The organism is Allobrachymonas denitrificans DSM 15123 (assembly GCF_900110225.1).
Classification (GTDB): Bacteria; Pseudomonadota; Gammaproteobacteria; order Burkholderiales; family Burkholderiaceae_C; genus Brachymonas; species Brachymonas denitrificans.
Map to the genome: position 1 here is coordinate 1,298,049 of NZ_FOCW01000001.1, position 107,888 is coordinate 1,405,936.

Sequence of the window (107,888 nt, forward strand, 5' to 3'; positions counted from 1 at the left end):
AATCGGTACGCCGATCAGCGTGATGCACAGCAGATAGGTGATGACGAAGGCCGAGCCGCCGCTCACGCCAGTCATGTAGGGGAATTTCCAGATATTGCCCAGACCAACTGCAGAGCCGGTAGCAGCCAGGATGAAGCCGAGCCTCGATCCCCATTGGGCGTGAGTGGATGTCATGATGCTGGAACCTTTCTTTGATCTCGTGGATGCAAAGCCCAATAGAAAGCCGTCGCACGCCAGCAGGGTTGGCCTGTGGCGCACCGTCGGAGTTCCCGGGATAAAAAATTGGCAACCGTCGGCATGGCGTGCAGCACGCCCCAGGCGGTTGCCGTGCCCCGGCCGAGGATGGTGGCCAGAGCGTCGTGTGGCGGACATTTTAGCCCACGCAGGCGAACTGCCGACTCAGCGCTATCCCCATGCAAACGATAGACGCACCCTGTGGGTCATTTGAGGTAACTGCGCAGCACTTCGAGCAGTTGCTGAGTATCTTCTTCGCGCTGTTGGGGGCTGGCATGGGGGTCATTCATGTGGCCGCTCACGTGCCCTTCCAGCACCTGCAGCATCAGGCCGTTGATCGCGCCACGGATGGACGCGATCTGCTGCAGCACGCTCATGCACTCGGCCTCGGATTCCAGCGCCTTGCCGAGGGCCTGCACCTGCCCTTCGATGCGGCGCACACGCGCCTGCAGGCGTTTCTTGTCGGTAACAGTATGGCTCATGGGGCGCATCTTAGCAGCCCTGCCGAAATCAGGATGATGGTATAGGGGGGTATACTATTTTTCATTCTGCTCATTCCTGCTTCGTATGTCTTCCACGCACTCCACGCCCCTTCGCTCCCCGTGCAAGCACGGCCATTGTTTCGACACCGGCAACCCGCTGGCCGAACGCGGCACGCGTCTGGCGATGTGGCTGACGCTGGTGATGATGGTGGCAGAGATTGTCGGAGGCTGGTGGTATGGGTCAATGGCATTGCTGGCGGACGGCTGGCACATGGGGTCGCACGCAATCGCGCTGGGCCTGGCTGCTTTCGCCTACGCCTATGCGCGCAAGCATGCGGCCGACCCGCGCTATGCCTTCGGCACCTGGAAGGTGGAGGTGCTGGCCAGCTACACCAGCGCCCTGCTGCTGCTGCTGGGCATTGCCGGGCTGATGCTTTACGAATCGGTTCATCGCATGCTCAATCCCGTGGCCATTCACTACAACGAGGCGCTTGTGGTGGCGATCATCGGGCTGGGTGTGAACCTGGTCTGCGCCTGGCTGCTGCATCGAGGTTCCGGGCACGACCATGGGCATGCTCATGCGCACGACCACGATCATGACCATCACGGGCATGGGCAGCCGCACGACCACCATGCCCATGACGACCATCAGCACGACCTCAATCTGCATGCCGCCTACATCCATGTGCTGACCGATGCGGCCACCTCGGTGCTGGCCATCGTGGCGCTGTTCGCGGGCAAATGGTGGGGGGCTGGCTGGATGGATCCGGTGATGGGCATCGTCGGCAGCGTGCTGGTTGCCAGTTGGGCCATCAGCCTGCTGCGCAAATCCGGGCGGGTGCTGCTGGATGCGCACATGACCGACCCGGTTGCCGAGGAAATTCGCGAGGCGGTGGAGCAGTCTCCAGTGCCGGCATCGCTGGCCGATATGCACCTGTGGCGCGTGGGCAAGGGCAAGTACGCGGTGCTGCTGTCGGTGCTGAGTGCCGATCCGGCCGCAGCCGAAGCAGTACGCAAGGCACTGGCGGTGCATGAGGAGCTGGTTCACGTCAATGTGGAATGGCTGGCGCAGCCCGCCTGAAAATGGCGCACACTACGGGCATGACCACGCCCGACACCGAGCATGCCCGGCTCGAACGTCCTGCAAGCGCTCCGCGCTTGTGCGAGACTGCAGAATTGTTCTGAGGGCTGCTCCTGCACCATGGATTCCGAGTTTTCCTCCCCAAGACGCAAGCTGCTGCGCGGTGGCATGGCGGCTGCAGCAAGCTGGCTGGCCTCCCCTGCCCTGGCGCAGCTGTCTTCTTCCCCTGGCTCCGCACCGGTTCGTCTGCGTTTTTTTGCTCCCTCCGGCTATCTGTCGGATCCTGCACGGATTGAAACAGGCATCAACCGCCTGCGCACGGCCGGCTTCACGCTGGACAACACCCAGGCCTTGTACCGGCGTCACCAGCGTTTTGCCGGCACCGATGCCGAGCGTATTGCCGATCTGCAGTATGTTGCGTCAGGGCGCGCCCCGACTCCCAAGGTCCTGCTGGGCGCACGCGGGGGTTATGGCGCCATGCGCCTGCTGCCGCATGTGGACTGGCCGTCTCTGGGCAGCCGCATGCGGGAAGCCGGCACGCTGCTGCTGGGTTACAGCGACATTTGTGCCGTGCAACTGGCGCTGCTGGCGCAGGGCCGGACGGGCAGCTACGCCGGCCCCCTGCTCTACAGCGAATTCGGCAGTCCCAATCCGAGCCTGTTCACGCTGCAGGAGTTCATCCGGACAGTCAGCAGCAACCAATTGCGCATCGAAGTTGCCGCCCCGACAGAGCGACACATCAGGCTGCAAGGCACCTGGTGGGGCGGCAATCTCTCGGTGCTGTCCTCGCTGGCCGGCAGCCCCTGGTTGCCGAACGTGCCCGGCGGCATCCTGTTCCTGGAAGACGTCGGGGAACAGCCCTACCGCATCGAACGCATGCTGCAGACGCTGTATCTGGCAGGCGTTTTCAGGCAGCAGCAGGCCATCGTGTTCGGCACCTTCAGGCTGAGCAACGAGCGTGACCTGTATGACGAGAGCTATGACCTCGATACCGTGATCCACACCCTGCGGCGGTTGACCGGTCTGCCGGTGCTGACAGGGTTCCCCTCCGGCCACATTCGTGACAAGGTGACCATGCCGCTGGGATATCCGGCCGAACTGCAATCAGGTGCTCAGGGCTACAGCGTGCGCTTTTCCGGCTATCCCGGCCTGGAAGCGTCGACGCTGAACCTTGCTTCGCTGCTTGAGGCGGCCAGAGACATGCGCACTGCCCCTGTTTCCGACGCACCTACGTTCGACGAGGCGAGCAACTGAGCCTGCGCAACTGCCGCGCCGCACCCGCGTACGGAGCCCCCCGGTAAAAAGCGTGTCCCTACCACGACGCTTGCGGGCACTGTCGGTAGTCGCGCATCCTTCTGCCGGGAATTACCAGATATCCACGCGATCAGCATCACCGATGACCATCCTGTCCCCCGGCTTGCAGTTGAACGCGGCTGCAAACGCCGGCATGTTGGACGGTGCGCCGATGACCCGGAACTGGGCGGGCGCATGCGTATCCGTGGAGAGGCGCAACCTGGCTTCGTCGTCCTTCATGTTCCGCCGCCACACCGTGGCCCAGCTCAGGAAGAAGCGCTGGTCATTGGTCAACCCGCCCGTCATCGGATCGGGTTTGCCTGCCGTCGCGGCCTTCATGGCGTCATAGGCTGTCGCAAGGCCTCCCAGATCAGCGATATTCTCGTCCAGCGTCAGCTTGCCATTCACGTTTTCGCCAAGCGTCTTGTAACCGCTAAACTGCTTGACGAGTTGGCCCGTGCGTTGCGCAAATGCCTGGGCATCGGCTGGCGTCCACCAGTTTTCGAACTTGCCGGTAGCGTCAAAGCGCGCCCCCTGATCATCGTAGCCGTGCGTCATCTCGTGACCGATCACGGCGCCGATGCCTCCGTAATTGGTCGCGTCATCGGCATTGGGATCGAAAAACGGCGGCTGAAGGATGGCTGCCGGAAACACAATGTCGTTGCGGGCTGCACGGTAGTAGGCATTGACAACCTGAGGCCACGTGTCCCATTCATTCCGTTCGACCGGCTTGCCGATCTTGCCCAGTGTCCACTTGTGGTTGAATTTCTGCAGCGCCTGCAGATTGTCGTAGTAGCTGTCGCGACCGGTGCGCAACCCGTCCCATGAACGCCACTTGTCCGGATAGCCGATCTTGGGCTCGAAGGAGGTCCATTTTTCCAGTGCCTTTTTCTTCGTTTCCGGGCTCATCCAGTCAAGATCCTCGATACGGGTCTTGAGTGCCTTGCCGATGTTCGCAACCAGCGCTTCCATGCGCATCTTGGCCTCAGGCGAAAATGCGACCTTCACGTACAGTTGGCCCAGTGCCTCGGCAGCACCGCTGTTGATCGTGGTCAGCACGTGCATCGCGCGCGTCTCCTTCTCTTCCTGGCCGCGGAGTGCCTTGCTGTAAAAACGGAAATGCTCCTGCACGAAGGCGTCGCTCAAATGCGGTGCTGCGGCACTTGCCGCGTGGTACTTGAGATAGGACTGCCAGACGGAGATGGGCACTTCAGCCAGCATCCTGCTGACCTCCTGATGGAATCCAGGCATGGGCAACGAAAATTTGTCTGGTGCAGCCACTCCCTGCGACTGGAAGAATTTCGTCCAGCTGAAATTGGGAGTAAGCCTGTCTGCTTCAGCCAGCGTCACGGGGTTGTATTCCAGTTCCCAATCGCGCGCCACCTCCTCCGTGGAGAGTGAGACATGGGCAAGACGTTTTTCAAGGGCCACAATGTCCGCAGCCTGTCTGGCAGCATCCGCTCCGGATACACCAATCAGCTTGAGGATGTTGGCTACATACACTTCATGGGCAGCAAGTACGTTCTTGCGGTTGGCTGCCGTGTAGTAAGTCTTGTCATGCAGACCCAGCCCCGCTTGTGCAACGTAGGCCATGTTCGTGCCCGGCGCCCTGAAATCGGGAGCGACCCAGAAGTCAAACAAGGTGCCGCGACCCTTGGCTGCTTCCACGCGAATGTATTCCGCAACCTGCTCCTTGTTCGAGAGTCTGGAAATCGCGTCCAGTTCCGCCTTGATCGGAGTATGGCCTGCTGCATTGATCCGGGCTACGTCCATGCCAGTTGCATACAGGTCGCCGATCAGCTTGTCCACTCCCTTCGCAGACTTGTTTACAGCAGCCTGCTCGGCAAGCTGCTGCTGGGTCTGCCTCGAGCGCTCCTCCAGCATGTCGAAGGAGCCCCAGCTCGTGCGATCTGACGGGACGGGGTGGGCGGCAAGAAACCTGGCGTTGGCATAGCCGGCAAAGTCATGGCAGGCATCGATGCTCTTGTCCAGATCGCCCACCTTGAAGGCGTTGAACGGCAGCAGCCTGGTCTGATCAATGGTGTATGTGCCCGCATTGGACGAGATGCCCGCACTGGGAAACTGGCTGCTGTTGGCAGCCTGTGCCGACACTGCCGCTGACACAGCAAGAGCCAGCACCAGACGCTTCGGCACGAAACCCAAGCAGTATTCGCGTGGCAAATGATGTTTCATCCTCATGACAGTTCTCCCCGTGTGTTCTTGTGTGCTTTGGTCTCAATGACGGACAACGACTGCGCAGCGTCCGAGGCTTGATGACACAGGTACTTCGCAACGGCGTCCATCCCTGGAACTGGGTGTTATCGGGATCTGTCTGAAGCGCTTCCCTGGGCTTGAACGCAAAAGAGCCGGCTTTCGCCGGCTCCCGTATCATGCGTTGCGCAAGTTGCAGATCAAGCGACCCACTTGCGCGCATTCACCCACATCTGCATCCACGGGCTGAAACCGCTGCGGTCGCCCGCCTGCTTCGGATCCGTCCAGCTCATCTGGATCTGGCGGAACACACGCTCGGGGTGCGGCATCATGGCCGTGAAGCGGCCGTCTGCGGTGGTGACAGCCGTCAAGCCGCCGGCGCTGCCGTTGGGGTTGAAGGGATAGACCTCGGTCGGCTGGCCATGGTTGTCCACGTAGCGCATGGCCTTGAGCACCTGACCCTCATTGCCCTGCATGGCAAAGTTGGCATAGCCCTCACCGTGGGCCACGGCGATCGGCAGGCGGCTGCCGGCCATGCCCTGCAGGAAGATGCTGGGCGATTCCAGCACCTCGACCATGCTCAGGCGCGCCTCGAAACGGGCACTCTGGTTGTGCGTGAAGCGCGGCCAGTGCTCGGCGCCGGGAATCATGCTGGCCAGTTCGGCAAACATCTGGCAACCGTTGCACACGCCCAGGGCAAAGGTGTCGTTGCGGCCGAAGAACTGCGCGAAGGAGTCACGCAGCATCGGGTTGAAGGTGATGGAGCGCGCCCAGCCCACGCCGGCACCCAGGGTGTCGCCATAGCTGAAGCCACCGCAGGCCACGACGCCCTGCACGTCGGCCAGCTTCACGCGGCCGGATTGCAGGTCGGTCATGTGCACGTCCAGCGCCTCGAACCCAGCGCGATCAAAAGCGTAGGCCATTTCCACGTGCGAATTCACGCCTTGCTCGCGGATCACGGCCACGCGCGGGCGGCTGGTGTGCACGGCAGGCGCTTCGGGCTTGAACGTGAGGTGCACGTGCATGCCGGGGTCTTCCTTGACGCCGGCTGCCGCATGCTCGCTGTCGGCGCATTCGGGGTTGTCGCGCAGCTGGCAGATTTTCCAGCTGACGCTGTCCCACACCTGATGCAGGTCGAACAGGTCGGCGGCAAAGATCTGCTGCGCATCGCGCCAGATGGAGAGCTGGCCCTTGCCCAGTTCCATGGCGGACGCTTCGGAGCGCACGGTGCCAATGAAGTGGCTGCTGGCGCCCAGGCCGTGCTCACGCAGCACCTGCATGACGGCGCTGCGATCGCTGGAACGCACCTGCAGCACCACGCCCAGCTCTTCGTTGAACAGGGCATTGAGCGTCTGCTCATGACGCAGGCCGCTGACCTGCTGCGCCCAGTTCTTGCTCTCGCCACTGTCCATGCGGCTGTCGCTCACGCCGTCGCCGGCGCTCATCAGCATGTCGATGTTCAGCGCCACGCCTACATGGCCGGCAAAGGCCATTTCGGCCACGGCAGCCAGCAGGCCGCCATCGCTGCGGTCATGGTAGGCCAGGATCTTGCCCTCGCGGCGCAGCTGGTTCACCGCCTTGACCAGTTCCACCAGATCCTGCGGTGAATCCAGATCCGGCACCACATCGCCGCCCTGCCCCAGTACCTGGCTCAGGATGCTGCCGGCCATGCGGTTCTGGCCGTGGCCCAGATCCACCAGCAGCAGATGGGTTTCGGCTTCCTCGTTGTTCAGTTGCGGCGTGAGCGTGCCGCGCACATCGTCCACCGTGGCAAAGGCCGACACGATCAGGCTGACCGGCGACACCACCTTGCGCGCCTGCGCAGCGCCTTCGGCGGTCGGATCCTGCCATTGGGTACGCATGGAAAGCGAATCCTTGCCCACCGGGATGGACACGCCCAGCTGCGGGCACAGTTCCATGCCCACGGCCTCCACCGTGCGGTACAGGGCCGCATCTTCACCCGCCTCGCCGCAGGCCGCCATCCAGTTGGCGCTCAGCTTGACGCGCGACAGCTCGATCGGCGCTGCCAGCAGGTTGGTGATGGCCTCTGCCACAGCCATGCGGCCGGAAGCGGGAGCGTCCAGCACGGCCAGCGGGGTACGCTCGCCCATGCTCATGGCCTCGCCCGCCACGCCGGAGTAATCGGCCAGCGTCACGGCCACATCGGCCACCGGCACCTGCCAGGGACCGACCATCTGGTCACGGTGCGTCAGGCCGCCCACGGCGCGGTCACCAATGGTGATCAGGAAGCGCTTGCTGGCTACGGTGGGATGGCTCAGCACCTGAATCACGGCATCCTGCAGGCTCAGGTCGCTCACATCCAGTGGCATGCCCTTATGCTGGATGGACTGCACATTGCGCTGCATCTTGGGCGGCTTGCCCAGCAGCACGTTCATCGGCATATCGACAGGCTGCTGACCTTCGCTGGCATCAGCACCAGTGTCCAGATCGACGTCGCCCACCTTCAGGTCGCGCTCTTCGGTGGTGACGCCCACCACGGCAAACGGGCAGCGCTCGCGCTCGCACAGGGCGCGGAACTGGGCCAGACTCTCGGGAGCAATGGCCATGACATAGCGTTCCTGGCTCTCGTTGCACCAGATTTCCTTGGGCGCCATGCCGGTTTCTTCCAGCGGCACCTGACGCAGGTCGAAGCGCGCGCCACGACCGGCGTCATTTACCAGTTCGGGAAAGGCGTTGGACAGGCCGCCGGCCCCCACATCATGGATGGCCAGGATCGGGTTGTTGTCGCCCATGGCCCAGCAGTGGTTGATCACTTCCTGGGCACGACGCTCGATTTCGGGGTTGCCGCGCTGCACCGAATCAAAATCCAGATGGGCCGCGTTGGCGCCGCTGCTCATGGAGCTGGCCGCACCACCACCCATGCCGATGCGCATGCCGGGGCCGCCCAGCTGCACCAGCAGCGTGCCGGCCGGGAACAGGATCTTGTGCGTCTGTTTGGCGTCGATGGAGCCGAGGCCGCCCGCAATCATGATGGGCTTGTGGTAGCCCATCTGGCGAACCTGTACGCCATCAGCGGTGCTGCTGACGATGGTCTGCTCGTATTCGCGGAAGTAGCCGGCCAGGTTGGGACGGCCGAATTCGTCGTTGAAAGCCGCGCCACCCAGCGGGCCTTCGATCATGATCTGCAGCGGGCTGGCGATATGCGCCGGCTTGCCGCCGGGCTGGTCGCTCATGCCGTCCCACAGCTTGGACACGGTAAAGCCTGTCAGGCCGGCCTTGGGGCGCGAGCCGCGGCCGGTGGCGCCCTCGTCACGGATCTCGCCGCCGGCGCCGGTGGCAGCGCCAGCGTAGGGAGAAATCGCCGTCGGATGGTTGTGCGTCTCGACCTTCATCAGCACGTGCTGCAGAACGTCCTCGCCCTGATAGGCCATGCCATGGCAGGTATCCCGATTGGCCACAAAGCGTTCGCTCGTGCGACCTTCCATGATGGCTGCGTTGTCGCTGTAGGCCACAATGGTGTGCTGCGGAGACACCTGCTCGGTGTTGCGGATCATGCCGAACAGGGACTTGTCCTGCTTCTCGCCATCTATGGTGAACTCGGCATTGAAAATCTTGTGACGGCAGTGCTCGCTGTTGGCCTGCGCGAACATCATCAGCTCGACGTCGGTCGGGTTGCGCTTGAGCGTGTTGAAGGCGTCGACCAGGTAGTCGATCTCGTCGTCTGCCAGGGCCAGGCCCCAGTTCTTGTTGGCCGCTTCCAGCGCGGCGCGGCCACCCTGCAGCACGTCGACCTGCTCCATCGGGGCAGCAGGCAGGTGGGTGAACAGGTCCTTGGCAGCGTCCAGCGAGGGCAGCACGCTTTCGGTCATGCGGTCGTGCAGCAGCGCGGCCACGGCTTCGCGCTCGGCATCGCTCAGGCTGGTGCCATGCACAAAGTATTCGGTACCGCGCTCGACACGGCGTACGCCAGCAGCTTCCGTCAGGCCGCAGTTGCGGGCAATGTCGGTGGCCTTGGAGGCCCAGGGCGACACGGTGCCGATGCGCGGCGTGACGACGATGGTGGCGTCGGCAGCACCCTGCTGCTCATACGCTTCGCCGTAGGTCAGCAGCTGTTCCAGCGAGGTGCGACTGGCGGCATCCAGTTCGGCATCGCTTTCCACCCAGTGGGCAAAGCGCGCGCTGATGCCCTTCACGCCGGGCGCCACCGCCTGGATCTGGTTCAGCAACTGGCGTGCGCGAAACGCGGTCAGGGCGTTGCCGCCCTCAAAGGATGTGATGAATGTTTGCATGGGGGTGGACGCAGAGGACATGAGGCCGCTGGAGAGTCGGAAATCGGGTGATGCAGGCTGGACAGCGCAAGCCGCCAGTGCAGTGGTTCTGCCAATGGAAAAACCTGCCGGTAGTGCTACCGGCATGAATAGCCTCCATTGTAAACGTCGTGTGTCATGCGGGCACCTCCGCGCCGGCCAAAACAGCCGCCTTCAAGGGCGATTACAACGGTTCAGGCAAACACTTCCCAGGGCACCACGCAGGAAGCGCCGGACTGGTCCATGCGCAGTACCTGCAGGTTGAAGACCTGCTGCAGCAAATCGTCGTCCAGCACCGCGTGCGGCGCCCCTTGCGCCACCATGCGGCCCTGTTGCAGCACACAGACCTGGGTACAGAAACGGGAGGCAAGGGTCAAGTCATGCAGCACGACCGCGACAGCCATGCCCTTGAGCGCCAGCTGCTGCAGCAAGGCCATGATGTGCAGCTGGTGGGCCGGATCAAGCGCGGCGAGGGGCTCGTCGGCCAGCAGCACCGGGGCCTGCGTGGCAAGCGCGCGTGCCAGCAGCACGCGTGCCCGTTCACCGCCCGAGAGGGTCTGCACGTTGCGGGATGCCAGCGTATGGCAGTCGGCCAGTTCCATGGCGTGCTCCACGGCCTGCCGCCCGGTCGGGGTATGGCCATCGCCATGCGGTAGTCTGCCCAGCGCGACCACATCACGCACCGGCAACGGCCAGTGCACCTGCTGACCTTGCGCCAGATAGGCCATGCGGCGGGCACGTTCGCGTGCGGACCAGCGCTGCAGCGGTTGCTCCTGCAGCGTGACGGTGCCCTGCTCCGGCTGCAACACACCCAGCAGTGCGCGCAGCAGAGTGGTCTTGCCGGCGCCGTTCGGGCCCAGCACGCCGAGCAGCTGGCCGGGCTGCAACTGCAGATCGACACCGTCCAGCAACAGGCGCTCGTCGGCCTTGACCTGCAAGCCTCTGGCCTGCAGAAACCGGGCTGTGCTCACCGGATTCATGCTTCCCTCCGGTGCAGACGCAGGATGAGCGACAGGAAGAACGGCGCACCGATCAGCGCCGTCAGCACGCCGAGCTTGAGCTCCTGCCCTTCGTTGTACATCAGGCGCACACCCATGTCGGCCAGCAACAGCAAGACGGCGCCTGCCCAGGCAGATGCAGGCAGCAGCCGCGCAGGATCGGCCTTGACCCAGGGGCGCATCAGGTGCGGCGCCACCAGACCGATGAAGCCGATGGAACCCGCCACCGATACGGCCGCACCGACGCTGCAGGCCGTTCCCACCAGCACCAGCAGGCGCAGTCTACGCAGGTCGATGCCCAGCGAATGCGCGGTTTCCTCCCCCAGCGCCAGTGCCTGCAGTCCGCGCCGCGCCTGCCACAACAGCAGCATGCCGATCACGATGGCCGGCACGGCCAGCCCCACCTCACGCATACTGCGATCAGCCAGGGAGCCCATCATCCAGAACACGATTTCCTGCAGCGCAAAGGCATTGCGTGACCAATTCATCACCAGTGCGATCAGGGCGCTGCTGAGGGCAGAAATGGCAACGCCGGCCAGAATCAGTGTGGTGGTGTCATCGTTGCGGCGAGCCAGCGCAAACACCAGTGTCACAGCCAGCGCAGTACCGGCCATGCCAGCCAGCGGCAAGGCCAGCACCATGGCTTGTGCCATGCCCGTATAAAGCGCCACTACCGCTCCCAGTGCCGCGCCACCCGTCACTCCGAGCAACCCCGGCTCGGCCAGCGGATTGCGCAGCAAACCCTGCAGCGCCGCGCCAGACATGCCCAGCGCTGCCCCCACAGCCACACACAGCACGGTGCGCGGCACACGCAGATCCCACAGGATGCGCGACGGCACCCATTCGCCCGCCAGCGCACCCCGCAGCAGGCGCAGCGGTTTCATGTCGACATAGCCGACAGCCAGCGACGCCAGCGTCAGGGCCACCAGCAGCAACCCGGCAGGCAACCACCAGAGACTGTTCCGAGATCCGGTTTCTTGCATGGCCCGCATTATGAAGCGCTCTTGCGCTGCGCCAGCGTGCGCGCTACCTGCAGGCTCCAGTAACCGCCGCAAATCGTCATGCGCGTGGGCAGGATGGTCTCGTTCAGGCTGGTATTGGCAAGTGCCGGATGCAGCTTTTCGCGCGGCTCTACGCTGGGCACCTTGCGTGCGTAATCCGGCGTCATCATCAGGTCGGGCTGGGTTTCGACCAGCCGTTCCAGCGGCAGATAGCCGTAGCCATTGAGTCCTGCCAGCACGCCGGCGTTGCGGTATCCGGCTAGTTGCAGCAGTTCATCCATCATGGTGCCCTTGCCGGTGCTGTAGCCCTGCCAGCTGCGCTCGGCAGCGATGGGCCAGGGTTTGAGGTCGTCCTGCGTGGCAGTGCGCAGGGCCTGTTCCTGCTCGCGAATCGTCTGGATCAGGGCCTGCCCCCGCTCCGGCTCCCCCACCGCTTCGGCCACCAGCTCCGTCTGTGCGATGACTTCTTCCAGCTTGTGTGCCAGTGGAATCTCCACCACGCGAAAACCCAGGTCGCGCAGCATCTGGCTGGTGTAGCGTGCGGTGTAGGCACCTACCAGCACCAGGTCGGGTTTGAGCAGCAGCACCTCCTCGGTGTCGCCGCGCACGGCAGTCAGCGCGCGGGCCTGAGGCTCCAACGCCGATAGCTCCGGATCGTGAGCCAGCTTGCTGATGGCAGCGATGCGCTGCGGCTCGACTAGTTGCAGCAGCAGCTGGTCGGTGCAGAGGTTGAGGGAGACGATGCGTTGGGGTTTGGTGACGGAAGCCGCCTTGCCAGCACCCATCTGAACCGGCTTGGAAGCCGGCTGGCAGCCCGCCAGACCTACCGCCAGGCACGCGCCTCCAAGCCACTTCATAAAGCGGCGCGCCGGCATGACTCTGGATGGGCTGTCAAGCATCGTCACAAGGTGTTAGCGGAAATTCCAGCGATACCCCACCCGGATTTCACGACCGGGCATGTTGTAGCCGTGTACTTCCTCGTAATAGCGGTCGAACAGATTGTCCACGCTGAGGCTCAGGGTGTGATGCTTGTTGATCGCGTACCCCAGGCTCATGTCCCACAGCGTATAGCCGCCGCGCTCGGCACGCGACTTCCAGCTCTTGCCGTTATAGCGGGCACCCAAGCGGGCATGCAGCTTGTCCCAGTTGCCGACCAGAGCGGCACGCACGGTGTTCTTGGGCACATATTCCAGCGGCGACCAGACACTGCCATTGCGTTGTTCGCTGCGGAAGCTGTGGGTATAACCCAGATCCAGGCGCAGGTTCGGATTGAACTGCCAGTTGCCTGCCAGTTCCAGGCCGCGCATGCGCGCCTCATCGGCATTGCGCCAGCTCTTGAGGCCGGGGCTGACATCGTAGGCGACGATCTTGTCCTTGACACGTGTGTGATAGAGCGTCAGGTCCATGTTCCAGTTGTCGCGCTCGAAACCGATACCGGCATCGACGCTGACACTGCTTTCCGGATCCAGGTTGGCGTTGCCGACATAGGTGATCGGCACCGGATACCAGTTGCCGTTGGCATCCTGCTTCCAGTCACTGCCGGAGTACTCGCCTGACAGCTTCCAGGCGCTGGGTGCGCTGAACCCCTTGCCGGCCGAAGCATGCAGCGAGATGCCCGGAGCCAGCTCATGCTTGATGCCGGCGCTTGGGCTGAACTGGCTGAAATCACGGCTTTGCGTCACGTTGCCCAATCCATCAGTCGGCAGCGTGGACATGGTGATGCGGTCATAGCGCCCCCCCACGTACAAGTTGGTGCTGCCCTCGTTCAGGCTGATGTTCTGCTGCGCATAGAGGCCATGCGTCTTCAGCTTGCTGTCCGGGTTATAGGAGAAGGTCCACGGCGGCGTACCACTGCGGGCGCTGGCTTTGGTCTGGTTGTAATCGTAGCCAAACACCAGCTTGTAGCCTTCAGCCCAGTCCCATTCGTCCTTGAGTTGCAGGCCATGCCACTTGATGCGCGAATCATAGGACTGGACCAGGCGTCCGTCCTTCTTGAGATCGTAGTTGAGATAGTTTTCCTTGCCGGTATAGGCGGCGGCGGACAGCGTGTGCTGATCTACCTTGCCTTGCAATGTCAGGCTGTAAAGGTCACGATCGGCATCCTTGCTGGTCTCGAACTGCCTGATTTCCGGATCGGGGCCGGGGTTCTGCACGTCATTGGCACGAAACAGGTCGGCACGCGCATCCAGCGTCCAGCCCGGTGCCAGTTCGGCTCCCAGTCGCAGGCCATGACTGTGTTGCTTGTAGCCACTGAATTCCATGGTCTGGCCGTGGCCATCCTTGTAATCGCCGCGCTTTTCCCAGTTGCCAAAATAGTCGAAATTGAGCGTTTCGTTGATGGCACCACCGATATCGGCCTCGACCTGGCGCAGGTTGTGGTTGCCGGCTGATACGCCCACACCCCCTTGAATATCGCCTGTACGGCGCACCGGAATCACGTTGATCACGCCCGACATGGCCTGGGAGCCATAGAGCGACGATGCCGGACCCTTCATGACCTCGACGCGAGCCACGCCATTGACTGGCATGAAGCTGATGTTGTTGTTGACCGCCGGAATGCCGTTCTGCAGCACCAGTGTCTGCATGCTTTCTCCGGTCATCGGCGAACTCGGCGTAAAACCGCGCATGCCGACGGAGCCGTTCATGCCCGGATAGCGCTTGATGTCCACATTGGTCGTTTTGCCCAGCAGATCGGCCAGTTCACGGTGCGGCGTTTCACGGATCTCCTGGCGCGTCACCACCTCGATACGCTGCGGCGTATCCTTCAGCGCAACAGGTGCACGCGCCCCCGTCACCACAACGCGATAAGCCTCGTCATTGACGACTGCCTCCGGCGCAGCGGCCACAGTCAGAGAGTCAACAGGCGCCGCAGTCTGCGCCACGGCCGCAGCAACCGGCGTCAGGCAGAACAGCAGGCCTGCCAGGCGGATGGATTCCAGATTCTTTTTCAAAGCCACACTCGATATTTTCTTGATGGCCATGCTGCACGCGGACAGTTCTCGCTGGCATCCCGCACAAACGCAGCAACAGGCAAGCCTGACGTATGCGCCCTGAACGAATGCCGATGGAAAAAGCGATGTTCTGTCTGCTCCCCGCAGACGGCCAGGTTCACGCTGCCACAACCCTTATCCGGCAGCATCCACAACAACAGGCCGGTATCCGGACTCGCAAGTTCTGGTGCATCGCCTTCCCACAGGCGGCACGCGCGTTGCCTTGCACAACGCCGCACCGCACCTGCAGTGGCTGCCACGCCTCTGGCGCAGCCTGATACACCCACACTCGCTTACCGTTGCGGGGGCAGTCCGGGCATTGACGTTGCCGTGCAACGCGCACCCGGTTCCCGTTTAACTTGCGCATTCCGGCCGGGGCCGGCGCCTGCAGGCACCTGTGGTCTAGCGCACCGGCAAGCCGCCGATGCGTGACCGATTGTAATTACAAACGCCCGCCCTGCCTATGGAACAAGCAAAACTTCGGCTGGCAGATGCCTGCACGCAACGCCCCTGCCGCCACGCGGGATGCCGCATTGCAGGATAATTGCGCCCCATGACCATCAAGATTCATACACCCGAAGAAATCGAACACATGCGGGTGGCCTGCCGTTTCGCGGCCGAGCTGCTCGACTACATCGGCCCGCACATTGTTCCCGGCATCACGACCAACGAGATCGACCGCCTGTGCGAGGAGTACACCTCCAGCCGCGGCTCGGTGTCGGCACCGCTCAACTACGCGCCTCCGGGCCACACGCCCTACCCCAAGTCCATCTGCACCTCGGTCAACCAGCAGGTGTGCCACGGCATTCCCAACGACAAGCCGCTCAAGAAGGGCGACATCGTCAACATCGACGTCACGCCCATCACCAACGGCTGGCACGGCGACAGCAGCCGCATGTTCATCGTCGGCGGCGAAGAAGCCGCACCACCCTTCGTGAGCCGACTGTGCCGCGTCACCTATGAATCCATGTGGAAAGGCATTGTCGAGGTCAAGCCCGGCGCGCGCCTGGGCGATATCGGCAGCGCGATCCAGAAATACGTGGAAGGCCACGGCTACAGCGTGGTGCGCGAGTTCTGCGGCCACGGCATCGGTCAGGAGTTTCACACCGAGCCCCAGGTGCTGCACTACGGCAAGCCCGGCACGCTGGAAGAGCTCAAGCCCGGCATGATCTTCACCATCGAGCCCATGGTGAACGCCGGCCGCCGCGAGATCAAGGAATCGAACGATGGCTGGTCCATCGTGACCAAGGACCGTTCACTCTCGGCGCAGTACGAGCACACCATCGTGGTGACGGAAACCGGCTACGAAGTGCTGACCGTGTCCGAGGGCATGCCTGCGCTGCCGGACTTCGTGTCGTCCGTCCGCACCTGAGTCCGGCCATGCTGGTGCAGGGCTCCGAAGCTGTTACCCCGGAAGCGCTCCAGGCGCTGCGCGAGGGCTACGCACGCGACAAGGATGCCCTGCTCGCGCATTTTCGGGATCCGGATATCGGCTACCGCCGCATGCGCGGGGTGCTCGGCACCCTGAAAAAGCTGACCCAGCTCACCGATGCAGTGCTGCTGGCGCTCTGGCGTCTGCACGGGCTGGACCGCGACAGGGCGGCTCTGGTTGCCGTCGGCGGCTATGGGCGCAGCGAGATGTTTCCGCATTCCGATGTGGATGTGCTGGTGCTGTTGCCTGACCCGGTGGCCACCCAACGGAATCCGGCGGAAGATGCCGGGGTTTCGGCAAAGGCCGGCGCACCAGCAACCGCCGTAGCGGCACCCCCCTCCGAACCTGAATCCCGGCCACTCGACCCGGTGCAGTCCCGTATCAGCGCCTTCATCGGCAGCTGCTGGGATCTGGGGCTGCAGATCGGATCCAGCGTGCGCACCGTGTCCGACTGCCTGAATGAATCGGCGGGCGACATCACGGTCCAGACCTCGCTGCTGGAGCGCCGCCTCATCAGTGGGCCGCCCGCCCTCTACCAGCAACTGAGCGCTGCCTACGACAGCGCCATGCAGCCCTACGCCTTCTATCTGGCCAAGACACTGGAAATGCGCCAGCGGCATGCCAAGTTCGACAACACGCCCTATTCGCTGGAGCCCAACTGCAAGGAATCTCCCGGCGGCCTGCGCGACCTGCACATCGTGCTCTGGGTGGCCAAGGCAGCCGGCTATGGCACCACCTGGGACGCCCTCACACGCAACGGCCTGATGACGCGCTACGAGGCCAAGCAGATCAAGCGCAACTACACCCTGCTCAGCCTGATCCGCGCCCGCCTGCACCTGGTCGCCAACCGGCGTGAAGACCGGCTGGTGTTCGACCTGCAGACGCTGGTGGCCGAGCAGTTCGGCTACACCGCCATTCCCCGCCAGACACGCCAGGGGCACGACCGCAGCCCCATCCGTCCAAGCGAGGCGCTGATGCGCCACTATTACTGGACGGCCAAGGCCGTGACGCAGCTCAGCCAGATCCTGCTGCTCAACATTGCCGAGCGCCTGCGCGACAGTGGGCACACACGCAACTACGATCCCGCCCCCGTCACGCGCGCCATGCGCGCCCTGCAGGCCCGCACCGAAAAACAGGCGCAACCCTCGCAGGAAGCCGGCGCCCAGCTGGCTGCCCAGGAGGTGGTCAACCCTGTGGCCAGCACCGCCACGCCGCAGACCGATTACCTGGCCATGGGCGGGCAGCGACGCGCCATGCAGCCGATCAACGAACGCTTTCTGGACAACAACGGCCTGCTCGAGGTGGTGAGCGATACGCTGTACCGCGAACAGCCACATGCCATTCTGGAAACCTTTCTGGTGCTGCAGCGGACGGTCGGCATCAAGGGCCTCTCGGCCCGCACCCTGCGCGCCCTGTTCAACGCCCGCGTGCTGATGGACAGCAAATTCCGGCGCGATCCCGTCAACCGGGAGCAGTTTCTGCAGATCCTGCAGGCCCCATCGGGGGTCACTTCTGCCTTGCGGCTGATGAACCAGACCTCCGTGCTGGGCCGCTACCTGTGGGTGTTCCGCAAGATCGTGGGGCAGATGCAGCACGACCTGTTCCATGTCTACACGGTGGACCAGCACATCCTGATGGTGGTGCGCAATGTGCGGCGCTTCTTCAAGGTGGAGCACGCGCACGAATACCCGCTGTGCTCGCAGCTGGCCGCCGGCTGGGATTCGCCCTGGATTCTTTCTACTGCAGCCCTGTTCCACGACATTGCCAAGGGCCGCGGTGGTGACCACTCACAGCTGGGCGAGCGCGAAACCCGCCGCTTTGCCAAGAATCACGGCATTGGCAAGGCAGACACCGCCCTGCTGGCCTTTCTGGTGCGCGAGCACCTCACCATGAGCACCATCGCGCAGAAGCAGGACCTGAGCGATCCCGAAGTGATCCTGGCCTTTGCCCGCACCGTGCGCAACGAGCGCTACCTGACGGCGCTTTACCTGCTGACCGTGGCCGATATCCGCGGCACCAGCCCCAAGGTATGGAACGGCTGGAAAGGCAAACTGCTGGAGGATCTGTATCAGGCCACCTTGCGCGTACTGGGTGGACATCATCCCGATCAGGATTCCCTGGTCGAATCGCACAAGCGCGGTGCGCTTGTGGAAATGGCACGCTTTTCCATGCCATTCGAAGGCCACGTCAAGCTGTGGAATGCGCTGGACGTGGGCTACTTCGTGCGGCACGACAGCGGGGATATCGCCTGGCACACGCGTCACATTGCCCGTTATGCCGGCCAGGGCAAGACCGTGGTGCGCGCCCGCCTTGCACCGCACGGTGAAGGCCTGCAGGTGCTGGTGTATTGCCCGGACCAGCCTGAGCTGTTCGCACGCATCTGCGGCTATTTCGAACAGGCAGCCTTCAGCATTCTGGATGCCAAGATCCACACCACCAGCGACGGCTATGCGCTGGATACCTTCCAGGTCGTCACCTCGCTGATGCCCGAGCACTACCGCGAGTTCATCACCATGGTGGAAACCTCGCTGGCGCGTGCCCTCGAGCAGCATGGCCCGCTGCCAGAGCCGGCACGCGGTCGCGTGTCACGCCGGGTGCGGATCTTCCCGATCACGCCTGCGGTGCAACTCTCTGCCGATGAAAAGGCACAGCACTGGGTGCTGACCATCACCACCAGCGACCGCCTCGGCCTGCTCTACCGCATCGCGCGCGTGCTCAGCCTGCACCAGATCAGTGTGGAACTGGCCAAGATCTCGACCATGGGCGAGCGGGTGGAAGACACCTTCCTGATCGAATCGCCTTCGCTGGCCTCCCCCCGTTTTCAGGCGGAGCTGGAGCGCGACTTGCTGGACGCCATTGCCATCCACTGAGGCGTTTTTCACGCATCGGCCAGAAAACATGCGCCGGATTAGCAATTGCTCACATTTTCGGTTTTCCGGCAAAACCTGTATGCGATCAGTCCCGCTACATTCATGACTGGCGCTTCTAATGCGGCGCACCTACGGAGAGAACACCATGAAAAAACAGATCGCCATCCTGATTGCCACCACTGCCGCTGCCTTTGGCGTGTCGGCTGCCACCGTTCACATCAGCCCGCCGTCCGTCAGTGTTGGCGTGCCGGGTGTCGTGGTCGCCGCTCCGGGCGTCGTCGTCAATCAGCCTGGTGTGCGTGGTGACAACGGCCTGCATCTGGGCCAGCGCAAGGCGCATGTGAATCAGGGCAATCACTACGGTCAGTACAAGAATGCCGGCAAGGGCAAGCGTAAGGGAGTTGGCAACAAGGGGCGTGGCAAGAACTGGTAATCAGTCAGATCGCGCGAGCGCCATCCGTTCGCTGAAACAGCAAGACCCTGTCCGCTTGGCGCACAGGGTCTTGTTTTTTGGGCCGGTGCCGAAGGCCGGAATCGAACCGGCAGCGCCATCCTTGGGTACAATCACCCCCTTCGTGCCTGGGTGGTGAAATTGGTAAACACTCGGGATTTAAAATCCCGCGCCTTTGCGGGCTTACGGGTTCAAGTCCCGTCCCAGGCACCAGCCATAGCGACCCGCCACGCCCCCACAGCACAGGGCGCGTGGCGGCAGACGCTCCTCACCTCAAGAGCGGGCGCGGCGCGTGCGCACAGCGTCGGCCAGTTGCCGCAGCACCGGCTCAGTCTGGTCCATGCTGATGCACGCATCGGTAATGGACACCCCGCGCTTGAGTTCTCCATTGCCCAGATCCTGACGCCCTTCTTCCAGATGGCTCTCGATCATCACGCCGGTGATGCGGCGTTCGCCGCCTGCAATCTGCGAAGCCACGTCGGCAGCCACTTCGATCTGCTTCTGGTGCTGTTTGCTGCTGTTGGCGTGGGACAGGTCCACCATGACCTGTTCGGTCAGTCCGGCCTTGCCCAGCGCCTCGCAAGCTGCCTGCACATGCGCCGCATCGTAGTTGGGCGCCTTGCCGCCGCGCAGGATGACGTGGCAGTCGGCATTGCCACGCGTTTCGAAAATCGCGGCCTGGCCCATCTTGGTCATGCCGATGAAGGCATGGGGCGACTGCGCAGCCACCATGGCATCGACGGCGACCTTGATGCCGCCATCGGTACCGTTCTTGAAACCCACCGGGCAGCTCAGACCGGAGGCCAGCTGGCGATGGCTCTGGCTCTCGGTGGTGCGTGCGCCGATGGCACCCCAGGCAATCAGGTCGCTGATGAACTGCGGGCTGAGCAGATCCAGGAATTCGGTGCCGGCCGGCAGGCCCAGTTCCACCACGTCCAGCAGCAGGCGGCGCGCCTTTTCCAGACCCAGGTTGATGGCAAAGGTGCCGTCCAGGTGCGGGTCGTTGATGTAGCCCTTCCAGCCCACGGTGGTGCGCGGCTTCTCGAAATACACCCGCATCACGACCAGCAATTCGCCTTCCAGCTCCTTTGCCAGCGGCAGCAGGCGCTGCGCGTATTCGATGGCCTGGTCATGGTCATGGATGGAGCACGGGCCGACCACCACAATCAGCCGGTCGTCACGGCCGTGCAGCACGTCGCCAATGGCGCGGCGTTGCTGCTCGACACGCTCCAGCGCGACATCGCTGATAGGCAGGCTTTCCTGCAGCAGGGCCGGGGTCAGCAGCGGCCGGACGGCGCTGATGCGGGTATCGTCGATGCGGGTGGTGTCGTGCGTGGAAGTCGTCATGCTGGTCTCGGATCCAAAATGCTGCAATGCAGCAGATCATTGTAGCCACAGTAGCTTGCACGCGCTTACGGCAAGCCATATACGCAATGGTCAGCCCGATTTCTTCTGGGCAACGAAGAAAGCTGGAGGCACGGCCCGCCCGCTATCAACCCATTTAGCGCGCCCAGCGCCGGTGCAGATGCGGCCACAGCACGTTGATCGCCAGTCCCAGCAGCACCAGGCCTGCCGCCAGCAGCTTCCAGCCCGGCATGCCCTCGCCCAGCAGCAGCGCCGATGCTGCCATGCCGAACACCGGCACCAGCAAGGCCATCGGGCTGACGGAGGCAGCCGCATAACGGCTCAGCAGCCATGCCCAGGCGCCGTAGCCAAAAATGGTATTGCCGTACGACTGCCACAGCACGGCCAGCCAGGTATCCCAGCCCGCCTGCGAAACACCCTGCACAATGCGCGGCCAGCCCTCGAACCAGAGCGACAGCAGGAACAGCGGCGGCACCGCAAATGCACTGCTCCACACCACATAGGCCAGCATGTTCAGAGGCTCGCCGCCCTTGGCCTGCTGCGCCAGTGCCGCAGAGCGGTTCACGATATTGCCCGCAGCCCAACTGATGGCCGCCAGCGTCACCAGCAACAAGCCTAGCAGCGTAGTGCTGCCGTCAGTGCGCAGGGCAATCACCACCATACCGATGGCGGCAACCAGACTGGCTACCAGCTGGAACAGGCGCGGCCGGTCACCCGACAGCGCCATCGCCAGACCCATGGTGAAAAACACCTGCGACTGCACCACCAGCGATGCAAGCCCTGGCGAAATATCGCGCTGCATGGCGATGAACAGCAAGCCGAACTGCCCCACCCCGATCAGCACACCATAGACAGCCAGATTGCGCCAGGACACCTGCGGCCGCCTGACCAGCAGCATGAAGGGCAAGGCTGCCAGCGTGTAGCGCAAGGTTGCGAACAGCAGCGGCGGCAAGGCATTCAGCCCCAGCTTGATGACAACGAAATTGGTGCCCCAGACGAACACGACTGCCAGCGCCAGCAACAGGTGGCGCGCGGGAATGACGGATTGCATGAAATGAAAAGGGCTGGCAGCAGTGAATCAGGAAGAACGGCGCAGCGAAGAAATCACCAGAACGGCCGCGCCTCTTTCAGTGCTTCCAGCGCCTGTTCGGTGCGCTGGCTGGACTCCAGATCAATCCGCTCGTACCAGCCGGCAACCGCACCACCGGCAAACGCCGTTTCGGGGTACTGGCTGGCCAGCGTTTCGAGCATGTGGCGGCAGACGGCGGCATCATTCATGGTGCCCAGCACCTTCTGCATCGCCTGCTGCGAGGACAGGTATTTCTTCACCTTGTCCGCATCGTACAGCGTCGCAAAAAACTCCGCCGTGTAACGCAATTTTTTCACCTGCTTGCGCAGGGTATGGCGCTGCTCTTCGTTGAGCTTGTACCAGCGGCGCGCCAGCTTGTCCACCGAACTGGCCCTGCGGTTGAGGGCATCGCGGGTGAACGGGCGCAGCTTGCCTTCGGCAGCCTCGGCCGGCGGATCCTGATGCAGCCAGTGCAGTACCTGCAACAGCAGCATGCCGATGCGGGGAGATTCCAGATCCTCGCGCAGCGCCTGCATCAGCGCTTCGCGCTGCACCATCAGGCGCTTCTTGATCGGCTCGAGCCGGAGCTTGTCGGACAGGGTCGGCTCGACCGCCGCAATGGTTTCACGCACGAGCACGTCGCGGTCGCGGATTTCGCCCAGCTGCTGGCCGAGCGTCTGCAGCTTCGCTTCCAGCTGGTTCCAGACAGAATCCGTGGGCAAGGCGGCAAAAGCCTTGTCGGCCGAGCGCATGCGGCGGATGGCGACGCGCGCCTGGTGCACGAACTCCATGTCATCCTCGTGCTGTCCCAGTTCAACCATGTTGAACTGCAGCTGGCGCAGGCATTCCAGCATGACCTGGCGGCGTGCCTCGTACGGGGTGATTTCGGGGTCGAGCTTGACGTCCTGGGCACCTACGGGAGTGGTGGGCACCTGCTCGAACAGGCGATAGCCGCGCTCGGCCTTGCTGCGCTGCTGGGGCAGCAAGGCAAAATTGCGGGCCAGCATCAGCGCCAGGGTAAAGACGGCCTCCACATCGCCGCGCTTGAGCTCGATTTCCACCTCGTTGACAGGATGTTCGCGGCCATCGCATTCGATGTGGCCGACGTCCAGCGCCAGTTCGACGATATTGCCCTTCTTGTCCTCGACCTCCCACAGGGTGCGCGTGATGTGCGTGGCAAAGGTGGGCTGCAGGCGGGTGGCGATCTTGTCGTCACACAGGAAATCGCGCGCCTCGACATGGCCGATGTTGGCCAGCTCCAGCATCTGGCCGTGCGTGATGTGTTCGACCTCGGTGCGTGCATTGAGGCCGCCACCGCCCTTCTGGCCGAACTTGACGGTCTGGATCCACTGGTTGCCCTGCTTGCGCAGACGCAGGCCCATGCGGCGCTTGGCCAGGTCGAGCGCCGGGGTATCGTAATAAATGCTGACGAGCAGTTGCTCCACCGGCTTGGATGCCTGCGGCAGCAGCTTGGCCACCTTGCGCTTGAACTCCGCATTGTGCGAAGGCGACAAAGACAGGCTCAACTCGATTTCAGTATTCATTTTCTGGGCTCCTGAATGCAGCAGCCGGCTGCGGACAACAGCGGGTAGGCTAACATGAATCCGTGACAAGCCAGGTAGGTCAACAGCCAATCCGCACAGGGGGCATGCGTTTCTTGCACGAGCGTGCGTCCACCGGTTTCAAGCCGTGACCGAGCAACTGCCCCTATCTGCCGGCAACACCCATACTCCCATGCAACCGCGTGGCAAGAGGTTCACTCCATGGCCTTGAGCAATTCGAGCATCCCCGCCTCGTCCAGCACGGCCACACCCAGTGCCTGCGCCTTTTCCAGCTTGCTGCCCGCCTCGGCACCCGCCACCACGTAATCGGTCTTCTTGCTGACGCTGCCGGCCACCTTGGCCCCAGCGGCCTCGAGCAGCTCCTTGGCCTCGTCGCGCCCCATGTTCGGCAAGGTGCCGGTGAGCACAAAGGTCTTGCCCGCCAGCGGTTGCGGCGCCATGCTGTCCACCGCGCCGTCCGATTCAGGCCAGGTGACGCCATGGGCGCGCAGGCGTTCGATCACTTCGCGGTTGTGCGGCTCCTCCAGGAAATGGCGGATGCTACTGGCCACCACCGGCCCCACATCGGGCACCTGCAGCAGGGCCTGCTCATCGGCAGCGAGCAAGGCGTCGAGCCGACCGAAATGGCGGGCCAGATCCTTGGCCGTGGTTTCACCCACATGGCGGATGCCCAGGCCATAGATGAAGCGGGCCAGCGTGGTGTGGCGGCTTTTCTCCAGGCCATCGAGCAGGTTTTGGGCAGATTTTTCTGCCATGCGGTCCAGACGGGCCAGGGTTTCCAGCTTGAGCTCGTACAGGTCAGGCAGGCTGTGGATGAGGCCGCCTTCGACCAGCTGGTCCACCAGCTTTTCGCCGAGGTTTTCGATGTCCATGGCACGACGCTGCGCGAAATGGAGCACGGCCTGCTTGCGCTGGGCGCTGCAGAACAGGCCGGCGGTGCAGCGGGTGTCCACCTCGCCCTCCTCGCGTCCCACGGCACTGCCGCAGACCGGACAGGCATCGGGCATGGAAAACGGCACCGTCCCTTCAGGGCGGCGATCCAGCACGACCGACACCACTTCCGGAATCACGTCGCCGGCGCGGCGAACGACGACGGTGTCGCCCACGCGCACATCCTTGCGGCGGGCTTCCTCCTCGTTGTGCAGGGTGGCATTGGTCACGGTCACACCGCCCACGAACACGGGCGCCAGCTTGGCCACCGGCGTCAGCTTACCGGTGCGGCCTACCTGCACATCGATGGCCTGCACGGTGGTGAGCTGTTCCTGCGCCCGATACTTGTGTGCCACGGCCCAGCGCGGTTCGCGGCTGACAAAGCCCAGACGTTGCTGCAGCGCCAGATCGTTGACCTTGTAGACCACGCCGTCGATGTCGAACGGCAGGCTGTCGCGCAGGGCTGCAATCTGCTTGTGGAATTCCACCAGCTCCGGGGCGCCGGCAGCCACCGTGCGGTGGCTGGACACCGGCAGGCCGAACTGCATCAGTGCATCGAGGATGCCGCTGTGGGTCTCCGGCATGGTCTCCCAGCCTTGCACTTCGCCATAGCCATAGGCGTAGAAGCTCAGCGGACGGCTGGCGGCAATGGCCGGATCCAGCTGGCGCAGCGCGCCGGCTGCAGCGTTGCGCGGATTGACAAAGGTTTTCTCGTTGCGGGCACCAGCGGCGATCTTCTCGCGCTGGCGCTCGTTCAGCGCCTCGAAATCGTCGCGGCGCATGAAGACTTCGCCGCGCACTTCGAGCACGGCGGGTACCGCGTCACCCTGCAGGCGCAGCGGAATCTGGCGCAGCGTGCGGATGTTCTGCGTCACGTCCTCGCCGGTTTCGCCGTCGCCGCGCGTGGCGCCCTGCACCAGCACGCCCTGCTCGTAGCGCAGGGAGACGGCCAGGCCGTCGAACTTGAGTTCGGCTTCGTACTGCACCGCCGGATCGGCAGGCGACAGTCCCAGTTCCTTGCGCACCCGCACGTCAAACGCCACGGCGCCGCTGGCTTCCGTATCCGTTTCGGTACGGATGGAGAGCATGGGAACCGCGTGGCGCACCGTGGCAAAGCCGGGCAGGATCTGGCCCAGGATGCGCTGCGTCGGCGAATCGGGGGTGCGCAGTTCGGGAAAGGCTTCCTCCAGTGCCTGCAGTTCCTGGAACAGCCGGTCGTACTCGGCATCCGGCAGTTCCGGCGCGTCCAGCGTGTAGTACAGGTGGGCGTGGTGCTGCAGCTGCGCGCGCAGCGCTGCGGCGCGTTCCAGCTGGGCAGGTGTGGGGCCGGGGTGATCGGCAAAAAGATCCGGAGTAGTCATGGGCAATCAGGGCGAAGCAATACCGCCCGGCAACGCGAAATGGCCGGCCTTGCGGCCAGCCAGGCGGGCGATCCGGGGAGCCGGTCAGGAGAACAGGCGACGGGCCAGCGCCGAGCCGGCCGCAAAGTCATGCTGCTCCAGCGTGTTGTACAGGCCTTCCAGGTCGTTGGCAATGGTGTCCATGGTGTCGGCCGTGATGCGCTGGCCGGTGCCATCGGTGATGTTGCCGTCCATGTCCTTGGCCAGATGCAGCGCCACCTCGCACATGCGGGCGAAGGGCTGCTCCTCGCGGTGCACATGGGTCACCTCCAGGCACAGCAGGGCTTCGTAGAGGGCAGCCTGCTCCAGATCTTCGGCCAGTGCGGCCTGCGTGTCGTATTCCAGGCTGAGCAGCGGCGGCGCGCCTTCGATGGAAGCCGGCAGCACCAGACGGCCCGGCAGCACGCCCGGCACGAAGCCATGGCGTGCGGCGCACTGCTGCAGGTAGCCGGGGCTCCAGGCTGCCTGACGCGCACGCAGCACAAAGCTCAGGCGGGCATCGTTGCTGCTGGCAAACTGGTCCAGCTCGCGGGCACGGGCCACTTCTTCCAGCATTTCCGGAAAATGCGGCGTGCCGTTGATGGCGTCGGCCACGGCCTGGGTCTTGAGCGTGAACTCGGAAAAGGCGATCTCGTTGAGCGGCCCGCTGCGGTTGGCCAGCTGCACGCCGGCCTGGAACTGATCGTAGAACTGGCCCGCAACCGGCGGCTCCCACAGGCCGCTGTCGCGGTTGCGGCCTTCAACGGCGAAGGGCTTGGTATCGACACGGCGTGTGGCGGGCATTGCCGCTGATGCTGCTTCACCGGAAACCACGGCGCCTTCGTCCAGCACGATGGTGGCCATGGCGTCCAGTAGGGGATCGAGCAACAGCTTGCGATCGGGGCCGGTCGGAACGCTGATTTTCTGGGTGGCGTCAGCCAGCGGATCGTGCGCACCTTCTCCCGTTGGCTCGGCGATGGCAGCCTGTGGAGCGTCACTCTTGGGGAGCACGTCGGAGCCGGCACCGGGTGGCAGGGTGTCGGTAGCCTGCAGTGCGGCATCCACGCTGGTTGCCTCGGACACGGTCGCGGTGCTCTGCGGCTCGGGATCGGGGCGGCGTGGCTGGTTCTTGCGTGCCTGCCAGGCGTTGTGGGCCACCAGTCCGGCCAGCACCAGTCCGCCCGCGGCGGCCAATCCGATTTGTAGGGTATTGCTCATGGAGGGTCCAATCTGGAATCGCGCATATCTTAGAGCGAAAAGCCTCTGCTTCCGGCGTCAGGCCGCATCGGCCATGGAAACGGCAGACTCCATGTCCACCGCCACAATGCGCGAAACGCCCTGCTCCTGCATGGTCACGCCGATCAATTGTTCAGCCATTTCCATGGCGATCTTGTTGTGGCTGATGAACAGGAATTGCGTCCCCTGGCGGCTCATGGCCGTCACCAGCTTGGCATAGCGCTCGGTGTTGGCGTCATCGAGCGGGGCGTCCACTTCGTCCAGCAGGCAGAACGGGGCCGGGTTGAGCTGGAAGATGGCGAACACCAGTGCGATGGCAGTCAGGGCTTTTTCGCCACCGGACAGCAGATGGATGGTCTGGTTCTTCTTGCCCGGAGGTTGCGCCATCACCTGCACGCCAGAGTCGAGAATCTCGTCGCCGGTCATGATCAGTTTCGCCTGCCCACCGCCAAACAGTTCGGGGAACATGCGGCCGAAGTGCTCGTTCACGGTCTCGAAGGTGGAGCCGAGCAGTTCGCGCGTTTCGCCGTCGATCTTGCGGATGGCATCCTCGAGCGTTTCGATCGCGTCGTTCAGGTCGGCCGACTGGGCATCCAGGAAAGTCTTGCGCTCGCGGGAGGTGGTCAGCTCTTCCATGGCCGCCAGGTTGACCGCGCCCAAGGCGGCAATCTCGCGCTGGATGCGGTCGATCTCGGCCTGCAGCCCGTGCAGGCGCACGCCCTCTTCCTCGATGCTGCGGGCAATCTCGGCATCGTCCACCTGGGCTTCGGCCAGCGACTGGGCGTACTGCTCCACGCCGATGCGCGCGGCCTGCTCCTTGAGTTGCAGCTCGGTGATGCGCTGGCGCAGCGGCTCCAGTTCGCGCTCCAGCGCCAGACGGCGCTCATCGCTGGCGCGCAGCTTGGTGGTCAGGTCTTCATAGGTGCTGCGCTGGGCGGCGAGTTGCTGTTCGCGCTCGAGCTTGGCTTCCAGCGCCTGCTGCAGGCCGTTTTCGGCGGTGGCAGCGGTGAGGGATTCCAGATCCTGCTGGGCGCGCTGCTGCTCGGCCTGCAAGGCCTGCAGTTGCTCGGCGGCGGTGCCCAGGGTGCGCTGCAGCTCGGCGGCGCGGGCCTGCACGCTGCGCTGGGCAAACGTGGCCTCTTGCGCGGCGCGTTCCAGGCTGCGTTGCTGCTCGCGGCAGGTCGCCAGCTTGCGCTCGCCTTCGATCACCTTTTCGTCGAACTGGGCATGGCGTTCCTGGGCGTCGGCCAGCTGCATGTCCAGCTCCTCGAAACGGCCTTCGGCCGTCATGCGGCGTTCCTGCAGGTCTTCCAGCAAGGCGTCAATCTCTTCCAGATCGGAACCGATCTGGTCGCTGCGGGCACGCATCTGCTCGGCCTGCTGCGTCAGGCGCAGCACTTCCACCTGCAGGGTATGGTGCGCGGTCTGGCTTTCGCTGGCTTCGCGGCGGGCCTGCACCAGACGCTGGCTGGCATCGGCGTAGGCCCCCTCGGCACGGTTGAGCGCGGTGCGCGACTCTTCGTGGATGAATTGCTGGGCGCGCAGTTCCTTGTCCAGGTTTTCGATTTCCTGGGCGCGCGCCAGCAGGCCGGCCTGTTCGCTGTCCTGGGCGTAAAAGTCGACGCTGTGGGCGGTGACGGCGTGGCCTGACTGTACGTAGATAGCTTCACCGGGCTGCAACTGCGCGCGCTGCGCCAGCGCCTCGTCCAGCGACCCGGCGGTATAGCAGCCATGCAGCCACTCGGTCAGGATGGCCAGCAGGCCGGCTTCGTGCACACGCAGCAGGTCCACCATGCGCGGCAGCGCGGCCGTGCCGGCCGTGCCCGGCGCAGCCGGCGTGGCATAAAAACTCAGTTTGGCCGGCGGCGCATCGCTGGCAAAGGCACGCACCGACTCCAGCCGGCTGACCTCCAGCGCGCCCATGCGCTCACGCAGGGCCGCTTCCAGCGCCGTTTCCCAGCCGGTCTGCACATGCAGTCGCGACCACAGGCGATGCATGTCACCCAGGCCGTGCTTGTGCAGCCAGGGGGCCAGCTTGCCGTCGGACTTGACCTTCTCCTGCAGCGCCCGCAGCGCCTCGCGCCGGGCCGACAGGTCGGCCTGCTTGCGCGTTTCCTCGTTCAGGGCCTGCTGCGCCGTGCGACGCTGCTCGTCCAGTTGCGGCACCATGTCCTGCAACTCGGCCAGGCGTGCCTGCACGATCTCCAGCTGCTCCGCACTGCCGGCCAGCTCGGTCTGCTTCTGCAGCAGCTGGGTCGCCTCCGGCGCAGCCAGTGCCTTGCGGTCGGCCAGCAGCCGTTCGCGCCGCTGTTCCTGCTGGCGCGTCTGCTCGTCGATGCTGCGCTGCTCGGCCGCCAGCACCTGGATCTGCTGCTGCACCTGCACCACGGCGCTACGCTGTTCGGCAGACTTCTGCTGAGCCTGACGCAATGCATCCTCCAGATCGGGCAGCTGCATGGCCTGCTCTTCGAGCTGCGCCGCCAGAATGGCCGCCTTTTCTTCGGATTCCATGTCCTGGGCCGCCAGCGTCTCGCGCTCGGCTTCGGCCTCCAGCTGGCGTTCGTTCCAGTGAAAAAGCTGCTCGCCCAGTTGCTGCAGGCGTTGCTCGGCGCGCTGGCGGTTTTCCACCACGAAGCGGATTTCTGCCTCCAGCTTGCCGACCTCGGCCGTGGCTTCGTACAACTTGCCCTGCGCCAGGTTGACCTGATCGCCTGCCGCGTAATGCGCCTGACGGATCGTCTCCAGTTCGCTTTCGGTGCGGCGCACTTCCGCCATGCGCGCTTCCAGCGCGGTATGCGCCGCGTCCACATCGGCCTTCACCTTATGCTGGTCGCCCGCCGCATCCTCGCGCTTGAGGTACCACAGTTGGTGCAATCGCCGCGTACCAGTCTGCTGCAGGCCCTGGTATTTCTGCGCCACTTCGGCCTGTTTTTCCAGCTTTTCGAGGTTGCTGTTCAGCTCACGCAGAATGTCTTCCACGCGCGTCAGGTTCTCGCGCGTGTCGTGCAGGCGGTTTTCGGTTTCGCGCCGGCGCTCCTTGTACTTGCTGACGCCAGCCGCTTCTTCGAGGAACAGGCGCAGTTCTTCCGGCCTACTCTCGATGATGCGGCTGATGGTGCCCTGGCCGATGATGGCGTAGGCACGCGGGCCCAGGCCGGTGCCCAGGAACACGTCCTGCACGTCGCGGCGCCGCACCGGCTGGTTGTTGATGAAATAGCTGCTGCCGCCATCGCGCGTCAGCACGCGCTTGACGGCGATCTCGGAAAACTGGTTCCACTGCCCGCCGGCACGGTGGCTGGCGTTGTCGAACACCAGCTCCACGCTGCTGCGGCTGGCCGGCTTGCGCGAGGTGGTGCCGTTGAAGATCACGTCCTGCATGGATTCGCCGCGCAGCTCGCTGGCCTTGCTTTCGCCCAGCACCCAGCGCACGGCATCCATGATGTTGGATTTGCCGCAGCCGTTCGGCCCGACCACCCCCACCAGCTGCCCCGGCAGCATGAAGTTGGTCGGTTCGGCAAACGACTTGAATCCGGAAAGTTTGATCGAATTGAGACGCACGGCAGCAACATCGGCCGCGCCATGCCGGATGACGTTTGTAATTACGCAATCCGCCCGTGCTTCGGCCTCTTACAATGGAAGAATCATCAAAGAACGCATCATACCTGCTGCCTGTTGCGGGCCGCAGGGTGTTTGCGTGCCAGCGTCATCCATGAATCCCCGCCTGTCCCTGCTGCAACCCTATCCTTTCGAGCGGCTGCGCCAGCTGTTTGCCGACATCACGCCCAACCCGGACTACGCCCCCATCAGCCTGGGCATCGGCGAACCCAAACACCCCACCCCGCCCTTCATCCAGCAGGCCCTGTGCGATGCCACCATGGGGCAACCCGGTCTGGCCGGCTATCCGGCTACCTTGGGTGAGCCAGCCCTGCGCCAGGCTTGCACCGACTGGATGCAGCGCCGCTACGGCGTCACGGTCGACCCGGCCACGCAGGTGCTGAGCGTGAACGGCTCGCGCGAGGCGCTGTTCGCCATCGCACAGACGGTGATCGATCCCGCCGGCGACGCCATCGTGCTCTGCCCCAACCCGTTCTACCAGATCTACGAAGGCGCTGCCCTGCTGGCCGGCGCCACGCCCTGGTATGCCCCGAGCGTGCCGGAACGCAACTTCGCCGTGGACTGGGACAGCGTGCCCGAGAACGTCTGGCAGCGCACCCGCCTGATCTACGTCTGCTCCCCCGGCAACCCCACCGGCGCCGTGATGCCGCTGGACGAATGGCAGAAGCTGTTCGACCTGTCGGACCGCTACGGCTTCGTGATTGCCTCGGACGAGTGCTACAGCGAGATCTGGTTCCGCGACCAGGCCCCGCTGGGCGGTCTGGAAGCCGCGCAGAAGCTCGGTCGGAACGATTTCCGCAACCTGCTGATGTTCACCAGCCTGTCCAAGCGCAGCAACGTGCCCGGGCTGCGCAGCGGCTTTGTCGCCGGGGATGCAGAGCTGGTGAAATCCTTTCTGCTGTACCGCACCTACCATGGCAGCGCCATGAACCCGGTGGTGCAGAAGGCCAGCGCCGCCGCGTGGAACGACGAGGCGCATGTCGAAGACAACCGCCGCATGTACCGCGACAAGTTCGCGCAGGTCACCCCCGTGCTGGCCGAAGTGCTGGACGTGGCGCTGCCGGATGCCGGCTTCTACCTGTGGGCCCATGTCGGCAATGTTTGTGGCGGCTCGGATACCGAGTTCGCACGTCAGTTGCTGCAACAGTGCAATGTGACCGTGCTCCCCGGCAGCTATCTGGCCCGCGATGCACGCGGCCACAACCCCGGCGCCGGCCGCATCCGCATGGCCCTGGTCGCCGAAACCGAACAGTGCATGGAAGCAGCCCAACGCATCCGCAGCTTCGTCCAGTCACTGTCCTCCTGATCGATTCCCCGGTCGCCCGAAACGGCCGGATCTTGCCCACCGCCCTCCTCTCCAATAACAAGGACTCTCCATGAGCACCATCCAACTGCAGACCATCATCGAAAACGCCTGGGACAACCGCGCGGAAATCTCTCCCTCCAGCGCTCCCAAGGAAATCGTGGACGCGGTGGAGCATGTGCTCGCCGAGCTGGATGCCGGCAACCTGCGCGTTGCCACACGCGAAGCTGTGGGCCAGTGGACCGTGCACCAGTGGATCAAGAAGGCCGTGCTGCTGAGCTTCCGCCTGCGCGACAACGAGGTGATGAAAGCAGGCGACCTGACCTTCTACGACAAGGTGCCCACCAAGTTCGGCAACATGAATGCCAACGAGCTGCAGGCCGCTGGCGTGCGCGTGGTGCCGCCTGCCATGGCACGCCGTGGCAGCTACATCGCCAAGGGCGCCATCCTGATGCCTTCCTATGTCAACATCGGCGCCTATGTGGATGAAGGCAGCATGGTCGACACCTGGGCCACTGTGGGCAGCTGCGCGCAGGTGGGCAAGCATGTGCACCTGAGCGGCGGTGTGGGCCTGGGCGGCGTGCTGGAGCCGCTGCAGGCCGGACCGACCATCATCGAGGACAACTGCTTCATCGGTGCCCGCTCCGAAATCGTCGAAGGCGTGATCGTGGAAGAAAACTCCGTGATCAGCATGGGCGTGTACATCGGCCAGAGCACCCCCATCTACGACCGCACCACCGGCGAAATCAGCTACGGCCGCGTGCCGGCAGGTTCCGTGGTGATCAGCGGCAGTCTGCCCAAGGACAACGGCCGCTACAGCCTGTATGCTGCCATCATCGTCAAGCGCGTCGACGCACAGACCCGTGCCAAGACCAGCCTGAACGACCTGCTGCGCGACTGATCCGTCCTGCAAACGGCAGAGACACTGCCTTTGCCGCTTCAGTCCGGCACCGCCTGCGCGGTGCCTTTTTGTCTCGATGTCCGGAATCTCCATCGTGTCCGACACCCTCACCCTTGCCGAACAACTCATCGCCCTGCCCTCCGTTACCCCGGATGACGCCGGTTGCCTGCCGCTGATCGCCAGCCACCTGGAACCGCTCGGTTTCCACTGCGAGCGCATGGACAGCGGCCCGGACGACTTTCGCGTCAGCAACCTGTGGGCGCTGCGCATGGGCAGTCAGGGCGAAGCCGGCAAGACGCTGGTGTTTGCCGGCCACACCGATGTGGTGCCGACCGGCCCCGAAGCCGAATGGACCAGCCCGCCCTTCCTGCCCACACACCGTGATGGCAAGCTCTACGGCCGCGGCGCCAGCGACATGAAAACCTCGCTCGCCACCATGGTGATGGCGGTGCGCGACTACCTGGCAGAGACACCCGATACACCCCTCAACATCGCCTTTCTGCTCACCAGCGACGAGGAAGGCCCGGCCAACGACGGAACGGTGGCTGTCTGCAAGGTGCTGCGCGAACGCGGCACGCGGCTGGACTACTGCGTGGTGGGCGAACCCACCTCGGTGGAGCACACCGGCGACATGATCAAGAACGGCCGTCGCGGCACCATGAGCGGCAAGCTCACCGTGCACGGCTTGCAGGGCCATATCGCCTATCCGCAGCTGGCGAAGAACCCCATCCATCTGGTTGCGCCCGCGCTGGCCGAACTGGTCGGCATCACCTGGGATCAAGGCAACGCCTTCTTCCCGCCTACCAGCTGGCAGATCAGCAATATCCACGGCGGCACCGGCGCCAGCAACGTGATTCCGGGCACGGTGGTGATCGACTTCAACTTCCGTTTCTGCACCGAGTCTTCGCCCGAAAGCCTGCAGCAGCGCCTGGAAGCCGTGCTGAATAAACATGCACTCGCATACACGCTGCAATGGGTGATCGGCGGCCTGCCTTTCCTGACCGAACCGGGCGATCTCGTGACCGCCGTGCAGCAGGCCATCCGTGACGAAACCGGCATCGAGACACAACTTTCCACCAGTGGCGGCACCAGCGATGGCCGCTTCATTGCGCAACTATGCCCGCAGGTGATCGAACTGGGCCCGCCCAATGCCAGCATCCACAAGATCGACGAACATGTGGGACTGACCGATATCGAGCCCCTGACCGGCATCTACCGCCGTATCCTGACAAACCTCGCGGCGGCGCAGCCAGCCTGAAACTGTGCCCGCCAGCCGCAGCGGCACGGCCAGAACCGTGTACGCTGTCGGGATGAGCGCAGTTGCAGGGGCTGGTTCCTGCAACTCCGTTTCCCATTGCCGTGGCCGCACACAGTGGCCAGGAGATTTTTTGCTTCGCCATGACTGATACCCTCACCCCCCTGCACGCCCTGGTCCGCCAGCAGGCCGACCGGCTCGAAACGGCTGGCGTTGCCCTGGGCCACGGCACGGCCACACCCTTTGACGAGGCGGCCTGGCTGGTACTGTGGCAACTCGGCCTGCCGCTGAACACCGATCTGGACGACCCCGCCCATGCTGCCCCTACACCAGAGCAGTTGCAGCAGGTCGACCAGCTCGTCACCCGCCGCATCCAGACCCGCCAGCCCGCTGCCTACCTCACGCGCGAAGCCTGGCTGCAGGGCGTGGCCTTCTACGTGGACGAGCGCGCCATCATCCCGCGCAGCCTGATTGCCGAAACCCTGGCAGACGGCAGCATTGACGCCTTTCTGCACCCCGAGACCTGCCATGTGCTGGATCTTTGCACCGGCAATGGCAGCCTCGCCGTGCTGGCCGCGCTGGCCTGGCCGGATGTGGTGGTGGAAGCGGCGGACATTTCCCCGGACGCGCTGGCAGTGGCCGTCATCAACGTGGAAAAGCACGGCCTGCAGCAGCGCATCCGCCTGCTGCAAAGCGATGGCCTGGCCAACTGCCCCGGTCCCTACGACCTGATCCTGTGCAACCCGCCTTACGTCAACGCCGGCAGCATGGCAGAACTCCCGCCCGAGTTCCGCGCCGAGCCCGATCTGGCGCTGGCCGGTGGCGAAGACGGCATGGACTTCATCCGCCCGCTGCTGGCTGCCGCCCCTGCACGCCTGAGCGAGCGCGGCGTGCTGGTGCTGGAAATCGGCCATGAACGCGAACATTTCGAGGCTGCCTTCCCGCACCTGAATCCGCTCTGGCTGGAAACCAGCGCCGGCGGCGACCAGGTGCTGCTGCTCACGCGCGAAGCGTTGCTGGAGCAGGCCGCATGATCGTCATCCAGGATGTGACCCTGCAGCGCGGCACCAAGGTGCTGCTGGACAAGGCTTCTGTCACCCTCAACCCCGGCGAGCGCGTGGCGCTGGTCGGCCGCAACGGCGCCGGCAAATCCAGCCTGTTCGGCCTGCTCAACGGCACGCTGCACGAAGACAGCGGCGAGGTGGTGGTGCCCGCGCACTGGCGCCTCGGCCAGGTGGCACAGAACATGCCCGAAACCAGTGAGACGGCCACCGCCTTTGTGCTGGGCGGCGACACGCGCCTGCAGGAAGCACAGGCAGCACTGACAGCAGCCGAAGCCAGCGGCGACGGCATGGCGATCGCCCATGCCCACACACTGCTGCAGGATGCCGGCGCACACGATGCCTCATCGCGTGCGCAAACGCTGATCCTTGGCCTGGGATTCCAGGTCAACGAGCTGGACAAGCCCGTCAACAGCTTCTCCGGCGGCTGGCGCATGCGTTTGCAACTGGCGCGCGCGCTGATGTGCCCGAGCGATCTGCTGCTGCTCGACGAACCCACCAACCACCTGGACCTGGACGCCCTGGTCTGGCTGGAAGGCTGGCTCAAGCGCTATCCCGGCACTTTGCTCATCATCAGCCACGACCGCGAATTCCTCGACGCCGTCACGCAGGTCACAGTGCATATCGAGCACGCCAAGCTCAACCGCTACGGCGGCAACTACACTGCCTTCGAGGAAATGCGGGCGCAACAAATCACCCTGCAACAGGCCGCCTATTCGCGTCAGCAGGAAAAGATCGCCCATCTGCAGAAGTTCATCGACCGCTTCAAGGCCAAGGCCACCAAGGCCAAGCAGGCGCAGAGCCGTGTCAAGGCACTGGAGCGCATGGAGCGCCTCGCACCGGTGCTGACCAGTGCGGACTTCACCTTCGAATTTCAGGAGCCGCCGCAGCTGCCCAACCCCATGCTGGCAATCCGCGATGCCAGCTTCGGCTACCGTGGCGCCGATTACGTGGCGCCCGACGCCAGCAATGCCGGAGAAGTAGAAGACTTCAGCACCAGTCACGTGCTGCGCGAGCACCAGCTGCAGACTGGCGAGGCACTGGCCGACGTCACTGCCAACGATACCGTGATCCTGCGCAATGTGGACCGCTCCGTGCTGGCGGGCCAGCGCATCGGCGTGCTGGGCGCCAACGGCCAGGGCAAGTCCACCTTCGTCAAGACCATTGCCCACGCCCTGCCCCTGCTGGCAGGCCGCATCACCGAAGGCAAGGGCCTGCGTCTGGGCTATTTCGCCCAGCAGGAGCTGGACGTGCTGCAGCTGGACGACACCCCGCTGGGCCACATGATCCGCCTGGCCAAGGCGCACCCCGATATCGCCGCGCAAGCTGGCCGCGAGCAGGATCTGCGCAACTTCCTCGGCAGCTTCCAGTTCAGCGGCGACATGGTGTCGCAGCGCGTGGGCAGCATGAGTGGCGGCGAAAAAGCCCGGCTGGTGCTGGCCATGATCGTCTGGCAGCGCCCCAACCTGCTGCTGCTGGATGAGCCGACCAACCATCTCGACCTGACCACGCGCGAGGCACTCGCCATGGCGCTGAACGAGTTCGAAGGCACCGTGATGCTGGTCAGCCACGACCGTGCCCTGTTGCGAGCCGTATGCGACGACTTCTGGCTGGTCGGTCATGGCACCATCGCGCCTTTCGATGGCGATCTGGACGACTACCAGCGCTACCTGCTCGACATGGCACGGCAGAAACGCGAAAGCCTGGCCGAAGCCGCGGGCGCAGCCAGGCAGTCTGCCGCCTCCAGCGACAAGCCGGCACTCAGCGGTGCCGAGCAGCGCAAGCTGCAGGCTGCGCAACGCCAGCAGTATCTGGAACAGCGCCGCCCGCTGGCCAAACGCCAGCAGCAGCTGGAGCAGCAGATGGACAAGCTCAACACGGAAAAGGCAGCACTCGAAGCGCAACTGTGCGAGCCGCTCGACCCGGGCGCCATCGCCGAAGCCGGCCGCAAGCTCAAGCAATGCACCGATGCGCTGGAGGAAGCAGAAATGGACTGGCTGGAGGTTTCGGCCGAGCTGGAGGCCGTGGAAACGGCCTATCAGGGCGCTGCAGCGTGACGAGATGCCGCAGTTCAGGGTTTTTTAACCTGACCGACAAAAAAAGACGCTACATTAAAGACGTCCACATTTCAATCAAGGGAATCCCACCATGATGCAAATCATCTCCATCATCGTTGTAGGCTTCATCGTCGGCCTGCTGGCCCGCGCACTCAAGCCCGGCAACGACAAGCTCGGCCTGCTGATGACCACCGTGCTGGGCATTGCCGGCTCTGCCGTGGCCAACTTTGCGGGTTCTGCACTCGGCCTGTACCGTCCCGGCGAGGCTGCTGGCTGGATCGCTTCCATTCTGGGCGGTATCCTGCTGTTGTTCGTCTACGGCATGATCGCCAAAAAGTAACTCCACCTCCGCCGGGCACGTAACGGCAGGGTAATATGCGAGGGGGCTGTTTTCAGCCCCCTTTCTCATGCCCCATCGCCCTCTTGCCCATGCCCCTGTACCGCTCTGCCTTGATTCTGCCGCTGTTGACCACCAGCCTGTTTTCGGTAACAGGCTGCCAGAAGACCGATGAGCAGGCGCCGGCATCGGCATCTTCCAGCCTGGTCGGGCCGAGCGCCGTATTGCCGGCTTCCGCTGCTTCCGCTCCTGCAGCCAGTCCGGAGCTGATCAAGGGCATCTACTTCTGGGGGCCGGAAGTGGAAACCATCTCTCCATGCAATACCAACCAGACTTTCTGGCTGGACGGCAGCGAGACTGTCCTGGCGCCGCTGGAAGAAATGGCGCTGGACAAGGCCAATCGCGCCAATGAAGCGTATCAGCCCATCTACGCCGAGCTGCGCGTGGTGCGCAAGGGCCAGGCCACTGACGGCTTTGCCGTCGAATACGATGGCGTGGTCGAGCTGCAGGAAGTGGTTGCGAGCAATGCCGAGGTGCCGGCTAATTGCAAGCTGATCGAGTTGCCCACGCCGCCTGCCGAACCTGCATCTGAAGCAGCATCTGCTGCGGATGCTGCGGCATCGCAAGCCACCGCCGTTCGGGCATCCGCGCCCGCACCGGCTTCCCCTCGCAAGGCGGGCTGAGCCTCTCTGCCCTCAACGCTTTCGGCCTTCATGGCCGCGCCGACCGACTCCGTCGGCCATGTCGGCCATGCCGAGAGTGTGCTAGCCCACGTCGCGCCCTGACCGGGCTGCGGCAACGAGCGCATCAGCCCATCACACGCACGCAAAAAAGCCAGGTCTTTCAACCTGGCTTCTGATCCAATCAGGCGGTCAACGCCCTGCACACGAACTCGCGGAATAACGCCGCAAGCCGGGTACAGGACAGTCGCGGCCATCCGCGCCATGCTGGCACGCTACAACGTGCCGCAAGCCGGGTACAGGACAGTCGCGCTTATTCGATGGCTTCCTTGTTGCCCTTGACGTAGTGGAACAGGGTTGCTGCCGGATCCTTCATTTCGCCCGAGGGTTCGAAGGTGATGGTGGCGGAAACGCCCTTGTAGCTGGACTCCGCCAGCTTGGGCAGGTACACCGCCGGATCGGCAGAGTCGGCACGCTGCATGGCGTCCATGATCAGCATCGCTGCGTCATAGGTGTAGGGGCTGTAGACCTGGTACTGGCCGGGATAGGCAGCGTCATAGCGCTTCTTCCACTCTTCGCCACCAGGCATCTTGCTCAGGGAAGAGCCGCCCACTGCGCACACCACGTTCTCCAGCGGCTTGGCACCACCGGACAGCTTGGCCAGCTCCATGGTGCAGATGCCATCGCCACCGAAGAACTTCTGCGTGGTCAGGCCGAGCTGTTCCATCTGGCGCAGCATCGGGCCGGCCTGTGCGTCCATGCCACCGTAGAAGATGCCGTCCGGCTTCTCGGCCTTGGTGGCCGTCAGGATCGCCATGAAGTCGGTCGCCTTGTCGGTGGTGAACTGCGAGCTCACAATCTCGATGCCGTTGGCCTTGGCCACCTTGGCAAACACTTCGGCAATACCCTGGCCGTAGGCGGTACGGTCATCGATCACGGCCACGCGCTTGAGGTTGTTCTTCTTGGCATCGTTGGCCAGCGCAGCGCCCAGCGCGTCATCGTTGGCGATGATGCGGAAGGTGGTCTTGTAGCCGGGCTTGGTCAGGGCCGGGTTGGTGGCAGCACCGGTCACCATCGGAATGCCGCAATCGTTGTAGATCTTGGAGGCAGGAATGGTTGTGCCCGAGTTCAGGTGACCGACCACGCCGGCGACCTTGGAGTCGCACAGCTTCTGCGCCACGGCAGTGCCCTGCTTCGGATCGGCGGCGTCATCTTCCACCACGGCTTCGAAACGGACCTTCTTGCCGCCCAGCGTCATGCCCTTCTGGTTCATGTCGTCCACGGCCATCAGCACGCCGTTGGCGTTGTCCTTGCCGTAGTGCGCCTGGCTGCCGGACATGGGCGCCACGGAGGCAATTTTCACCACTTGCACGTCGCCGGAACCGGCGGCAGCAGGCGCGGCCGACACAGATGCTCCCGTCGCCGGGGCGGCAGGTGCTTCTTCCTTCTTGCCGCAGGATGCCAGCATGGCAGCGGCGGCCAGGGTGGCAGCAACGCTCAAACGCAGTTGATAGTGCATGATCAAAGTCTCCAGATATAAGAATGTCCGGAAAAGCTTGAGCCAATCCGGGCGCGCGGTTTGCCAGAGGCAATCGTCAGCGACAGCGAAAAAATTGTAATGCTGCCGTTACCGTTCACCCGTACTATTTGCACGTTCTAGGGCAAACACCGATAAGCCCGGTTTCAGCCCTTCACCTGCACGTCATGCCGCTGGATCTGGTAGCCACGGCTGGTGTAATAGCGCCAGCGTTCGCGCGCCTGGGCACGATCGGCCTCGTCCAGCGAAACCACCTCGATCAGCCGGGCAAACTGCTCGAACCCGGCAGGCACCTGCGGCATCAGGCTCACCAGCACATCGTGGCGGGGGCAGCTGCCCACATCCTCGGTCAGCCACACCCGGGCACGCTCCTGCATGGCCTCAGTCACCGTGCCGGCATCCTGGCCCTCGCGCCAATGGCCGATGAAATCGGTGGCAGACAACTCCCACAGCTTGCGGTCGAGCTTGTCCAGCGCAGCGGCCTCGGCCACCACCACGATCGAGTCCGAGCGCCCGACTGCCTTGCGCAGCAGGCGGCTCAGGTAGGCGATGCGATCGGGGATATTGAAATGGAAGGCGATCTCGGTCATGCGCACGCCTCACGCATGGGCATGGCCCCATTCACGGACGGCAAGCCACGCATCAGCGCTTGCCCGCTGCCGCGCCCTTGCCTGCACCGCGCTTTGGCGCATGCTCTTGCGCAGGAGTTGCCTTGGCGGCGGCGCTCTTGCTGGCAGCACCCGGCTTGACGCTGGAGGCTCCCTTGGCTGCCGCAGTTGCTGCCTTCAACGCAGGCTTGGCTTGCGCCTTGCCGGCACCTTTGGCGGCAGCCGTTGCCGGCTTGGCCTCTGCAGCAGGCAAGGCAAACTGCACCGGCGTCTTCGCCAGATTGAGCACCAGACGCACCAGCAGCGGCACCGGACGGCCCGTGCCGCCCTTGGCAGCACCTTCGTCCCACGCCGTGCCGGCGATATCGAGATGCGCCCACGGATAGGCCGAGGTATAACGCTCCAGGAACTTGGCCGCCGAGATGGCGCCCGCCGCACGGCCGGCGATATTGGCCATGTCGGCAAAGTTGGACTTGAGCCCCTTGCCATAGGCATCATCCATGGGCATGCGCCAGCACAGGTCGGCCGATTCGTTGGCCGCCTGCTCGATGGCCTGCGCCAGTTCGTCATGCTGGGTAAACAGACCCGAGCGCAAATTGCCCAGGGCCATCACGCAGTTGCCGGTCAGCGTGGCGATATCTACCACGGCCTGCGGCTTGAAGCGTTCCGCGTAAGTCAGTGCATCGCACAGGATCAGGCGCCCTTCCGCATCGGTATTGAGCACCTCGATGGTCTGGCCGCTCATGCTGGTGATCACGTCGCCTGGCTTGGTAGCATCGCCGCTCGGCATGTTCTCGCAGGCCGGAATCAGGCCGACCACGTTGATGGCGGGACGCAGATGGCGCAGCGCCTCGAACAGGCCCAGCACGCTGGCAGCGCCGGACATGTCGAACTTCATTTCATCCATGCCGGCACCCGGCTTGATGGAAATGCCGCCGCTGTCGAAAGTGATGCCCTTGCCGACAAACGTCAGCGGCGCCTGCTTGCGGTCCGCACCGTTGTAGTGCAGCACGATAAAGCGCAGCGGCTCCGTGGAGCCCTTGGCCACGGCCAGGAAGGCGCCCATGCCCAGCTTGCGCACCTTGGCTTCGTCAAGCACCTCGCACTTGAAGCGCGCATCGGCATGGCCTTCATTGCCGTTGCGGGCGATTTCCTCCGCCACCTTGCCCAGCATGGTGGGCGTGGCATGGTTGGCCGGGCGGTTGGCCCATTCGCGCGCCAGACCCATGCCTGCCAGCAGCGCCTTGCCTTCCTCGAAACCCTCGCGGCAGGCTCCCGCATTGGGTGCACCGATGATGACCTTCTTCAGGCCCCCCTTGGCCGAGGGCTTGGTATTGCTGTAGACGTAGCCTGCTCCACCCACGGCCAGCATGGCGGTGCGGATCTGGTCGAGCGACGCATCCTGGGCGAAATACACGGCCAGGCGCACATCCTCGTTGACCAGTTCCTTGACCGCCTTGGACAGGGCATCGCGGATGTCCTGCGGCTTGCCCTGGCCGATGCCGAGCAGCACCACGCGGGATGCAAATGCATCATCCGGCAGGTACAGGGAGAGCCGCTTGCCCGCCTCCGGGCTCCAGTGACCACACTGCATGGCCTTGGCGATGGTGGCGGGCAGGCCCGTCATGCGCTCGGGCAGCACTTCGTAGCCATCACGCAGCAACACCAGCAGCACATCGCTGCGCTGAGCCTTGCCGGGAGCCAGCAGATCGGAGGGGGAGAGTTGGAAATTCATGATAATGTCGGTTTGTTCTTGGATTGCAAGCGCGGGACTAATGTTATTCGATTCTTCCATACGCCGCGAACTGACCCGCACCTTTGGCGCGACGCTGTTCGTGCTGCTCATCATCGTGCTCACCATGATGCTGATCCGCACACTCAATTTCGCCAACAAGGGCACGGTGGACCCGTCCGAAGTGTCGCTGGTGCTGGGCTTCACGGTGCTGGCCTACTTTCCCACCATCCTCACGCTCAGCCTGTTCATCGCCATCGTCTACACCCTCTCGCGCATGTACCGCGACAGCGAGATGGACGTCTGGTTCTCCAGCGGCCAGGGCCTGTTCCGCTTTCTGCGCCCGGTGCTGCAGTTTTCCGCGCCGGTCATCGTGGTGATCGCCCTGCTTTCCGTGTTCGGCTGGCCTTGGGCCAATGCCAAGTCGCAGGAACTGCTCAACCGCTACCAGAGCCGGGGCGACCTGGAGCGCATCGCGCCCGGACAGTTTCAGGAATCACGCGATGGCAGCCGCGTCTTCTATATCGACAACAAGGACATGAAGGAACGTGGCACTCCGGACAAGGCAAGCAAGCTGTTCATTTTTGCGCGCCAGCCCAAGAGCGAGGTGGTGGTATCGGCCAAGAACGGCCATATCCGCGTGCAGGACAACGACCGCTTTGCCATCCTCAATGACGGCCAGAGCACCGAGATCCACGACGACCAGACGCTCACCATCAGCCGCTTTCAGGAATATGGCATCCGCATCGGCAACAAGCCGGTGGAAGTGAAGGATGTCAACCTGAACGATCCGAGCACACTCACCGGCATTTCGCCACGCATCATCCCCACGCAAGACCTGTTCCGCATCGCCGAAGGCCGTTTCCAGGGCGAGCTGGGCTGGCGCCTGGGAATGGCACTGGCCGGCATCAACTTCATGCTGCTGGCACTTGCGTCGTCGCGCGTCAACCCGCGCTCGGGGCGCAGTGGAGGCCTGATCGTGGCACTGCTGTTCTTCGTGGCCTACTTCAACCTGCTGAACTTCGGCAAGAACTGGGTCGCCACCGGCAAGATCAACATGCCGATGATGCTGCTGGTGCTGCATGGTGGGGTATTTGTCGTGTCCCTGCTCTGGCTCTGGAAACGTCATACGCAATGGTCTTTCGGCAGCATGCTGCATCGCCGTCGCGCCCGTGAAACAGAGGTGCCAGCATGAGGACAGCACAGGCCTATGTGCACCGCCAGATCTATCTGGCCGTGCTGTTCGTGACCATCGGGTTTCTCGCGCTGTTCTTCTTCTTTGATGCGATCAACGAGATTTCCTTCACCAGCCGCAATCCGGTGCTGCAGTACACCATCGTGAATGCGCTGTCCTATGTGGCCATGCTGATTCCCGGCCACATATACGAACTGCTGCCGATCGCCGTGCTGATCGGCACCATCTTCGTCATGGCCAGTATGGCGCAGAGCTCCGAATTCACCATTCTGCGCACCAGCGGCCTGAGCCCGGGACGTGCGCTGCGCAGCCTGCTGTGGATCGGCGCGCTGTTCGGGGTGCTCACCTTCGTGATCGGAGACTACGTGGCACCGCGTACGGAGAAGTTTGCCCAGAACTACAAGGCACGCTTCGAGGGCAGCATCACGTCCGGCCGCACCGGCGCCTGGATGAAGGAAAGCGTGGGTGGCAACGACCGCATCGTCAACGTGCAGCAGCTCACGCCCACGGCAGAAATGCGCAACCTGCGCATCTTCAACTTCGACGGCAACGGCGCCCTGTCGGATATCGTCAAGGCAGAAACCGGCACCTTTGGCCAAGATGGCAACTGGCATCTGCAGAAGGTGCAGCACACGGTGCTGACAGGAGCGGCCGAAGAGCAACTCCGCATCAAGCGCGAGCAGGTGCCTAGCCTGTACCTGCAAACGGAAATCTCGCAGAGCATGGTCGCCTCTGCCCTGCTGGAGGCAGACCGCATGTCGGCCGTCGAGCTCTACCAGTACGTATCCCACCTCAAGAGCAACAACCAGTCGGCACAGAACTACGAGATCCAGTTCTGGCGCAAGGTGTTCTACCCGCTCAGCTGCCTGGTGATGGTGATCCTGGCACTGCCCTTTGCCTACCTGCACTTCCGCTCGGGCAACATCACCTCTGCGGTGTTTGGCGGCGTGGTGATCGGCATCAGCTTCTTCCTGCTCAACAACGTGTTCGGCTACATCGGCAACCTCAACGGCTGGGTGCCCTGGATTGCCGCGGCGATACCGAGCGTGATCTACACCTTCATCTCGCTGGGGGCGTTTGTCTGGCTGGTGCTCAAGCGCTAGCGTGGGCTGTACCGGCTTGGTTGTAGCCAGCAGAGGCATCAGCAACCGTCGCATCAATTTATGCAGAAAATTTTGAACAGCTTGAAAATCACCAAAATGTAGCGCTATAATCAAGGGCTTCGGAGTATGGCGCAGCCTGGTAGCGCGTCTCGTTCGGGACGAGAAGGTCGAAGGTTCGAATCCTTTTACTCCGACCACATTGAAAAGGGTTGCAGCATCCGTGCTGCAACCCTTTTTCTATTCTGCATCGCTGCAACAACGGCTTCAACATGCAGGACGGGAATAACTAGAGTTCTCTTTATATAATATCGCCCATAACGACCACCGCCGGTCTTTTTCCTCTCCGGGCATCATGAACCTCCATCAATTCCGCTTCGTCCAGGAGGCGGTTCGCCGCAACCTCAACCTCACCGAAACCGCCAAGGCGCTTTTCACCTCGCAGCCGGGCGTCTCCAAGGCCATCATCGAGCTCGAGGAAGAGCTGGGCGTGGACATCTTCGCGCGCCATGGCAAGCGCCTCAAGCACGTGACCGAGCCGGGCCAGCACATCCTGGCCAGCATCGAGATCATCCAGCGCGAAGTGGCCAATCTCAAGCGCATCGGGGAACAGTTCAGCACGCAGGACAGCGGTCGCCTGAGCATCGCCGCCACCCATACGCAGGCGCGCTACGTGTTGCCGCTGCGCGTCGCCCAGCTGCGCCAGCGCTATCCCAAGGTGCAGGTCAGCCTGCACCAGGGCACGCCGGATCAGGTCGCGCGCATGCTGCAGGAAGAATCTGCCGAAATCGGCATCGCCACCGAATCGCTGGCCGACTATCCCGATCTGGTCACCCTGCCCTGCTATGACTGGCAGCACGTGCTGGTTGTGCCCGAGAACCATGTGCTGGCGCAGGAAGAGCGCATCACGCTGGAGCTGCTGGCCCAACAGCCGCTGATCACCTACCACCCCTCGTTCACCGGCCGCACCCGCATCGACCAGGCCTTTGCCCAGCGCCGCCTCACGCCGGACATCGTGCTCGAAGCCATCGATTCCGACGTCATCAGCACCTACGTGATGCATGGCTTGGGTGTGGGTATCGTGGCGGAAATGGTGATGACCCATGATCCCAAGCCGGGACTGGTGTACCGCCCGCTCGGTCATCTGTTCGGCAGCAACGTCACGCGCGTGGCCTTCAAGCGCGGGGTCTATCTGCGCAACTACGTGTACGAGTTTGCCGAGTACCTGAGCGACCGCCTGCCGCGCCAGCTCGTCATGAAGGCCATGACCGGCCAGTTTGACGACTACGAGCTGTAAGCACCCCGCACCGCCTTGCCGCCCGCCGCCGGAACCGCCGGCCGGGCTTCGGAGATTTCATGAGCGATACCCTGCACACCCCTGCCGTTTCCTCACGCCTGCCTGCCGTCGGCACCACGATTTTTTCCGTCATGTCCGCGCTGGCCCAGCAGCATGAAGCGGTGAACCTTGGACAGGGCTTTCCGGATTTTCCGTGCGATCCCAAGCTGATTGACGCCGTGCACCGGGCCATGCTCGCGGGCCACAACCAGTATCCGCCCATGCCCGGCGTGCCGGCGCTGCGACAGGCAATTGCAGCCAAGATCCAATGCCTGTACGGCCAGGCCTTTGACGCCGATGCGAGCATCACCGTGACAGCCGGCGCGACACAGGCACTGCTCACCTGCCTGCTCGCCGTGGTGCAGCCAGGGGACGAAGTGATCGTGCTGGAGCCCTGCTACGACAGCTACCTGCCCGGCATCGCCATGGCCGGCGGCATCCCGGTGCGTGTTCCCCTCACTCCGGGCAGCTTCCGGCCCGATTTTGACCGTATTGCCGCCGCGCTGACCCCGCGCACGCGCGCCATCCTGATCAACACTCCGCACAATCCGTCGGGAACGGTGTGGAGCGAGGAGGACATGCTGCGCCTGCAGCACCTGCTGGACGGGACGGACGTGATCGTCATCAGCGACGAGGTGTACGAGCACATGGTGTTTGATGGCGCGCCGCATTGCAGCGTGACACGCTACCCGGCTCTGGCCGCCCGCAGCATGATCGTGAGCAGCTTCGGCAAGACCTACCATGTGACGGGCTGGAAGGTCGGCTATGTGGCGGCACCGCCGGCGCTGACGGCCGAGTTCCGCAAGATCCACCAATTCAACGTGTTCACCGTGAACACGCCGATGCAGCACGGGCTGGCCGACTACATGCGCGATCCCCAGCCCTATCTGCAATTGCCGGTCTTCTACCAGCGCAAGCGCGATCTGTTTGCCGAAGGGCTACGTTCCACACGTCTGCAGCTGCTGCCATGCACCGGCACCTACTTCCAGTGCGTGCGCTACGGCGATCTTTCGGTGCCCGAGCGGGATCTTTCCGAAGGGGAATTCTGCCAATGGCTGACGCGTGAAGTGGGGGTGGCGGCAATTCCGCTCTCTGCCTTCTATGCAGACGGCTTCGAGCAGAAGATCATCCGCTTCTGTTTTGCCAAGCGTGACGAAACGCTGGCGCTCGCACTGGAGCGCCTGGCACGCCTGTGAAGGTCTAGCCCCCGCAATAAGGGGGCTACGCTTACTTGCTGGCCGCAGCTTCCTGGGCGCGCTTGGCGGCAGCTTCAGCTTTCTGCAGTGCGGTGTTGGCAGCGGCCTTGCCTTCGGCCGCAGCTTCCTGCATGGCTGCCTTGCCGTCCGCTGCGGCATCCTTCATGGTGCTCTTGGCGCGCTCGGCGGCGGCTGCAGCCTTTTCGGCAGCGGCAGACGCCGCAGTGGCAGCCGCCTTGCCAGCCATCTCGGCCGCAGAAGCCGCCTGATCAACGGCAGCGTTAGCCTGCGCTGCTGCGCGCTCATCCTTGGTCGTCTCTTCCTTCTTGCCACAGGCAGCCACGGACATGGCGGCAACCAGGGATGCAACAAGCAGGGTGCGTTGGAATTTCATGGGGTTCCTCGAGATGTGGCTGATTGGGTAAAGACTGACAGTTTCATGACGACACCGTCATGTGCGACTGTAGCGGATTCCCCTGCTTACGTGCAAGTCCACCTGCAACACGATGCAAACGGCAGACAACACAGAACCCCGAAAAAGCAAAAGGCCGCCCGAAGGCGGCCTCCTGTCGAATCCCGGAGGGGATTACTTGGCGTGGCTGACCATGTACATCACGGCAGCTTTCACGTCCTCGTCAGGAGCGGTGGAGCCACCCTTGGGAGGCATCACGCCCTTCTGGCCAGTGAAGCCCTCGATGGAGTGCTTGAACAGGGTTTCTTCGCCTTGAGCGATACGGGGAGCCCAGTCAGCCTTGTCATCCAGCTTGGGAGCACCGGCAACGCCAGCAGCGTGGCAAGCCTGGCAGGTGGACTTGTACAGGGCTTCGCCCTTGGCCAGGTCGAGGCCGGCGGCGGCGCCAGCGGCGGCACCGGTCACGGCAGCAGAAGCAGCGCCGGCAGCGGCAGATGCAGCGTCCACAGCGGAAGCAGCAGCAGCGGCCGTGGCAGCAGCAGCGTTGTCGACGGCGGAAGCAGCGCTGTCAACGGCTGCGGAAGCAGCGGTCACGGCAGCGGAACCGGCCATTTCGACGGAAGAAGCGGCCATGTCGGCAGCGGAAGCTGCCTGGCTGGCGGCAGCGGAGTCTTCCTTCTGGCCGCAGGCAGTGAGGGCTGCAGCAGCAGCGATGGTCAGGGCGAGCAGAGAGCGTTGAACGTTCATGATTTGTTCCTTCGGTTCATTGGAAAAGTCAGAGTCAGGCACTTTCCGGTAACTTCTGTGGCAAAGCGCTGCCGACGGGTGCCACTGTAACGGCCCCTGCCCTCATTGTGTGTCAGACAACTGCCACTTGTGAGGTTATTGTCAGGAAACTTGTTACACGGTGCCGGATAACAACGGTCTCTTGATTCCGCTCAATACACCAGTTGCTGCCAGGCCTTCTCGAGTCGTTTTACGCTGACAGGTTGCGGCGTACGCAACTCCTGGGCAAAGAAGCTCACCCGCAGTTCCTCCAGCAGCCAGCGGAATTCCTGCATGCGGACGTCCAGCTGCCCCTTGCGCTCTGCCACCAGTCGCCAGTAGCGCTGTTCCAGTGGCTTGTGCTCCGCCATTTTCTGGGCATCTCGGGCAGGATCGGCGCGCAGCTTGTCCAGACGCAGGGTGATGGCCTTGAGGTAACGCGGCAGATGCTGCAGCTGCGGCCAGGGCGTTTCGGCCAGAAAGCGTTTGCCGCACAGGCGCTGCAGCTGCTGCGTGGCATCGGCCACCGCGTCGGGCTGTATCTTCGTATCCTTGATCTTGCGGCTGGCCACGGCAAATTCGGTCAGCACCACACCCGCCTGACGGGCCACTTCCTGCGCAATCAGGCTCAGGCGGCCGCGGCCTTCGTCCACCCGTTTGGCAAAGGCCTCGGCATCGGTCGGCAGCGAATCACCCAGAAAAGCCCGGTCCATGGCCACGTCCAGGATCTGCTGGCGCAATTCCTCCGCAGTGCCCAGCGGCATGTACGCCGCTGCCATCTTCTGGAAGTCCGGCAGGTTTTTTTCCAGATACTTGAGCGCATCCTTCACCTGCAGGGCAAACAGCCGGCGCAGGCCAGAGCGGTGACGCGCTGCTGCCACTTCCGGTTCGTCGAACACCTCGATGCTGACGGCATTGCCCTGGTCGATCAGGGCAGGAAAGCCGATCAACGTCTGGCGGCCACGGCGCATCTCCATGATCTCCGGCAGTTCGCCGAAGGACCAACTGGTGTAGCGCTGGTCTTCCGGCAGCTCCGTGGCCTTGGAGGCGCCTGCTCCCTGTCTGGCAGGCTTGTCTGCCTGTGCCCGGTTGGAATGGAGCTTTTCGTCGCCTTTTCGCGCCCCGGCTCCGGCGTGCGGATTCGCTCCACCTGTCTGCTGTGCATCGGGTGGGGCACTGCGCAGATCCTGCCGCAACACGGCCAGTGCCTGGAAGGCTCCGCGCGCCTGGCTGCCCAGTTCGGCCTTGAGTGCGCCCAGGTTGCGCCCCATGCCGAGCTGGCGGCCATGCTCGTCCGTCACACGCAGGTTCATGAACAGATGCGCAGGCAGCATGTCCAGCTTGAAATCATTGCGCTTCACGTCCAGGCTGGTCTGGTCGCGCACGGCCTTGAGCAGCGCATCCGTCAGGCTGCCCTTGGCAAAGCCCGGATCCTGCTGCAGCTGGGCCGCCAGACGCGTGGCACTTTCCGGCAGCGGCACAAAGCGGCTGCGCGGGCGTTGCGGCAGGCTCTTGAGCAGGGCCTGGATCTTGTCCTTGAGCATGCCGGGCACCAGCCATTCGGCGCGGTCTTCGCTCACCTGGTTCAGTGCGAACAGCGGCACTTCGACTGTCACGCCGTCACGCGCATCGCCGGGCTGGTGCAGATACGTCGCGCGACAATCCACACCGCCCAGGCGGATGGTGCGCGGGAACAGGTCGGTCGTGATGCCGGCCGCTTCGTGCCGCATCAGTTCTTCCCGGCTGATCTGCAGCAGCCTGGGCTGACTCTTGCTGGCGCTGCGGAACCATTTTTCCAGCTGGTGCGCATTGGTGACATCAGCCGGAATCTGCGCATCGTAGAAGGCGTAGATCAGCTCGTCATCCACCAGCACGTCCTGCCGGCGCGACTTGTGCTCCAGCTCCTCAACCTGCCGCACCATCTTGCGGTTGGCGGCCAGAAAAGGCAGCGACGATTCCCAATCGTCGCCCACCAGCGCCTGACGAATGAAGATCTCGCGCGCGCTGACCGGATCAATACGGTCGTAATCCACGCGGCGGTTGTTGTAGACCACGATGCCGTAGAGCGTGGCGCGTTCCAGCGCCACCACCTTGCCGGCCTTCTTCTCCCAGTGCGGATCCAGCAGCTGCTTGCGCAGCAGGTGACCACCCACCTCTTCCAGCCATTGCGGCTCGATATTGGCAATGCCGCGGCCGAACAGGCGCGTGGTCTCCACCAGCTCCGCGCAGGCAATCCAGCGCCCGGGCTTCTTGCGCAGGTGCGCGCCCGGATGGCGCCAGAACTTGATGCCGCGCGCGCCCAGATACCAGTCTTCGTCCTCGCTCTTGACACCGACGTTGCCCAGCAGGCCCGCCAGCATGCTCTGGTGCAGCTGGGCGTAGCTGGCTGGCGCCACATTGTGCTTCCAGCCCTGCTCGCCCGCCACCGTCAGCAACTGGCTGTGGATGTCGCGCCATTCGCGCACGCGGCGCACGTTGATGAAGTTCTGGCGCAGCAGGGATTCGTACTGGCGATTGCTGAGCTTGTGGGTTGGTGCGGTGCCGGAAGCGCTTACGGCGTTGGCAGGCTGCAAACGGGCTGCCTGCGCCTGCGGGCCCTTGCCTGTGCCCGCCTGGCCCCGAGGCCCCTTGCCTGCTGGTTCCGGCTGATTCGCCGAAGCCTCTTGCGGAGCCGCCACCAGACGCTGCGCCACCGGCAGCACCGCCAGCGAAGCGCACTTGCGCGACTGCGCTGCCTGTTGCGCACGCGCCGACGGCAGTGATGGTGTTCCACCCCGCGCCTCATGCAGCCATTGCCACAGCTTCAGCGTGCTGACAAACTCGCTTTTCTCGTCATCGAACTTGGCCTGCACCTGATCGGCCTGGGCCTGCTGTTCCAGCGGACGGTCGCGCACGTCCTGCACGCTCAGCGCGGAAGCGATCACCAGCGCCTCGTCCAGCGCACCACGGGCATTCGCTTCCAGCAGAATGCGGCCGATGCGGGGGTCCAGCGGCAGACGCGACAGCGCCCGACCCACATCAGTCAACTGATTCGCCCCGTCCACCGCTCCCAGTTCGTTGAGCAACTGGTAGCCATCGGCAATCGCCTTGGGACGCGGCGCTTCCAGGAACGGAAAGCGCTCCACTTCGCCCAGATGCAGCGACTGCATGCGCAGAATCACTCCCGCCAGCGAGGAACGCAGGATCTCGGGATCGGTAAAGCGCGGCCGGCTGTTGAAATCCTTCTCGTCATACAGGCGGATGCAGATGCCGTTGGCGACGCGGCCGCAGCGGCCTGCACGCTGGTTAGCCGCCGCCTGGCTGACCGGCTCCACCAGCAGCTGCTCCACCTTGTTGCGGTAGCTGTAGCGTTTTACACGCGCCGTACCGGCATCGATCACGTAGCGGATGCCAGGCACCGTGAGCGAGGTTTCTGCCACGTTGGTGGCCAGCACGATGCGGCGGCCACCGTGGCTGTCGAACACCCGGTCCTGTTCGGCCTGGCTCAGGCGGGCAAACAGCGGCAACACCTCGGTGTTGCGCAGCACCGGGCTGTGGCTCAGGTGCTTGCGCAAATGGTCGGCCGCCTCGCGGATTTCGCGCTCGCCAGGCAGGAAAACCAGAATGTCGCCGCTCTCCGCCGGCAAACGCCAGAGCTCATCCACCGCATCGGCAATGGCGGTGTTCAAGTCCGTGTCCTTGCTCTCCTCGAACGGACGGTAACGCACCTCCACCGGATACAGCCGCCCCGACACCATCAGCACCGGCGCCGGCCCCTTGCGCGAGGCAAAATGCCGGGCAAAACGGTCGGCATCAATGGTGGCCGATGTGACGATGACCTTCAGGTCGGGGCGCCGCGGCAGGATCTCCTTGAGGTAGCCAAGCAGGAAGTCGATGTTCAGGCTGCGTTCGTGTGCCTCGTCGATGATCAACGTGTCATACGCATGGAGCAGCGGATCGCTCTGCGTTTCGGCCAGCAGGATGCCGTCCGTCATCAGCTTGACGGACGCGCCCTTGTGCAGGCGATCCTGGAAGCGCACCTTGTAGCCCACGACTTCGCCCAGCGGCGTCTTGAGTTCTTCGGCAATGCGCCTGGCCACGCTGCTGGCAGCGATCCGGCGCGGCTGGGTATGGCCGATCAGGCGTGGCTTGTCGCCAGCGCGCGCGTGCATGGCGCCACGGCCCAGCGCCAGCGCAATCTTGGGCAACTGCGTGGTCTTGCCCGAGCCGGTCTCGCCGCAGACGATGACCACCTGGTGCCCGCGCACCGCCGCCATGATCTCATCGCGCCGGGAAGATACCGGCAGGTTTTCAGGGAACTCGATCAGCAATGTGAAGCCTGCCTGGCAGCCACAGGCCCACCAGCAAATAGACAAAAATGTAATTATCCCTGATCACGCCCCCGGTACAGGAACGCATCCGGAAATTACCGGAGATAACCCTGGGCGAACGCCTTGCTCACTGCCTGGGCACGCGACCGAACCTGCAGCTTGCGATAGATATTCTTGAGGTGTGCGCTCGCCGTCTGCGCACTGATACCCAGTTCCTCCCCCACTTCAGCACTGGTATGGCCTTTGGCCACCAGTTGCAAGACCTCCTGCTCGCGGGACGTCAGAAGCTCGCCATCCCGGGAGTCCTTGCCCCCCAAGTGGTGGATCGTCCTGCGAGCGGCTCCATCGCGCAGTCTTGGCAGCAAGCGGCGAGTAACGCTGGCGGTCAAGGGCGCCCCACCGTGCATCACCTCGACAACGGCATCGCCGTAGCTGACAAACCACGAGCTCTTGACGAGATACCCGGTAGCGCCCCTGTCAAAAGCATGCACCGCCTCCATCTCGTCGTCGCGCGTGGAAGTCGCGATCACTTCGACCAGCGGCATGCTCTGCTTGATGTGGCCGATCACGTCAAGGCATTGCACGTCCTGCAGATGGAGATCAAGCAGCATGACATCGAAATCCTATTGAGTCAGTATGCGCCTCACTTCCTTCACGGAGCTGGCAACTGCACACAACTCGATCCGCTCGTCCTTCTGCAGCTCGCAACCGATCACGCGCCGGGCATGCGTATTTCCTTCCGCCAGTACTACCTGTATCGGTCGACCCATTTTTCCAAAATAACGTCGCATTTAATAATACCATAATGTTAATGCTATAGCAGCAATAATCTTCGGGTGCACGCAAAAATTCCAGATGCCTATCGCATCTCCGAGTTCTTATCAAGATTGTCACCCGCTTAAGATGCGGCAATAAACGTTAAATTTTTTTGTTTTTTGTAATTTATTTCGATTGGACACAAATTTTTCATTTAGATACAAATAGTTCTTTATAATTATATTCTTTTCATTTATCAATATAGATCAAGGGTTTATCGCTGCCACATGTTCATCTTCGTGGTTTGATGGGTACCTCAATCAGGTCATTCCAAAAGCCTGGCAAGCAAAGCACACTGCAGCTGTCGGGCCGATGATGTAACACGGTAAAAACATCGGCCCGTCCGGCTGGCAGATCGTTCTGTTCTGTCGTCCGCACCCACCAACCTCTAAGCTAGGAGAAACCATCATGAAACGCCTCGCAATCATCGCTGCCGCTTTCGCCACGACTGCCGCTTTCGCCGCCCCCGGTGAAGTACAGATCAACGCCCCCCAGATCCAGGGTGTGGCTGCCATCCAGTCTTCCATTTCCAACGAATCTCGCGGCTTCATGACCAAGGCTCAGCAGAACGTGTCCACCAACACGGCTGGTGTCGAAATCAACCAGCCGTCTATTCAACTGACGATCGCCAATGACTCTGACGTGAGCAACAGCGCACGCGGCTTCATGAGCACCGCAAAGCAGAACCTGGCCAGCAACGACGGCACCGTGTACGTTGACGCTGCTCAGCTGCAGGTCGTCTACGCTAACGACTCCACCATCTCCAACGAAGCTCGCGGCTTCATGGCTGACGCCGTGCAGAACCTGGCCACCAACTACGCTCCCAACTAAGCGTTCGGCTTGAGTCCAGCGTGCAGCTGCCGGCCATCATGGCAGGCAGCTGCCTTTCCGTCACCGCACGTCCAGGAGACTGTCATGTCCATCAAGCGTTTGCAACTGATCACCATCCTGCTGGCCGGCAGTTCCGCAGCCACGCCTCTGCTGGCAGGCCCATGGGAAGACCCCATCAGCCTGGATCGTCCCGTGCACTATCTGAAACTGCCCAATTACGCGACGCAAAAGTCCACCCCTCTTCAAAAGGCTGATGGCATGCCTGCTTCGCTGCGCGCGAAGGTGGCACGCTACCAGGCCAAAGCCAAGTCCGCGATGAACGGAGATGGCACGATCTACACCGAAAAGGACGTGATCTCCAAGAGCTCCGGCAATGCCCTGCATCGTACCTGCGTTCAGGAAGTTGCAAGCAATACCTATGCAACCACTCCGGGAGCGCCCGTGGCGAAGAAAGGCCAGGGAGATCAGATCGTCGTCCTGCGCGGGGACGTCATCAATATCTGCAAGTAACCAGCCCATCTGCCACTGCCAGTTGCCAAACCGCAGCCGGAACGAACAAGAAAGCCACATCGAAAGCTTGCCATGCCGACTCGTATCCAGAAAGCACTTTCTTCCCGTCTCCATCGCTTGGCAGGCCGTCGACCGCCCTCCTTGCGTCTTCTTGTTCCGGCATTGACAACCTTGCTGGTCGCCGGCTGCAGCCTGCCCATCAACCCGGCCCGGGATGCTGAATTCCAGTCCTACGCCAGCATGTCATCCAGGCCAGTCACCCGGCCTGTCCGCTCCATTTCCAGCTTCTCCGACTCCCTGATGTGCATGGACAAGCTGTTCCAGGAGGCACGCGTTCCCACGACCCTGATCAGCAGCAAGTCCATCCCGGACTACTCCACACGGGTCCCGGTTGCCACCAAGGAAATGATCATCACGGCCCTGTCGCAGATGTCGCGCCTGAGCAACGCCTTCCGTTACGTGGACTTTGAAGTGGACATCGCACGTCAGGATACCGTCCAGAACCTGACCACGATTCTGCTCAACAACAACCAGATGCAGCTGCAGCGGCCTGCACTGTATGTATCGGGAGGCATGTCCTTCGTCGACCAGAACGTCATCAACAACCGCATGCAGCTGGGAACGTCCGCCACCCGCTTCGAGAGTGGCGCAAGCACCAACCGAAGTGCCACCGTAGTGGGTCTGGAGCTGCATCTGGGAGACTTCAAATCCCGTACCATCATTCCAGGACTTGACTCTGCCAATGAAGTCGTCATCGGCAACGGCGGACAGGGGCTGGATCTTTCCGGCCGGATTGGCAAGTATGGATGGGATTTCAACGTCGGCCGCGATTATGCTGCAGGCACTGGCGCTGCCGTGCGCACCTTGGTGGAACTGGCCATGATCGAGCTGACGGGCAAGTGGGCCCGTGTTCCCTACTGGCAGTGCCTGACGCTGGAGCAGACCCACCCCGCCTTCCAGCGCCAACTGCGTGAGTGGTACGAATCCAACGATTCGCTTACCCGGCAGCGCCTGATTCAGCGCTCGCTCATGGCGCAGGGTTACCTCCCGCGCAGCGAAACCCTGCTGCTTGCCAACAGCCCCATTCTGCGCGAGGCGATTGGCAAGTTCCAGGCCGACCAGGGCATGGTGGTTACCGGCATTATCGACTACACCACCTATGACCGTGTCCTGCGCAACTTTGTGAAGTTGGACGAAGAAGGGCAATTCAAGCGCATCGGATGGACAAACGCCAGGATGGAGAAAGAACAGGGCGACGACACCGTCCCCGATACGTCGGCCCCCCTGAAAATCGATCTCGCCATTGAAAACCCCGTCATCGACAAGACGCGCTTCTACTCGGGAACTCCCTTGTTCCTCTCGGTGCGCCTGTCTCGCGCTTCGCACCTGTCGTGTTACCACGCCAGCCCGCAGGGCAACGTGATTCGCCTGCTTCCCAACATGTCCAATCCTGCCTCCCTGGTCTCGGCCAACCAGACCATCCGCATTCCTGACTGGATGTCCCCCAATCCGCCTTTCGTGCTGGATACAGGGGTGCCTGGCACCGAATCGGCCATCTGCGTGGCCACCACCGAAGATCCCATGCAGAAACTGCCGGCAACCTATCGTGTGCCTGCCCTGACCTTGATCAAGGGTGCCAATGGTGTCGAAGGGGTGCGCCAGCAATTCGAGCAGGCCCTCGGGAAAGACGCCATCGCCTACCAAACGCTGAATTGGCAGGTTCTGCCCAAACAGTAACCTGTGCAACACAAGCCCGGTGCCAAGCATGCCCAAAACGCTGATTCCGAATGGCTGCAAACAGCAAGCTGCCCTCATTGCTGCCCTGCTGCTCATTGCCCTGCATGGCAATGGGACAGCTTGGACGAAAGAGGCCGGAACAAACATCTCTTCGGCGCAGGCATGCCAGGCCAGCGAACAGGAAATATCCAGACTGAAGTGGGAAGTCAATGGCATGCAATCCAGCAAGGCGGCGGCTGCCAATGCCGCCTGGCTGCTGGGGCTCATCCACCTGCATGGCGCAGGCACCCGTCCCGATCTGCCCCAGGCCTTTGACTGGTTTACCCGATCTCTGGACTTGGGTGGCCAGGCCTGGGCGCATGCAGGACTGGCCTGGTGCCACCTGGAAGCCTGCAAAGGAGAGGCAGACCATGAGGCTGCCGCCAAACATATTGCAGCCCTCAGGCATACCCACGCAGCCCGTGCAGATTATCTCGACTGGCTGCTGAAAACACGCCAGGGTCTAGGCAGCCTTGCCGGCTCCGAGCAGCTGCTCCAGCGTGCCGCACGCGCTGGCGATATTCAGGCGCAGGTCGAATTGGGATTGCGTGCTGTCTCCGACAACAAGCCGTCACAGGCAGCCCAGCATTTCCGGCAGGCCTCCCCGCTTTCTCCATCCGCCCAGACCAACATCCGCATTCTCCAGCAGCAAAGCGTCAAGATACAGGGGCGCTACCCGGATGCCCGCAGTCCGGCAGAGGACATCTATCGCGCAGCGCGCGCCAATCACCGCGGTGATGGCCGCCCCAGAAACTATACGGAAGCCATACGGCTTTACCGGCTGGCCAGCTCCAAGGGAAACCTTGCTGCCAGGAAAATGCTGGAGCTGATTTACTCTCGCCCCGGGGCTGCAGGTGGCGTAGACATTGGCTGGATGTCGCAACTTGCCCATATCAACCCGGTACAAATAGCGCCAGCTCTTGCCGAACCTCCAGCTCCGGGCGACGCAAACCGCTTGCAGCGTGACCCTAGCCCGCTCTTTGACCTGTTGCCTTCGCACTGGCAAAAGTGCGTGCGCTCCGAAGCACCCTGAGGCCTCGGGAAAATCCCGATAGCGCCAGCGCGGACATCACTGGCTGCATCGGGACAACACTTGCGTCACTAATTCACATCCCGGGGCCTGCAAGACCTTTTGCATGGAAGGGAAAAGACGGACAATTGGAGGATTGGCAGCCGCACAACCCAGTGTCGCAAGCGGCCGCAAGCCCTCACAAGAATCGAACAAGCCCCCTGCCCTCCGATGTCCGGCGTCTTCAACTTCACCTTTGTTCCCTGGTTCCGTTCCGTTGCGCCCTACATCCACATGCACCGTGGCAAGACGATCGTGATCGGGGTGCCCGGTGAAGCCATTGCTGCCGGCAAACTCGGCAACATCGCGCAGGACCTGGCGCTGATCCAGAGCATGGGCGTGCAGATCGTGCTGGTGCACGGCTTTCGTCCGCAGGTGAACGAGCAGTTGCGCGCCAAGGGCTACGAGCCGCATTTCTACAAGGGCACCCGCGTCACCGACAGCGTGGCCCTCGACTGCGCGCTCGAAGCGGCCGGCCAGCTGCGCTACGAAGTGGAAGCCGCCTTCAGCCAGGGCCTGCCCAACACGCCCATGGCCGGCGCCACGGTGCGCGTCATCTCCGGCAACTTCCTCACGGCCCGCCCGGTCGGCATTGTCGATGGCGTCGACTACCAGCACTCCGGCCTGGTGCGCAAGGTCGATGCCACGGCCATCCAGACCATGCTGGATGGCGGCGCCATGGTGCTGCTGTCTCCCCTCGGCTTCTCGCCCACCGGCGAAGCCTTCAACCTCACGATGGAAAACGTGGCCACCGAGGTTGCCAGCGAACTGCACGCCGACAAGCTGATCTTCCTGACGGACAACGGCGGCATCCGCCTGCGCCCCATGGATCCTCCCGGCGACGACAACCCGGTCGATACCGAACTGCCGCTGGCCTACGCCGAGTCGCTGCTGAGTCAGCTGCCTCCCGCAGAAAAGCCCTCCGATATGGGCTTTCACCTGCAGTATTGCGTCACCGCCTGCAAGAACGGCGTGGAGCGCAGCCACATCGTGCCCTACCTGGTGGACGGCTCCATCCTGCTCGAGATCTACACCCACGACGGTATCGGCAGCATGGTGGTGGATGAAAAGCTCGAAAGCCTGCGCGAAGCCACCATCGAGGACGTGGGCGGTATCCTGCAGCTGATCGAGCCGTTCGAGAAGGACGGCACCCTGGTCAAGCGCAGCCGCACCGAAATCGAGCGTGATGCCGACCACTACACCATCATCGAACACGACGGCGTGATTTTCGGCTGCGCCGCACTCTACCCCTACCCCGAGGACGGCACCGGCGAAATGGCCTCCGTCACTGTCAGCCCGCAGGTGCAGGGTCAGGGTGACGGCGACAAGCTGCTGCGCCGCATCGAACAACGCGCCCGCGCCATGGGCCTCAAGAGCATCTTCGTCCTCACCACGCGCACCATGCACTGGTTCATCAAGCGCGGCTTCACGGTGGTGGATCCCTCCTGGCTGCCCGAAGCACGCAAGCGCAAGTACAACTGGGACCGCAAGAGCCTGGTACTGGTCAAGAAACTGCAGTAAGCCCCGTGTGTCGCGGCACATCCTGCCGCATCCGAGGCCCGTATCCCATCTCAATCTGAAAAAGGAGTATCCCGCATGGCGACCCGCAAAACCACCCCTATCTCCCTGAAGGATCCCACCCGCCTGGTCCGTTCCGGTGACGTGGTGATCGGCAAGAGTTCTGTCGACAACATCGACAAGGTCGCCACGCACGAAGCCTCCATGGCTGCCATGACGCGCCGCAGCGTCGCCATCGAACAGATCCTCGAGACTGCCGAAGACAAGCTGCAGGCCATGCAGACGCTGCTGTCCCGCGCCTCCAAGGACGAGGTCGATGCCCTCAAGCGCATGCTGGCTGTGGACGCCAGCGTGGCACGCCAGAACGTGTCTGCCGACGAGGAACTGGCTGCGGACTGGCGCAAGGGCGGCTACCCCTACAAGAACCTGATGAGCCGCAAGAACTACGAGAAGCAGAAATACTCGCTTCAGGTAGAACTGCTCAAGCTGCAGGCCTGGGTCAAGGAAACCGGCGCCCGCGTGGTGATCGTGTTCGAAGGCCGCGATGCAGCCGGCAAGGGCGGCACCATCAAGCGCTTCATGGAACACCTGAATCCGCGCGGTGCCCGCGTGGTGGCCCTGGAAAAGCCGACCGACGAGGAACGCGGCCAGTGGTACTTCCAGCGCTACGTGAAGAACCTGCCCACGCACGGCGAGATCGTGCTGTTCGACCGCTCCTGGTACAACCGCTCGGGCGTCGAGCGCGTGATGGGCTTCTGCACGGAAGAGGAATACCGCGAATTCATGCTGCAGGCCCCGCTGTTCGAGCGCATGCTCACCCGCAGCGGCGTGTTCCTGTTCAAGTTCTGGTTCTCCGTCAGCCGCGACGAACAGCGCCGCCGCTTCAAGGAACGCGAGCTGCACCCGCTCAAGCAGTGGAAACTCAGCCCGATCGACAAGGCCTCGCTGGACAAGTGGGAGGACTACACCCGCGCCAAGGAAGCCATGTTCTTCGAAACCGACACGGTGGATGCTCCCTGGACCGTCATCAAGTCGGACTGCAAGAAGCGCGCCCGCCTGAACGCCATGCGCTACGTGCTGAACAAGGTGCCCTACGCCAACAAGGAACTGGACAATATCGGCACGCTCGACACCCTGCTGGTTGGCCGCGCCAACAACATCTATGAGAGCGGCGAGCGCCCCATGGGTGAAGTGCGCAATGCCTTTGAGCTGCTGGCGAAAAACAAGTAAGCTCCCTTTCGGGAATAACAGGGCTTCCTGAAGCTCATGAACAGCAAGGCCTCCATGTCGGAGGCCTTGTTTTTTCGGGTTCCAGACGGGCTCTTAGGCCCCGCGCTGCGTGCAACGCCTGCGCATCTGCAACAGCCAGCCGATGCTCACCACCGTCAAGGCGAAGAATCCGACAAAGGACCAGTTGGCAATCGTGCCCCCCAGAAACGTCCAGTCGATCGCGGTGCAGTCACCGCTGCCGGCAAAAATCTTCGGCAGCGCCTTGCTCAGCGGCATCTGCTCGATCATGCCGTAGAAATCGCGGCCACAGCTGTAGAACTCGGGCGGATACCACTGCAGCCAGGACTGGCGCGCCGCCACGAATGCACCAGCAAGCGAGGTCAGCAGGATCAGCACATAGCTCGCGCCATGCCAGCGACAGCCCTTGCCCGCCAGCCCGGCCAGTGCCAGCAGCAGCACCAGAATGTACAGGTAGCGCTGCACGATGCACATGGGGCATGGCACGAGCCCGCCGTTGTACTGCAGGTTCAGGCCGAATGCCAGCATGCCCGCAACCACCACGGCAATCCATGCCAGGGTGCGACGCGGGGTGTCAAAGAACAGGGAAATCAGCGCTTGCATGGGGCCACCTGCAGAAATTGGCCTGCCCGGAGGGACTCGAACCCCCGACCTGCTGCTTAGAAGGCAGCTGCTCTATCCAGTTGAGCTACGGGCAGATGAAACGGCTGCCATTCTACCTATCGCGGCAAGGACAGGAAGGCTGGCGCAAGCAAAGAAAAAGGACCGGCAAAACGTTTCGCCAGTCCTTTCGGGATTTTTGGTCGGAGCAGAGAGATTCGAACTCCCGACCCTCTGGTCCCAAACCAGATGCGCTACCAGACTGCGCTATGCTCCGCAAAGACCGTGATTGTAGCCTTTTGCACGCCCTGCCGGCAAGCAGGCTGCAATTTTTTGGCAAATTCCCGCATCCCGCCCACCCCGCCTGCTTCCTGCGCAAAAAACCGGCCCGGAGCTGCGGTAAAGTGGCTCAGGCATGCGGGCAACTGCCCTGCCCGCAGACAAAGCAAGAACAACATCCGGAGACTTCATGAGCAAACCCCTCAAGGTGCTGCGCGGCGTGCGCGTCGTCAGCCTCGCCCTCAACCTGCCCGGCCCTGCCGCCCTGCAACGCTGCAAGGAGATGGGCGCCACCTGCATCAAGCTGGAACCCCCTGCCCCCGCCGGCCAGACAACCAGCGACCCGATGCACATCTACAGCCCGGCTGGCCACGCCGAGATGCACGAAGGCATCAAGGTCGTGCCCGTCAACCTCAAGACCGAACAGGGCCAGCGCCAGTTGCACAAGCAGCTGGAAAAGGCCGATGTGCTGATCACCTCCTTCCGCCAGAGCGCCATGCAGAAGCTCGGCGTCGACTGGAAGACCCTGCACAAGCAGCACCCGCACCTGTCGCTGGTCGCCATCTACGGCAGCACCACCAACCCGGATGAAGCCGGCCACGATCTGACCTACCAGGCGCAAAATGGCCTGGTCACCGGCCTCAACCTGCCGCCTACGCTATTTGCCGACATGGCCGGCTCGCTCATGGCGAGCGAAGCAGTGTTGCAATGCGTGCTGCACCGCCAGAAGCACGACAAGGGTACGCTGATCGAGGTTGGCCTGAGCCAGGCCGTGTCCTATCTGGCGCGTCCGCGCACCACCTTCGACATGCAGCATCCGAAGGCGCTCACCGGCGGTGGCCATGTGGGCTACCGCGTCTACGCCTGCAAGGACGGCCGCGTGGCGCTGGCTGCACTGGAACCGCATTTCTACCAGCGCGTGTGCGTCGAAGCCGGCATCGATCCGACCGTGCCCGACAGCATCCAGCTCGACAGTTCGCGCGAGGCCATCGAGAAGTGGCTGGCCGGCAAGACACGCAAGCAGCTCGACAAGCTGGCCGTGGACAAGGACATCCCGCTGGAAACCCTGCCCAGGGACTGACACCGCACCCCTGCCCGACCAACGGGCAGGCTGCATCACCGCTGCCAAGCCCGCCATCTCGCTCCCGCCATCCTGACGCCCCCAACAAAGGAAGACCGCGTGAAACACTCCGACCACGAAAAGCACGATCTGGAAGCCCTGGCGGTACGCGCCATGCGCGAACGCGGCCTCAAGCCGGAATTCTCGCCTGCAGCGCTGGACCAGCTCGCCGCCATCACCCACCTCGGCGAGCCCCATGGCGGTGAAGTGCGTGACCTGACCGGCCTGCTCTGGTGCTCCATCGACAACGACGACTCGCGCGATCTCGACCAACTCACGGCCAGCGAGGTGCTGCCCGATGGCGCGGTGCGCATCCTGGTCGCCATTGCCGATGTGGATGCCCTGGTTCGCAAGGACACCCCCATCGACCAGCACGCGCGCCACAACACCACCTCGGTCTACACCTCGGCAGTGATCTTCCCGATGCTGCCCGAGAAGCTGTCCACCGACCTGACCTCGCTCAACCCCGACGGGCCGCGCCTGGCCATGGTGACGGACATGGTGTTCCAGCCGGATGGCAGCCTGTCCAAATCCGGCATCTACCGCGCCAGGGTCTATAACAAGGCCAAGCTGGCCTACGATTCGGTCTCCGCATGGATCGACGGTGAAGGCCCGTTGCCCGCCGCCGCACAGGCGGTGCCCGGCATGGACCAGCAACTGCGCACCCAGGACTCCGTGGCGCAGCAGCTGCGCGCACGCCGGCGCGAACAGGGCGCGCTGGAGTTCCAGACCTTCCAGCCCAAGGCCGTGTTCGATGGCGAAAAGGTAGTCGAGATCCGCCAGCAGGTGCAGAACCGCGCTCGCCAACTGATCGAGGAATTCATGATCGCCACCAATGGCGTGACGGCCCGCTTCCTCGCCCAGCACCGCCGCCCATCGCTGCGCCGCGTGGTGCGTTCGCCCGAGCGCTGGCTCAAGATCGTGGCCGTGGCCGCCGAATACAACGAAGTCCTGCCAGAAGAGCCGGACGCGCTGGCGCTGGAGAACTTCCTGGCCAAGCGCCGCAAGCTCGACCCGGACCGTTTCCCCGACCTGTCCCTCACCATCATCAAGCTGATGGGCGCAGGCGAATACGTGGTGGAAGTACCCGGCGGCCCCAAGCTGGGGCACTTCGGCCTTGCCGTGCGCGACTACTCCCATTCAACCGCCCCGAATCGCCGCTTTCCCGATCTGGTGACGGCCCGCCTGCTCAAGGCCACGCTCAAGGAGCAGCCCGCCCCCTATTCGATCGACGAACTAGCCTCCCTCGCGACGCACTGCACCCGCCAGGAAGATGCTGCCAACAAGGTCGAGCGACAGATGCGCAAGTCCGAGGCGGCGCTGGTGCTGGACAAGTACCTCGGCGAAATCTTCGACGGTATCGTCACCGGTGCCTCCAACGGCAACACCTGGGTACGCATCTTCCTGCCGCCTGCCGAAGGCAAGCTGCTGGTGGCGGCCGGCGACCGGGTCAAGGTCGGCGACCGCGTACGCGCCAAACTGCTGGCGACAGACGTGGAGCGCGGCTTCATCGACTTCGAGCTGGTACGCGAATCCTGAGCCGCCTGCACCGGTGCAATGCGGCACGGCTGCGTTGCGCCGTCATTGAAAAAGCCGTGTTGGCAACCTTGGCGAGCCGCTTATGCAAACGCGGCAGCCTTGTCATGCACACCGTAATTTGGTATAATCCAAAGTTCGACATGGCAAGTGCGACAGCAGCACCTCCGAGCATGGCCAACCGCGGGTCAACACGGCACCCCGACCGGCCTCTTCTTCGCAAGGACTGTATCCCAAATGTTCGCCCTTCCCCCTTGCCCACGTCTGCCATCCCCTGTGGTTGTTCTTGCAACTGCAGCCGCGAAGGCACTTTCGTAAGGCGGGGTTCATTCCCCTACTGGAAATTCCGGCACGTGCTCCCATATGGGAAGCACTCTGTTGCGCGTCCTGCATTTGCAGGCTGCATTCACTCACTTGAAAGAAGTGGAAGGGTTATCCATGGTCACCAGGAAGAAAGACAGCACGGTCACCGCTGCCGAGGCCACTGAAGCAGCAACCCCTGTCACCAAGCGAAGCAGCACAGCCAGGACTGCAGCTGCAAGCGCATCCGTCGAATCCCCCGCTCCCACCAGGACCAGCCGCCGGCGCACCACGCCTGCGGCAGAGACCGAAACCATGACCGAATCTACCCCCAAGACTCCCCGTACCCGCACCACCCGTGCGGCCAAGGCAGCTGCTGAAGAAGCCACGGCCGAAGCCGTCGAAACCGTCAAGACCACCACGCGCCGCACGCGCGCCAAGCCGGCCGCTGCCGCCGAAGACACGGCCGAAGCCACCGAGACTCCCAAGAAAACCACCACGCGCCGCACAACAGCCAGCAAGGCCAAGCCTGCCGCTGCCAAGACCACGGCTGCCGCCAAGCGTGGCCGCAAGGCCAAGGGCGACGATCTCGACGAAGATTTCAGCGACGTCGAAGCCGAATTCGCCGAAGAGGAAGTGGCAGAAGAAGCCTCTACCGAGCAGGCTGCCACCGTCGAGAAAGTCAAGCCGCTGCGCATGAAGCTCTCCAAGGCCAAGGAGCGCGCGCTGATGAAGGAATTCGGGCTGGACGAAGCCGTCCTGTCCGAAGAGGAAGTCTCCACCCGCCGCCAGCGCCTGAAGGAGCTGATCAAGCTGGGCAAGACGCGCGGCTACCTGACCAACGCGGAAATTTCCGACCACCTGCCCGACAAGCTGGTCGATGCAGAAACGCTGGAAGTCGTGGTCTCCATGCTGGGCGACATGGGCGTGTCCGTCTATGAACAGACGCCCGATGCCGAAACCCTGCTGCTGAACAACGCCACCGGCACCGCTGCCACCGAGGAAGAAGCCGAGGAAGAAGCCGAAGCCGCCCTGTCCAACGTGGACAACGAATTCGGCCGTACCACCGACCCGGTGCGCATGTACATGCGCGAAATGGGCACGGTCGAGTTGCTCACGCGCGAAGGCGAGATCGAGATCGCCAAGCGCATCGAGGGCGGCATGATGGACATGATGGAAGCCATTTCCGGATCCCCTGCCACCATCGACGAGATCCTCGCCATGGCAGACGAAATCCGTGAAGACAAGGTCGTGATCACGACCGTAGTCGACGGCTTTACCGATGCCGACGAGAACGACGACTACGTGGCCGAAGAGGACGAAGACGAGGTCGACGACGATGACGACGGCGGCACCAAGTCCCAGACCAAGATGATGGAAATGGTCAAGAACGAGGCGCTGCGCCGTTTTGACGACATCCGCGCCAGCTTCGAATCCATGCTGGCCGCCTACGAGAAGGACGGCTACGGCTCTCCTGCCTACGTGCAGGCGCAGAAGAAAATCAGCAGCAGGCTGATGACCATCCGCTTCACGGCCAAGACCATCGAAAAGCTGTGCGACACCGTGCGCGAACAAGTCGAGGAAGTGCGCAAGAACCAGCGCCTGCTGCGCCAGATCATCGTGGACAAGTGCCACATGCCGCAGGAAAAGTTCGTGGCCGAATTCACCGACAACCTGCTCAACCTGCAATGGGTGGAGCAGCAGGCCGCTGCCGGCAAACCCTGGAGCACCACGCTCGGACGCAACATTCCGCCGGTGCAGGAGCTGCAGCAGCGCCTGATCGACCTGCAAAAGCGCGTCGTGGTGCCGCTGGAAGAACTGAAGAACATCAACAAGCGCATGATCGACGGCGAACGCTTCTCGCGCAATGCCAAGAAGGAAATGATCGAGGCCAACCTGCGCCTGGTGATTTCCATTGCGAAGAAGTACACCAACCGCGGCCTGCAGTTCCTGGACCTGATCCAGGAAGGCAACATCGGCCTGATGAAGGCGGTGGACAAGTTCGAATTCCGTCGCGGCTTCAAGTTCTCGACCTATGCCACCTGGTGGATCCGCCAGGCCATCACGCGCTCCATCGCGGATCAGGCCCGCACCATCCGCATCCCGGTGCACATGATCGAGACCATCAACAAGATGAACCGCATCTCGCGCCAGCACCTGCAGGAATTCGGCTTCGAGCCGGACGCCTCCATCCTGGCCGAGAAGATGGACATTCCCGAGGACAAGATCCGCAAGATCATGAAGATTGCGAAAGAGCCGATCTCGATGGAAACCCCCATCGGTGACGACGACGATTCGCATCTGGGCGATTTCATCGAGGACAGCGTCAACACCGCACCGGTGGAAGCGGCCATGCAGGCCGGGCTGCGCGATGTGGTGAAGGACATCCTCGATGGCCTCACCCCGCGCGAAGCCAAGGTGCTGCGCATGCGCTTCGGCATCGAGATGGACAACGATCACACGCTGGAAGAAGTCGGCAAGCAGTTCGACGTCACGCGCGAGCGCATCCGCCAGATCGAGCACAAGGCCCTGCGCAAGCTCAAGCACCCCAGCCGCAGCGACAAGCTGCGCACCTTCCTCGGCGGCAACGACTGAGCATGAAGTACCACATGACTTCGATCAGGAACTTCACCACGATGGGTGCCGCATGTGCTGTTGCGGCCACCATCCTGCTGGCCGGGTGCAAGCCCGCCAGCGAGCCCGCCAAGCTGGCTGGTGCCGACGCAGCATCGGCGCCCGCCTCTGCGGCTCTCTCCCCCGCTTCTTCTGCTTCTACCCCCAACAAGGACGCTTCCATGAGCAACACCGTGACCACCTCCACCGGCCTGCAGTACATCGACACCGAAGTCGGTACCGGCGCCGAAGCCAAGGCCGGCCAGAACGTGCTGGTGCACTACACCGGCTGGCTGTACAACAACGGCGAGCAAGGCGCCAAGTTCGACTCCAGCAAGGATCGCGGCCAGCCTTTCGCCTTTGGCCTGGGCCAGCGCATGGTGATTGCCGGCTGGGATGAAGGCGTGGCCGGCATGAAGGTGGGCGGCAAGCGCACCCTGATCATTCCGCCCGAGCTGGGCTACGGTGCCCGCGGCGCCGGCGGCGTGATTCCGCCCAATGCCACGCTCAAGTTCGACGTGGAACTGCTGGACCTGCGCTGATCGCAGCCTCCGCATGACAGACGCCCCGCATCGCCGGGGCGTTTTTCTTGAGGAGACGGAATGGAGTACGATGGAAAATGCAGTCCAACCATCCGTACCCGCACCATCATGCCTCTGATCGTCCAGCTTTCCGACACCCATATCAGCCGGCCGGGGCAACTCGCCTATGACCGCGTGGACACGTCCACCTTTCTGCGCCAGGCGGTCACCGCGGTGCAGCGTCTGCCGCAGCGCCCCGATGCAGTGGTGATCACGGGAGATCTGGTGGACCATGGCCAGGCCGAAGAATATGCCCTGCTCCAGGAGCTGCTCGCGCCCATCCGCGATATTCCGCTGTTCCTGCTTCCCGGCAATCATGACAACCGCGATACCCTGCGCCATGCCTTTCCCGCGCAGCCGGCCTGGATGGCCAGTGGCTACGCGCAGTACAGCGTTCCGCTGGGCCCCATGCAGCTGGTCGTGCTGGACACGGTCGTGCCGCGCCGCGACCAGGGTGCCCTCTGCCCGGAACGCCTGGCCTGGCTGGACGAGACCCTGCATCAATGCCGGGAACGCCCCACCCTGATCGCCATGCACCATCCGCCTTTCCGTACGCTAATCGATGGCATGGACGACATCGGCCTGCTCGAAGGTGCCGAAGTACTCGAAGCCATCATCCAGCGCCATCCTCAGGTGCAGGGACTGATCTCGGGCCATGTCCACCGGCATGTCCAGACCCTGTTCGGCGGCACCCGCGCAGTGATTGCGCCCTCCACGGCGCACCAGGTTGCCCTCGATCTGAGCCCCGGCGCCCCGCTGGCCTGGACGCTGGAACCTCCCGGCATCCTGCTGCACGCCTTCACGCCCCAGGGCCGGCTGGTGACACACCAGATCACCACGCTCTCCTTTGCGGGGCCCTTCCCCTTCCAGTGAAAAACCTGCAGTCTGCGTGAATTTTCGCCACGGACCGGGGTGTCGCCTGGTGGCTGAAACATGCCGTGCAAGCCTGCCCGCTCGTATAATGAAAGGTTACAAATTCCCGGCCGCCAGCTCAAGAGGCTCGTGTCCGCAGCGTTCCTGCTGCCTGGCCATCAACTAAAGACCCTTTCATGCAGAATCTGTTCACCCGTCGTTTTGCCCTTTCCCTGGCCATGGCTGCCGTGCTGGCCGGCTGCTCCAAGTCCGAAGCGCCCGCCGCTGCAGCCTCCGGCACGCCTGCCGCCTCTGCCGACAAGGTGATGGTGGTGGCCACCAACGCGGCCTTCGCACCGTTCGAATCCCTGTCCTCCAGCGGCGAAGTCGAGGGCTTTGATGCCGACGTGATCAAGGCCGTAGCCAACAAGGCGGGCTTCCAGATCCGCTTCGTCAACACGCCCTGGGAAGGCATCTTCAACACGCTGAACAGCGGCGAGAGCGACCTGGTGATGTCCGCCGTGACCATCACCGACGTGCGCAAGGACAGCATGGACTTCTCCGAGCCTTATTTCGACGCCGTGCAGCTGATTGCCGTGCCGCAGAACTCCACCGTCGCTTCTCTGGAAGACATCAAGACGCTGGCCATCGGGGTGCAGAACGGCACCACCGGCGATGAAGTCGTCTCCAAGCTGGTCGGCAAGACCAACCCCAACATCAAGCGCTTCGAATCCATGCCGCTGGCCCTGAAGGAGCTGGAAGCCGGCGGCCTGCAGGCCGTGGTGGGCGACAACGGCGTGGTCAAGCACTACCTGCAGAACAACAGCGGCAGCAAGTTCAAGCTGGTCAGCGACCAGAGCTTCACGCCCGAGCGCTACGGCATCGTGGTCAAGAAAGGCAATGCCGAACTGCTGAAGAAGGTCAATGACGGCCTGAGCGGCATCCGCCAGGACGGCAGCTACGACACCATCTACACCAAGTGGTTCGGTGCACCTGAAGCAGCACCCGCTGCTGCAGCCTCGGCTCCCGTTGCCGAAGCAGCTTCCGCAGCTGCCTCTGCCGCCTCCAACTGACGCGTAATCTGCCCCATCACGCAGCCCTGCCGGGCTCCTCCGGCAGGGCGCGTTCTTTCTGAGAGACGCGCATGGATTTACGCTGGAACATTCTCGCCCCCTACGCCCCGCTGTTCATCTCGGGCGTGCAGATGACGATCAAGCTCACCGTCATCGCCCTGGTGCTGGGCCTGGCGGCCGGCATGATGATCGGCCTCGTCACTTCGCGCAAGCCCAAGGGCTGGCGCCGCATCCCGCACGCCATCCTGACCGCCTATGTGGGCGTGCTGCGCGGCACCCCGCTGTTCGTGCAGATCCTGCTGGTGCACTTTGCGCTGACGCCGACGCTAATCCACCCGGAAACCGGCCTGCTGCTCACCGGCGAGGCTGCCAGCACCTTCCGCCAGACCTATGGCGCCTTTTTCTCGGGCGCGCTGGCCCTCACGCTCAACGCCAGCGCCTACATCTCCGAGATCGTTCGCGCCGGCATCCAGTCCATTGCCCGCGGCCAGGTACAGGCGGCCGAGAGCCTGGGCATGAACGAGATGCAGACCATGCGCTACATCGTGCTGCCGCAGGCCCTGCGCCGCATGGTGCCGCCGCTGGTGAACGAGGCGGTCACGCTGCTCAAGGATTCCTCACTGGTGTCGGCCATCGGCCTGGCCGAACTGGCCATGGCCGCGCGTACCGTGGCGGGTGCCTACTCGCGCTACTGGGAACCCTATCTGGCGATTTCGCTGGTCTATCTGGTGATGACCGGCGTGATCACGCTGGCGGCACGCCGGCTGGAAACCTCCGAAGAGCAGCGCGGACGCTGACGCTTGCCAGCCGCTACCGGCTTGGCCTGGCGGCGATCCGGACTTCGTCGCAGTCAGGCCTCGCCTGAAAAACCACGGCAAAACCCGGTCGGCAGACCCCGGGATGCCCAGCTTCCAGACAGAAAGCACCCCGCGACGCATTCGCGCTTGAAATTGCCGCGCCCGCTCCCATCTGACAACCCGAGACGCAGCAGCTCTGCTGCCCTGCCATAGGACTATTGAAAGCAAGGCCCATGACGAACCCCGAACAACAACCCGACTCTCTCCAGCCCGACATGCAAGCCCCGGTGGATGCCGCTCCCGAAGCTGCTGCAGACGCTCCCGTGGACGTCGCCACCCTGCAAGCCCAGATCGCCGAACTGCAGGACCAGTACCTGCGCGCACAGGCCGATGTGCAGAACGCCCGCCGCCGCGCCGACGAAGAAGTGCAGAAGGCACGCAAGTTCGGCATCGAGAGCTTCGCCGAAAGCATGCTGCCGGTGATCGACAGCCTGGAAGCCGGCCTGGCCGTGCCCAACGCCACGGCTGACCAGATCCGCGAAGGCACCGAGGCCACCCTGCGCCAGCTGTTGAGCGCGCTGGAGCGCAACAAGGTGGTGGTGGTCAGCCCGGCCCAGGGCGAGAAGTTCGACCCCAACCAGCACCAGGCCATCAGCGTGGTACCCGCTCCCGAAGGCGTGCAACTGCCGCCGAACAGCATCCACACCGTGCTGCAGAAGGGCTACCTGATTGCCGAGCGCGTGCTGCGCCCTGCCCTCGTGATGGTGACCCCGTCCTGAGCCCCGCATCCCCAAAAAATCTTGCGGCCACGGCTTGAAAAAACGCCGGCCATCCGCAAGTTCAGACCAGCAGCCAGCCGCGAGGTGAACACAGCAGGACTGGCAAGTATTGAAAGATCAGGAGAATCCAGACATGGGAAAAATCATCGGTATTGACCTGGGCACCACCAACTCGTGCGTGTCCATCATGGAAGGCAACACCACCAAGGTCATCGAGAACAGCGAAGGTGCGCGCACCACGCCGTCCATCGTGGCCTACCAGGAAGACGGCGAAGTGCTGGTTGGCGCATCCGCCAAGCGCCAGGCCGTCACCAACCCCAAGAACACGCTGTACGCCATCAAGCGCCTGATCGGCCGCAAGTTCACCGAGAAGGAAGTGCAGAAGGATATCGACCTGATGCCCTTCGAGATCGTGCAGGCCGACAACGGCGACGCCTGGGTGGAAGTGCGCGGCAAGAAACTGGCACCGCCCCAGGTCAGCGCCGAGATCCTGCGCAAGATGAAGAAGACCGCCGAGGACTACCTGGGCGAGCCCGTGACCGAAGCCGTGATCACGGTGCCGGCCTACTTCAACGACAGCCAGCGCCAGGCCACCAAGGATGCCGGTCGCATCGCCGGTCTGGATGTCAAGCGCATCATCAACGAGCCCACCGCTGCTGCCCTGGCCTTCGGCCTGGACAAGCAGGACAAGGCCGACCGCAAGATCGTCGTGTATGACCTGGGCGGCGGTACGTTTGACGTGTCCATCATCGAGATTGCCGATGTGGATGGCGAGAAGCAGTTCGAAGTGCTGTCCACCAATGGTGACACCTTCCTGGGCGGCGAAGACTTCGACCAGCGCATCATCGACTACGTGATCGGCGAGTTCAAGAAGGAACAGGGCGTCGACCTGAAGAACGACGTGCTGGCCCTGCAGCGCCTGAAGGAAGCAGCCGAAAAGGCCAAGATCGAGCTGTCCAACAGCACGCAGACCGACATCAACCTGCCCTACATCACCGCAGATGCTTCCGGTCCCAAGCACCTGAACATCAAGCTGACCCGCGCCAAGCTGGAAGCCCTGGTGGAAGATCTGGTCGAGCGCTCGATCGAGCCCTGCAAGATCGCCCTGAAGGACGCCGGCATCAGCCTGAGCGACATCTCTGACGTGATCCTGGTCGGCGGCCAGACCCGCATGCCCAAGGTACAGGACAAGGTCAAGGAGTTCTTCGGCAAGGAGCCTCGCAAGGACGTCAACCCCGATGAAGCCGTGGCCGTCGGTGCCGCCATCCAGGGCCAGGTGCTCTCCGGCGACCGCAAGGACGTGCTGCTGCTGGACGTGACGCCGCTGTCCCTGGGCATCGAGACCATGGGCAACGTCATGACCAAGATGATCCACAAGAACACCACGATCCCGACGAAGTTCGCACAGACCTTCTCGACGGCCGAAGACAACCAGCCGGCCGTGACGATCAAGGTGTTCCAGGGTGAGCGTGAAGTGACTGCCGGCAACAAGCTGCTGGGCGAGTTCAACCTGGAAGGCATCGCACCCGCTCCGCGAGGCATGCCCCAGATCGAAGTGACCTTCGACATCGACGCCAACGGCATCCTGCACGTGAGCGCCAAGGACAAGGGCACCGGCAAGGAAAACAAGATCACCATCAAGGCGAACTCCGGCCTGTCCGAAGACGAAATCCAGAAGATGGTGAAGGACGCCGAGCTGAATGCAGCCGAAGACCACAAGAAGGTCGAACTGGTGCAGGCCCGCAACCAGGCTGACGCCATGGCGCACAGCGTGAAGAAGAGCCTGTCCGAGCACGGTGACAAGCTGGATGCTTCCGAGAAGGAAAAGATCGAAGCCGCCATCAAGGATGTGGAAGAAGCGATCAAGGGCGACGACAAGGACGCCATCGAAGCCAAGAACAACGCCCTGATGGAAGCCAGCCAGAAGCTGGGCGAGAAGATCTATGCCGAACAGGCAGCCGCTGCCGGTGCAGCAGGTGCCCCCGGTGCAGACGCCTCCGCAGCAGCCGGCAACGACGACGTGGTCGACGCCGAAGTCAAGGAAGTGAAGAAGGACTGATGCCAGTCGGGACAAAAGCGTGAAACCCTTCACGCTTTTCCCATGGTGTCAGCTGCGCCGCGTGCTGCCCCGGGCCACGCGGCGTTTGTGTTGAGGCAGCCGGCTTTTTGGCGCTGCCCCGGCCGCCCCCTCAGGAAGTGTCATGTCTAAACGCGACTATTACGAAGTGCTCGGCGTTCCGCGCAATGCCGGCGACGACGAGATCAAGAAGGCCTACCGCAAGCTGGCCATGAAATACCACCCGGACCGCAACCAGGGTGATGCCGCCAAGGAAGCGGAGGCCAAGTTCAAGGAGGTCAAGGAAGCCTACGAGATGCTGTCCGACCCGCAGAAGAAGGCTGCCTACGACCAGTACGGCCATGCCGGGGTCGATCCCAACATGGGGGGTGCCGGTTTTGGCGGTGGCTTTGGCGGTGGCTTCGAAAGCTTCAGCGACATCTTCGGCGACATCTTCGGCCAGGGCCGTGGTGGTCGTGGTGGCGGCCGCCAGGTACACCGTGGCAACGACCTCAGCTACGCCATGGATATCACGCTGGAGGAAGCCGCAGCCGGCAAGGAAGCGCAGATCCGCATTCCCAGCTGGGACGACTGCGACACCTGCCACGGCACCGGCGCCAAGCCCGGCACCAGCGCCAAGGACTGCCCCACCTGCCACGGCTCCGGCGTGGTGCAGATGCGCCAAGGCTTCTTCAGCGTGCAGCAGACCTGCCCGCACTGCCACGGGACCGGCAAGATCATTCCCGATCCCTGCACCAGCTGCCACGGCCAGGGCAAGATCAAGCAGCAGAAGACGCTGGAAGTGAAGATTCCTGCCGGTATCGACGACGGCATGCGCATCCGCAGTGCCGGCAACGGCGAGCCCAGCCCGAACGGCGGTCCTCCGGGCGACCTCTACATCGAGATTCGCATCCGCAAGCACCCGGTGTTCGAGCGCGACGGCGACGACCTGCACTGCATGGTGCCGATCAGCTTCACCAAGGCCGCCCTGGGTGGCGAGATCGAGGTTCCCACACTCAACGGCAAGGCCGTGATCGACATCCCCGAAGGCACGCAGCACGGCAAGCAGTTCCGCCTGCGCGGCAAGGGTGTCAAGGGCGTGCGTTCTGCCAGCACGGGTGATTTGTACTGCCACATCAGCATCGAGACGCCGGTCAAGCTCACCGAGCACCAGCGCAAACTGCTCAAGCAGCTGGATGAGTCGCTCGAAAAAGGCGGCGGCAAGCACAGCCCGAACGAGAAGAGCTGGTTCGACAAGGCGAAGGACTTCTTTTCCTGAGCCAGCGAGCTTGTGAACTCGACGGAGGCCAGCAGGATTGCTGGCCTTTTTTCATGGGCAAAATTCACTGGCCTGTCGGAACGGTTCAGCAAGCCAGTTACCCAAGGAATGCTGGCAAATCCCTGCAAAAACGGGTTGCTCCATAGGGGCAACCCGTTTTAACGCACAGTCATGGGCATGGTGCCCTCACGCATCAGACGCCCAGCAATTCCTTGCGCGCCTGCGCATACTCGCGCTTGTACTGCTCCACCAGCTCCGCCGCAGGCTGCACCTTGTCGACGGTGCCAATGCCCTGACCGCAACCCCAGATATCCTTCCAGGCCTTGGCCGCGCCGCCGCCAAAGTCCATCTTGCTCGGATCGGCTTCCGGCAGGTGCGCCGGATCCAGGCCCGCTGCGCGGATGGAAGGCGCCAGATAGTTGCCGTGCACACCGGTGAACAGGTTGGTGTACACCACGTCATCCGAGTTGGAGTCGACGATGCACTGTTTGTAGGCATCGCTGGCACGCGCCTCGTCGGTCGCGATGAAGGGGCTGCCGATATAGGCAAAATCCGCGCCCATGGCCTGCGCAGCCAGGATGGAGCGGCCGGATGCAATCGAGCCGCTCAGCGCCAGCGGACCGTCGAACCAGGTACGGATTTCCTGCACCAGCGCAAACGGGCTCTTGGTGCCTGCGTGGCCGCCCGCCCCTGCTGCCACGGCGATCAGGCCGTCAGCGCCCTTCTCCACCGCCTTGCGCGCAAAGCGGTTGTTGATCACGTCATGCATCACCACACCGCCATAGCTGTGCGCCGCCTGGTTCACCTCTTCAACCGCGCCCAGACTGGTGATGATGACAGGCACCTTGTACTTCACGCACAGCGCCATGTCTTCTATCAGGCGCGCATTGCTCTTGTGCACGATCTGGTTGATGGCGAACGGTGCTGCCGGCTGATCCGGATGCGCCTGGTCGTGCGCGGCCAGTGCCTCGGTGATCTCGGCCAGCCATTCATCCAGCAGCGAAGCGGGACGCGCGTTGAGCGCCGGCATGGCGCCGATGATGCCGGCCTTGCACTGCGCAATCACCAGCTTGGGGTTGCTGATGATGAACAGCGGAGAACCGATGACGGGGAAAGGCACGCGCGCCAGCGCGCCGGGAAGTGTGCGGCTCATGAAACTTGTCTCCTGAAATGCTTGTTGGTCTTGCAGGAACCAGACAATATCACAGAATCGAACGAACGTTCACTTTTGGATCGCCATTTTCCAGCTGGCCAATCACAGCAGCGGCGTCGAAACCGGCCTCGCGGAACACCTGCAGCACGGCTTCAGCAGCCTCTGCCTTGCAGCTCACCAGCAGGCCACCGGACGTTTGCGGGTCGCACAGGAGCTTCTGCTGCCATTCGGGCGTGCCCTCCGGCAATGTCACGTCCGCACCATAGCTGGCCCAGTTGCGGGTGGAGGCGCCGGTGGCAATGCCCTGCTGCGCCAGTTGCACCGCTTCCGGAATCATGGGAACGGAAGCGTAATCCACGCTGGCCGACAGGCCGGAGCCACAACACATTTCCAGCAGGTGGCCCAGCAGGCCAAAGCCCGTCACATCGGTCATCGCATGCACTTCCGGCATGGCGGACAGCTGCGCACCAACCCGGTTCAGCTGCGTGGTCAGCTGCACCATGCGCGCATAGCCTTCAGCGCTGAGCAAGTCCTTCTTCAGCGCGGCCGAGAAAATGCCGATGCCCAGCGGCTTGCCCAGAATCAGCACATCCCCTGCCCTGGCAGCCGCGTTCTTCTTGACCTGATCCGGGTGCACCAGACCCAGCGCCACCAGGCCGTAGATGGGCTCGACCACATCGATGGAGTGCCCTCCGGCGATCGGGATGCCGGCCTCGCGGCAGACCGAAGCCCCACCTTCCAGAATGCGGCCAATGGTTTCCAGCGGCAGCTTGTCCAGCGGCATGCCGACCAGCGCCAGCGCCAGAATCGGCGTGCCGCCCATGGCATAGATGTCGGAAATCGCATTGGTTGCGGCAATGCGGCCGAAATCGTACGGATCATCCACGATAGGCGTGAAGAAGTCGGTGGTCGCCACCAGCGCCTGCGTATCGTTCAGGCGGTAGACCGCAGCATCGTCCGAGGCTTCCGTGCCAACCAGCAGTTGCGGAGGGATGATGCCGGCCGGCACCGAAGCCATGATGTCCTGCAGCACGGAGGGTGCAATCTTGCAGCCGCAGCCGCCACCGTGGGCAAGCGAAGTCAGTTTGGGAAATTCCATAGCATGTTGACAGTTAGAACTGGATCATCCCGATGATACGTCTTAAGATGAGGGGTTATCCAAATTACGCCATTCCATGAAGAACAACTGGCTGGTGCCTGCCAACGCGCTCGCAGGCTACGACACGATCATCGACGTACGCACTCCGGCGGAATTTGCTCTCGACCATATTCCGGGAGCCGTCAATTTCCCCGTGCTGAGCAACGAAGAACGGGTGCGCGTGGGCACCATCTACAAGCAGGTCTCCCCCTTCGAGGCCAAGAAGATCGGTGCGGCACTCATCTCGCAGAATATCGCTCGCCATCTGCAGGAACACCTGCTCGACAAGCCAAAAGACTGGTGCCCGCTGATCTATTGCTGGCGCGGGGGCCAGCGCAGTGGCGCCATGCAGGTCATCTTCCGCCAGATCGGCTGGAATGCCGACCGCATCGAAGGCGGCTACAAGGCCTTCCGCCACCATGTGATGGTCAACACCGAAGAGCTTGCCAAACGGTTCCGCATGCTCATCATCTGTGGCGCCACCGGCAGTGCCAAGACGCGCATCCTGCAGCAAATCGAGGCACAGGGCGGCCAGATCCTGGATCTGGAAACGCTGGCAAGCCACAAAGGGTCGGTGCTGGGCAACCTGCCGGATGAACCCCAGCCCAGCCAGAAAGGCTTCGAGACCAAGGTATGGAAACGCCTGACGGAACTGGACCCGACCCGGCCGGTATTCGTCGAGGCTGAAAGCCGCAAGGTCGGCAATCTGCACGTGCCCGAGCCCGTGATCGCAGCCATGCGGGCAAGCCCCTGCCTGGACGTGCGTGCCAGCATGGACGCCCGTGTCGACTTCCTGCTGCGCGACTATCCCTATGCCCAGCAGGACAACGCATGGCTGCTGCCCCGCCTGTGGAAGCTGAAAGAGCGCCAGGGCACCAGTGTGATCGAGCACTGGCAGGAGCTGGTGGAACAGGCGCAGTGGCGCACGCTGGTGCAGGAACTGCTGGAGCTGCATTACGACCCGCTCTACCGCCAATCGCAAGGTCTGAACTACACAGGCAAGCGTCACTGGCCCACATTCGAGACCAGCGATCTGTCCGACGCCGGCATTGCCGAAGTGGCAGGACGCATGCTGCAGGCGGTGAACGCTGGCCGCTGACACCGAACCCGGAATATCCGGCACGCCAGGGGATTCCGCGCCCCGGCATCCCTGCATCCATTGCACTGATACTCCACAGCATTCAGGCAAGAAAAAACCGGCCGAAGCCGGTTTTTCATGGTCCGATCAGAACCGGCACGCCCGAAAGCATGCCGGATTCAGCATCAGAACGCGTCGACGTTGAACGCGTTGGTAGCGCCGTGGCCCTTCAGGATGCTGTAGCCCACTGCAGGCACGCGGCTCAGGATCTGGTCGGCGTAGAAACGCGCCGTCTGGATCTTGTTCTGGTAGAAAGCCGGACCGTAGTCGTCGTTGCCACCTTCAGCCAGCTTCTGCTCGGAGATCAGCAGCGCACGGGCCATCTGCCAGCCGGACACCAGGTTGCCAGCCAGCATCAGGTAAGGCACGGAACCGGCAAACACGGCGTTCGGGTCGGACTTGGTGTTGTTGACCACGAAATCCACCACTTCCAGGAAGGACTTGCGGGCGGCCGTCAGGGACTCCAGCATGGCCTTGGCTGCTTCGGAACCGCTCTGGGCCAGCTGGCCTTCGGTCTGCTCGATCATGCCGGCGATCTTCTTGGCAACGGCGCCGCCGTCACGCACGGTCTTGCGGCCGACCAGGTCGTTGGCCTGGATGGCAGTCGTACCTTCGTAGATCGTCAGGATCTTGGCATCGCGGTAGTACTGGGCAGCACCGGTTTCCTCGATGAAGCCCATGCCACCGTGCACCTGCACGCCCAGGCTGGTGGTTTCCAGGCTGGTTTCGGTGCTGTAGCCCTTGATCAGCGGCACCATGAATTCGTACATGGCCTGGCTGTCGGCAGCGATGGTGGCATCGGGGTGGTTGTGCTCGATGTCATACAGCGAAGCGGCGTAGATGGCCATGGCGCGCGTGCCTTCGGCAGTAGCGCGCATGGTCAGCAGCATGCGCTTGATGTCCGGGTGGTTGATGATGGCCACCGGAGCCTTGACGGAACCATCCACCGGACGGCTCTGCACGCGCTCGCGGGCGTAGTTGACGGCGTGCTGGTAGGCACGCTCGGTCACGGCGATACCCTGCACACCCACAGCGTAGCGCGCAGCGTTCATCATGATGAACATGTATTCCAGACCACGGTTCTCTTCGCCGACCAAGTAGCCGTTGGCACCGCCGTTGTCACCGAATTGCAGCACGCAGGTGGCGCTGCCCTTGATGCCCAGCTTGTGCTCGATGCTCACGCACTGCACGTCGTTGCGGTCGCCAATGCTGCCATCGGCATTCACCATGAACTTCGGCACGACGAACAGGCTGATGCCCTTCACACCCTCCGGAGCACCGGCCACGCGGGCCAGCACCAGGTGGATGATGTTGTCGGCCATGTCATGCTCACCCCAGGTGATGAAGATCTTGGTACCGAACACCTTGTAGCTGCCGTCGCCCACGGGCTCGGCACGGCTGCGCACGGCGGCCAGGTCGGAACCGGCCTGGGGCTCGGTCAGGTTCATGGTACCGGTCCACTCGCCGGAAACCAGCTTGGGCAGGTACTTGTCCTTCAGCTCGTCGGAACCGGCCGTCAGCAGGGCTTCGATGGCGCCGTCGGTCAACATGGGGCACAGCGCGAAGCTGATGTTGGCCGCGTTGCACATTTCGCCTACGGCAGCGCCGATGGTCTTGGGCAGGTCCTGGCCGCCGTACTGGCCGGGATGCTGCAGGCCTTGCCAGCCGCCTTCCACGTACTGCTTGTAGGCTTCCTTGAAGCCGGCTGCGGCAGTCACCACGCCATCCTTCCAGGTGGAGGGATTCTTGTCGCCCTGGAAGTTGATCGGAGCGATCACGTCCTGCACCAGGTTGGCGGCTTCCTGCAGAACGGCCTGCGCGGTTTCCATACCGGCATCTGCGTAAGCGGGCACGTCCTGTGCCAGCTTGTCCAGATCTGCCAGATATTGCATGTCGAACAGCATGTCTTGCACGGGTGCGATAAAGCTCATCAGGAACTCCTTGAGTTGTTGAAATAGTTATGCGGGTTTACGAGGACCGCTGAAATGCAACAGCCGTCCAGCTGCTTTACGGCAGAAGAACGGCTGCTTGGTCGTAGTGTACTACGCCGATATTATAGGGCTTTGACAAGCTCCGGAACGGCGTTGAACAGGTCGGCTTCCAGTGCGTAATCTGCCACGGCAAAGATCGGGGCTTCCGGATCCTTGTTGATGGCCACGATCACCTTGCTGTCCTTCATGCCTGCCAGGTGCTGGATGGCACCGGAAATGCCGCAGGCGATGTACAGCTCGGGCGCCACGATCTTGCCGGTCTGGCCGACCTGCAGATCGTTGGGAGCGTAGCCGGCGTCCACGGCAGCGCGGCTGGCACCGATGGCGGCGTTCAGCTTGTCTGCCAGCGGGGTCAGCACGGACTGGAACTGCTCTTCGCTGCCCAGCGCACGGCCACCGGCCACGATGATCTTGGCGGCGGTCAGGTCGGGGCGATCGGACTTGGTCATTTCGCGGCCGACGAAGCTGGACTTGCCGGAATCAGCCACGGCAGCCACGCTCTCGACAGCAGCGCTGCCGCCGGTGGCAGCAGCGGCGTCAAAGCCGGTGGCACGCACGGTGATGACCTTGGTGGCATCGGTGCTCTGCACGGTGGCCATGGCGTTGCCGGCGTAGATCGGACGCTCGAAGGTGTCGGCGCTTTCGACCTTGGTGATTTCGCTGATCTGGGCCACGTCCAGCTTGGCAGCAACGCGCGGAGCGACGTTCTTGCCGGAAGCGGTAGCCGGGAACAGGATGTGGCTGTAGTTGCCAGCCACGGCCAGCACCTGGGCAGCCAGGTTTTCGGCCAGGCCGTTGGCCACGGAGTCACCGTCGGCGTGCAGCACCTTGCTGACGCCAGCGATCTGGGCAGCAGCCTGTGCAGCGGCAGCAGCGTTGCTGCCTGCCACCAGCACGTGCACGTCGCCGCCGCACTGGGCAGCAGCAGTCACGGTGTTGAGGGTGGCGGCCTTGATGGAAGCGTTGTCGTGTTCAGCAATCACGAGTGCGGTCATGGGGTATCTCCTGGAATCTTGTTGTGGTGTTTAGAGGACTTTGGCGGTGTTCTTCAGCTTGTCCACCAGCGTAGCCACATCGGGCACCTTGATGCCGGCGCTGCGTGCAGCAGGCTCGGACACCTTCACGGTCTTCAGGCGCGGAGCCACGTCGACACCCAGCTCTTCAGGCTTCAGGGTGTCGATCGGCTTTTTCTTGGCCTTCATGATGTTGGGCAGCGTGACGTAGCGCGGCTCGTTCAGGCGCAGGTCGGCAGTGACCACAGCCGGCAGGCTCACGTTCAGGGTTTCCAGGCCGCCGTCGACTTCGCGGGTCACGGTTGCCTTGCCGTCGGCGATTTCCACCTTGCTGGCGAATGCCACCTGGGGCAGGTCAGCCAGGGCAGCCAGCATCTGGCCGGTCTGGTTGGCATCGTCGTCGATGGCCTGCTTGCCCAGGATGATCAGCTGGGCCTGTTCCTTGTCCTGCACGGCCTTAAGCAGCTTGGCGACAGCCAGCGGCTGCAGCTCTTCGCCGGTTTCGACCAGAATGCCGCGATCGGCACCGATGGCCATGGCCGTGCGCAGGGTTTCCTGGCACTGGGTGGGGCCGCAGGACACGGCGACCACTTCAGTCACAACACCCTTTTCCTTCAGGCGCACCGCTTCTTCCACGGCGATTTCGTCAAAGGGGTTCATGCTCATCTTGACGTTAGCAATGTCCACGCCGGTGTTGTCCGACTTGACGCGGACCTTGACGTTGTAATCCACCACGCGCTTGACAGCGACCAATGCTTTCATGAAGTTATCTCCTGAGGGGTGTGTTGATATTTTCGAAAACTCGTGTGCAAGACATGAGCATCTTATCGCGTTATATCCATTGACGTATACGTCAACTAACAAGCATTTTACGTTGAATTTCCGCGACTTGTATCAGAGAAAATAGAACGATCGTGCTTTTCATTAGTATACAAGGTTCCGGCCCGCGTCTGCGTGCAACCGGCCCCCTATTGTGCTGCATGCGGCTGAAGCGTCCCCGCATGGCCCGATGCGGCCGCCGCCGGGCCACCTTCCGGACCCAGGTGATGTACCACCCGTTGCGGGAACGGAATGTCGATGCCGTGCGTGCGCAGCGACTGCAGGATCTGCTTGTTGATCTCCGAGCGCAGCAGGCCGGAGCCGTTTTCAGGATCGCGGATCCAGAAACCGAGGCGGAATTCCAGCCCGTCGGCACCAAAGTTCTCCAGGTTCGCTGACGGTTGCGGCTCGCGCAACACACGGGGTTGCCCAAGCGCAGCTTCGACCAGCAGGCGCTGCACCAGATCCACGTCGCTGTCATAGGCCACTGCCACGGCCGTGGACAGCCACACCTGACGGTCTGCCAGCGAGTTGTTCTCCACGCGCTGCGTGACCAGAGCCTCGTTCGGCAGAATGGCTTCGACGCCGGTCAGCGAACGGATCAGCGTATAGCGCGCAGTGATGTCCGAGATACGGCCCTCGAAACCGTCCACCTTGACCGTGTCACCAATGCGGATGCTGCGTTCTGCCAGGATGACGAAGCCGCTGACATAGTTGGCAGCCAGCTTCTGCAGGCCCAGGCCAATGCCGACGCCAAGCGCACCGCTGAACACCGACAGCGCAGTCAGGTCGATGCCGGCAATCGACAGCGAGACGATGACACCCACGATCATCAGGATCGCGCGCAGCACGTTGCTCAGGATCTTGCGCAGCGACAGCCTGCTGCCAGTCGCATTGCGCATGAGCTGACGCTCTACCAGCGCAGAGAGCCACAAGGCCAGCAGCAGCGTCACGCCGACCATCAGCGCGCCTTCGAGCAGCGAGCGTGCATCGAACTGGCTGCTGCCCAGCTTGAAGCTGATTCCCTCCAGCTGCTCCAGAAACACCGGCAGAATGCCGCTGACCCAGAGCACCATGCCCAGCCAGATCATCCAGGAACCGCGCCGCTCGAGCGTGCGCACCCAGCGGGCTTCGTGGAAGGCGGCACGCAGGATCTTGGCGCCAAGGCGGATCAGGACCAGTGCCACCAGCACCGGCAGTGCCACGCGAAACAGCGAATAGCGCAGCGGGACATCCAGCACATAGGGTGCAACATTGGCCAGCAGCAGCCACAGCGCGGGGAACAGTACGCCGTCGAAGTCGCGGCGCCCGAAAATCACGGAAAGATGACGGTCTTCCTCGCTGGCCTTGCCCAGGAACAGCCTGCGGCCGACATGGGTAAGCAGCAGCGCCAGCACACCGGCCAGCGCGATGGCACCCAACTGCATCAGCGTCTCGGGGCGCGAAATGGTGCCATACCATTCGATCCAGTCATCAAAATTCAGGCTCGTGATGCCCATTGTGTCCTTTCCAGTCCGTCGGCAAACGGACATTCTGGCACAGGCGCCCTTCCCTGCTGAGGGGTACAGACGCAAAAAAGCCGGGACAAGCCCGGCCTGATTTGCAGCATGCTGGCGGGACTCAGACGTCGGCCAGAACGCGCAGGTGCGCCTCGACGCTGCGTGCCAGCGAGCTGAGGTTGTAGCCGCCCTCGAGACAGCTCACGATGCGGCCTTCGCAGTGGCGCTTGGCGACATCCTTGATGCGCTGCGTCATCCACTGGTAGTCGGCCTCGACCAGACCGAGCTGGCCCATGTCGTCCTCGCGGTGAGCGTCGAAGCCGGCGCTGATGAAGATCAACTGGGGCTTGAATTCGTCCAGACGCGGAATCCACATGGCATCAACCAGTTCGCGAATGTCCATGCCCTTGGTGTAGGCCGGCACCGGCACGTTGACCAGGTTGTCATCGTGGCGCAGCGGCCAGTCTTCGGGGTAGAACGGATGCTGGAAGTAGCTCAGCATCAGGATGCGTTCATCGCCGGCCACGATGTCTTCGGTGCCGTTGCCGTGGTGCACGTCAAAGTCGATGATGGCGACACGCTCCAGACCATGGCGCGCCACGGCGTACTTGGCAGCGATGGCCACGTTGTTGAAGAAGCAGAAGCCCATGGCGCGGTTGCCGCAGGCATGGTGTCCGGGCGGACGCACGCAGCAGAAGGCGTTCTCGAGTTCGCCGGCCAGCACGGCATCCGTGGCTTCCACCGCTGCGCCTGCGGCCAGCAGCGCGGCGCGGTAGGTCTTGCTGTTCATGGACGTGTCGGTGTCGAGCGAAAAGTGCTGGGAGGAGCCCGCGGCAACGTCGTCCTCTTCCAGCCAGTCGCTCATGCCGCGGATGGCGGCGATGTGCAGACGACGGTGTGCCAGCTTGATCTCGGCCAGGTTGGCCTCGCCAGGGGTGCGGCGATCCAGCGCGTCGGCCACGCCGGTAATGAGCAGGCGGTCTTCAATCGCATCGATGCGTTCGGGGCATTCGGGATGGCCTGCGCCCATGTTGTGCAGCTTGCAGTCCGAATGAATGTAGTAGCCAGTGGCGCCCATTCTTTTTGTCTCCAGAGTGTCAATTATTATGATTACAAAGTGTAATGGATTGTTGCGTGGGGCGCAAACCATCCCCTACCCCCTGCACACTACGGTGCAGGGCGCATTCCGGCACGCCAAGCCGTGCCCGGAAGACGATCCGTTAGACTGTCCCGCCCGGCCTTCAGCATGCCTCCTTCATCGTACGCCTATCCACGCTCCAGCCCCATGATTCCTGACTTGCATACTCCTCTATCTCCTGCCCCCGAACGCCAGCGCCTGCGCCTCCTCGGCGCGCTGGCCGGAGCCTCTGCCCTGGCACTGGCCGGCTGCGGCACGCCGCCCAAGCCGGCCGACACTGCGCCTGCACCCGTACCACGCCCGGGCGCCGCGCCTGCCCCGATCGCCCTCAACGGCAGCTATGCCCAGCGTGCCGACGTGATGGCGCAGGTACCGGACATGGCCCGCCGCCTCGGCCTGCCGGAAACCTATGTGCGCAATGCCATCGGCAATGCCGATTTCCTGCCCAGCGTGCCGCGCCTGATCCTGCCCTCGGGCAAGGGGGTGCGCCGCAGCTGGCGCGTGTACCGCAGCCGCTTTATCGACAACACGCGCATCCGCGCCGGCGTGCAGTTCTGGAACGAGAACGCCACGCAACTGCAGAAGGCCGAGCGTGAATATGGCGTGCCGGCCAAGTACATCGTCGGCATCGTGGGCGTGGAAACCATCTACGGCCGCAACGTGGGCAACATGCGCGTCATCGACACGCTGTCCACGCTGAGCTTCGACTTCCCGCAGGCTCACCCGCGCGCCGAGCAGCGCAATGCCTTCTTCCGCAGCGAGCTGGAGCACTACCTGCAGCTCACCTGGCAGAACCGCGATGATCCGCTCACGCTGCGCGGCAGCTACGCCGGTGCCATGGGTCTGCCCCAGTTCATGCCGTCGAGCTGGGTGAAGCATGCCGTCGACTTCGACCGCGACGGGCACATCGACCTGTTCGACAGCCCTACCGATGTGGTGGGCTCGGTGGCCCACTACTTCAAGCAGTACGGCTGGGTGAGCGGACTGGAGCCCGTGTACGACGTCAACTTCGACCAGAGCCGACTGCAGCTCGCCACGCTGCTGGCCCCGGACATCACGCCCACCTTCACGCCGGAACAGTTTGGCGAACTGGGTGCCATGCCGGTCGGTCTTCCGGCAGGCTTCAGGCACAAGCTGGCGCTGATCGAGCTGGAAAACGGTTACGCGCCCGCCACCTACTACGCAGGCACCGACAACTTCTACGTCATCACGCGCTACAACAACAGCAGCTATTACGCCAAGGCCGTGATCGACCTGGCGAACGAAGTGGAACGTGCGATGCAGAGGCAGGCAAACTGAGGCCTGACAGAAACAGCATCCAGCGGGGGCATGCCGGCCATGCCACTGCCGGCCTGCAGCCGAAAGCGCCCTTGTCCGACATGGCCAGCCCCGCGCTGCCGTTAGAGTGGACTCCACGTTTTGCTACAGGAGAACACGATGACTTTCCCCGCTTCCTTCCGCACCATCGGGCTGGCTGGCGCCATTGCAGCCGGCGTTCTGGGCCTTTCCGCCTGCACGACCACGCCGTCGACCAGTGCCGCCACCCCGACTGTTCCGTCGAACACGCGCGCCTCGGTGGATGCCCAGGTGGATGCCGCGCTGAACCGTCTGTACAACACCGTTCCGGGCTCGCGTGAACTGGTGGCACGCTCCAAGGGCGTGCTGGTGTTCCCGGCTGTGGTGGGCGGCTCCTTCATTGTGGGTGCGGAGTATGGCCGCGGCGCGCTGCGCGTGGATGGCAAGACACTGGATTACTACAGCACCACGGCTGCCTCCATCGGCCTGCAGGCGGGCGCACAGTCCAAGGCGGTGTACTACGTCTTCACCACCCAGGACGCGCTTGACAAGTTCCGTGCCAGCAACGGCTGGACGGCAGGCGTGGATGCCACTGTCGCGGTGGCGCAGATCGGTGCCAACGGTACTGTCGATACGCGCACCCTGCAACAACCGGTGGTGGCCTTCGTGCTGAACAATGCCGGCCTGGAAGCAGGCGTGTCGCTGCAAGGCTCCAAGATCACGAAGATCGCCCTCTGATCTTCCGCGCTGTTGAATGAAAAACCCCGCACCGGTTTCCCGGTCGGGGTTTTTTCTTTTTGATCAGCGCCATTGCCCACATGCGGCTTGAGCTTCAGCGGTCACGCCGCACGCGACATCGGCAATGGCAGCAGCGCCCGCTGCTCCCTATCAGGCAGCCGCCAGCGCCTGATCCAGATCGGCAATGATGTCGTCGCTGTGCTCGATGCCGATGGACAGGCGGATCATGTCCTCGCTCACGCCGGCCTTTTCCAGCTCGGCCGGCGACAGCTGGCGGTGCGTGGTGCTGGCGGGGTGTGTGGCCAGAGTCTTGGCATCGCCGATGTTAACCAGACGCAGAATCAGCTGCAGCGCATCCTGGAAGCGCGCACCGGCTTCGCGGCCGCCCTTCACGCCGAAGTTCAGGATGCCGGAGGCATTGCCCTTCATGTACTTCTGCACCAGCGGGTAGTCCTTGTGGTCCGGCAGGCCCGAGTAGTTGACCCAGTTGACCTTGGGATGCTGCTGCAGGAACTCTGCCACCTTGCGGGAGTTCTCGCCGATGCGGTCCATGCGCAGCGGCAGGGTTTCCAGGCCCTGCAGGATCAGGAAGGCGTTGAACGGGCTGATGGCCGCACCCATGTTGCGCAGCGGCACGGTGCGTGCACGGCCGATGTAGGCGGCCGGGCCCAGGGCCTCGGTATAGACCACGCCGTGGTAGCTCACTTCCGGCTCGTTCAGGCGCTTGAAGCGCTCCTTGTGCTCGGCCCAGGGAAACTTGCCACTGTCGACGATGATGCCGCCAATGCTGGTGCCGTGGCCGCCGATGTACTTGGTCAGGGCATGCACCACGATATCGGCGCCGTGCTCGATCGGGCGGCACAGGTAGGGGCTGGGAACGGTGTTGTCCACGATCAGCGGCACGCCATGCGCGTGGGCGATGTCAGCCAGCTTCTCGAAATCCGTCACGTTGCCCAGCGGGTTGCCGATGGATTCGCAGAAGATGGCCTTGGTCTTGCTGTCGATCAGCTTGGCAAACTGCTCGGGCTGACGGTAGTCGGCAAAGCGCACCTCGATGCCGTACTGCGGCAGCGTGTGGGCAAACAGGTTGTAGGTACCGCCATACAGCGTGGACGAGGTGACGATGTTGTCGCCAGCTTCCGCGATGGTCTGGATGGCATAGGTAATGGCCGACATGCCCGAAGCCACTGCCAGGCCGGCAATGCCGCCTTCCATGGCTGCGACGCGCTTTTCCAGCACGTCCTGCGTCGGGTTCATGATGCGGGTGTAGATATTGCCTGCCACCTTCAGGTCGAACAGGTCGGCGCCGTGCTGCGTGTTGTCGAAAGTGTAGGACGTGGTCTGGTAGATCGGCACCGCCGCGGCACGCGTGGTGGGCTCCGAGCTGTAGCCGCCGTGCACGGCAATGGTTTCAGGCTTGAAGGTGCTGGGATCGAGCGCCATGGGTGTTATCTCCTGCGGGATTCGGTTCTTCGGGAAGATGGCATGTTACAGCCTTTGGCCCGCCCTGTTCCCGGCATGGACAGATGGAATGGTGATTTGCTTATGTCAGCACGGCACCGGCCAGCGCACTCAGGGCCACCACCAGCCATGGAGCCCAGCGCCGCCCCATCAGCAGCCACAGCGCCAGCCCCACCACCACCGGGTCCTGCCACTGCTGCACGCTGGCGGCACCCTGCTGCAGCAAGGCAGCCAGCAGCAGGCCCACCACAGCCGCGTTGATGCCCTGCAGGGCGCTGCGCAGCCAGCGCACATGGCGCCAGCGCTCCCAGAAGGGCAGCACACCAGCTACCAGCAGGAATGCCGGCAGGAAAATCGCGACCAGCGCCAGAGCAGCCCCTGTCCAGCCGGTGGGCGGCAATTTCATCGTGGCACCCAGAAACGCCGCGAAAGTGAACAGCGGCCCCGGCACGGCCTGTGCCAGCCCGTAGCCGGCCAGAAACACCGGCGCCTCCACCCAGCCCCGCTGCACCACTTCGCCTTCCAGCAAGGGCAGCACCACATGGCCACCGCCGAACACCAGGCTGCCGGTGCGGAAGAACGCAGCTACCAACTCCAGAGCCTGCAGGGTCCACGGCAGCATGCTCAGTACCAGCAGGAGGACAAACAGCAACAGCCACCCCAGGGCGGCACGGCTGCCCACAGCCACCTGCAGGGAGCCGTCACTTCCGGTGCTGCCGGATCGCAAGAGCCATACGCCGACGGCACCGGCCAGAGCCAGCATGACAATCACGCTCCCCGCCCACTGGCCGCCCCACCCCAGCACGCCCACCGCAACGAGCCCCATCAACACGACCTGCACCGGGCCGCGGCAGAAGGCCTGGCCCATGCTCCACACCGCCTGCAGAATCACCGCAATGGCCGCCAGATGCAGGCCGTGCAGCACGCCGGCCGGCACCGCACTGCCCCAGTGCATCAGCCCCTGCGCAGCAAGAACCAGCGCAATGGCAGACGGCATCGTGAAGCCCACCCAGGCCGCCAGCGCACCGCGATAGCCGGCACGCATCATGCCGATGCCCATGCCTACCTGGCTGCTGGCCGGCCCTGGCAGAAACTGGCAAAGCGCCACAAGGTCCGCATACGCCTGCTCGCTCAACCAGCGCCGCTTCGCCACCAAGGCCTCGCGGAAATAGCCCAGATGGGCTGCCGGACCACCAAAACTGGTCAGGCCCAGCTGCAGGAAAACCAGCAGTACCTCCATGGCAGAAGGCGGTTGTGAGTCGGACGAACGGGCAGTGGAAAGCGAAGACATGGCAAACAGGGCATGGAAGCATGTCATGATACGGACGGAACGTGACAAATCCGGCGCCGTGCAGCGGCTGCCCGTTTGACGTTCCCGCGCATGCCAGCAGCTTGGCCTTCATCACCATTCAGCCAGACATTCCGACAATGCCCGAATTCAAGCACATTCTTGCCGCCACCGACCTTTCTGCTCCTGCCAGGCACGCCGTGGAGCGTGCAGCCCTGCTGGCACGCAAGCTGGATGCGCGGCTGGATGTGATCCACGTGGCCGACCTGACGCCGCTGGAGAAGCTGCGCCACATGATGGGCGTCGGGCCGGAGGAATTGCGTGAACGGGTGGCCTCGCGTGCCAACGAGAAGCTGGATGAACTGCGCGCCGCGCTACGCAAGCGCCTGGGCGAGTTGCCGGGCCATGCCCACGTGGAATTCGGTTCGCTGCTGCCGGTCTTGAGCGAACAGGCACAGGGAGCGGATCTGCTGGTCTGCGGTTCGCGCGGCGAGAGTTTCATGCGCCATCTGCTGCTGGGCTCCACCGCAGAGCGCCTGCTCAATACCGCCTCCTGCCCCGTACTGGTGGTGAAGCAGCCCATGCACGAACCCTATCGCAACGTGCTGGTGCCGGTGGACTTCTCCAGTGCCTCGCTCACCGCCATCCGGCAGGCGCAACAGATTGCCCCCGGTGCGGAGCTGGTGCTGCTGCATGTGTACGAGGTGCCGTTTGCCGGCTACCTGCGTTACGCCAGCGTGGAGCACGACACCTTCGCGCATTACCGCGACCAGGCCCGACAGGAAGCCACGCAGAAGCTCCAGGCCTTGCGCGACGAAGCCGGCTTGCCGCTGGACAGCACCCGCCTGCTGGTGCTGCAGGGTGATCCGGTCATGCGCATCGTGGAACAGGAACAGGAACAGTACGCCGAACTGATCGTGCTGGGCAAACACGGCGAAAGCGCCATCACCGAGATGCTGCTGGGCAGCGTGACCAAGCGCGTACTGACCGAAGTGCAGAGCGACGTGCTGATTTCCGTGTGAGGATTTACAGAGCCAGGCGCATGTCCTGGTGCGGGACGCCGCACTCCTCATACATGTGGCCCACCGGCTGGTAGCCCATGCGACGGTAGAAGCCCGCAGCCGACAACTGTGCCCCCAGCTGGATATGGCTGTCACCCCGCAGCCGTGCGCTTTCCTGCAGGGCCCGCATCACCAGCTGACCGGCTCCCGTTCCACGCAAGGGCTGCAGCACCGCAACCCGGCCGATGCGCCCTACCCGCAGCACGCTGCCCTGCTCTTCCAACTCGATGGTTGGCAGCAGGCGCGCCGTGGCCAGTGCCATGCCGATACGGTTGCATGCCACAGCGTGCAAGGCGCTTGCGTCCAGATCGTCGTACTCCTCTTCCGGCGCAAAGCCCTGCTCCAGCACAAACACCGGCTCCCGAACCGCTTGCGCCAGTTCGCGCAAGCCTTCCCAGTCGCCAGTCCGGCAGTTGACCATGTCGGCACCCGCCTCGAAGGCACCGTACAGTTCGCGCAGCGGCTCCGGCACGGGCACGGCCTTCTGCTGCACCGGATCGGCATACACGTACAGCAACTCCGCACTGTTGAGCAACTGGTTGCCGCCGAACACCGCGCCCGTGAACAGCAGGCTGCTGCTGCCGATGCGTTCGCAGCGCAGGCAGACTTCCACCATGTCATCCAGCTTCGCGCTGGCGTGGAACTCGGTGGTCGCCTTCTTCAGATACACATCACAGCCGAAGCGCTGCATGGTGTCGCCATAGGGCAGCCCCAGGCTGCGCCAGTAATCGCTGAAGGCGGTGTCATACCAGGCCAGATAGTGCGCATTGAACACGATGTTCTGCATATCCACCTCGGACCAGCGCACGCGCAGGCGCGTTGCGTGACGAAACGAGGAACGGCTGGCTGCCGAGAAAATGGCCTGGGTCATGTCTTGCCTCTACTGCAATAGTCTAGGGTTGCAACGCGGCCCGCAGGGCACGGGCTGCATCCGCATGCGCCTGACGCGCTTCGGGGATGGCATGCCCCATCTTGATGAACTCGTGGATCACGCCGTTGTAGATCTCCAGTTCCACCGGCACACCGGCAGCACGCAGCTTGTCGGCCCAGAGCAGGCTGTCATCGACGATGGGATCGCACTCTGCCAGGCCGATCCACAGGGGAGCCACGCCATCCACATGGTCGGCATGGATGGGCGCAAAGCGCCAGTCGGCAAACTGGGAAGGATCTTCGACAAAGCTGTGGAACATCCACTGAATCTGCGGCTCGGTAAGCAGGAAGCCCTCGGCGTAGAGCTTGCGCGAGGGCGTCAGCGGCTCCGCCTGCATGCCGGGATAGAACAGCAGCTGCAGGCGCAGCGGCACGCCTTCCTGCGCTGCCTGCACGGCACAGCCTGCAGCCAGCGTACCGCCGGCGCTGTCGCCACCCACGGCAATGCGTGTTTCGTCCAGGCCGAGCACCGCAGCATGCTGGGTCAGCCAGAGCACGGCATCCCAGGCATCGTTGAAGGCAGCGGGAAACTTGTGTTCCGGCGCCAGACGGTAATCCACCGAGAGCACTGCGCAACCGCTCAGATGGCTCAGTACGCGGCACAGGGTGTCATGCGTCTCCACGCTGCCCACCACAAAACCGCCGCCATGGAAGAACACCAGCACCGGCAGCACGGCCTGCCCTTCCGGCACCGGAGCGTACAGGCGGGCAGGCATGGGATGGCCGCCACGATTGGGAATCTGCAGATCCTCGATGCGCGCCAGCGCCGGCGCCTCGACCTCCAGCACGTGCGAGCCCATGGCATAGGCTTCGCGCGCCAGATCGACGGGCAGCGACTCCATGGGCGGGCGCGGCTTTCGGTGGATGCGCTGCAGCAGGTTGCGGACGTGCGGCTTGAGGTGGCGCCAGGCTTCGGGCTGGATGTGAGGGTCGGGCAGGTGCATGGGAATCGGGAAAAATCAGGCAACCATCATAGTGGCTGGATGCGCGCAGGATCGGGATGCTCCAGCCATTCGGCAAACTCCTCCACCAGCTGCTGGCTGGCCGCCACGGCTTGCGACCATACGCGCACACGACCGGCGTGGTCATCGATATAGCGACGGAAGTCGTTGCGGTCGGGCAGTTTCCCGTTGGGCAGCTGGCGCACCCATTCGGGATTCGGTGCGAGCAGCAGCATGTGGTCCAGCGCATCGGTGCTGGCGTGGCGCCAGCGCAGGGATTTGTCGAGCCAGCCCGGCACCACTGCCTGCTGGAAGTGTGGATACAGCACGATGCTTGCTGTGCCATCGCCCGCCGGCTGCACTGGGGACTGTCCCTTCAGGTAACGCAGATGCAGGTGGTAATCGGTAATGCCGCCATCCCAGTAGGCTCCCGCAGGAGCGCCTGGAATATCATGCACGGCTTCCAGCACGAAGGGAATCGAGCCACTGGCCTGCAAGGCCGGCATGAAGTTGGCCTGGGTGAGTTCCACCTGATGCGTGCGGAAGTCTCCAGCGTCGAACGGCATCGGACTGATATCACCCGCGGGCGGGCGTGGCGAGGAAAACACCACCCGGTCCAGCCAGTGCGACAGCGAGTTGCGACTCCAGGCATTGCTGCCATAAGCGGCCAGATAGCCCAGATGGCTGCGCCCTGCCCGCTCACGCGCCAGCAGGCGCCGCCCACGGGCAGCGACCACATGCAACCGGTAGCGCGGATGCGCCAGCACCTGCTCCACCCTGCCGCCGTAGAACTGCTGCAGATTCCGTGCAAAGGCCGCACTCACTTCCGCCGGCGGCGGCAGACGCTTGCGCCGGCCATCGTTGCGGGTCTTGAACTCCTCATGGATGTAGTTGTGCTCCAGCAACTGAAACGCGCTGACCGCATCCGGCAGACAGGCCGTCGCCATGCGCCAGGCACCGATGGATGCCCCCACCAGATGCACCGGCTGACTACTGCGCGTCAGCCAGTCGCCAAACAGGAACTGGTCCATGCGCAGCAGCATCAGCCCCTTGGGCCCGCCAGCTGCCGCCGGAATCACGCCGATGTGCTGCGGCAACAGGCCATGCTGCTGCACGTGGCGCAGCGCGGCGGGTCCGGCATGGATGGCTAGGGCACGCATGGCAATCGACTTCCGTTCGTGGGCAAACTGCCAGTGTAACCAGCGCCGGTGACTGCACTGGAATGCAGCATCCGTGACGCAGTTCCGCTTCTGCCGCAAAAGCACAAGCCGCGCCGCTTGTCGCCACGGATGCAAGCCGTAACAATCAGGCGCGTCGCAAGGCATTGAAGCCGCGACAGCGTCCCCGCATATTGGATTGCCGCTTGCGCGGCGTTGTCACCACAACAAGGAGAACGCACATGAATGCCATGGACATGGCCCAGGGAGATCCCCGTCTGGAAGCTGCCGTTGCACGCTCGCGCAAGCTGTTGCACAAGAAGGCCGTGACTGGTGCCGTCACCAGCATGGTGCCGATTCCGGGCGTGGATTGGCTGGTCGATGCCTCCTTGATGACCAAGGTGATTCCGCAGATCAATCAGGAGTTCGGCCTGACACAGGCCCAGATCGCCCGCCTCGACCCGCAGAAGCAGGCGCGCATCCAGAAGGCGATTGCCGCAGTGGGCGCAGTCATGGTGGGCCGGCTGGTGACCAAGGATCTGGTGCTGCGTGCCGCCCGCATGGTCGGCATGCGCCTGACGACCAAGCAGGCCGTCAAGTATGTGCCGCTGGCCGGCCAGGTGGCTGCTGCCGCGCTGGGCTACACCGCCCTGCGCTATCTGGGCGAGCAGCACATCCGCGACTGCGTGCGCGTGCTGCGCGAATCCGGTCTGGCCGAACTGCTGCCACCAGCCCAGTCCCTGGAGCTGCCGCTCGAAACCCCTACGCGCAAGCGCATCCTCGGCAAGTGGCTGGGCCGCCCCGGCGAAGGCCCGGCTGCCTGACAAGGCACACCGCTCCACCAACGGCTGCGTCACCACGCAGCCGTTTTTCCTTGTGGCGCGGCTGGCGGCAAGCCCTTGCCCCTGCAGTTAGCAAGACGTCAGCCAGACAAGGCACAATAACGCCTGCAAAACGCTGGCGCAGTCGGCCAGTGAGGCATTGCCATTACTTGAACAGACCCAAGGAACACCCATGACCACCATCATCAAGCAGGATGACCTGATCGAATCGATTGCTGCGGCGCTGCAGTACATCAGCTTCTACCACCCGGCCGACTACATCCAGCATCTCGCGCGCGCCTACGAGCGCGAGCAGAGCCCCGCTGCCAAGGACGCCATGGCGCAGATCCTGACTAACAGCAAGATGAGCGCCACCGGCCACCGTCCGATCTGCCAGGACACCGGCATCGTCAACGTGTTCCTGAAAGTGGGCATGGACGTGCGCTTCGAGGGTCTGACCGGTTCGCTGGATGACGCCATCAACGAAGGCGTGCGCCGCGGCTACAACAACCCCGACAACCGCCTGCGCGCCTCCGTCGTGGCCGATCCGCAGTTCGCCCGCAAGAACACCAAGGACAACACCCCCGCCGTGATCCATGTCGAGCTGGTGCCCGGCAACAAGCTGGACGTGACCGTGGCAGCCAAGGGCGGCGGCTCCGAAAACAAGACCAAGTTCGTCATGCTCAACCCCAGCGACAACCTGGTGGACTGGGTGCTCAAGACCGTGCCGCAGATGGGCGCCGGCTGGTGCCCGCCCGGCATGCTGGGCATCGGTATTGGCGGCACTGCCGAAAAAGCCATGCTGATGGCCAAGCAGTCGCTGATGGAAGACCTGGACATGTACGAGCTGCAGGAAAAGGCTGCCAAGGGTGGCGAGCTGTCCGACGTCGAGAAGCTGCGCCTGGAGCTGTTCGAGAAGGTCAACGCCTTGGGCATCGGCGCACAGGGCCTGGGCGGCCTGACCACCGTGCTGGACGTGAAGATCAACATGTACCCCACGCACGCCGCTTCCAAGCCGGTTGCCATGATCCCGAACTGCGCCGCCACCCGCCACGCCCACTTCGTGATGGACGGCAGCGGCCCGGTCTACATGGATCCCCCGAGCCTGGACCTATGGCCCAAGGTCGACTGGACGCCCAACACCGAAACCAGCAAGCGCGTTGACCTCAACACCCTGACCAAGGAAGAAGTGGCCAGCTGGAAACCCGGCCAGACCCTGCTGCTGAACGGCAAGATGCTGACCGGCCGCGATGCCGCCCACAAGCGCATCCAGGACATGCTGGCCAAGGGCGAGAAGCTGCCGGTCGATTTCACCAACCGCGTGATCTACTACGTGGGCCCGGTTGATCCGGTGGGCGACGAAGTGGTGGGCCCGGCCGGCCCGACCACCGCCACCCGCATGGACAAATTCACCGACATGATGCTGGAGCAGACCGGCCTGATCGCCATGGTCGGCAAGGCCGAGCGCGGCCCGGTGGCCATCGAATCCATCAAGAACCACAAATCGGCTTACCTGATGGCCGTGGGGGGTGCTGCCTATCTGGTGTCCAAGGCGATCAAGGCGGCCAAGGTGGTCGGCTTCGAGGACCTGGGCATGGAAGCCATCTACGAATTCGACGTGGTCGACATGCCCGTGACCGTGGCCGTCGATGCCGGCGGCACCAGCGCCCACATCACCGGCCCCGCCGAGTGGGAAAAGCGCATCGCCAGCGGCGAGTTCAAGGGCATCGACATCACGGCTGCCTGAGGCTCCTGAAGGGAGTTGCCCGAGGCAGCTCCCACCGCCAGGCCGCCAGCATGAGGCGCGCGTGAAAATCCTCTCCGGATTTTCTGCACGCATCCATGCGGCGGCTTTTTTGTCGCCTGCGCCCACCCGCCTGCGCTTGGCCTGCCTCCATTTCAGGCATCATGCTTCCATCGCGGAGTGAAGTGTTTGCTCCGCCAGCCCAGACCGATAGACCATGCAGCCCGATTCCGCACTTGCCTCCCGTCCCATTGGCGTTTTCGACAGTGGCGTGGGCGGGTTGAGCGTGCTGCGCCAGTTGCTGCGCCTGCTGCCGCAGGAAGACTTCGTCTATCTGGCAGACACGGCCTGGGCGCCCTACGGCGAGCGCAGCACGGAAGAGATCCAGCAGCGCAGCCTGGCCATCACGCGCCACCTGGTCGATACCCACGCCATCAAGCTGCTGGTGGTGGCCTGCAATACCGCCACAGCACAGGCAGTGCATGCCATCCGCGAAGCCTACCCTGCTCTGCCCATCGTCGGCATCGAGCCCGCCATCAAGCCTGCCGCAGCGCTGACCCTGACGGGCCATATCGGCATCATGGCGACCCACGCCACCGTGCAGAGCCAGCGTTTCCAGCGGCTGGTGCAGGAATGGTCGGGCGACCGCCAGATGCACATCCAGGCCTGCAACGGACTGGCACTGGCCATCGAGAATGCGCTGGAAAATCAGGCCAACCCTGACGGCGAAACCGTAGAAAGCCTGTGCCGCCGCTATGTGCAGGCCCTGGGAAGCTTTGTGCAGGATGATGCGATCAACGGCATCGACACCCTGGTGCTCGGCTGCACCCATTACCCCTTTGCGGCAGACGTGCTGCGTCCGCTGGTCGGTCCCGGCGTGCGCCTGATCGAACCCGGCGAGCCCGTTGCCCGCCAGACCGCGCGGCTGCTGGAGAGCGCACATCTGCTGCGCCCGGAAACCCTGGAGCACTCGGTCTTGCACCATGGCCATCTGGAACTACTGTGCACCGCTGCACCCAGACGGCTGGAACAGGCCGCCCGCCAGTGGCTGCACCTGCCGCGTGCCAGCGCGCAGCTGCTGAGCAACTACGCCGAAGCGCCCTGAACCGATGCCAGTGCGGCAGCACGCCCGCGCTGCACCCGCATCGGCCACAAAAACAGCATCCCCGCCACGAAGAAGGCGCTGCACGCCACGATGGCAATGCGCTGGTTGCCGCCGGCCAGCCAGGTGATCATTCCATAGCTGATGGGGCCGATGATGCTGGCAATGCGTGTGGCCGTGGTCCACAGCCCGAAGAATTCCGCCAGTTGCCGCGGTGGCGCAAACAGCCCGACCATGGCCCGGCCCGCCGACTGGCTGCTGCCCATGCACAGGCCGGCAATGGTGGCTGCCACCCAGAACTGCGCCTTGTTCTGCGCCAGCGCAGCGATCACGCACACGGCAACCCAGCCGACCAGCGTCAGCGACAAGGCCAGCCGGTGGCCGATACGGTCCTGCACATAGCCGAACGCCAGTGCCCCCAGCGCCGCTGCCAGATTGAGCACCAGAATCAGCACCATGGTTTCCTGCGGCGCGAAACCAATCACCTGCTCTGCATAAATGGCCGCCAGCGCAATGGCCACCGCCACACCGGCCTGATAGCAGACGGTGCTGCCCAGCAGCAGACGCAAATCCGGCAAGTGCGCTGCCTGCTGATAGGTCTGCCGCAGATGCCGCAAGGCATTGCCCACCGTCACGGCGGGTTGCACGCCCGCGCCCGGCGGCCTGGCACGCTCGCGCAGCAGGAGGAAAGTCACGACCGCCGGCAAGCCATACATCACCGCCGTCAGCAGCATGGTGACGGGCACAAAGCGCGAGGCAGGCTCTCCCTGCTGCTGCGCCCAAAGCACATAAGCCAGGCACAGCCCCAGCGTCAGCATGCCCCCAAGATAGCCAAAGCCCCAGCCCAGGCCACTCACGCGCCCCATGGCTTCGGGCTGCGCCAGTTCGGGCAGGAAGGATGCCGTCAGCGACTCTCCAAAACTGTAGAAGATGTTGGAGACAACAATCAGGAGCAAGGCCAGCGCCACCATGCCCGGCTGCGCCAGCGCCAGTGCCGCGGTCGCGAGCACGCAGCCCGTGGTAGTCAGCATCAGCAGGCGCTTCTTCTGTGCATGCGCATCCGCCCAGGCGCCGATGGCCGGCATGAGCAGCATCACCACTGCATTGGAGATGCCCAGGGCCAGTGTCCAGGCCAGGGTCGCCCAGTCGGCCTTGCCGGCAATCCCCGCCACGAAATAGGCAGAGAACACCGCGGTCAACACCACCGTGGTGTAGCCGGAGTTGGCGAAGTCATACATCGCCCAGCCGAACACCTCGCGGCGGCGCACGCCGGGATTGAGGGCAGAATCAGGCAGCAGGTTCATGAGTGGGTGCAGAGAGAGCGGGAGGAAGCCCAGAGTCTGCCTGAGCTGTGTGACAGCGCATGAAGGCGCACGCGGGACGCACACTTGCGCCCGGCGCGCCTCCTCAGCCAGGCAGCACAAGCAGGCGCCAGGCCTGATGCACTGCCAGCCTCCGTGGCAGGCGATTCAATGCAGATGCCGCGGCTTGTTGCGCCCGCGATGGCCGCCATTGCCGCTGCCACGTGGCGGCTTGCCGATCTCCAGCGATTCCACCAGCGCATCGAAACGCTGGGTGAACAGCTTGTCGACCTCGCCCACCACGCCGGTCAGCTCGGACGCATCGAAATGGCGCTCCATCAGGGCAATCACGTCCTGCACCAGCAGGTCGCGCTGCACCTGCATGATGGCCGCAGGCGTGGGGCCGACGAACACGATCATGAAGTCGTCGCGCGAATCCTCCTCGCGCATTTCTTCATCTTCCTCATCGTATTCAGCATCGTAGAAGGTGACCTCGATCGGCGCGCCGGTGCTGGCAAGCTCGTTCAGGTTCATGCACATGTCGTCGATGTTGCGGCGGAAGTCCTCATCGCCGCGCACGGTCCAGCACATGCGCAGCAGATGCTGGCGATGGTCGAACTGCAGGCCGGGCTCTTCCTCGTAGGCGCTGATGGAGCCTTCGGCCAGCGAGCGGGCGCCGGCATACTGCCACAGGGGCTTGAGTGCTTCCTGCACGTCGCCCACTTTCACGTCGGGATGCAAAGAGACCTCGCCGTGCACATGAATCTCAAAGGGGCGGTCGTAATGTGCCATAGGATTTCTCTGCAAATTGTCTTGTCCACCGGCGGCCGGGCCACCGGGCATCGCCGGGCGATCAAACCGCCGGACGTCGTCCAAGTGTACCGGAGCTTGCCCCGCAGGGTGTGCCGCTGCGCCCACAGGCAAAAGCACTAAATTCCGCAGAGACACGACGCTTGCGTGCACACGGGGTAAAATGGGGTTTTCCTGCATATGCATTGACCACACAGCCAAGAGCGAGAAAGGCAGCACGGGTTATGACACCGCGAACTACGCCCTCTTCCTGTACCGGCACCTCCACAGGTGTCGCGCCGCTGCTTGCTGGCACGTCCGCCTGATTCGTTTTCCAGGCACTTCGAGCAAAGCGCGGCCACTGTCCGCGCTTTTTTGTTGTCTCCTAATTTCCGCAGCACCATGATTACCATCACCCTCCCCGACGGCTCGCAACGCAGTTTTGAACAGGCCCCCACCGTGGCCGACGTGGCCGCCAGCATCGGCAGCGGCCTGGCCAAGGCTGCCCTGGGCGGCAAGGTGGACGGCAAGCTCGTCGACACCAGCTACCTGATCGAGCAGGATGCCCCGCTGGCCATCATCACCGCAAAGGACGCCGACGGCCTGGAACTGATCCGCCACTCCACCGCCCACCTGCTGGCCTACGCCGTCAAGGAACTGTTCCCGGATGCGCAGGTCACCATCGGCCCGGTGATCGACAACGGCTTCTACTACGACTTCTCGTACAAGCGCCCCTTCACGCCCGAAGACCTGGCCGCCATCGAAAAGAAGATGACCGAGCTGTCCAACAAGGACGAGCCCGTGGTGCGCCGCGTGCTGCCGCGTGACGAAGCTGTTGCCTACTTCAAGGGTCTGGGCGAGAACTACAAGGCCGAGATCATCGCCAGCATTCCCAGCAACGAGGACGTGTCGCTCTACCGCGAAGGCGCCTTCGAGGATCTGTGCCGCGGCCCGCACGTGCCCAGCACCGGCAAGCTCAAGCACTTCAAGCTGATGAAGGTGGCCGGCGCCTACTGGCGTGGCGACAGCAAAAATGAAATGCTGCAGCGCATCTACGGCACGGCCTGGGCCAGCAAGGACGAGCTCAAGCAGTACCTGCACATGCTGGAAGAAGCCGAAAAGCGCGACCACCGCAAGCTGGCACGCGAACTCGACCTGTTCCACATCGACGAGCACTCTCCCGGCACCGTGTTCTGGCACCCCAAGGGCTGGACCATCTGGCAGCAGGTGGAGCAGTACATGCGCAATGTCTACCGCGACAACGGCTACCAGGAAGTGAAAGGCCCGCAGCTGCTCGACAAGGGCCTGTGGGAAAAAACCGGCCACTGGGACAAGTACCGCGAGAACATGTTCACCACCGAGAGTGAAAAGCGCGACTATGCCCTGAAACCCATGAACTGCCCCGGCCACATCCTGATCTACAAGCAGGGTGTGCGCAGCTACCGCGACCTGCCGCTGCGCTACGGCGAATTTGGCCAGTGCCACCGTAACGAGCCCAGCGGCGGCCTGCACGGCATCATGCGCGTACGCGCCTTCACCCAGGACGATGGCCACATCTTCTGTACCGAAGACCAGATCCTGTCCGAATGCAGCGCCTTCACCACCCTGCTGCAGAAGGTCTACGCCGATTTCGGCTTCACCAACATCATCTACAAGGTCTCGACCCGCCCCGAGCAGCGCATCGGCTCCGATGAGGTGTGGGACAAGGCAGAGCACGCGCTGATGGAAAGCCTGCGAGCCTCCGGCTGCGACTATGTGATCTCCCCCGGTGACGGCGCCTTCTACGGCCCGAAGATCGAATACACGCTCAAGGATGCCATCGGCCGTGAATGGCAGTGCGGCACCATCCAGGTGGACTTTTCCATGCCGGAGCGCCTGGATGCCGAATACGTAGGCGAGGACGGCAACCGCCACCGCCCGGTGATGCTGCACCGTGCCATTGTCGGCAGCATGGAACGTTTCATCGGCATCCTGATCGAACAGTACGCGGGCGCACTGCCCGCCTGGCTCGCTCCGGTGCAGGTGGCCGTGCTCAATATCACCGATGCACAGGCCGAATATGCGCAAAACGTGGCTCAGACGCTGCGGAATCAGGGTGTCAGGGTCATCACAGACCTGCACAACGACAAGATTACCTATAAAATACGTAGTCACGCCACGCAAAAACTGCCGTACATCCTCGTCGTGGGAGACAAGGAGAAGGAAAATGGCAACGTGGCGGTACGCGCCAGAGGCAATCAGGATCTCGGCGTGATGTCGGTAGACAGCTTCGCCAAGCTGCTGCAGGACGACATCGCCCGCAAGTCCGCAGTCCCCGCACCGGAACAGGCCTGACCGCTCGGCGGCTGGCCTTTCACCTAGTGAAAGGCCAGCCGCCTTTCTGGCGTCAAAAGAGAGACATCGAAAGGATTTACCATAGCTACCGAATACCGTGATCGCCGTCACCGTGAAGAGCGCAAGCATCGCCTGAACCGTGAAATCAATGCCCCCGAAGTGCGTCTGTCGGGTCCCGACAACGAGCCCCTGGGCATCGTCAGCATCCAGGAAGCCCTGCGCATGGCAGGCGATCTGGACGTGGATCTGGTCGAGATTGCCGCCATGGCCAACCCGCCGGTCTGCCGCCTGATGGACTACGGCAAGTTCAAGTACCAGGAGCAGAAGAAGGCAGCCGAGGCCAAGGCCAAGCAGAAGGTCATCGAGGTCAAGGAAGTCAAGTTCCGCCCCGGTACCGACGACGGCGATTACAACATCAAGATGCGCAACATCCGCCGCTTCCTGGAAGACGGCGACAAGTGTAAAATCACGCTTCGCTTCCGCGGCCGCGAGATTACGCACCAGGAGATCGGCATGGCCCTGCTCCAGCGCATTCGCGATGAACTGGGTGACAGCATCACGGTCGAGTCCTTCCCCAAACTGGAAGGCCGCCAGATGATCATGATGATCGCCCCCGGCCGCAAGAAGCCGGCTGCAGCCAAGCCGGCGGCAACTGCTGCCGAAGAAGGCCAGCAGTAAATTCCTGAACAAGGTTCGAAGGCAGGACGCGCAAGCGCCCTGCCTTCAGCACTGCCGCGGCATCCGTGCCGGGGCAAAACAAGTGGCTCGGGGCCAGCAAGAGGATGCCAAGGTGGCATTCCGCCTCACGAGCACAACAAAAAAGGAGCATTCCAATGCCCAAGATGAAGACCAAGAGCAGCGCGAAAAAACGTTTCCGCGTTCGTCCCGGTGGCAGCGTCAAGCGTGGCCAGGCTTTCAAGCGCCACATCCTGACCAAGAAAACCACCAAGAACAAGCGCCATCTGCGCGGTGCAGTGAACGTGCATGAGACCAACATGGGTCACATGGCACAGATGCTGCCCAAGCAAGGCCTGTAATTAACCGACGAACAAGGAGATAGATAATGCCTCGCGTCAAACGTGGTGTAACGGCACGTGCCCGTCACAAGAAAGTTCTCGCCCTTGCAAAAGGTTTCCGTGGTCGTCGTGGTAACGTCTACCGCGTAGCCAAACAGGCCGTCATGAAGGCTGGCCAGTATGCCTACCGTGACCGCCGTACCAAGAAGCGCGTGTTCCGCCAGCTGTGGATCGCGCGTATCAACGCCGCAGCCCGTGCCAATGGCCTGACTTACAGCCAGTTCATCAATGGTCTGAACAAGGCTGCCATCGGTCTGGACCGCAAGGTGCTGGCCGACATCGCCGTGCATGACGAAGCCGCTTTTGCAGCCATCGTCAACCAGGTCAAAGCCAAGCTGGCCGCCTGATTGCACGAGGAACCCTCTCCGTCACTGTTGCCTCAACACGACCACCGGGGTTCCGAGCCAAGAAACAAGGGCTGGTTCTGCAAAGTGCCAGCCCTTTTTCTTTAGACTTCTCCAGATGGCATCCGCCAGTGCAGCGCCCTCTTTCCGGTTGCCGCCCTGACGCATGCCGCCTGATCCGGCAGCCCGATCTGCCGGTGGCTGGCGCAGCCTCACGGCTGCATCCTCCCTGTTGTTGAACCGCCAGCAGGCGCCTGAAGCCTGTTGACGCCCTTTTTCTCCGATTGCCACCATGAACGACCTGGACGCCATTGTTGCCAGCGCGCAGCAGAGTTTTGCCGAAGCCGCCACCCCGAACGACCTGGAAAACGCCAAGGCGCGTTTCCTGGGCAAGGCCGGCCAGATCACCGAGCTGATGAAGGGCATGGCCAAGCTGTCGGTGGAAGAAAAGAAAACCCGTGGCGCAGCCATCAACCAGGCCAAGCAGGCGATCGAGGCCGCGCTGACGGCACGCCGCAACGCCCTGGCCGAAGCCGAGCTGCAGGCGCAGCTGCAAGCCGAAGCGCTGGACGTGACGCTGCCCGGCCGCACACGCGGTGCCGGCGGCCTGCACCCGGTCACGCTGACACTGGAGCGTATCGAGTCCATCTTCGGCTCCATGGGCTTTGAAGTGGCGCGCGGCCCCGAGATCGAATCCGACTGGTTCAACTTCACCGCGCTGAACACGCCCGAAGACCATCCGGCCCGCTCCATGCACGACACCTTCTATGTGGAAGGCGGCAACGAAAAGGCTCCCAACCTGCTGCGCACACACACCAGCCCGATGCAGATCCGCCATGCCGTGCAGCATGTGAAACGCCACCGCGGCCTGCTGGATGCCGGCCAGACCATGCCCGAGATCCGCGTGATCGCCCCCGGCCGCACCTACCGCGTGGACAGCGATGCCACGCACTCTCCCATGTTCCACCAGTGCGAAGGCCTCTGGATCGGCCAGAACATCAGCTTCAAGGACCTGAAGGTGGTGTTCACCGACTTCTGCCGCACCTTTTTCGAGAGCGATGACCTGGTGCTGCGCTTCCGCCCGAGCTTCTTCCCGTTCACCGAGCCCAGCGCCGAGATCGACATCCAGTTCCAGAGCGGCCCGCTGGCCGGCAAGTGGCTGGAAGTGGCCGGCAGCGGCCAGACGCACCCCAACGTGGTGCGCAACATGGGGCTGGACCCCGAACAGTACATCGGCTTTGCCTTCGGCATGGGCCTGGACCGTTTCACCATGCTGCGCTATGGCGTGAACGATCTGCGCCTGTTCTTTGACGGCGACGTGCGCTTCCTCAGCCAGTTCCGCTGATACCGGCAGCGGCGCCCGGTGCGCCGCCTGCCAAGCCCCGTTGTCCGAACGTCCCCCGAATTTTCCGAGAACACCATGCAATTTCCCGAATCCTGGCTCCGCAGCTTCTGCAACCCTTCGCTCACCACCCAGCAACTGGCCGATACCCTGACCATGGCCGGCCTGGAAGTGGAAGAGCTGTCGCCCGTGGCGCCGCCCTTCTCCTCCATCGTGATCGGCGAGATCAAGGAAGCCGAACAGCACCCCGATGCCGACCGCCTGCGCGTGTGCAAGGTGGATGTCGGCCAGCCGGAGCTGCTGCAGATCGTATGCGGCGCACCGAACGCCCGCGTCGGCATCCGTGTGCCCTGCGCGCTGGTGGGCGCCGAATTGCCGCCCGGCGAGGATGGCAAGCCCTTCAAGATCAAGGTGGGCAAGCTGCGTGGCGTGGAGAGCTACGGCATGCTGTGCTCGGCACGCGAACTGCAGCTGTCCGAAGACCACGGCGGCCTGCTGGAACTGGCAGCTGATGCGCCGATTGGCCAGAACATTCGCGAACACCTGGATCTGGACGACACCCTGTTCACCCTCAAGCTCACGCCCAACCTGGCGCACTGCCTGAGCGTGTACGGCGTGGCGCGCGAAGTGTCGGCCCTGACCGGCGCGCCGCTGCAGGCCCTGCCCGAAGCGCAGGTGCCGGTGACGGCCAGCGCGCAGGTGCAGGTGGACGTGCAGGCGCCCGATCTGTGCGGGCGCTTCAGCGGCCGCGTGATCACCGGCGTGAATACCGATGCGAAGACGCCCGCCTGGATGGTGGACCGTCTGGCGCGCTGCGGCCAGCGCAGCGTGTCTGCCCTGGTGGACATCTCCAACTACGTGATGTTCGAGCTGGGCCAGCCCTCTCATATCTTCGATGCCGACAAGATTGCCGGCTCTGCCCTGCACGTGCGCTGGGGCAAGCCAGGTGAACAGCTCAAGCTGCTCAACGGCAATACCGTGACGCTGGACGACACCGTGGGCGTCATCGCCGACGACAAGGAAGTGGAATCGCTGGCCGGCATCATGGGTGGCGATGCCACTTCGGTGAGCGATGACACGAAGAATGTGTATGTCGAGGTCGCTTTCTGGTGGCCCAAGGCCGTGGCCGGCCGTTCGCGCCGCTATAACTTCAGCACCGATGCCGGTCACCGCTACGAGCGCGGCGTGGATCCGGCACGCACGCTGCAGGTGGTCGAGCGCATCAGCCAGCTGATTCTGGAGATCTGCGGCGGCCAGGCCGGCCCGTCCAGCGACGTGCAGCCCCATATGCCGCAACCGCAGCCGGTGACGCTGCGCGTGGAACGTGCCTGCAAGGTGATCGGCATGCCGGTGACCGAGCAGCAGTGCCTGCAGGCACTGCTGGGCCTGGGCCTGCCCACCACGGCCAGCAATGGCGTGATTACCGTGACGCCGCCCACCTACCGCTTCGACCTGCAGCTGGAAGAGGACCTGATCGAGGAAGTGATCCGCGTGATCGGCTACGAAAAGCTGCCGACTACGCCGCCGCAGGCGCCCATCACGCCCAAGCTGCGCCGCGAAACCGAGCGCAACCCCTATGCCGTGCGCCGCCAGCTGGCCGGCCTGGGCTATCAGGAAACCATCAACTACAGCTTCGTGGAAGAACGCTGGGAGAACGAGCTGGCGGGCAACACCAGCCCGATCAGGCTGATGAACCCGATCGCCAGCCAGATGAGCGTGATGCGCTCCTCGCTGATCGGCTCGCTGCTGAACGTGGTGAAGTTCAACCTGGACCGCAAGGCCAGCCGCGTGCGCGTGTTTGAAGTGGGCGCGGTGTTCCTGCGTGACGACTCCGTGGTGGAAAGCGACAGCACGGTGGCCGGTTTTGCCCAGCCCACGCGCGTGGCCGGCATGGCCTATGGCCCGGTGCAGGCGCTGCAGTGGAGCAGCAAGGACAGCGCAGTCGATTTCTACGACGTGAAAGGCGACGTGGAAGCGCTGCTGGCGCCGCTGCGTGCCACTTTCGAGCCGGCCGAGCACCCTGCCCTGCATCCGGGCCGCTGCGCGCGCGTGCTGGTGGATGGCAAGGCGATCGGCTTTGTCGGCGAACTGCATCCGCGCTGGCGCCAGGCCTATGAGCTACCGCAGGCGCCGGTGGTGTTTGAACTGGACTGGGAAGCCGTGCTGCAGCGTCCGCTGCCGAAGTTTGCTTCCGTCTCCAAATACCAGGCGGCCGAGCGTGACATTGCCGTGATCGTGAAGGAATCGGTGACGCATGATGCGCTGCTGGCTGCCGCCATGGCAGCGCCCACGCAGGGCACGCTGCGCAGCGCCGTGGTGTTCGATGTGTTCCGCGCCGGCAAGAACAGCCAGGCCGACTGGCTGGCCGCCGACGAGAAGAGCGTGGCGATCCGCCTGCAGTTCCTGAACGAGGCCGCTGCGCACACCGACGAATCGCTGGAAACCGCCCGCCAGGCTGTGCTGCAGCAGCTGGCCAGCAGCGTCGGTGCCCGCCTGCGCGGCTAAGTTGGCATCATTTCTGCGAGAATCACCGGAACTGAAAGCACAGGACAGTCATGGAAATTGCACTCGACTCCCTCGAAACCCCGACGCTGACCAAGGCCCAGCTGGCCGAGAAGCTGTTCGACAACATCGGCCTGAACAAACGCGAGGCCAAGGACATGGTCGACGCCTTCTTCGACCTGATCGCGCAGGAACTGGTCAAGGGCAATGATGTGAAGATCTCCGGCTTCGGCAACTTCCAGTTGCGCGCCAAGTCGCCGCGGCCGGGCCGCAACCCGCGTACGGGCGAACTGATCTCGATCGAGGCCCGCCGTGTGGTGACTTTTCATGCGAGCCACAAGCTGAAGGCGATCGTGCAAGGGGACGAGGGAGCGGCTGAAGAAGAGTGATTTCTTCGCCGGCTCAATTTTCCCTTACAGGGACCGCGCTTGCGGTCCTTTTTTCATGTGGCTTCTGAGAATTTTTCGTGCCGCGATGCGTCATAACTAAGAAATCACTTGAAGTATTCCGGTTCGTGCCTGTCTGCCCATCCTCTGCGCAATGCTTGGTCAGACTTGGGGCGCAGATTGAAAAAACACTGCAGAATCATCCTCTAAGCGCTGTTTTTGAAACCCCACCTTCACAAACAGGCGCAACTTTAGGATATGCTATGGGTTTGCAGCACCTGAGTCGCTGCGTGTATTGCTGTTGCCATGAGCACCCCCACTCCGAATCTTCCCGCCATTCCTGCCAAACGCTACTTCACCATCGGGGAAGTCGCCGAGCTCTGCGGTGTCAAACCGCACGTGCTGCGTTATTGGGAGCAGGAATTTACCCAGCTCAACCCCATGAAGCGCCGCGGCAACCGCCGCTACTACCAGCACCACGAAGTGCTGATGGTGCGCCGCATCCGCGATCTGCTCTATGAGCAGGGATTCACCATCAGCGGTGCGCGGCACCAGCTGGAGATGAACAAGGGCAAGGCGGGAGCGGCTGCTGCTGAGACCAATGGCTCCGCCACTGCAGTTGCCATTGATGGCGCTGGCGTGGCACCTGCGACCGCGACTGCTGGCAGCGAGGCGATTCCGGTCAGCAACACTACTGATAGCGAGCCGATTGCGGATGTAGCCAGCCTGCGCCGCGAATTGCAGGCGATTCTGTCGTTCCTGGCGTGAGGCTGTGGGCTGACCGCCTAGTGTCAGACGGAACACGGAAAACTTCCCCCCAAGCCCGCCCTTCTCCCCAACGACAGAAAATTTTCGACGTCTTTTCAAAACACCAAAAATCAGCATATAATTGATGTTCTCGGCGTGTGGCGCAGCCTGGTAGCGCACTTGCATGGGGTGCAAGGGGTCGCGAGTTCGAATCCCGCCACGCCGACCATAAAACCAAGGGCCTGATTCTGCAAAGAATCAGGCCCTTGTTCTTTTTGCAGGCTCGCTACGACTATAAACCGAGAGAACTGACAACTACCGTGAATTTATCGGTAGCTCAGGGGAGCTCTTGCAGTCATACGGCACAAACGAGACGCCATCCCCTCTCCAGGAATGCAAAAAGCGTCGCCCGCTTTGTATTGACCCACTGAATTCCTGCACAGGTGTTATTGTTGAAGGAAACGACGATGAGTACCCTGATGGAAGACGATATCAAGCGCTGGACGGCCAAGCGTAAAACGGCCTTGGTCCTGGAGATCATCCAGGGCAAGACTACGGTGGCAGAGGCCAGCCGTGCCTTTGACCTGCAGCCTTCAGAGCTGGAGCAATGGGTGGAAGAAGGCAAACGTGGCATGGAGAATGCCTTGCGTACCAATCCGCTCGATGTGCGCCAGCAGTATGAGAAGAAGCTCAGTGACCTGCAGGAAGCCTACGGCGAAGCCATGCTGGAGCTGCGTGCCAGAAAAAAGCTGGC

The 107,888-nt window shown here is 63.3% G+C and carries 84 protein-coding genes, 5 tRNA genes and 1 riboswitch (1 of these 90 only partly in view); of the genes, 51 read left to right on the plus strand and 38 right to left on the minus strand.

Annotation, left to right across the window (positions count from 1 at the left end; translation table 11 throughout):
• Together BMW28_RS06015 and BMW28_RS06020 are read right to left on the minus strand one after the other, a co-directional pair.
• On the minus strand, nt 1–174 hold the 5' end (the start) of the coding sequence (locus tag BMW28_RS06015; protein ID WP_091815043.1) for a sodium-dependent transporter. Its footprint begins 1,173 nt before the window's first position; 174 of the gene's 1,347 nt are visible here — the first part of the coding sequence; its start codon is at nt 172–174; its stop codon lies off the left edge, out of view.
• 266 nt (nt 175–440) lie between these two features.
• Nucleotides 441–716, minus strand: coding sequence for a metal/formaldehyde-sensitive transcriptional repressor (locus tag BMW28_RS06020; RefSeq protein ID WP_091815573.1), 276 nt, complete (start codon nt 714–716; stop codon nt 441–443).
• Nucleotides 717–801: 85 nt separating this feature from the next.
• Here BMW28_RS06020 and dmeF point away from each other — a divergent pair, with 85 nt between their 5' ends.
• Together dmeF and BMW28_RS06030 are read left to right on the plus strand one after the other, a co-directional pair.
• Nucleotides 802–1,797: a CDF family Co(II)/Ni(II) efflux transporter DmeF gene (gene dmeF, locus BMW28_RS06025; protein ID WP_091815046.1), complete on the plus strand. Its 996-nt coding sequence runs from the start codon at nt 802–804 to the stop codon at nt 1,795–1,797.
• A 120-nt stretch (nt 1,798–1,917) separates the two neighbouring features.
• A complete protein-coding gene (locus BMW28_RS06030) occupies nt 1,918–3,051 on the plus strand; it encodes an LD-carboxypeptidase (RefSeq protein ID WP_091815049.1) in 1,134 nt (377 codons plus the stop codon).
• Nucleotides 3,052–3,162: 111 nt separating this feature from the next.
• On the opposite strand, the gene BMW28_RS06035 is transcribed toward BMW28_RS06030, so the two are convergent.
• The 6 genes from BMW28_RS06035 to BMW28_RS06060 form a co-directional block, all read right to left on the minus strand.
• Nucleotides 3,163–5,289 carry a M13 family metallopeptidase gene (locus BMW28_RS06035; protein WP_200785724.1) on the minus strand — a complete coding sequence of 709 codons (2,127 nt, stop codon included), beginning with the start codon at nt 5,287–5,289 and terminating at the stop codon, nt 3,163–3,165.
• Between the two features lie 212 nt (nt 5,290–5,501).
• Nucleotides 5,502–9,551: a phosphoribosylformylglycinamidine synthase gene (purL, locus tag BMW28_RS06040; RefSeq protein ID WP_091815054.1), complete on the minus strand. Its 4,050-nt coding sequence runs from the start codon at nt 9,549–9,551 to the stop codon at nt 5,502–5,504.
• Between the two features lie 212 nt (nt 9,552–9,763).
• A complete protein-coding gene (locus tag BMW28_RS06045) occupies nt 9,764–10,549 on the minus strand; it encodes a heme ABC transporter ATP-binding protein (protein ID WP_091815056.1) in 786 nt (261 codons plus the stop codon).
• Nucleotides 10,546–11,550, minus strand: a complete 1,005-nt coding sequence (locus BMW28_RS06050) for a FecCD family ABC transporter permease (RefSeq protein WP_091815576.1) — start codon at nt 11,548–11,550, stop codon at nt 10,546–10,548. Before BMW28_RS06050 ends, BMW28_RS06045 begins: the two co-directional genes overlap by 4 nt.
• 8 nt (nt 11,551–11,558) lie before the next feature.
• Entirely contained in the window at nt 11,559–12,467 is a 909-nt protein-coding gene (locus BMW28_RS06055) for an ABC transporter substrate-binding protein (protein WP_091815058.1), read from the minus strand.
• Nucleotides 12,468–12,479: 12 nt separating this feature from the next.
• Nucleotides 12,480–14,519, minus strand: a complete 2,040-nt coding sequence (locus BMW28_RS06060) for a TonB-dependent receptor plug domain-containing protein (RefSeq protein ID WP_159430724.1) — start codon at nt 14,517–14,519, stop codon at nt 12,480–12,482.
• A gap of 182 nt (nt 14,520–14,701) precedes the next feature.
• Nucleotides 14,702–14,962: riboswitch (cobalamin riboswitch) on the minus strand.
• 149 nt (nt 14,963–15,111) lie between these two features.
• On the opposite strand from BMW28_RS06060, the gene map reads away from it, so the two are divergent.
• The 4 genes from map (at nt 15,112) to BMW28_RS06080 (ending at nt 19,524) form a co-directional block, all read left to right on the plus strand.
• Nucleotides 15,112–15,930, plus strand: coding sequence for a type I methionyl aminopeptidase (gene map / locus BMW28_RS06065; protein WP_091815064.1), 819 nt, complete (start codon nt 15,112–15,114; stop codon nt 15,928–15,930).
• An 8-nt stretch (nt 15,931–15,938) separates the two neighbouring features.
• A complete protein-coding gene (gene glnD / locus BMW28_RS06070) occupies nt 15,939–18,860 on the plus strand; it encodes a [protein-PII] uridylyltransferase (protein WP_091815067.1) in 2,922 nt (973 codons plus the stop codon).
• Nucleotides 18,861–19,005: 145 nt separating this feature from the next.
• On the plus strand, nt 19,006–19,293 hold the full coding sequence (locus BMW28_RS06075; RefSeq protein WP_143280550.1) for a hypothetical protein: 288 nt from the start codon (nt 19,006–19,008) through the stop codon (nt 19,291–19,293).
• 144 nt (nt 19,294–19,437) lie between these two features.
• A tRNA-Leu gene (locus BMW28_RS06080) sits at nt 19,438–19,524 on the plus strand.
• 60 nt (nt 19,525–19,584) lie between these two features.
• Here the strand turns inward: BMW28_RS06080 and BMW28_RS06085 are convergent.
• The 6 genes from BMW28_RS06085 to smc all read right to left on the minus strand — a co-directional run bounded on the left by BMW28_RS06085 (nt 19,585) and on the right by smc (nt 30,410).
• Nucleotides 19,585–20,658, minus strand: coding sequence for a 3-deoxy-7-phosphoheptulonate synthase (locus tag BMW28_RS06085; protein WP_091815071.1), 1,074 nt, complete (start codon nt 20,656–20,658; stop codon nt 19,585–19,587).
• A gap of 154 nt (nt 20,659–20,812) precedes the next feature.
• Nucleotides 20,813–21,715, minus strand: coding sequence for an EamA family transporter (locus BMW28_RS06090; protein WP_200785748.1), 903 nt, complete (start codon nt 21,713–21,715; stop codon nt 20,813–20,815).
• A gap of 65 nt (nt 21,716–21,780) precedes the next feature.
• The gene (locus BMW28_RS06095) at nt 21,781–23,289 is read right to left on the minus strand and encodes a CYTH and CHAD domain-containing protein (protein ID WP_091815077.1); all 1,509 of its coding nucleotides are present in this window, start codon (nt 23,287–23,289) and stop codon (nt 21,781–21,783) included.
• Between the two features lie 212 nt (nt 23,290–23,501).
• The gene (gene ligA, locus BMW28_RS06100; protein WP_091815080.1) at nt 23,502–25,598 is read right to left on the minus strand and encodes an NAD-dependent DNA ligase LigA; all 2,097 of its coding nucleotides are present in this window, start codon (nt 25,596–25,598) and stop codon (nt 23,502–23,504) included.
• Nucleotides 25,599–25,682: 84 nt separating this feature from the next.
• Nucleotides 25,683–26,834, minus strand: a complete 1,152-nt coding sequence (locus BMW28_RS06105; protein ID WP_091815083.1) for a cell division protein FtsZ — start codon at nt 26,832–26,834, stop codon at nt 25,683–25,685.
• A 57-nt stretch (nt 26,835–26,891) separates the two neighbouring features.
• Nucleotides 26,892–30,410: a chromosome segregation protein SMC gene (gene smc / locus BMW28_RS06110; RefSeq protein ID WP_091815086.1), complete on the minus strand. Its 3,519-nt coding sequence runs from the start codon at nt 30,408–30,410 to the stop codon at nt 26,892–26,894.
• A 151-nt stretch (nt 30,411–30,561) separates the two neighbouring features.
• Between smc and dapC the strand changes: the two genes are divergently transcribed.
• The 7 genes from dapC to BMW28_RS06145 all read left to right on the plus strand — a co-directional run bounded on the left by dapC (nt 30,562) and on the right by BMW28_RS06145 (nt 38,064).
• Nucleotides 30,562–31,773: a succinyldiaminopimelate transaminase gene (gene dapC / locus BMW28_RS06115; protein WP_091815089.1), complete on the plus strand. Its 1,212-nt coding sequence runs from the start codon at nt 30,562–30,564 to the stop codon at nt 31,771–31,773.
• Between the two features lie 70 nt (nt 31,774–31,843).
• Entirely contained in the window at nt 31,844–32,671 is an 828-nt protein-coding gene (dapD, locus tag BMW28_RS06120) for a 2,3,4,5-tetrahydropyridine-2,6-dicarboxylate N-succinyltransferase (RefSeq protein WP_091815092.1), read from the plus strand.
• A 94-nt stretch (nt 32,672–32,765) separates the two neighbouring features.
• On the plus strand, nt 32,766–33,929 hold the full coding sequence (gene dapE / locus BMW28_RS06125; protein ID WP_091815579.1) for a succinyl-diaminopimelate desuccinylase: 1,164 nt from the start codon (nt 32,766–32,768) through the stop codon (nt 33,927–33,929).
• Nucleotides 33,930–34,069: 140 nt separating this feature from the next.
• A complete protein-coding gene (gene prmB / locus BMW28_RS06130; RefSeq protein WP_091815581.1) occupies nt 34,070–34,960 on the plus strand; it encodes a 50S ribosomal protein L3 N(5)-glutamine methyltransferase in 891 nt (296 codons plus the stop codon).
• The gene (locus BMW28_RS06135; protein WP_091815094.1) at nt 34,957–37,044 is read left to right on the plus strand and encodes an ABC-F family ATP-binding cassette domain-containing protein; all 2,088 of its coding nucleotides are present in this window, start codon (nt 34,957–34,959) and stop codon (nt 37,042–37,044) included. Before prmB ends, BMW28_RS06135 begins: the two co-directional genes overlap by 4 nt.
• 91 nt (nt 37,045–37,135) lie before the next feature.
• Nucleotides 37,136–37,384, plus strand: coding sequence for a GlsB/YeaQ/YmgE family stress response membrane protein (locus tag BMW28_RS06140; protein WP_407640934.1), 249 nt, complete (start codon nt 37,136–37,138; stop codon nt 37,382–37,384).
• Between the two features lie 89 nt (nt 37,385–37,473).
• The gene (locus tag BMW28_RS06145; protein ID WP_091815097.1) at nt 37,474–38,064 is read left to right on the plus strand and encodes a hypothetical protein; all 591 of its coding nucleotides are present in this window, start codon (nt 37,474–37,476) and stop codon (nt 38,062–38,064) included.
• A gap of 310 nt (nt 38,065–38,374) precedes the next feature.
• Here BMW28_RS06145 and BMW28_RS06150 read toward each other — a convergent pair whose 3' ends face one another.
• From BMW28_RS06150 to BMW28_RS06160, 3 genes are all read right to left on the minus strand, one after another.
• Nucleotides 38,375–39,529, minus strand: coding sequence for a branched-chain amino acid ABC transporter substrate-binding protein (locus BMW28_RS06150; protein WP_407640941.1), 1,155 nt, complete (start codon nt 39,527–39,529; stop codon nt 38,375–38,377).
• 215 nt (nt 39,530–39,744) lie between these two features.
• Nucleotides 39,745–40,188 (minus strand): DNA polymerase III subunit chi, encoded by a 444-nt coding sequence (locus BMW28_RS06155; protein ID WP_091815099.1) that lies wholly within the window; start codon nt 40,186–40,188, stop codon nt 39,745–39,747.
• A gap of 52 nt (nt 40,189–40,240) precedes the next feature.
• On the minus strand, nt 40,241–41,941 hold the full coding sequence (locus tag BMW28_RS06160; protein WP_091815102.1) for a leucyl aminopeptidase: 1,701 nt from the start codon (nt 41,939–41,941) through the stop codon (nt 40,241–40,243).
• Between the two features lie 40 nt (nt 41,942–41,981).
• On the opposite strand from BMW28_RS06160, the gene lptF reads away from it, so the two are divergent.
• The 5 genes from lptF (at nt 41,982) to BMW28_RS06185 (ending at nt 46,765) form a co-directional block, all read left to right on the plus strand.
• Complete coding sequence (gene lptF / locus BMW28_RS06165; RefSeq protein ID WP_091815105.1) at nt 41,982–43,133, plus strand: LPS export ABC transporter permease LptF; 1,152 nt, start codon at nt 41,982–41,984, stop codon at nt 43,131–43,133.
• Complete coding sequence (gene lptG / locus BMW28_RS06170) at nt 43,130–44,236, plus strand: LPS export ABC transporter permease LptG (RefSeq protein ID WP_091815108.1); 1,107 nt, start codon at nt 43,130–43,132, stop codon at nt 44,234–44,236. Before lptF ends, lptG begins: the two co-directional genes overlap by 4 nt.
• A gap of 120 nt (nt 44,237–44,356) precedes the next feature.
• Nucleotides 44,357–44,433 (plus strand) — tRNA-Pro (locus BMW28_RS06175).
• 155 nt (nt 44,434–44,588) lie between these two features.
• Nucleotides 44,589–45,530 carry a CysB family HTH-type transcriptional regulator gene (locus tag BMW28_RS06180; protein ID WP_091815111.1) on the plus strand — a complete coding sequence of 314 codons (942 nt, stop codon included), beginning with the start codon at nt 44,589–44,591 and terminating at the stop codon, nt 45,528–45,530.
• 59 nt (nt 45,531–45,589) lie between these two features.
• Nucleotides 45,590–46,765, plus strand: a complete 1,176-nt coding sequence (locus tag BMW28_RS06185; RefSeq protein WP_091815113.1) for a pyridoxal phosphate-dependent aminotransferase — start codon at nt 45,590–45,592, stop codon at nt 46,763–46,765.
• A gap of 31 nt (nt 46,766–46,796) precedes the next feature.
• Here BMW28_RS06185 and BMW28_RS06190 read toward each other — a convergent pair whose 3' ends face one another.
• The 4 genes from BMW28_RS06190 to BMW28_RS06205 form a co-directional block, all read right to left on the minus strand.
• Nucleotides 46,797–47,159 carry a hypothetical protein gene (locus BMW28_RS06190; RefSeq protein WP_091815115.1) on the minus strand — a complete coding sequence of 121 codons (363 nt, stop codon included), beginning with the start codon at nt 47,157–47,159 and terminating at the stop codon, nt 46,797–46,799.
• Nucleotides 47,160–47,351: 192 nt separating this feature from the next.
• A complete protein-coding gene (locus BMW28_RS06195) occupies nt 47,352–47,924 on the minus strand; it encodes a c-type cytochrome (RefSeq protein ID WP_091815118.1) in 573 nt (190 codons plus the stop codon).
• Nucleotides 47,925–48,115: 191 nt separating this feature from the next.
• Entirely contained in the window at nt 48,116–52,198 is a 4,083-nt protein-coding gene (gene hrpA, locus BMW28_RS06200; RefSeq protein ID WP_234970045.1) for an ATP-dependent RNA helicase HrpA, read from the minus strand.
• A 149-nt stretch (nt 52,199–52,347) separates the two neighbouring features.
• On the minus strand, nt 52,348–52,863 hold the full coding sequence (locus BMW28_RS06205) for a response regulator transcription factor (RefSeq protein WP_091815123.1): 516 nt from the start codon (nt 52,861–52,863) through the stop codon (nt 52,348–52,350).
• A 613-nt stretch (nt 52,864–53,476) separates the two neighbouring features.
• Between BMW28_RS06205 and BMW28_RS06210 the strand changes: the two genes are divergently transcribed.
• The 6 genes from BMW28_RS06210 to ppk2 all read left to right on the plus strand — a co-directional run bounded on the left by BMW28_RS06210 (nt 53,477) and on the right by ppk2 (nt 60,002).
• Nucleotides 53,477–53,899 carry a hypothetical protein gene (locus BMW28_RS06210; protein ID WP_091815125.1) on the plus strand — a complete coding sequence of 141 codons (423 nt, stop codon included), beginning with the start codon at nt 53,477–53,479 and terminating at the stop codon, nt 53,897–53,899.
• Nucleotides 53,900–53,983: 84 nt separating this feature from the next.
• Complete coding sequence (locus BMW28_RS06215) at nt 53,984–54,409, plus strand: hypothetical protein (protein WP_091815128.1); 426 nt, start codon at nt 53,984–53,986, stop codon at nt 54,407–54,409.
• Nucleotides 54,410–54,649: 240 nt separating this feature from the next.
• Entirely contained in the window at nt 54,650–56,146 is a 1,497-nt protein-coding gene (locus tag BMW28_RS06220; RefSeq protein ID WP_234970001.1) for a DUF4384 domain-containing protein, read from the plus strand.
• A gap of 28 nt (nt 56,147–56,174) precedes the next feature.
• Nucleotides 56,175–57,218: a tetratricopeptide repeat protein gene (locus BMW28_RS06225; protein ID WP_091815134.1), complete on the plus strand. Its 1,044-nt coding sequence runs from the start codon at nt 56,175–56,177 to the stop codon at nt 57,216–57,218.
• 207 nt (nt 57,219–57,425) lie between these two features.
• Nucleotides 57,426–58,775: an amino-acid N-acetyltransferase gene (argA, locus tag BMW28_RS06230; RefSeq protein ID WP_091815137.1), complete on the plus strand. Its 1,350-nt coding sequence runs from the start codon at nt 57,426–57,428 to the stop codon at nt 58,773–58,775.
• 75 nt (nt 58,776–58,850) lie between these two features.
• Complete coding sequence (ppk2, locus tag BMW28_RS06235) at nt 58,851–60,002, plus strand: polyphosphate kinase 2 (protein ID WP_091815140.1); 1,152 nt, start codon at nt 58,851–58,853, stop codon at nt 60,000–60,002.
• Between the two features lie 93 nt (nt 60,003–60,095).
• On the opposite strand, the gene BMW28_RS06240 is transcribed toward ppk2, so the two are convergent.
• The 3 genes from BMW28_RS06240 to BMW28_RS06250 all read right to left on the minus strand — a co-directional run bounded on the left by BMW28_RS06240 (nt 60,096) and on the right by BMW28_RS06250 (nt 60,897).
• Nucleotides 60,096–60,614, minus strand: coding sequence for a disulfide bond formation protein B (locus BMW28_RS06240; RefSeq protein WP_200785749.1), 519 nt, complete (start codon nt 60,612–60,614; stop codon nt 60,096–60,098).
• 27 nt (nt 60,615–60,641) lie between these two features.
• Nucleotides 60,642–60,718 (minus strand) — tRNA-Arg (locus BMW28_RS06245).
• 102 nt (nt 60,719–60,820) lie between these two features.
• A tRNA-Pro gene (locus BMW28_RS06250) sits at nt 60,821–60,897 on the minus strand.
• A 192-nt stretch (nt 60,898–61,089) separates the two neighbouring features.
• On the opposite strand from BMW28_RS06250, the gene BMW28_RS06260 reads away from it, so the two are divergent.
• The 10 genes from BMW28_RS06260 (at nt 61,090) to dnaJ (ending at nt 73,885) form a co-directional block, all read left to right on the plus strand.
• Complete coding sequence (locus tag BMW28_RS06260) at nt 61,090–61,980, plus strand: CoA transferase (RefSeq protein ID WP_091815148.1); 891 nt, start codon at nt 61,090–61,092, stop codon at nt 61,978–61,980.
• A 99-nt stretch (nt 61,981–62,079) separates the two neighbouring features.
• Nucleotides 62,080–63,558, plus strand: a complete 1,479-nt coding sequence (locus BMW28_RS06265; RefSeq protein ID WP_323030997.1) for an RNB domain-containing ribonuclease — start codon at nt 62,080–62,082, stop codon at nt 63,556–63,558.
• 435 nt (nt 63,559–63,993) lie between these two features.
• Nucleotides 63,994–66,450 carry an RNA polymerase sigma factor RpoD gene (gene rpoD, locus BMW28_RS06275; RefSeq protein ID WP_200785726.1) on the plus strand — a complete coding sequence of 819 codons (2,457 nt, stop codon included), beginning with the start codon at nt 63,994–63,996 and terminating at the stop codon, nt 66,448–66,450.
• A gap of 200 nt (nt 66,451–66,650) precedes the next feature.
• Nucleotides 66,651–67,010: an FKBP-type peptidyl-prolyl cis-trans isomerase gene (locus tag BMW28_RS06280; protein ID WP_091815592.1), complete on the plus strand. Its 360-nt coding sequence runs from the start codon at nt 66,651–66,653 to the stop codon at nt 67,008–67,010.
• Between the two features lie 108 nt (nt 67,011–67,118).
• Entirely contained in the window at nt 67,119–67,922 is an 804-nt protein-coding gene (locus tag BMW28_RS06285; RefSeq protein ID WP_091815594.1) for a phosphodiesterase, read from the plus strand.
• Between the two features lie 176 nt (nt 67,923–68,098).
• A complete protein-coding gene (locus BMW28_RS06290; protein ID WP_091815156.1) occupies nt 68,099–68,974 on the plus strand; it encodes a basic amino acid ABC transporter substrate-binding protein in 876 nt (291 codons plus the stop codon).
• A 71-nt stretch (nt 68,975–69,045) separates the two neighbouring features.
• On the plus strand, nt 69,046–69,771 hold the full coding sequence (locus BMW28_RS06295) for an amino acid ABC transporter permease (protein ID WP_091815159.1): 726 nt from the start codon (nt 69,046–69,048) through the stop codon (nt 69,769–69,771).
• A 233-nt stretch (nt 69,772–70,004) separates the two neighbouring features.
• A complete protein-coding gene (gene grpE, locus BMW28_RS06300) occupies nt 70,005–70,550 on the plus strand; it encodes a nucleotide exchange factor GrpE (RefSeq protein ID WP_091815161.1) in 546 nt (181 codons plus the stop codon).
• Between the two features lie 133 nt (nt 70,551–70,683).
• A complete protein-coding gene (dnaK, locus tag BMW28_RS06305) occupies nt 70,684–72,609 on the plus strand; it encodes a molecular chaperone DnaK (protein ID WP_091815164.1) in 1,926 nt (641 codons plus the stop codon).
• 142 nt (nt 72,610–72,751) lie between these two features.
• Complete coding sequence (gene dnaJ / locus BMW28_RS06310) at nt 72,752–73,885, plus strand: molecular chaperone DnaJ (protein ID WP_091815167.1); 1,134 nt, start codon at nt 72,752–72,754, stop codon at nt 73,883–73,885.
• Nucleotides 73,886–74,078: 193 nt separating this feature from the next.
• Here dnaJ and BMW28_RS06315 read toward each other — a convergent pair whose 3' ends face one another.
• Together BMW28_RS06315 and selD are read right to left on the minus strand one after the other, a co-directional pair.
• Nucleotides 74,079–75,038, minus strand: a complete 960-nt coding sequence (locus BMW28_RS06315; RefSeq protein ID WP_091815170.1) for an NAD(P)H-dependent flavin oxidoreductase — start codon at nt 75,036–75,038, stop codon at nt 74,079–74,081.
• Nucleotides 75,039–75,087: 49 nt separating this feature from the next.
• A complete protein-coding gene (gene selD / locus BMW28_RS06320) occupies nt 75,088–76,137 on the minus strand; it encodes a selenide, water dikinase SelD (RefSeq protein WP_091815172.1) in 1,050 nt (349 codons plus the stop codon).
• Nucleotides 76,138–76,213: 76 nt separating this feature from the next.
• Here selD and mnmH point away from each other — a divergent pair, with 76 nt between their 5' ends.
• Entirely contained in the window at nt 76,214–77,275 is a 1,062-nt protein-coding gene (mnmH, locus tag BMW28_RS06325) for a tRNA 2-selenouridine(34) synthase MnmH (RefSeq protein WP_091815175.1), read from the plus strand.
• Between the two features lie 164 nt (nt 77,276–77,439).
• Here mnmH and BMW28_RS06330 read toward each other — a convergent pair whose 3' ends face one another.
• From BMW28_RS06330 to BMW28_RS06350, 5 genes are all read right to left on the minus strand, one after another.
• Nucleotides 77,440–79,245, minus strand: a complete 1,806-nt coding sequence (locus BMW28_RS06330) for an acyl-CoA dehydrogenase (RefSeq protein WP_091815177.1) — start codon at nt 79,243–79,245, stop codon at nt 77,440–77,442.
• Between the two features lie 122 nt (nt 79,246–79,367).
• Nucleotides 79,368–80,300 carry an electron transfer flavoprotein subunit alpha/FixB family protein gene (locus BMW28_RS06335; protein WP_091815179.1) on the minus strand — a complete coding sequence of 311 codons (933 nt, stop codon included), beginning with the start codon at nt 80,298–80,300 and terminating at the stop codon, nt 79,368–79,370.
• A 30-nt stretch (nt 80,301–80,330) separates the two neighbouring features.
• Nucleotides 80,331–81,080, minus strand: coding sequence for an electron transfer flavoprotein subunit beta/FixA family protein (locus BMW28_RS06340; RefSeq protein ID WP_091815182.1), 750 nt, complete (start codon nt 81,078–81,080; stop codon nt 80,331–80,333).
• Nucleotides 81,081–81,286: 206 nt separating this feature from the next.
• Complete coding sequence (locus BMW28_RS06345; RefSeq protein ID WP_091815184.1) at nt 81,287–82,636, minus strand: mechanosensitive ion channel family protein; 1,350 nt, start codon at nt 82,634–82,636, stop codon at nt 81,287–81,289.
• Between the two features lie 121 nt (nt 82,637–82,757).
• A complete protein-coding gene (locus BMW28_RS06350; protein WP_091815187.1) occupies nt 82,758–83,714 on the minus strand; it encodes a histone deacetylase family protein in 957 nt (318 codons plus the stop codon).
• Between the two features lie 219 nt (nt 83,715–83,933).
• Here BMW28_RS06350 and mltB point away from each other — a divergent pair, with 219 nt between their 5' ends.
• Both mltB and BMW28_RS06360 read left to right on the plus strand, forming a co-directional pair.
• Entirely contained in the window at nt 83,934–85,073 is a 1,140-nt protein-coding gene (mltB, locus tag BMW28_RS06355) for a lytic murein transglycosylase B (protein ID WP_234970002.1), read from the plus strand.
• Nucleotides 85,074–85,211: 138 nt separating this feature from the next.
• Nucleotides 85,212–85,808 (plus strand): BPSL1445 family SYLF domain-containing lipoprotein, encoded by a 597-nt coding sequence (locus BMW28_RS06360; RefSeq protein ID WP_091815192.1) that lies wholly within the window; start codon nt 85,212–85,214, stop codon nt 85,806–85,808.
• 150 nt (nt 85,809–85,958) lie between these two features.
• On the opposite strand, the gene BMW28_RS06365 is transcribed toward BMW28_RS06360, so the two are convergent.
• Both BMW28_RS06365 and chrA read right to left on the minus strand, forming a co-directional pair.
• Nucleotides 85,959–87,251 (minus strand): O-acetylhomoserine aminocarboxypropyltransferase/cysteine synthase family protein, encoded by a 1,293-nt coding sequence (locus BMW28_RS06365; protein ID WP_091815193.1) that lies wholly within the window; start codon nt 87,249–87,251, stop codon nt 85,959–85,961.
• Between the two features lie 100 nt (nt 87,252–87,351).
• Nucleotides 87,352–88,509: a chromate efflux transporter gene (chrA, locus tag BMW28_RS06370; RefSeq protein ID WP_234970004.1), complete on the minus strand. Its 1,158-nt coding sequence runs from the start codon at nt 88,507–88,509 to the stop codon at nt 87,352–87,354.
• Between the two features lie 188 nt (nt 88,510–88,697).
• Here chrA and BMW28_RS06375 point away from each other — a divergent pair, with 188 nt between their 5' ends.
• The gene (locus BMW28_RS06375) at nt 88,698–89,579 is read left to right on the plus strand and encodes a universal stress protein (protein WP_091815196.1); all 882 of its coding nucleotides are present in this window, start codon (nt 88,698–88,700) and stop codon (nt 89,577–89,579) included.
• Nucleotides 89,580–89,583: 4 nt separating this feature from the next.
• On the opposite strand, the gene BMW28_RS06380 is transcribed toward BMW28_RS06375, so the two are convergent.
• The 3 genes from BMW28_RS06380 to BMW28_RS06390 are packed head-to-tail and all read right to left on the minus strand — an operon-like array spanning nt 89,584 to nt 92,649.
• Nucleotides 89,584–90,489, minus strand: a complete 906-nt coding sequence (locus BMW28_RS06380) for a YbgC/FadM family acyl-CoA thioesterase (RefSeq protein ID WP_091815199.1) — start codon at nt 90,487–90,489, stop codon at nt 89,584–89,586.
• A gap of 22 nt (nt 90,490–90,511) precedes the next feature.
• Nucleotides 90,512–91,492: an alpha/beta hydrolase gene (locus BMW28_RS06385; protein WP_091815201.1), complete on the minus strand. Its 981-nt coding sequence runs from the start codon at nt 91,490–91,492 to the stop codon at nt 90,512–90,514.
• A gap of 26 nt (nt 91,493–91,518) precedes the next feature.
• Nucleotides 91,519–92,649, minus strand: coding sequence for a phospholipase (locus BMW28_RS06390; protein WP_091815204.1), 1,131 nt, complete (start codon nt 92,647–92,649; stop codon nt 91,519–91,521).
• A 239-nt stretch (nt 92,650–92,888) separates the two neighbouring features.
• On the opposite strand from BMW28_RS06390, the gene BMW28_RS06395 reads away from it, so the two are divergent.
• From BMW28_RS06395 to murI, 3 genes are all read left to right on the plus strand, one after another.
• Entirely contained in the window at nt 92,889–93,470 is a 582-nt protein-coding gene (locus tag BMW28_RS06395; RefSeq protein ID WP_234970006.1) for a hypothetical protein, read from the plus strand.
• Nucleotides 93,471–93,660: 190 nt separating this feature from the next.
• A complete protein-coding gene (locus BMW28_RS06400; RefSeq protein ID WP_091815207.1) occupies nt 93,661–95,214 on the plus strand; it encodes a fumarate hydratase in 1,554 nt (517 codons plus the stop codon).
• A gap of 214 nt (nt 95,215–95,428) precedes the next feature.
• Nucleotides 95,429–96,316 (plus strand): glutamate racemase, encoded by an 888-nt coding sequence (gene murI / locus BMW28_RS06405; RefSeq protein ID WP_091815210.1) that lies wholly within the window; start codon nt 95,429–95,431, stop codon nt 96,314–96,316.
• On the opposite strand, the gene BMW28_RS06410 is transcribed toward murI, so the two are convergent.
• A complete protein-coding gene (locus tag BMW28_RS06410) occupies nt 96,298–97,617 on the minus strand; it encodes an MFS transporter (RefSeq protein ID WP_091815212.1) in 1,320 nt (439 codons plus the stop codon). The two genes, murI and BMW28_RS06410, sit on opposite strands and share 19 nt — an antisense overlap.
• 165 nt (nt 97,618–97,782) lie before the next feature.
• Entirely contained in the window at nt 97,783–98,406 is a 624-nt protein-coding gene (locus tag BMW28_RS06415) for a DUF6806 family protein (protein ID WP_091815214.1), read from the minus strand.
• A gap of 399 nt (nt 98,407–98,805) precedes the next feature.
• Here BMW28_RS06415 and thrS point away from each other — a divergent pair, with 399 nt between their 5' ends.
• The 10 genes from thrS to BMW28_RS06465 all read left to right on the plus strand — a co-directional run.
• Nucleotides 98,806–100,737 (plus strand): threonine--tRNA ligase, encoded by a 1,932-nt coding sequence (thrS, locus tag BMW28_RS06420; RefSeq protein ID WP_091815217.1) that lies wholly within the window; start codon nt 98,806–98,808, stop codon nt 100,735–100,737.
• 81 nt (nt 100,738–100,818) lie between these two features.
• Nucleotides 100,819–101,415, plus strand: coding sequence for a translation initiation factor IF-3 (infC, locus tag BMW28_RS06425; protein WP_091815220.1), 597 nt, complete (start codon nt 100,819–100,821; stop codon nt 101,413–101,415).
• A 155-nt stretch (nt 101,416–101,570) separates the two neighbouring features.
• On the plus strand, nt 101,571–101,774 hold the full coding sequence (rpmI, locus tag BMW28_RS06430; protein ID WP_091815223.1) for a 50S ribosomal protein L35: 204 nt from the start codon (nt 101,571–101,573) through the stop codon (nt 101,772–101,774).
• Nucleotides 101,775–101,800: 26 nt separating this feature from the next.
• Entirely contained in the window at nt 101,801–102,160 is a 360-nt protein-coding gene (gene rplT / locus BMW28_RS06435) for a 50S ribosomal protein L20 (protein ID WP_091815225.1), read from the plus strand.
• A 289-nt stretch (nt 102,161–102,449) separates the two neighbouring features.
• A complete protein-coding gene (gene pheS / locus BMW28_RS06440) occupies nt 102,450–103,502 on the plus strand; it encodes a phenylalanine--tRNA ligase subunit alpha (RefSeq protein ID WP_091815228.1) in 1,053 nt (350 codons plus the stop codon).
• A gap of 75 nt (nt 103,503–103,577) precedes the next feature.
• The gene (pheT, locus tag BMW28_RS06445; RefSeq protein WP_091815230.1) at nt 103,578–106,004 is read left to right on the plus strand and encodes a phenylalanine--tRNA ligase subunit beta; all 2,427 of its coding nucleotides are present in this window, start codon (nt 103,578–103,580) and stop codon (nt 106,002–106,004) included.
• A 50-nt stretch (nt 106,005–106,054) separates the two neighbouring features.
• Nucleotides 106,055–106,390, plus strand: coding sequence for an integration host factor subunit alpha (locus tag BMW28_RS06450; protein ID WP_091815232.1), 336 nt, complete (start codon nt 106,055–106,057; stop codon nt 106,388–106,390).
• Nucleotides 106,391–106,693: 303 nt separating this feature from the next.
• Nucleotides 106,694–107,155 carry a MerR family transcriptional regulator gene (locus BMW28_RS06455; protein WP_091815234.1) on the plus strand — a complete coding sequence of 154 codons (462 nt, stop codon included), beginning with the start codon at nt 106,694–106,696 and terminating at the stop codon, nt 107,153–107,155.
• A 131-nt stretch (nt 107,156–107,286) separates the two neighbouring features.
• Nucleotides 107,287–107,363: transfer RNA gene (locus tag BMW28_RS06460), tRNA-Pro, on the plus strand.
• A gap of 238 nt (nt 107,364–107,601) precedes the next feature.
• Nucleotides 107,602–107,888, plus strand: a 287-nt coding sequence (locus BMW28_RS06465) for a DUF1153 domain-containing protein (protein ID WP_091815237.1), incomplete at its 3' end; no start/stop codon positions are given.

Excerpts from the sequence above, each read along its gene's own strand:
- BMW28_RS06220 (WP_234970001.1), top strand. The coding sequence starts at position 54,650 with ATGTCATCCAGGCCAGTCACCCGGCCTGTCCGCTCCATTTCCAGCTTC.
- BMW28_RS06210 (WP_091815125.1), top strand. The coding sequence starts at position 53,477 with ATGAAACGCCTCGCAATCATCGCTGCCGCTTTCGCCACGACTGCCGCT.
- BMW28_RS06075 (WP_143280550.1), top strand. The coding sequence starts at position 19,006 with ATGAAAAAACAGATCGCCATCCTGATTGCCACCACTGCCGCTGCCTTT.
- ppk2 (WP_091815140.1), top strand. The coding sequence starts at position 58,851 with ATGGCGACCCGCAAAACCACCCCTATCTCCCTGAAGGATCCCACCCGC.
- BMW28_RS06050 (WP_091815576.1), bottom strand. The coding sequence starts at position 11,550 with ATGCAAGAAACCGGATCTCGGAACAGTCTCTGGTGGTTGCCTGCCGGG.
- grpE (WP_091815161.1), top strand. The coding sequence starts at position 70,005 with ATGACGAACCCCGAACAACAACCCGACTCTCTCCAGCCCGACATGCAA.
- rplT (WP_091815225.1), top strand. The coding sequence starts at position 101,801 with ATGCCTCGCGTCAAACGTGGTGTAACGGCACGTGCCCGTCACAAGAAA.
- BMW28_RS06385 (WP_091815201.1), bottom strand. The coding sequence starts at position 91,492 with ATGCACCTGCCCGACCCTCACATCCAGCCCGAAGCCTGGCGCCACCTC.
- BMW28_RS06455 (WP_091815234.1), top strand. The coding sequence starts at position 106,694 with ATGAGCACCCCCACTCCGAATCTTCCCGCCATTCCTGCCAAACGCTAC.
- BMW28_RS06380 (WP_091815199.1), bottom strand. The coding sequence starts at position 90,489 with ATGACCCAGGCCATTTTCTCGGCAGCCAGCCGTTCCTCGTTTCGTCAC.
- selD (WP_091815172.1), bottom strand. The coding sequence starts at position 76,137 with ATGGAATTTCCCAAACTGACTTCGCTTGCCCACGGTGGCGGCTGCGGC.
- BMW28_RS06180 (WP_091815111.1), top strand. The coding sequence starts at position 44,589 with ATGAACCTCCATCAATTCCGCTTCGTCCAGGAGGCGGTTCGCCGCAAC.
- BMW28_RS06290 (WP_091815156.1), top strand. The coding sequence starts at position 68,099 with ATGCAGAATCTGTTCACCCGTCGTTTTGCCCTTTCCCTGGCCATGGCT.
- rpoD (WP_200785726.1), top strand. The coding sequence starts at position 63,994 with ATGGTCACCAGGAAGAAAGACAGCACGGTCACCGCTGCCGAGGCCACT.
- purL (WP_091815054.1), bottom strand. The coding sequence starts at position 9,551 with ATGCAAACATTCATCACATCCTTTGAGGGCGGCAACGCCCTGACCGCG.
- BMW28_RS06140 (WP_407640934.1), top strand. The coding sequence starts at position 37,136 with ATGATGCAAATCATCTCCATCATCGTTGTAGGCTTCATCGTCGGCCTG.
- BMW28_RS06105 (WP_091815083.1), bottom strand. The coding sequence starts at position 26,834 with ATGAGCAATACCCTACAAATCGGATTGGCCGCCGCGGGCGGACTGGTG.
- BMW28_RS06030 (WP_091815049.1), top strand. The coding sequence starts at position 1,918 with ATGGATTCCGAGTTTTCCTCCCCAAGACGCAAGCTGCTGCGCGGTGGC.
- argA (WP_091815137.1), top strand. The coding sequence starts at position 57,426 with ATGTCCGGCGTCTTCAACTTCACCTTTGTTCCCTGGTTCCGTTCCGTT.
- BMW28_RS06410 (WP_091815212.1), bottom strand. The coding sequence starts at position 97,617 with ATGAACCTGCTGCCTGATTCTGCCCTCAATCCCGGCGTGCGCCGCCGC.
- BMW28_RS06390 (WP_091815204.1), bottom strand. The coding sequence starts at position 92,649 with ATGCGTGCCCTAGCCATCCATGCCGGACCCGCCGCGCTGCGCCACGTG.
- dnaJ (WP_091815167.1), top strand. The coding sequence starts at position 72,752 with ATGTCTAAACGCGACTATTACGAAGTGCTCGGCGTTCCGCGCAATGCC.
- BMW28_RS06055 (WP_091815058.1), bottom strand. The coding sequence starts at position 12,467 with ATGCTTGACAGCCCATCCAGAGTCATGCCGGCGCGCCGCTTTATGAAG.
- ligA (WP_091815080.1), bottom strand. The coding sequence starts at position 25,598 with ATGACTACTCCGGATCTTTTTGCCGATCACCCCGGCCCCACACCTGCC.
- BMW28_RS06035 (WP_200785724.1), bottom strand. The coding sequence starts at position 5,289 with ATGAGGATGAAACATCATTTGCCACGCGAATACTGCTTGGGTTTCGTG.
- BMW28_RS06295 (WP_091815159.1), top strand. The coding sequence starts at position 69,046 with ATGGATTTACGCTGGAACATTCTCGCCCCCTACGCCCCGCTGTTCATC.
- hrpA (WP_234970045.1), bottom strand. The coding sequence starts at position 52,198 with ATGGCGGCGGTGCGCGGGCACCAGGTGGTCATCGTCTGCGGCGAGACC.
- BMW28_RS06215 (WP_091815128.1), top strand. The coding sequence starts at position 53,984 with ATGTCCATCAAGCGTTTGCAACTGATCACCATCCTGCTGGCCGGCAGT.
- BMW28_RS06095 (WP_091815077.1), bottom strand. The coding sequence starts at position 23,289 with ATGAATACTGAAATCGAGTTGAGCCTGTCTTTGTCGCCTTCGCACAAT.
- BMW28_RS06315 (WP_091815170.1), bottom strand. The coding sequence starts at position 75,038 with ATGAGCCGCACACTTCCCGGCGCGCTGGCGCGCGTGCCTTTCCCCGTC.
- thrS (WP_091815217.1), top strand. The coding sequence starts at position 98,806 with ATGATTACCATCACCCTCCCCGACGGCTCGCAACGCAGTTTTGAACAG.
- BMW28_RS06360 (WP_091815192.1), top strand. The coding sequence starts at position 85,212 with ATGACTTTCCCCGCTTCCTTCCGCACCATCGGGCTGGCTGGCGCCATT.
- BMW28_RS06365 (WP_091815193.1), bottom strand. The coding sequence starts at position 87,251 with ATGGCGCTCGATCCCAGCACCTTCAAGCCTGAAACCATTGCCGTGCAC.
- BMW28_RS06225 (WP_091815134.1), top strand. The coding sequence starts at position 56,175 with ATGCCCAAAACGCTGATTCCGAATGGCTGCAAACAGCAAGCTGCCCTC.
- chrA (WP_234970004.1), bottom strand. The coding sequence starts at position 88,509 with ATGGAGGTACTGCTGGTTTTCCTGCAGCTGGGCCTGACCAGTTTTGGT.
- BMW28_RS06160 (WP_091815102.1), bottom strand. The coding sequence starts at position 41,941 with ATGAATTTCCAACTCTCCCCCTCCGATCTGCTGGCTCCCGGCAAGGCT.
- BMW28_RS06350 (WP_091815187.1), bottom strand. The coding sequence starts at position 83,714 with ATGGGCGCCACTGGCTACTACATTCATTCGGACTGCAAGCTGCACAAC.
- BMW28_RS06145 (WP_091815097.1), top strand. The coding sequence starts at position 37,474 with ATGCCCCTGTACCGCTCTGCCTTGATTCTGCCGCTGTTGACCACCAGC.
- dapC (WP_091815089.1), top strand. The coding sequence starts at position 30,562 with ATGAATCCCCGCCTGTCCCTGCTGCAACCCTATCCTTTCGAGCGGCTG.
- BMW28_RS06400 (WP_091815207.1), top strand. The coding sequence starts at position 93,661 with ATGACCACCATCATCAAGCAGGATGACCTGATCGAATCGATTGCTGCG.
- rpmI (WP_091815223.1), top strand. The coding sequence starts at position 101,571 with ATGCCCAAGATGAAGACCAAGAGCAGCGCGAAAAAACGTTTCCGCGTT.
- prmB (WP_091815581.1), top strand. The coding sequence starts at position 34,070 with ATGACTGATACCCTCACCCCCCTGCACGCCCTGGTCCGCCAGCAGGCC.
- BMW28_RS06020 (WP_091815573.1), bottom strand. The coding sequence starts at position 716 with ATGAGCCATACTGTTACCGACAAGAAACGCCTGCAGGCGCGTGTGCGC.
- BMW28_RS06205 (WP_091815123.1), bottom strand. The coding sequence starts at position 52,863 with ATGCTGCTTGATCTCCATCTGCAGGACGTGCAATGCCTTGACGTGATC.
- BMW28_RS06335 (WP_091815179.1), bottom strand. The coding sequence starts at position 80,300 with ATGACCGCACTCGTGATTGCTGAACACGACAACGCTTCCATCAAGGCC.
- BMW28_RS06330 (WP_091815177.1), bottom strand. The coding sequence starts at position 79,245 with ATGAGCTTTATCGCACCCGTGCAAGACATGCTGTTCGACATGCAATAT.
- dapD (WP_091815092.1), top strand. The coding sequence starts at position 31,844 with ATGAGCACCATCCAACTGCAGACCATCATCGAAAACGCCTGGGACAAC.
- BMW28_RS06375 (WP_091815196.1), top strand. The coding sequence starts at position 88,698 with ATGCCCGAATTCAAGCACATTCTTGCCGCCACCGACCTTTCTGCTCCT.
- BMW28_RS06260 (WP_091815148.1), top strand. The coding sequence starts at position 61,090 with ATGAGCAAACCCCTCAAGGTGCTGCGCGGCGTGCGCGTCGTCAGCCTC.
- BMW28_RS06155 (WP_091815099.1), bottom strand. The coding sequence starts at position 40,188 with ATGACCGAGATCGCCTTCCATTTCAATATCCCCGATCGCATCGCCTAC.
- pheT (WP_091815230.1), top strand. The coding sequence starts at position 103,578 with ATGCAATTTCCCGAATCCTGGCTCCGCAGCTTCTGCAACCCTTCGCTC.
- BMW28_RS06395 (WP_234970006.1), top strand. The coding sequence starts at position 92,889 with ATGAATGCCATGGACATGGCCCAGGGAGATCCCCGTCTGGAAGCTGCC.
- mnmH (WP_091815175.1), top strand. The coding sequence starts at position 76,214 with ATGAAGAACAACTGGCTGGTGCCTGCCAACGCGCTCGCAGGCTACGAC.
- BMW28_RS06415 (WP_091815214.1), bottom strand. The coding sequence starts at position 98,406 with ATGGCACATTACGACCGCCCCTTTGAGATTCATGTGCACGGCGAGGTC.
- BMW28_RS06280 (WP_091815592.1), top strand. The coding sequence starts at position 66,651 with ATGAGCAACACCGTGACCACCTCCACCGGCCTGCAGTACATCGACACC.
- dmeF (WP_091815046.1), top strand. The coding sequence starts at position 802 with ATGTCTTCCACGCACTCCACGCCCCTTCGCTCCCCGTGCAAGCACGGC.
- BMW28_RS06450 (WP_091815232.1), top strand. The coding sequence starts at position 106,055 with ATGGAAATTGCACTCGACTCCCTCGAAACCCCGACGCTGACCAAGGCC.
- BMW28_RS06085 (WP_091815071.1), bottom strand. The coding sequence starts at position 20,658 with ATGACGACTTCCACGCACGACACCACCCGCATCGACGATACCCGCATC.
- lptG (WP_091815108.1), top strand. The coding sequence starts at position 43,130 with ATGAGGACAGCACAGGCCTATGTGCACCGCCAGATCTATCTGGCCGTG.
- BMW28_RS06150 (WP_407640941.1), bottom strand. The coding sequence starts at position 39,529 with ATGCTGGCATCCTGCGGCAAGAAGGAAGAAGCACCTGCCGCCCCGGCG.
- glnD (WP_091815067.1), top strand. The coding sequence starts at position 15,939 with ATGCTGGTGCAGGGCTCCGAAGCTGTTACCCCGGAAGCGCTCCAGGCG.
- map (WP_091815064.1), top strand. The coding sequence starts at position 15,112 with ATGACCATCAAGATTCATACACCCGAAGAAATCGAACACATGCGGGTG.
- BMW28_RS06345 (WP_091815184.1), bottom strand. The coding sequence starts at position 82,636 with ATGGGCATCACGAGCCTGAATTTTGATGACTGGATCGAATGGTATGGC.
- BMW28_RS06135 (WP_091815094.1), top strand. The coding sequence starts at position 34,957 with ATGATCGTCATCCAGGATGTGACCCTGCAGCGCGGCACCAAGGTGCTG.
- BMW28_RS06190 (WP_091815115.1), bottom strand. The coding sequence starts at position 47,159 with ATGAAATTCCAACGCACCCTGCTTGTTGCATCCCTGGTTGCCGCCATG.
- BMW28_RS06195 (WP_091815118.1), bottom strand. The coding sequence starts at position 47,924 with ATGAACGTTCAACGCTCTCTGCTCGCCCTGACCATCGCTGCTGCTGCA.
- BMW28_RS06045 (WP_091815056.1), bottom strand. The coding sequence starts at position 10,549 with ATGAATCCGGTGAGCACAGCCCGGTTTCTGCAGGCCAGAGGCTTGCAG.
- dnaK (WP_091815164.1), top strand. The coding sequence starts at position 70,684 with ATGGGAAAAATCATCGGTATTGACCTGGGCACCACCAACTCGTGCGTG.
- BMW28_RS06285 (WP_091815594.1), top strand. The coding sequence starts at position 67,119 with ATGCCTCTGATCGTCCAGCTTTCCGACACCCATATCAGCCGGCCGGGG.
- BMW28_RS06340 (WP_091815182.1), bottom strand. The coding sequence starts at position 81,080 with ATGAAAGCATTGGTCGCTGTCAAGCGCGTGGTGGATTACAACGTCAAG.
- murI (WP_091815210.1), top strand. The coding sequence starts at position 95,429 with ATGCAGCCCGATTCCGCACTTGCCTCCCGTCCCATTGGCGTTTTCGAC.
- BMW28_RS06185 (WP_091815113.1), top strand. The coding sequence starts at position 45,590 with ATGAGCGATACCCTGCACACCCCTGCCGTTTCCTCACGCCTGCCTGCC.
- pheS (WP_091815228.1), top strand. The coding sequence starts at position 102,450 with ATGAACGACCTGGACGCCATTGTTGCCAGCGCGCAGCAGAGTTTTGCC.
- lptF (WP_091815105.1), top strand. The coding sequence starts at position 41,982 with ATGTTATTCGATTCTTCCATACGCCGCGAACTGACCCGCACCTTTGGC.